The following is a 114,146-nucleotide window of genomic DNA, read 5'->3' as shown; positions in this document are numbered from 1 at the left end:
TGACCCGGATCTGAATATTCTGATCGGGGGAAATGAAGCAGGGAAAAGTTCAATTCTGCAGGCACTGGATCTGGTAATGAGTGCGAGTCGCAGTAAGGTCGAAGGAATTGGCTTGGAGTCTCTGTTTAATGCAGCATGCATCGAAGAATTCATGGGTGGTGCTCGCAAGATTTTTGATTTGCCGACGATGACCGTAGAGGTTCATCTCGACGGGTTTGCCGATCCTGAGTTGAACGGCAAGAACCACAGCAAACGAGATGTTGCGTTGGACGGAATCCAACTCATCTGCGAACCTGTAGATGAGTACACCAAGCATATCGAAGAAGTCCTGAAGGATCGAAATTCGAGCTTCCCGTTCGAGTACTACGCAATCCGATTTTTGACATTCGGTGGAAATTCGGTTCATCCTTATAAGAAACCACTTAAGCATCTGCTAATCGACAGTTCGCAGATCAACAATGAGTATGCGACGCGTGAATACACGCGATCAATGTACCAAGCTAACGCCTCCGTACTGGAGCGAAACCGTCACGGGCTGGAGTACCGGAACGCCAAGACCAGGTTCCGCGACGCCGTGTTGTCCGACATCAACGACAAGTTGCCTGACTACAAGTTCGGTGTCAGGAGCAGCCCCAGGGCCAGCATTGAAACGGACATCATGATTACCGAAAGCGACATTCCCATCGACAGCAAGGGGAAGGGGCGCCAGTGCTTCATCAAGATCGAGTTCGCGCTACGGGACCGCGAACACACGTTAGACGTTGTCCTATTGGAAGAGCCCGAGAATCATCTCAGTCACGTTCACACGCGAAAACTTGTCGACCGGATCAGTAGTGCGACAAAGAAGCAAATTTTCGTCGCTACGCATAGCAGCATGATCTGCACTCGCTTGAATCTACGGAAGGCAGTCATTCTCAGCGAGACTGATCCTTCATGCCCGATGCCGTTGAAGGAACTTCCGCCCGATACCGCAACTTTCTTCATGAAAGCTCCGGATAACAACGTACTCGAGCTAGCCCTGTGTAAGCGAGCTATTCTCGTCGAAGGAGACGCAGAATTTATTCTGATGGAGGCGCTCTACAAGAAGCACGGGGACGGCGGTTCCTTGGACAAGGATGGGGTACATGTCATCTCTGTTGACGGTACCAGCTTCAAGCGCTATTTCGATCTCGCCAAGGTGCTTCAGATCAAGGTGGCAGCAATTCGTGACAACGACGGGGAGTATCGAAAGACGTGCGTGGACAACTACGTTGACTATCAGGAGCCCACGATCAAAATATTCGCCGATCCGGACAACAAGCGCTCAACCTTCGAGATCTGCATGTACGAAGACAACAAAGACGTGTGCGAGGATCAATTCGCGGCGGGAAGAAAGAAACTTACCGTCCAGGAATACATGCTGAACAACAAGGCGGAGGCAGCGTTCGAGCTTTTGGATAAGAAATCAGATCTCCTTGTGGCACCGGCCTACATTCAGGAGGCGGTTGCATGGATAAGACAGTAATCTTCGCCGTCGCCGGTTCGGGAAAAACATATAAGATTGTTGAGAAATTGGACGAAGTGCGACGCGTCTTGCTTGTCACATACACAGAGGCAAACAGGGAAAATCTGAGAATCCGAATCATCCAGAAATTTGGATATTTTCCGGAGAATATAGTCCTCTATACCTACTTCACATTTTTACACTCGTTCTGCTATCGGCCGTTCCTGCTGGCGGAGAAGCGCACAAAGGGTGTGACATTCCAGCGGCCGCCAGAAAAGGGGCCAATGTTTGGTGTCGCGGATGATCGGCGCTATATGACTTCGGGGCGCCGGCTATATCACCACCGACTTGCAAAGTACGTGGAGCAAACGGGTACGGTCAAGGATGTGATCGCTCGAATCGAGAAGTACTTCGATGCCTTCTTCGTTGATGAGGTACAAGACTTTGCTGGACATGATTTCAATCTGCTGATGCTGCTGTGCCACAGCGACGTCGAGTGTATGTTTGTGGGTGACTTTTATCAGCATACGTACGATACGAGCAGAGACGGCAATGTGAACGCCAATCTCCACGTCGACTACGAAGCGTACAAGGCGCGCTTCAAAGCGGCAAAAATGGAGGTAGATCTCACGTCACTGATGAAAAGCCGGAGATGCAGCAAGTCGGTATGCGATTTCATCTCCGCGCAGATCGGGATACAGATCGAGTCGCACTCGGACACGATCACTGACGTTCGATTGGTAGAGGATCGTGCGGTCGCGCAAGAACTTTACGAAGCGCCTAATATCGTGAAGCTCTTTCTGCAAGAGCATTACAAATATGATTGCTACTCGCAGAACTGGGGGGCATCGAAGGGTCTCGACCACTACGGGGATGTATGTGTGGTGCTGCATCCTGCTGCACTAGCTGCTTGGAGGGCTGGAACGTTGGCCGCCCTCAATCCGGAGACTCGAAACAAGCTCTATGTCGCATGTTCACGAGCACGTGGTAATTTGACTTTCGTTCCAGATGCCCTTTTTAAGAAACACAAACGTACGCGAGTTGGGTAGTGTTCATCGCGATGTGGGGCTAGCGTTTAGAGTTTCCGCGATAGATCGCCGGCGATCCAGGAGGATCGGCTTCTATCGTACTGAGGTATACGTTGCCATTTCTTTCTCCTTTGATGGTGTCGACGATATGATAGTGTTTCCGATTGGGCCGGTGGCAAAATTTGGTCACCAATTTCATGGCGAAGTTCTTCCCGGTTGAGTGCGACACAGCGCGATGCGGCGACTGTATGCACCCGAACTTCAGTAACTTGTCTATGGCAACCAACAAAAATCAACATTTTGTTCCTCGCTGTTATTTGCGATCGTTCACGAAGAACGAGGAAAATGTCACCATCAATTTATTCAATATCGACAGGGCAAAATTGATTGAAAATGCTGCCGTTAAGCATCAATGTTCGGGATCGTATTTCTATGGACAAGATGACAAGCTAGAGGCCGCAATACAGGGTAGTGAAACGGCGTACGCGAGCCTGCTGCGCAGGATCCGTCAACCCGGCTATGAACTCGACGATGCCGACCGGCACTCGCTCAGATTTTCTTGGGCTCTCTAGCATCTGAGAACTGAAGCCGCATCGCAGCGTGCAGTAAAAATGGCCGCATCCACTGATGCGGTGCTGGGTGAGGAGCTGCTTTCATTTCGATTTGGTATCCGAGAGGCTGTACAAATTGCGATGCAGACGGTGGTCGACGTAAGCGACTGTGTAGATGATCTGAAAGTTTGTCTCGTAAAGAACAGAACGGACGTACCGTTCTTCACTTCTGATGATCCTGCTGTTGCAACAAATCGTTGGTATCTTGAGGACCGTCGAGCTTTGGGATGTTCGTTTGGATCGTCATCCTCGGGTTTTCTGGCATTTATGCCACTGACTCCAGATATTCTCTTTGTTGCCTACGACGGCGATGTGTATAGTGTTCAGCACAATAATGGTTGGGTCGAAACTAGGAGTCCCGGAGATGTGAAAGCGCTGAATCAGCATCAGATAATGAATTGCTTTGCTAATCTGTATGTACACGACGCAAAATTTGAAGGTGAAGTGCGGCGACAAATTGCAGACTGTGCTGACCGACGACTAGAGGCTAAGCATAGAGTCAACTACGCCATTTTGGATGAGGAGGGATCGAGTCACACTCACTCTAGATATCGTGTTGTTGAGCCGACAGACGAAACACGACAGGGCAAGGCAATTCTCCACATGCAGACACTCCACCCGCACCCGACACGATGGCCAGCGTTCCTTCGGTCGAGGGCCCCAGGTGTTGTCTACACGAACGGGACTGGATTGAATTACATCCGATACAGCCACGTCGTTACCACGCACAGCGCTAATCCCTTTTGGAAGGAGCGTGCGCGCTGATTATGTGTTGGCGGTGGTCGTGAGATTCGTTTGCGATGGAAGTGGCAATTTTTGCATTAACTGACGCACGAAGAGCATAAAATCGCTCAGGTCTGGTAAATGACAGAAGAAATTACATTCTGGGATCCGTGGGTTTACATGCGTACCCACCGTTTCGGTCGCCGGCCACTCATTATTGGAGAGGCACCGTCGCCGCAGGCACCGACGCTATCCTGGTTCGCTGATGCCAAGAGTACCAAAAACTTGGCGGCTGTTATCTTTGGGGCTGCTGCAGAGGCGGACATGCTGACAAGTTGCTTCGAGATGCGCAACGTTTTCGATGTCCATCCAGGGAGGAGCAAGGATGGATTCTCCGAGTTTGATTCAGATCGTGCGGCGATTACTCTTCAGAGAAACTCGGATTCTGGTCTCTTCGACGATCGAGTGACGTTCTTCTTGGGCTTGCGCGTTGCCGCTGGACTTTGCAGGACTGAATCATACGAGCCGGCATTGTCTGAGGACAGTCGGTTTGTTGCTAAGCACGGGTGGATTGATTGGCTGCCCGTCGAGGGGAGCACGAACCTCTTCGGGCTGTATCTCTTCGTGCCGCACCCACAGTCATACGACTTGCGCTACAAGCCGAAGGATCTTGTGAAACTGTCCGCACTATTTCGTGCCGCACTACTATTGCCGCCGCTCAACTTTCAGTTCAGGTTCTGAACATGCTTGGGCGAGATCACCCAACCAAGCTCTGCATATCGAATCGACAAAGCGCGAACACTCGTCGTGGCCTTCGTATCGAAGTGTTCATCTGATCACGGAAGTGGTCGTTAGCTGTTAGCTGTTAGCTATTTGCAGACTCTGCACACATTTATAGCAGACGCGAGCCAGCCATCGGGCCGTCAACCTCAAGCAACCAGGGCTTCGGCAACTCGTATGCGGCGTAGGTCGGACCGTCTCGATCCATGAGCACCACCTTTTTTGGGGGGCCAACCGTGCGCGCAAGTCTTTGATTTTAAGAACTTCTAGGCTGGGGTTCGATCGGAGGTCAACTTTTCTGCGAATTTTGTAGGGAGAGGCCATCTTTTCTGCCACATCGTTGCGGGAAAATTCGCAGAAAAGACGGCCAAATCATTGATTTGTATGGACCGCGGAGGCCACCTTTTCTGCGAACCTACAACCCGCGGCGCGGATTCCTGTCGGCGCGTTCCGTCGATGTCGTCGTCGGCCCGCTCCCGGCGACCGGACGGCCGATGCCGGATCCGGTGTTGCGGTCATTCAATTAATTTATCGTAACGCCCGCGCTTGCCGATGAGATCTCCCGAAACATTCCCGGTGGCGCAGCAGGATTTATGAATAAATTAATCAATGTCGATTATAAAAACATCGACGACCATTGTTTAAATTCGGGAAATTATTGAATTTAATTATCGCCCGATCAAACAAATTGTCCGCGACAGCAAAGGTCGCCAAATCCATCTCGTCATTCAATGACGTCGTACCGTTGTAGCGCTTGTCCGGCGGTCATTTGCGCGGTGATGAAGAATGCGACCCTTCATTTACGATCCCAAAAATTGGTCGAAATGTGAAGGATTGCAATATAAAACCGCCACGCCGGGTATTCCGGTTGCAGTGCATGATTTTATTTGGCAGGATTTTCATCAGGTTGTCCGGTTTTAAAACAACAAAGCGATCGACAATTCAATTTAACGAAATAACGCGCGGCGCGCCGGGCGACGATTGGAAAGGAAGCTGACCAGGAAAATCAGGTAACGAGGCGGCGAACGGTCGGCAGCGTTCGCGATCATTGAATCAATCGCTTGTCCGGTGGCGTCGATGCGTCACGCGAGCGATCCGGGCGAATCCGACACGGGGCGGCCATGGCGATACTCAAGAACGATTCTTCGGGAGAAGCATGCCTGCTCCGCGCGTATCACGTGTTCGGCCGCGACGACACGCGCTGCGACACGGTCATCCGGGATGGGTCGGTGTCGCGTGTCCATGCCCATATCCGCTGGGTCGGCGGGCTTTGGGAACTCCACGATCACAGCAGCAACGGCACGTCGGTATCGGGCGTGGCGTTGCGCGACGGCGAGCACGCGGTGCTGCAGCGAGGCGACGTGATCCGCTTCGGCAGGGCCGGCATTGCACCGTGGCGTATCGATACGCTCGACGATCCGGCCGATACGCTATGGCCGATACGAGGCGCCGCGGCCCCGATCGTGCTCGCACCGCGCCAGATCCTGCCTGCCCCGGCCGCGCAGCCGGTCACGATCGTCCGTTCGCCGGCCGGCGAATGGCTATGCGACGACACGTTGCCGCCACGCGCGCTCCACGACGGCGATGAAGTGTCGACCGGCGACTTCGCGTGGCGCCTCACACTCGTGCGCCACGGCTCGACGGTGATGCTCGCCGCACCCGCCGATCCGGCCGCGCCGGCGCAATTGCTCGAATTCTTCGTCAGCCGGAACGAGGAGCACGTGCGCATGCTGCTGCATGTCCGCGGCGGCGTGGTCGACCTCGGCGAGCGCGCCCATCACTACAGCCTCGTCACGCTCGCCCGCGCACGCGCGGCCGACATGCAGGCCGGCTACGACGCCGCCACGCAAGGATGGATCGAACTCGACCGGCTGGCACGCATGCTCGGCATCGATACGTCCCATGTCAACGTGCAGATTCACCGCGCCCGGAGCCAGTTCGCGGCGTTGCCGGGGCTGGGCGCGCGCCAGCTCGTCGAGCGCCGGCGCGGCAGCGTCCGTTTCGGCGATTTTTCGTTCCGCGTCATGCGCGGCGAGCACCTCGAATGCCAGTCGGTGCCGGCCGCCGGGCCGCGTATCGGCGTGCAGCGTGCGGCGCCGGCCCCGATTGTCCATTGCCCGTGAACGCGCGCGAACCGGCCGTGTTGCCGACCGCATTTCGCCCGCCAGCCGGGCCGGACGCCGTTGCGCCGCACCAGCATGCCGCGCCTTTCGCGGCGCTTGCCGGCAAATGGCATTACCGGCTCGGCGCGCTGCTCGGCGAAGGCGGCAACGGCGTGGTGTTTCGCGCGACCTGCGGCGAGACGGGGCAAGATGTCGCGATCAAGCTGATGCGGGACGATGCCGCGCTGAGCGCGGCGGAGCGCGCGCGCCGGCGTGCGCGCTTTCGGCGCGAGACGAGCCTGTGCGAGGCGCTGCGGCATCCGAACATCGTGGCCCTGCTGGATCAGGGGGAAGCGCCCGACGGGCGGCTGTTCGCCGTATTCGAACTGGTGCAGGGCAGCACCGTGCGCGACCGGCTCGCGGCGCAAGGGCCGCTGTCGGCCGTCGACACGGGGCGGCTGATGACGGAGGTGCTCGACGCGCTCGCGGCCGCCCATCGGCGCGGCATCGTGCACCGGGATCTGAAGCCGCAGAACATCGTGATCACGATGGCCGATGACGGGCCGCACGCGAAGCTCCTCGATTTCGGCATCGGTGCGTTGCTGCCCGGCGCCGAAGACGTCGAGCGCGACACCGCGACGCTGGCGACCGAGGTGCTCGGCTCGCCGCCCTATTGCGCGCCGGAGCAATTGCGCAACGAGCCGCCGACACCCGCAAGCGATCTTTATGCGTGGGGCCTGATCGTGATCGAATGCCTGACGGGCGATGTCGTCATGCAAGGCGCGAGCGTGGCCGACATCCTCTATCAGCAGTTGAGCCCCGTGGATGTCGCGCTTCCGCCATCGATCGCGTCGCATCCGCTCGGCGCGGTACTGCGGCACGCACTGAACAAGAATCCGCAGCAGCGCGCCGCGTCGGCCGACGCGCTCGCGGCGCAGTTTCGCGCGCTCAACTTCGCGGCGCTCGTCGGCCAGTTCGATGCCGGTCGCGCGGGCCGGCGGATGCATCCGCGCCCGCTTGCACCGCACGGCGAGACGACCGCCGCGCTCGGCGAGTTCCGACAGATCACCACGCTGTGCTGTTGCGTGACGATCGCCGGAGAGGGCCGGCAACGCCATGCCGGAACCGAGCACGGCAATGCGCTCGACGGCTACGAGGAACAGTGGCTGACGAAGTGCGCCGATATCGCCGTCGGTTACGGCGCGCACGCAGGCGGACGGCTCGGCGACACGCTGCTGTTCCATTTCGGCCTGCAAGGCGATATCGACCGGCCCGAGCGCCGCGCGGTGCGTGCGGCGCTCGACATCGTGCGGGTAGCCGGGCGTGCGCGACTGCCGGTGCCGGCGGCGGCCGGCGGCCGCGTTGCCGGGGCAGGAGACAGCTGGCGGGTCGAAGTGGCGGCCGCGATTCACGTCGGGCAGGCGCTCGCGTATGCGTCGCACATGTCGGGCGGCTCGACGCCCGCCGCGGCGTCGCGGCTGCTGCGGTTGGCCGGGCCCGGACAGATTCTGATCAGCGACGATGCGCGGCTCGCGCTCGAACGGCATGCCGATTTCCGGCCGACCGCGTTGCGGCTGGCGCGGGCGGGCCTCGTGCCGCAGCCGGTTCACGAGTTGCTCGGCGAGCGGCACGCCGATACGCCGTTCGATTCGCTCGACGCCGGCATGCGTGCGCCCATGGTCGGCCGCGCGCGCGAGCTCGACGCGCTGCTGCATGCGTGGCGGGAAACGCAAGGGCGCCTTCGTCGCGCGATGCGCGGCGAGCCGGCGCCGCACGGTGTGCCGCGGCTCGTCGTCGGCGACGCGGGGCTCGGCAAGTCGCGGCTCGTGCACGCGCTGTGCGAGGCCGTCCGCGCCCGGGGCCACGCCTTCGCGCATTGCGGGTGCCTGCCCGAGCGGGAGAACCACGCGCTGTTTCCGGTCCTGCGGTTCATCGGCGCGCATTGGCATATCGATGCCGATAGCCCGCCCGGCATCGCGCTCGCGGCGATCGACGCGATGATCGCGCCGCTCGATTGCGATCATGCGGCCGCCCGTGTCGCGCTCGCGACCTGGCTGGGGCTGCCCTGCGACGCGAAGGGGCTCCTGTGGTCGAGCGTGCGCGAGCAGCACGCGTTGTTCGATGTCCTCGAGCAACTGATCGTGTCGCTGGGCAATGGCGCGCCGGTCTTGCTCGTGATCGAGGACGTTCAATGGATCGATCGCTCGACCGAGGACTTTCTCGCGTATCTGCAGCGCTCGCCGCGCGCGGCGGCCCTGTGCATCGTGCTCACGTCGCGTCCCGACAAGCTCGCTCGCTGGCGCGGCGCGACCGACCGCGTGGTGCTGCGCCGCCTGCCGCGCGACGACGCGCAGCGCCTGCTGTCGGCGCATCTGGGCGAGGGCGCGTTCGATCCGGCGTGGCTCGACCAGCTTGCCGATCGCACGGCGGGCATCCCGCTGTTTATCGAGGCCGTCGCGCGCGAGTTGACGATGAGCGGCGCGGACGGCTCGCCCGCGGGGCCGGGGGCAACGGACCCTTATCCGCTTCCGCTCAGTCTCGGCGGCATGCTCGGTCTTGCATTCGACCGGATCGACGGCGCGCGCGACACCGCGCAGCTCGCCGCGACCATCGGGCTCGAGGTGGATGCGCAACTGCTCGCCGACGCATCGCCGCACGATCGGGGCACGCTCGACGCGCATCTGCGGCTGCTGCTCGAAGAGCGGATCGTGTATGCGCAGCATCGGCGCGATCGCGTGTTCTATTCGTTCCGCCATGCGCTGATTCGCGATGCCGCGTATGAATCGATGCCGCCGGCCGTGCGGCGCGGCAATCACGCGCGCGTCGGCCGTGCGCTGGTCGCGCAAGCCGATCGCGGCGCCGGTGCGCATGCGTTCGGCGTCGCCGGGCACTTCGCGCGCGCGGGCGCTTGCGCGGACGCGATCGCCCACGGCATCGACGCGGCGCGCCGCGCACTCGAACGTTCCCGGTACGACGACGCGATCCGCTACGGGCAGACCGTGTTCGAGTGGCTCGGCACGGCCGACCACGCGCAGCGCGAGCACGACAGTGCGCGTATTCGCGCCACGTTGACGCACGCGACGATGGCGCGATTCGGCTGGGCGGATCCGCAGGTGCGCGAGCATGCGGAGCAGTTGCTGCGGCAAATGCAGACGCTCGACGATCCGGAACTCGAGATCAGTGCGTTATGGACGCTGTCGACCTACTACCACGTCGCAGGCGATCGTCCCACCGTGCGCGGGATCGGCCTGCGGCTCGACGCGCTCGCGACCGAGCGCGGCGATGCCGGCGTTCAGGTCGCGGCGGACGCGATGCGCGGCATGAGCCTGTGGGTCGACGGCCACTATGCACGCGCCCGCGTTGCGTTCGACGCGGTGCTGGCCGGCTACGACGTGCGGCGCGACGCGGGCCACCGGCGCATCCTGGGGCTCGATACGCGCGCATGGACGATGGCATCGCTGGCGAGCGTGCGCTGGTGCATGGACGACGACCCGCAGGCCTCGCTCGCGATGGCGCGCGAAGCCGTGTATTGCGCGACCTGCCTCGACCATCTGCCGACGCTCGGCGTCACGATGCTGTATCTCGCACGCACGTACCAGCTCGCGGGCGATCGCGACGCGGCGCGCTCATTGTCGGCAGCGCTGCTTCGCCTGTCGGAGGCACACCGGCTGCGCGCGGTCGGGCACTACGCCGCGATCATCCATGCGTGGGCGCAAGAGGATCGCGCGGGCGTCGTCGCGCATCTCGATGCGCAGCGCCAGTCGGGCGGCCTGCTGGGGCTGACCTACTACGCGTCGCTACTTGCCGAGCTGGATGCCGGGCGCGGCGACTACGACGCCGCGCTCGCGCAGATCCGGCAATGTCTCGCATGGTGCGAGTCGACCGGCGAACGGTATTACGAAGCCCAGCTGTTGCTGAAGCAGTGCGAGTACCTGCGCCGGGCCGATCCGCGCTTCGGCGGCGTGGCCGCGCTGGACGCGTGCCGGCGCGCAGTCGAAATTGCAACGATGGCGGGCATGAGCCGCATCGCCAGGCTCGCCGAAGCGACGTTGCAGTCGTTGCCGTAAGCAGTTCCAATCGTCATTCAGGAGAACAGACCGATGAGCAAGGATCTTCGATTACCGACGTACGATCAGTTTCTCGAATACCGCGCGACCGTCATCCGGGCGATCGCGCTCGCATGGCATTCGCCGGCATTTCTCGCCGAACTCGAGAACGATCCGGTCAACGCATTGCGCGAGCATTTCGACTATCACTTTCCGTTCAAGCTCGACCTGAAGGTGCAGATCAAATCGTCGGCGTGGACGCCGACCGTCAACGGCGACTGGACGGCCGGCCACAAAAACAAGCTCACGCTGTATTTGCCGCCCGCACCGGCGGACGAGGCGCAATTCGCGCAGGCACTGGCCGCTTACAACGCGAACCACATCACCATCATGGAATGACTCCGGGGAAACCGACATGGCAAAGGACAACGCTAATCCGACGCTCGAATCGATGCTGGAGTTTCAGAAGGTCTATCTGCGTGCGATCGCGCTTTCGTGGCGGGACCCGGCATTCAAGCGCGAACTGCTGGATAAGCCGCTGGATACGCTCGCGAAATACTTCGGCTATCAGTGCCCGTGGATCCTCGACATCGAGATCGAGAAGACGCACGGCGATCATGGCTGGACGAGCGACGGGAAGGGCGGCGGAAGCTGGAACCTGCCGCGCAACGTGATGACGGTCGGCATACCGGAGCAGCCGACGAACCTGGACGAGGAGGCCGTTGCGCTCGCGGCGTACTGCGACGCGGGGCCGTGTTACCTGTTCACCTGCTGTTGACCCGGCGCGGCCAAGCCGCGCACCGACGCGCGGCCCGGGGCGGTTGCCCAGGGCCGCGCGACGTTTTTCCGACCCGCCGCACGGAACCAGACGATGCTCGATGATCTTTCGCGCGTGTTGCGCTTCAAGCCGCATTTGCTCGTGCTCGATGCGGGGCCCGAGACCCTGTTCGTCGTCGACGAGTTCAAGCGCACGATGCTGTCCGGTGCGATCTTCGTGCGGATCGCCGCGTGCCTGCGGGCGCGCATGACGATCGCCGCGATCGTGACGACGCTTGCCGGCACGTTCGGCGAATGGGACGTGCTCGCGCGGCTCGACCACCTGGTGCGCCGCGGGTACGTGCGCGGCGATCCGCCTCACGACGACGACGCGGCGCGCGGCTTCTTCGAGCGCGCTGGGCTCGACGGCGACGCGGCTTGCGCGCGCGTCGCCCAACTACGCGTCGCGGTGGAGACGTTCGGTTCAGATGGCGCGGCGCTCGAGCGTGCGCTCGGTACGGCGGGCATCGAGGTCGTCAAGGAGGCCGAACTGACCGTTGCGATCGCCGATACGCACGACCGCGACGATCTCGCCGCGTGCGCCGCGCGCGTGACGGCGCGCGGCGGCGCATTGCTCGTCGTGGCGGCCGGCGGCGTGCAGACGCTGATCGGGCCGTTGCTGGCCGGCGGCGCGCATGCCGATGCGCCATGCATCGAATGCGTGCGCTACTGGATTCGCATCAACCGGCCGGTCGAGGCGCTGCTTGCGCGCCATCACGGCAGCGCGGCAACGCGTCTGCCGCCGGCCGCATCGCGTGCCGGCGCCGCCGCCGCCGCGGCGCTCATTGCGGCGACGGTCGAGCAGATCGCGGTCAACCGCACGATAGCGGAGCGTTCGCAAACGCATATCGTGGCGCAGCGCATCGATACGTTGGCCGTCGAACGGCACCGCGTGATCAGGCGTCCGCAATGCCCGTGCTGCGGCAATCCCGCACGGATGCGCGAGCAGGCGGCGCGTGCGCCGCGCCTCGCCGGGCAGGTGCCGTTGACTCACGTCGACGGCGGCTACCGGAGCGCCGATCCGCAACAGGTGTTCGAGCGTCACGCGCATCTGATATCGCCGGTTAGCGGCGCGATCGCTTATCTGCATCCGATGCCGAAGCGGCACGCGGGCCTGCGCAAGGTCTATGCGTCGGGCTTTCTGGTGTGCCCGGCCGCCGTACCGGGCAGCAACCGGTTCGACAGGATCTGCTCCGGCAAGGGCCGTACCGACGAGCAAGCCCGCGTGAGCGCGCTATGCGAAGCGCTCGAACGATACAGCAGCGTGTATCAGGGCGACGAGGCGAGGTTGACCGGCAGCATGGAAAGCCTGGTCGCCGATCCGGCTTGCGACGCCGAGCCCATCCACGTGAACGATCTTCAGCAGTTCAGCGAACGGCAATTCGATGCGCGCGACGCGATCAATGCATTGACCCGCGATGTCCGCAAGCAGGTGCCGCCGCGCTTCACGTCGCGCGACGTGATCGACTGGACGCCTGCATGGTCGCTCGTGAGCGGCAGGCGCCGCCTCGTGCCGCTGAGCTACTGCTATGCGGAAACGCCGGACAGTGCGCAGGCGCCGGCCGCGTGCGTGCACAACCCCAACGGCTGCGCGGCCGGTTCGAGCATCGACGAGGCGATTCTGCAAGGCATGCTCGAATTGATCGAGCGCGATGCGGTCGCGATCTGGTGGTACAACCGGCTCGTACGCCCCGGCATCGATCTCGCGAGTTTCGACGACCCGTATTTCGACGCGCTCGTGCGTGAATACGCGACGCTCGGGTGGCGTTTGTGGGCATTGGACATCACGACTGATCTCGCGGTGCCGACCGTGGCCGCGCTGGCGGAAAATCCGCAGGACGGGCGCTTCTCGATCGGCTTCGGCTGTCATCCGGACGGCCGGATCGCGGTGCAGCGGGCGCTGACCGAAGTCAACCAGTTGCTCGATGTCGCCGCGGATGCGCCGCATCCGTGGGATCGCGACAAGCTCCCGGCAACCGGATTCCTGTATCCGGCGGCGCGCGCGCGCGCGACGACGCGTTCGACGTGGCAGCCGGTCGATGCCGCGTCGTTACCGGCAGCGCTCGTGCATTGCACCGGGCGCATTGCGGCGGCAGGCTTGGACGTGCTCGTCGTCGACAAGACGCGGCCCGACATCGGCTTGTCCGTGGTGCAGGTCATCGCGCCGGGGCTGTGCCATTTCTGGCCGCGGTTCGGCGCGCGACGGTTGTATTCGGTTCCGGTCGAGCGGGGTTGGCGTGCGCAGCCGTGCGATGAAACGGAGTTGAATCCCGCGCTGCTGTTTCTGTGACATGGCCGCGGGCGCGTCAGCGGCGGCGGAACGCACCGGGCGGACCGATTCGGCCCGCCAGGTGCCGCCGGGCACCGCGTGCGGATCATGCCCCGGCCATGTCGAGGTGCCCGTTCGGCATCACTGATTGCTGATGGTGAGGTACGCATCCCACGTGATGTAGCCCTTCAGTTGCGCGTGCCGGTCGTAAATGGCGGCGACGAACGAATACGTTTCGTTGTTGCCGGGGCAGAGCACGGTCGCTTGCGCGTAGTAGTCCGCGCGTGCTTCCTCGTTCACGCTGTTGTTCTCGGGCCAGCCCCGCGCCGGATAGGGCTCCGTGCTGTTGTCGGTGAGGTACGAAACGTAGCCCAGCAGATTGGCGGTCTTCGGAACGAAGTTATACAAGAAGCACTTGTAGTTGGCCGTGCCGGTCAGCGACACGGTACGCCAGCGGATCACGTCGCCGACCTCGGCCTTGATCCGCAAATTGCTGCCTCCTTCGCCCTCGTTCGATCCCTGCGTCGTGCCCTGGCCGTAGCCGTACGCCGCATTCGCCAGCGTCGTGATCATGTAGACGGTATCGGGATTGTTGCCGAGCGACGTCGGCTGGCCCGGATGCTGGCTGAGCGAGTTGTCGTTGCTCTTCAGGATTTCGTCGACATCGAACGCGATCAGCACATCGATGTATTTGAAGGTATCCAGAATCTTGGACATGGCTATTCCTTTCGCGCTTTCTCGTTGAAAAACACTCTGCTGAGTGACGACGCTCGTGGCATCCGCATCTCTTCCATCCTGCGAAGCGGCGCTTGCGGAGAAGGCGGCGCGCGGAAGAGTATCGACAGCGTACGAAGGATCGATCGGCGAATCGATTACACACGCTTACAGCACGCGTGCAGGTGAATCCTGCATCCGGTGCGCGCATGTCAGAGCGTCGCCGGAACCCGCGTCCTGCAGTGGGCCGGCTATGTCGATGCTTCGTACCCGGGATCTGCCGATGTCGATCGACACGCCGAGCGATTTCGGCGGCTGGGCGGACAAGCTCGAAGGCTGGACGTGAGGGGAGCAGAGGTGCGGTAGTCGTCGTCGAGCGGGATGAAAGCGGCGACCCGCCCCGGCGCCGCGCCTTCATCGTCGGGCAATCCGGATTCGCGAAATATTGGGCTCGTGGGGGCTGCGAAAAAGCCTTGCAGCAGGACGCTGCGATCCGCCTGGCACGTCAGCGGATTCGCACCACGCCGATCACGTCACGCGTTCGAAGCACGCCGATACGCATCCCGATACACCCCCGGACTACACCCGAACCGCGCCTTGAACGCCCGCCCGAAATGCGTGATGTCCGAAAACCCGCACGCGATCGCGAGTTCCAGCAGCGTGCGATTGGTATCGGCCGGATCTTCCAGCGCGCGGCGGCTCGCCTGCAGCCGATACTCTTGAATCAGGCTCTGCGGTGTGCGCTCGGATGCGGCCAGCGCGCTATATAACGTGCGCCGCGACACGTTCAGTGCGCTCGCCAGCTTGTCCGGCGACAAGTCCGCATCACTGTAGTGATGCGACAGGTAGATTTCCGCGTTCATGCGCAGGGCCGCGCTGCGCGCATCCGCACCGGTCAGCGAATCGCTCGCCTCGCGTCGAATCACCGAATCGAGCAGCATCAGCGTCGACTGCTCGAAGCCGAACAGGCTTTCCGGATCGTTCGGCACCTGCCCGTCCATCAGGTAATGGATCGATTGAAGGGCCAGTTGCGCATTGCCGACGGTCCGGCACACCTGCACGCCCGCACGCTCCACGAACCAGCGCCACATCGTGCCGCTTCGCGGCGGCGTCAGCGCGGCGACGAAGCGCGATGCGTTCGCCGACTCGATCATGTATGGCTGCGTCGCATCGTAGATCACCCACTCGCCGGGATTGACGGTCGACGTCGCGTTGCGCTGCGTGACGCGGCTTTGTCCGGCGATCTGGAACAGGATCTTGTAGCAATCGGTGTCGGCGCGCGACGCAAGCGAGCGATCGCGATCGACGCGGATCGCGGTGGTGTCGACCTCCGCCATCCGCAGGCCGCCCACCATCGCAACCCGCACCGACATCCGGAACTGCGAGCCGGTGTCGTGAAAGACCAGCGGCAGGAAGCTGTCCGCGATCAGGTCACGCAAGTTCGCGCTGCTGTTGCTCGCGTCGACGACGAGTTCGTGTGCCATTGCCGGAAGAGGGAGAGGGCCGGGGAACGCGTCAAGGTTAATGCAAACGGCCGGGACGCGCGTTCAAACGCCGCCATTGTCGGGAGCGCTGCCCCGCGGCGTCAATCGTGGTTTCTCCACGTTCTCCCGGGCCGCCGCCGCGCGACGGCATCGATCTGCACGCTGAAGCCAAAAGTGTGCACGCAACGCCGAACGGCGCCGGCGGCGCATCCCTAGAATCGGAAAGCGGTCGGCAAGCTGTCCTGTCGAATCGGGCGTGTGCTCGCACGCAGCCCGTCGGCGCGTCGAACCGCACGGGCTGGCTCGCGCCATGAAAAACAACCACCGATTTTCAAGGAGACGCCGCCGAAGGCCGGGCGACGGACGCATGCGGCGCCAGCGCGCGCCGACGAACGTCGCGCGCACGACAGCGGGCGCATACCAGGATGTCCGATAACACTTTCGATTACATCGTCATTGGCGCCGGCTCGGCGGGCTGCACGATCGCGACCCATCTCGTCGAGCGCGGCCTGGGCACCGTGTTGCTGCTGGAAGCGGGTGGCCACGACAAGGATCTGTTCATCCACATGCCGGGCGGGCTGGCGAAGGCCATTCCGCGCTACACGTGGCCCTATGCGGCCGAGCCGTCGGACGACGTGAAGGGCCGCTCGATCGCGGTGCCCCAGGGGCGCGTGCTCGGCGGCTCCAGCTCCGTCAACGGAATGCTGTACGTGCGCGGGCACCGCAACGACTACGACCGCTGGGAGACCGAATTCGGCTGCAAGGGCTGGGGCGCGGACGACATGCTGCGCTACTTCGCGAAGGCCGAGAACAACGAGTCGCTGACGGCACCCTATCACGGCAACAACGGGCATCTGCAGGTCACGGAGATCCGCTATCGCCATCCGCTGTCGCAGGCGTTCGTGCGGGCGGGCCAGCAGATGGGGCTCGACTACCTGGTCGACTACAACGGCGAGCGGCAGCAGGGCGTCGGGTTTTATCAGGCGACGATCTTCAACGGCGAGCGCGGCTCCACGGCGGCGACCTACCTGAGCGCGATCCGCAACCGTGCGGAATTCAGCCTCGAAGTCGATGCGCTGGTCGAGCGCGTGGAAATCGAAGGCGGCCGTGCGACCGGCGTCACGTATCGGCGGGGCAACCATCGCGTGACGGCGCGCGCCCGGGCCGAAATCATCGTGTCGGCCGGCGCGATCGGCTCGCCGAAGATCCTGCAGTTGTCCGGCATCGGGCCGCAAAAGGCGCTCGAGGATGCCGGCGTGCAGGTCAGGCACGTACTGCCGGTGGGCGAGAACTTCCACGATCACATGCACATGTCGGTCAATGCGACGATCCGCACGCCGGTGTCGCTCTACGGCCAGGACAAGGGCTGGCGCGCGCTGAAGCACGGCATCCAGTGGAAGTGGTTCCGCTCGGGCATCCTGACGTCGCCGGTGCTCGAAGGATTCGCGTTCGTCGATACCTGCGGGCAGGGGCAGCCGGACGTGCAGTTCCACTTCCTGCCGACGATCGACTCGTTCGACGATCCGATCGGCGTGACGGCGGGGCGCACGCACGGCATCACGATCAAGACCGGCCATCTGCAACCGTATTCGCGCGGCCGCGTGACGATCCGCTCGTCGAACCCGCAGGAGCTGCCGCGCATCGACGGCCGCTATCTGGCCGACCGCCGCGACGTCGACGGCCAGATCCGGGCGGCGAAGCTCGCGCTGAAGATCCTGCGCCAGCCGGCGCTCGCGGAGCACGTCGACGAGATCTTCTCGCCGGACTGCCCGCCCGACGACGACGCGGGGATCGAGGACTGGGTGCGCGGCGCGGCGAAGACGGTCTATCACCCGGTCGGCACCTGTCGGATGGGCACGGACGCGGCGTCGTCCGTCGTCGATCCGCAACTGCGCGTGCACGGTATCGCGGGGCTGCGCGTGGCCGACAGCTCGACGATGCCGAGCATCCCGAGCGGCAACACGAACGCGCCGACCATCGCACTCGCCGAAAAGGCGTCGGACCTGATCGCCCACGCGGCCTGATCGGGCCTTTCACACTCAATGGGATTTCCGGAGGAATACAGATGGCACTGGTTCGGATGCTGGACGAAGTCAGCGCGTTTCTCGCGCGCGAACACGGTCATTACATCGACGGCCGCGCGGTGGCGGGCCACGGCGAACGGATCGACGTGCGCGATCCGGCGACGCGCGCGGTGATCGGCTCGGTCGCGCAGGCGACCGACGACGACGTCGAAGCCGCGATCGCGTCGTCGCATCGCGCGTTCCGCGGCGAGTGGGCAAGCCTGACGCCGGCCGATCGCGAGCGCATCCTGCTGCGCTTCGCGGACCTGATCGAAGCACATGGCGAAGAGATCGCGCAGATCGAAACCGCGCAGTCGGGCAAGCTGATCGGGCTATCACGCGTGATCGAGGTCGGCTGGTCTGCCCGCTGGCTGCGCTATTACGCGGGCTGGGCGACGAAGATCGCGGGCGAAACGCTCGCCCCGTCGTTTCCCAGCATAAACGGCGAGCGCTACACGTCGTTTACGCTGCGCGAACCGCTGGGCGTCGTGTTCGGGATCATTCCGTGGAATTTCCCGGTGATGATCCCGGTGTGGAAATTCGGTGCGGCGCTCGCGACGGGCAACACGGTGCTCATCAAGTCGTCGGAGTTCACGCCGCTCACGATGCTGCGCATCGCCGAGCTGGCGACCGAAGCCGGCTTGCCCCCGGGCACGCTCAACGTGATCAACGGCACCGGTCAGGTCGGCGCGAAGGTGATCCGCGATCCGCGCGTGGCGAAGGTGTCGTTCACGGGTTCGGTGCCGACCGGCCGCCTCATCGGCGAGCAAGCCGTCAACGCGAACTTCACGCGCTTCACGCTCGAGCTGGGCGGCAAGAACGCGGCGGCGTTCCTGGCCGATACGCCGGTCGACAGGATTCTCGACGGCATCGTCGAGGCCGGGTTCCTGCATAGCGGGCAAGTGTGCGCGTCGGCCGAACGCTTCTTCGTGCATCGTTCGAAGTTCGACGAAGTGGTCGAGAAGATGATGGCGCGCCTGGACGGCTTCCAGCCGGCCGATCCGATGGACGACGCCGGAATGATCGGCCCCGTCTGCAACGAACCGCAGTTCCGCAAGTGCGTCGATGCGTTCGAGCTTGCGCGCGCGGAAGGCGACACGATCGTCACCGGCGGCGGCGCATACGCGCGCGACGGCTTCTACGTGAAGCCGACGATCGTGCTGCCGCGTTCGCTGGAATCGGCTTCGTACCGCAAGGAGATCTTCGGGCCGGTCGGCGCGTTCGTGCCGTTCGACGACGAGGAAGAGCTGATCGCGATGATGAACGACACGCCGTTCGGGCTGACCGCGAGCCTGTGGACGAACGATCTGTCGAAGGCGCTGCGCTACGTGCCGCGCATCGAAGCCGGCACCGTGTGGGTGAACATGCATACGCTGGTCGACCCGGCCGTTCCGTTCGGCGGCGCGAAGGGGTCCGGCATCGGCCGCGAGTATGGTTCGTCGTTCATCGACGCCTACACCGAGCCGAAGGCGGTGACCATTCGCTTCTGACGAAGCCGCATTTCGCGCAACCCGCCCGGCTGGAACCGGGCGCGCGTTTCAGGCACAAGCGAGCTGCCTCTCGGAACCGCGTACTGAGTCCGATCCGCGACGATCGACGCGCCAGCTTCCGCGAAACGCCACGCGGTGCGCGCGCCAATGCCCGACGTGCCGTCCGTCACGATGACGGTCTCGCCGTCAAGCGACCAGGGGCCGCTCATGCTCGATGTTCCTGACGGTGTGAAGGCGGCGCGCATGCCGGCGCGGCAGCGATGGCATCGTCGAGCGCGACAGTGCGCGTGACGATCGGCGTGAGATCGAGCGCGCCCGATCCGATCAACCGCAGCAGGTCTGCGTACACGTCCGAGCGGCTGTCGCACGCGCATCACGAATGGGTCGATGCGCGCCTGCGCAAGACGAGCGTCGGCGAGATCGCGTTTCGCTGGGGGTTCCCGAGCCGTGCGCACTTCGGCCGCGCGGTTCGCGAACGCTGCGGTGCATCGCCGATGGCGCTGCGCAGCGCCGGTTGAAACGGCGGAACCGGTGTTGAAGCGGCGCATGGCTCACGCGCCGTTTTCGTTTTCACTGCGCTTTCGTCGCGGCGGGGGCTCGCCGCGTCAACCCGCGGTCCAAGCCGCCACCCCGCCGCAAGCGCCCTCACACCGCGCTGGCCTCGTCGATCTTGCGGATATCTTCGTCATCGAGCTTCACGCGGATCGCTTCGCCGAGCAGCGCGAACTGCGACAGCGACGTCGCGCTCGCAATCGGCGCGGTGATCGTCGGCCGCGCGATCTGCCACGCGAGCGCGATCGCGGCCGGTTGCGTGCCGTGCTTCGCCGACACGTCGTCGAGCGCCGCGAGAATGCGCAGGCCGCGCGCATCGAGATAGCCGGCGACGCGATCGCCGCGCACGCTCTTCTTCAGGTCGGCCTCGCTGCGGTACTTGCCCGACAGGAAGCCGCTCGCGAGTGCGTAGTAGTTGACGACGCCGAGCTTCAGGTCGCGCACGACCGGTTCGAGATCGCGCTCGTATTCGGCGCGGTCGATCAGGTTGTATTCCGGCTGGATCACCTGGTAAGCCGGCAGGCCGTCGCGCTTGCTGATGTCGGCGGCTTCGCGCAGGCGCGCGCCGCTGTAGTTCGACGCGCCGATGATGCGCACCTTGCCCGCGTCGATCAGCGTCTGGTAGGCGGCGAGGGTTTCCTCGAGCGGGGCCGTGTCGGCGAGATCGCGGTGCGAGAAATACAGGTCGATGTAGTCGGTCTGCAGGCGGCGCAGCGAATCGTCGGCGGCCTTCAGGATGTTGTCCTTCTTCAGGCCCGCGCGCGCCTCGAGCAGGCCGACCTTGGTCGCGATCACGAGCTGGTCGCGCTTGCCGGAACGCTTGAGCCACTTGCCGATGATCGTTTCCGATTCGCCGCCGCTGTTGCCGGGCACCCAGGCCGAATAGACGTCGGCCGTGTCGATGAAGTTGATGCCGGTATCGGCGAGGGCGTCGAGCAGCGCAAACGATGCGTTCTCGTCGACGGTCCAGCCGAAGACGTTGCCGCCGAACGCGAGCGGGGAAACCTGGATGTCCGACGTGCCGAGGGTGCGTAGTGCCATGTTGCTCTCCTGATCGTGCGGGTGAACGGGATTGAACGGCGGGACCGGCCGAGTTGAATGCGACGGGATGGCGGAGGAGCGACGCGCTTTCGCCGTTGTCGCGGGATGCTCGAACATTCTCGCCCATCGACCGGAATCGTGCAGCGATCACATGGCCGCGGTGACGGCGGACTTGCGGCGGATGAGGGACGAATCGTCCGCTATGTCGACGATCTGTCGGCTGCGTTCGATCGGGAACCGAATTTTGCCGTGGCGGGGCGCGGCAGGGACGGTCGAGAGGCGGGTGGAAACCGGCGTAACGTGATGCAGCATCGGAGCGGAACGAAACACGGGCGGCTAGTGGCCGCCCGCGATCGGTCGATCATCAAGCGTTACCGCAACTGCACGGCCGCGAGAAACAGCACCATGCTGCCGATCGCGCCATCCAGCACGCGCCACGCAACGGCCTTGCGGAACCACGGCGCGAGCAATCGCGCACCGTATCCGAGCCCGAGGAACCACACGACGCTGACCGCCATCGCGCCGATCGCGAACGCGAGGCGCGCACTTTCCGGCTCGCGCGCACCGGCCGTGCCGATCAGCAGGAACGTATCGAGATACACGTGCGGGTTGAGCCACGTGAAGGCGAGCGTCATCAGCACGATCGCGACCGTGCTCTGCGGCGGCGGCGCGACGGCGTCGCCGCGGACGTCGAGCGTTTCGTGTCCCGGCTTGAACGCCCGGCGCAGCGCGTTGAAGCCGAACCATGCGAGATATGCGAGGCCGACGTACAGCACCACGTGGACGAAGGTCGGATAGCGTTTGACGAGCACCGACGCGCCGCCGACGCCCGCGCCGATCAGGATCATGTCGGACAGCGCGCACAGCAGCACGATCTTGCCGACATGCGAGCGCATGATGCCTTGCCGGAGCACGAATGCGTTCTGCGCGCCGATGGTGACGATGAGCGACCCGCACAGGGCGGCGCCGTGGGAAAAAGCGATCCAGTTCATGATGGGGAAAGGTGAAGCGGTGGACGGGGGCATCAGTTGGCGCTAGTCTGCGGTTGGCAGGAACATAAGAGAAGCTAATTCACCTAATGCCGATTAAGGAAATTTAATGCTCGACTATGCGTTGCTCGACGCCCTTGCGGCGGTGATCCGGCACGGTTCGTTCGAACGGGCGGCCAAGGAGCTGAACGTCACGCCGTCGGCGGTATCGCAGCGCGTGAAGCTGCTGGAGGAGCGCGTCGGCAGCGTGCTGGTCAAGCGCGGGCAGCCGTGTGTCGCGACGACGTCGGGCGCGCTGCTGTGCCGGCATACGGAGCGTGTGCAGTTGCTCGAGGCCGAACTGGGCGGCCGGATGCCCGCATTGCCGGGCCAGATCGCGAGCGCGTGGCCGACGTTGCGTGTGGCCGTCAACGACGACAGCGTCGCGACCTGGTTCATCGACGCGGTCGGGCCGTTCTGTACCGAGCGCGAGACCTTGCTCGACCTCGTGATCGACGACCAGGACTACACGGCCGCGCGCATTCGCGACGGCAGCGTGCAGGGCGCGGTGACCGCGCAGGCCGAGCCGATCCAGGGATGCCGGTCGACGCGGCTCGGGCGCATCCGCTATCGCGCGGTGTGTTCGCCGGCGTTTTACGACCGCTATTTCGGCGCGGGCATCACGCGCGATGCGCTGCGTCGCGCGCCGTGCGTGATGTTCAATCCGAAGGATGGCCTGCAGGCACGCTTCATCCGGCGCGTGACGCGTGCGGATCTCGATCCGCCGCAACACTGGATCCCGCACGTCGCGGGCTACCTGCGCGCATGCGAAACGGGGCTGGGATGGGGAATGTGCCCGGACCGAATGGTCGATCGCCAACTGGCGGCGGGCGAACTGGTCGACATGTCGCGCGGGCGGACCGTCGATATCGAGCTGTACTGGCAGAGCTGGCGCCTGTCGATCGGCTGGCTCGACGACTTCAGCGCGGCGCTCAAGGCACGTGCCGCGCTGTTTCTCGACTGATCGAAGCGGGAGAGGTGGGAAAGGCGGGAAAGGCCGGAAAAGCGGGCGGCGGCGCGCAGGTTGCGCGCCGCGCCGGGTCAGACGTGATGGAGGCCGTCGAAATCGACGATCTGCACGAGGCGGCCCTGCATTTCGATCAGGCCGCGCTTCTGGAACTTCGACAGCGTGCGGCTGACCGTTTCGAGGGTCATGCCGAGATAGCTGCCGATGTCTTCGCGCGTCATCCGCAGGTTGAATTCCGACGGCGAATAGCCGCGCTTCAGGTAGCGTGACGACACGTCGAGCAGGAACGCGGCGACGCGCTCTTCCGCGTTCAGCGAACCGAGCAGCATGGTTTGCGACGTTTCGCGCACGATCTGCTCGCTCATCAGCTTGTGCATGCGCAGCTGCATCGTGCCGGCCTCCGAGCAGAGCGCCTTGAGCGCGCTGTACGGAATTACACAGACGGAGCTGTCTTCCAGCGCGACCGCGGTGCGCGGGTGGGTATCGTCGCAGATGCCGTCGAGGCCGAGCGCTTCGCCCGCGAGGTGCAGGCCGGTGACCTGTTCGCGGCCGTCGTGGCGCGTGGCGACGGTTTTCAGCGAACCCGAGCGCACGGCGTACAGGTTGTCGAACGTGTCGCCTTCGCGGAACAGCGCTTCGCCGCGCTTGACCGGGCGCGACGCGCAGATGACCGACTCGAGGCGGCTGAGCGCTTCGGGTGCGAGGCCTTGCGGCATGCACAGGTGCCGCATGGCGCACGACGAGCAGTGCGGGGCTGGGCGGGGAGCCGCCCGGCTGCCTGCATGGAACGGGGCCGCGGGGCGTGTGGCGACGGGCGTCAGCATGATCGTTTACTCCGGCGTTGAATCGACGAAATCATTGTCCCACCGCAACTTGCCGCTGGCGGGTGACAAAACGTCGCGACCGCGCGCGCATGCCGCAGGCATCGCAGCGGCATGCAGGCACGCACACCGTTGCACGTGCGCGCTGTGCCGCGCACGCCGCCGACGCTCAGCGTTGCTGATCGTCGGTACGCGCGGCGGCCGGGATCAGCAGCACGGGCAGCGTCGCATGCCGCACGCACTGTTCGGCGATGCTGCCGAGCACGAGGCGACGGAACCCGCGGCGGCCGTGCGTGCCGAGCACCAGGAGATCGGCGCCGAACGCTTTCGCCCCATCGAGGATCAGCGTGGACACGTCGTTGATCGACGACGCTTCGCTCATCACCGTCGCGCCCTTCACGCCTGCCGCCTGCATCAGCTTCGTGAAATCCGCCGCGAGCGCATTGCCTTGCGCGACGAGCTGGTCGCGCAGCACGGACGGGTCGTAGCCCGGCACGTTGTAGTAGATCGCGGCGTTCTCGACGACGTAGAACGGTTGCAGTTCGGCGCCGTGCTCCTTCGCGAGCGCGAGCGCGGCATCGAACGCGTGGCGGGACGTGTCGCTGCCGTCGATGGCAACCAGAATGCGCTTGTACATAGTGTCTCCGAGTGGCGGGTTGGACGAAAGTCGGCCGAACGGCCGAGCGGGTCGCGCGTTGCTGCGAGGCAGAGTAAACCAACGGCAGGGACTCTGCAGCGACGTGCCGGCCGTCGCGATCGCGGCGCTTCGGCCGTCGCGGCGGCACGCATCGCGGGCCATGCGCGCGCCGCATGCTGCATTGCGCGATGCGTGATGGGCGCGACGGATCGCGACGGTTGGTCGCCCGCAATGACAGCCGCGCGCGCGAGTGGTGCGAATACCGGCTCGCCGTACCGGTCGCGCCAGCACGACATCGTGCGGCGGCGCGGCGCGGCGTGCGAGCGCCTTCGGCCCGCACCGGCTTCGTCGACGCATGCCGATAACCACCCCGACAAACCGCTAACCGCGCCCTCCATTGGACCGCATCCGCGTCGCGACGGCGTGACTTCGATCAACGCCCGTGCATCGGCGTCGCTCGCGATTCGACGCCCGACATGCGACACCGGGAGTGCCGAATCCGGCGTCGATATCGATACTCGCGCCGATTCGAAAGATCGCGTGCTCGCCACATCGACCAGACAACCGGCACGCATCGACCGCCTGCCCCGCTTCGACCGCGCACTCGAACGACCGATTCAAACGCCGCGCGCGTTACTCCGGCACCGTCGTGATTTCGATCACCCGTTCCGGCCGGCGTCCGTGGCCGGGCCGGTACGCGCCGCCGTACATCCGATGAATCGGGCCGAACGGCTCGTCGGCTGTGTGCGACGGCGCGTCGAACCCCTTCTCGATCACCATGTAGCCGGCACGCAGCGCGAACGCCGGATGATTGCCGCCGGGCCGGCTGTCGAAGCCGGCGAACCCGTCGGCGCCCTCGGGCACCGCGTTGACGAGCGATGCGTTGCTGCCCGCGATCTGGTCGGGCGAGAACGCGCCGCCGCTCGCGAGACGGGCGGCCTCGCGATTCTTGCCGTCGGTGTCGACGGTGCTGTCGTGCGCGTCGTCGTTATCGAGTTCGATGCTGCGCGGGTGGACGGCGTGCCCTTGAGCTGACGTTTCCATCGCGGCTCTCCTGGCGGCGAAGCGCTCCGGATCGAAGCAAGTCCCGTTCCGGGCGAGACGGGAAAACGGCGCGCGGACGATCGCCGCGATCGCGCGGCGCGCGCTGATTTGTCATGATTTATTTCAGCTAGAACAGCCGTTTTCTACAGAGTATGATTCTTTTCCTGCGAAGCGGCGACAGGGGATGCGGTCTCGCCGCCTCTGCCCGCACGGGGACGTCGCAGCACCCTTAAAGACGGGTAGTGAACAACAAACAAGGGACTAGAGGTGGCGGATTCATGCAAGCGACTACTGCTTTTACGCACCGCGGTTATCTGTTGAATTGCGCGCCCGCGCGCGCCAGTGACGGGTCGTTCAAGCCCTACGTCGTGATCTCCCGATCGAGCGACGGGGAACTCGTCGCGAACCGTTTTTTCCCGACCGAGCTCCAGTTCAACGACGAAGGCGCCGCGATCGCGCACGCGCGCGACTGGGCCGTGCGCTGGATCGACGCGAGCAGCATCACGATCTGACGCCGTCGCGCGGCATCGACGTTGGCCGTCCGGCCGATCCCCCGGCGTGTCGCCGCCGGACGAAAACGCGGTAATCTTGCGGAACCCGTCACTTTATTAGCGGCCGTGCGATCGAGCGCGGCTGCCTGCATTGGCATATGTCGACATCACCCGTCCGTCAGTGGGGCCTCGAGGAAATCGTCGCCGGTTTGCGCGAGTCGCGCGAGGAACTCCATCGCACACGTCATCCGCGCGGCATCCGTGAGCTGCCGTCGCGCGACGCGATCTGCAAGATTGTCGCCGGCCTGCGCGCGTCGATGTTTCCGACGCACTACGGCGCGCCGGATCTGACCGACGAAAGCGTCGACTACTACGTCGGCCACACGCTCGAAAGCACGCTGCGGATCCTGTCCGAGCAGGTTCGCCGCGCGCTGCCGTTCCTGCCCGAGCATGCGGACACGCCGTTCGCCGAACTCGACGAATGCGCGTTCGAGATCGCGCGCGAGTTCGGCCGGCAGTTGCCGTCGATTCGTGCGCTGCTGGTCAGCGACATCCAGGCCGCGTATGCGGGCGATCCGGCCGCGCAGCACATCACCGAGATCCTGCTGTGCTATCCCGGCGTGCTCGCGATGATGCACCATCGGCTCGCGCATGCCTTGCACCAGCTCGGCGTGCCGCTGCTCGCGCGATTCATCAATGAAATCGCGCACTCGGCCACCGGCATCGACATTCACCCGGGCGCGCAGATCGGCCCGAGCTTCTTCATCGACCACGGTACCGGTGTCGTGATCGGCGAAACCGCGATCATCGGCGAGCGCGTGCGCGTGTATCAGGCCGTCACGCTCGGCGCGAAGAGCTTCCCGGCCGATGGCGAAGGCGCGCTGGTCAAGGGTAATGCGCGGCATCCGATCGTCGAGGACGACGTGGTGATCTACGCGGGCGCGACGATTCTCGGCCGCGTGACGATCGGGCGCGGCTCGGTGATCGGCGGAAATGTGTGGCTCACGCACAGCGTGCCGCCCGGCACGAGCGTCGCACAGGGCAAGGTTCGCGAAGGCGGCAGCGCCGAGAAGCCGTAACGCGGCGCGCGAACGGCGCCGCTCATCGGAGGTCAGTGCTTGCCGGCCGGAGAGCGATGCTTGTACAGCACGTCCTGGTCGACGCGAATCAGGTTCTGCCCCGCGTCGACGACGAAATCCACGCCGTTGTATGCGCTGCCCGTCAGCAGCAGGATCGCGCTCGCGACATCGTCGGGGCCGGCGATGCGCGCGAGCGGCGTCGACGCGCGGCTCGCGTGTTCGAAGTCGGCTTGCGTCTGGTCGTCGCTCGGCAGCATCAGCCCGGGGAACACCGCATTCACGCGCAGCACCGGCGACGACGACAGCGCCAGCATCTGCGTGAGGTTGCCGAGCGCGGCCTTCGCGACCGTGTAGCTGAAATGGTCGCGGTGGAAGTTTTCCTTGATCTTCTGATCGACCACGTTCACGACGACGCCCTGCGTGCCGGCCGCGCGGGCCCGCTCGTAGAACGCGCGCGTCAGCAGGATCGGCGCGCGACAGTTGACGGCCCACGCCTGGTCGAACGCCGCGAGATCGAAGCTCGGGAAATGATCCTGCCAGAACACCGACGCGTTGTTGACCAGCACGTCGAGGCGGCCGAAGCGCGCATACACCTGGTCGATCAGCGCGGTGATCTGCGCGGCATCCGACAGATCGGCCTGCAGCGCGACGGAGTCGTGCCCGCGTTCGGCGATCGTGCGCGCCGCCGCATGCGCGGCATCGGCTGAGCGGTCGTAGTGAACCGCGGTGCGATAGCCGTGTGCGGCGAAATACTCGGCGAACGCGCGCCCGGCCCGGCGCGCGGCGCCGGTCACGAGTACGACCGGCGCGTTCGCCGCTTGCTTCGTGCGCTGCATTACGTATTCGTCAGGTTGACTGAAGAAGGATTCGCGACGATCGACAGGAATTCGCGCCGCGTCGACGGGTCGGTGCGGAACGTGCCGAGCATGCGCGACGTGACCATCTCGACACCCGGCTTGTGTATGCCGCGCGTCGAGATGCACTGGTGCGCGGCTTCGAGGATCACGCCGACACCTTTCGGCTGCAGCACGTCGAACAGCGTGTCGGCGATCTGCACCGTCATTTTTTCCTGGATCTGCAGGCGCTTCGCGAATGCATCGACCAGACGCGCGAGCTTCGAGATGCCGACGACGCGATGGTTCGGCAGATACGCGACGTGCGCGCGGCCGATGATCGGCACCATGTGGTGTTCGCAGTAGCTCTCGAAGCGGATGTCCTTCAGCACGATCATCTCGTCGTAGCCGTCGACTTCGCTGAACGTGCGCGCGAGGATCTCGCGGGGCTCCAGCGCATAGCCGGCGAAGAACTCCTCGTACGCGCGCACGACGCGTGCGGGCGTGTCGAGCAGTCCTTCGCGGGCGGGATCGTCGCCGGCCCAGCGCAGCAGCACGCGAACGGCTTCCTCGGCTTCTTTCCGGCTCGGGCGGGATGTGGTCGGCTCGGGCCGCGCGGTTTTTTTACCCATCTGGTCGCTCCATCGAATGCGGCCGCCTGCGGCGGCGCGAATATCCGGCCATTGTTTCATGCTTTCGCGGCTCGTGTGTGCGGGCCGCTGCTCACCCGGCTTCACTTCGGCCACTCGTCCTGCTCGTCGTTGAAGAGCGACGCGACCACGCCGCGCAGCCACGCGGTACGCGGATCGTTGTGGAACTTGCGATGCCAGTGCTGCTTCAGGTCGAAGCGCGGCAGCGGCAGCGGCGGCTCGACCGGCACGATGAACGCGTGCTCGGCCGCGTACGCATAGCCGATCGCGTGCGGCACCGTCGCGATCAGGTCGGTGCGGCTCAGGATGAACGGCAGGCTCATGAAGTGCGGCGTCTCGAGCACCGCGCGCCGGTGCATGCGCTGCTTCGCGAGGTATTTCTCGAGCACCTCCTGGCTGCGTCCTTCGGCGCGCACGACCGCGTGCCCGCAACCGAGAAACTGCTCGACCGTGAACGGCGGCGCCTGTTCGAACGGATGGCCGCGTCGCATCAGGCAGACGAACCGGTGCGTGAACAGCCGCTGCTGGAAGAAGTTGTTGCCGTCGAGATCGGGGAAGTAGCCGACTGCCAGATCGATCGAGCCGGCTTCGAGGCCGCGGCCCACTTCGTCGTGCGCGGGCGAGACCGAGCGCAGGTTCGCATGCGGCGCGCGCGTCGCGAACGCCTGCAGCAGCTTCGGCAGGAACACGATCTCGCCGACGTCCGACAGCGCGATCGAGAACGTATGCGTGCTCGCTGCCGGATCGAAGTCGTGCGGCGCGACGAGGCCGCGCTCGATCTGCGCGAGCGCATCGCGTGCGGCCGGCAGCAGCGCGAGTGCGCGCGGCGTCGGCTCCATCCCGCGCGACGTGCGCACGAACAGCGGATCGCCGAAATACTCGCGCAGGCGGCCGAGCGCCGTGCTCACGCGCGGCTGGCTCACGCCGAGCAGGTCGCCGGCGCGGCTCACGTTGCGCGTGTCGTCGAGCGCGACGAGGTAGGGAATGAGGTTCAGATCGAGCGTGTCCATCGCCGGGCCAGTATCTTCAAAACGTATACAACATATCTCCTGAATCGCGTTGCTGCATAGTCGGGAAAGCGCTCAAATGTGTTCCATTACTCGAACCAAAGTTCTGGAGACGAACAATGCGCACCCAGGTCGCCATCATCGGCGCCGGTCCGTCCGGCCTTTTGCTTTCCCATCTGCTGCGCCTGCAAGGCGTGGATTCCATTCTCGTCGAAGCGCGTTCGCGCGAATACTGCGAGAACCGCATTCGTGCGGGCGTGCTGGAACAGGGCACCGTCGACACGCTGAACGAAGCCGGCCTCGGGGAGCGGATGCGCCGCGAAGGGCTCGAACATCACGGCATCGAGCTGCTGTTCTCCGGCCAGCGCCATCGCATCGACCTGAGCGCGCTCACCGGCGGGCGCGCGATCACCGTCTACAGCCAGCATGAAGTTGTGCGCGACCTGATCGCGGCCGGCGATGCGCATGGCCACGCGATGCACTTCGAAGTCACCGACGTCGCGCTGCACGATGTCGACAGCGAGCACCCGTTCGTCACGTTCAAGCACGCGGACGGCCGCGCGGACCGCATCGACTGCGACTACATCGCCGGCTGCGACGGCTTCCACGGCATCGCGCGCCAGACGATTCCCGCCGAGCGGCTGAACACGTTCGAGCGCGTGTATCCGTTCGCATGGCTCGGCATCCTCGCCGACGCGGCGCCGTCGCTCGACGAACTCGTCTACGCGCATCACGAGAACGGCTTCGCGCTGTTCTCGATGCGCTCGCCGACGGTCACGCGCCTCTACCTGCAGTGCAAGCCCGACGAAAACCTCGCCGAATGGTCCGATGCGCGGATCTGGGACGAACTGCACACGCGCTTCTCGAACGATACCGGCTGGACGCCCACCGAGGGCCCGATCACGCAGAAGAGCGTGACGCCGATGCGCAGCTTCGTCTCCGAGACGATGCAGCACGGCCGCCTGTTCCTCGCCGGCGACGCCGCGCACATCGTGCCGCCGACCGGCGCGAAGGGGATGAACCTCGCGGTGGCCGACGTCCGCGCGTTGTCCCGTGCGCTCGGCGCCCGCTACCGCGACGGCGACGCGACGCCGCTCGAGCGCTATTCGGCGACCTGTCTCGAACGCGTATGGCGCGCCGAGCACTTCTCGTACTTCATGACGAACATGCTGCATGCGTCGCCGGACGACTCGCCGTTCGTCAATCGCCTGAAGTTTGCCGAACTGAAATACGTGACGCGCTCGCGGGCCGCCGCGCAGTCGCTGGCCGAAAACTACGTCGGCCTGCCGTTCGACGACCAGCCGACCCCCGAGGGATCCCGCCTTGACAACGCGCTGTGCGCGACTCTATGATCGGCCATCGTTCGCTAATCGAATCTAGGTTCGAATAGCGAACAATACCGAAGGTCGACAACGGCCTCCGGCGCGGCACGCGACACGCGCGTGTCCCCTCGACAGGCCGCGCATCGTGCCGCGGGTTCGTATCAGGAAGAGACATGGTCAACAAGATTTTCGAATCGCTTCAGTCGGCGGTCGCGGACGTCCACGACGGCGCGACCATCATGATCGGCGGCTTCGGCACGGCAGGCATGCCGTCCGAGCTGATCGACGCGCTGATCGAGCAGGGCGCGCGCGGCCTGACGATCGTCAACAACAACGCGGGCAACGGCGAGACGGGCCTCGCGGCGCTGCTCAAGGCGAAGCGGGTGCGCAAGATCATCTGCTCGTTCCCGCGCCAGAGCGACTCGCAGGTGTTCGACGCGCTGTACCGCGCGGGCGAGATCGAACTCGAGCTCGTGCCGCAGGGCAACCTCGCTGAGCGGATCCGCGCGGCGGGTGCCGGCATCGGCGGCTTCTTCACGCCGACGGGCTTCGGCACGAAGCTCGCGGAAGGCAAGGAAACACGCGTGATCGACGGCAAGTCGTATGTGTTCGAGACGCCGATCCACGCCGATTTCGCGCTGGTGAAGGCGTACAAGGGCGACCGCTGGGGCAACCTCGTGTATCGCAAGACCGCGCGCAACTTCGGGCCGATCATGGCGAGCGCCGCGAAGGTCGCGATCGTGCAGGTATCGGAAGTCGTGCCGCTCGGCGGGCTGAACCCGGAACACATCGTGACGCCGGGCATTTTCGTGCAGCGTGTCGTCGAAGTGCCGCAGGCCGCGCATGCGGCCGAGCTGGCCGCCGAACGTGCCGCATCCCAAGCCGCCTGACCGCCCCGAGGAACTCGAAATGAAACGACTGACCCGCGATGAAATGGCCAAGCGCGTCGCCCAGGACATCCCCGAAGGCGCTTACGTGAACCTCGGCATCGGCGTGCCGACGCTGGTGGCGAACCACCTCGATCCGAGCAAGGAGATCTTCCTGCACAGCGAGAACGGCCTGCTCGGCATGGGCCCGGCGCCCGCGCCCGGCGAGGAAGACGACGAGCTGATCAACGCCGGCAAGCAGCACGTGACGCTGCTCACCGGCGGCGCCTATTTCCACCACTCGGATTCGTTCGCGATGATGCGCGGCGGTCATCTCGACTACTGCGTGCTCGGCGCGTTCCAGGTATCGGCGAACGGCGATCTCGCGAACTGGCATACCGGCGCGCCCGATGCGATTCCGGCCGTCGGCGGCGCGATGGACCTCGCGATCGGCGCGAAGCAGGTGTTCGTGATGATGGAACACCTGACGAAGCAGGGCGAGAGCAAGATCGTCGCGCAATGCTCGTATCCGGTCACCGGCGTGCAGTGCGTGAGCCGCATCTATACCGATCTCGCCGTGCTCGACGTGACGGCCGACGGCCTCGCGGTGAGCGAGATCTTCACCGACCTGTCGTTCGACGAACTGCAGAAGCTGACCGGCGTGCCGCTGATCGACGCGACGCGCAAGGCCGCGGCCTGAACGGCAAGCGTGCCGGCCCGCGCGATCCCGCGCACGCCGGCACGCTTGGGTAGACAATAGGCGCACGCCGTTTCCCCAATCTGATGCCATGCTCGAAGACAGCGCCCGCCTGACCTCCCTCATCTGCGGCACCGAGCCGCTCAACCGGATCTGGTCGCCCCGCGCGACGATCCAGCGGATGCTCGACGTCGAAGCCGCGCTCGCGCGCGCGCTCGCCGCGCAGCAGGTGATTCCCGCCACCGCGGTCGCGCCCATCGAACGCGCGTGCGACGCCGATCGGCTCGATGCCGATGCGCTCGCGCACGGCGCGGCGCTCGGCGGCAATCTTGCGATTCCGCTCGTCAAGCAGCTCACCGCGCAAGTGAAGGCCGACGACCCCGAGGCCGCGAAGTTCGTGCACTGGGGCGCGACGAGCCAGGACATCATCGATACCGCGACCGTGCTGCAGCTGCGCGACACGCTCGACGTGCTCGAGCCGTTGCTCGACGAAGCGTGCGCGTCGCTCGCGACGCTCGCGCGCACGCATCGCGCGACACCGATGATCGGCCGCACGTGGCTGCAGCAGGCGCTGCCGATCACGCTCGGCCTGAAATTCGCGCAATGGCTCGATGCGCTGCTGCGCCATCGCGCGCGCTTTGCCGAATTGCGCGCGCGCGCGCTCGTGCTGCAGTTCGGCGGCGCGGCCGGCACGCTGGCGAGCCTGCGCGAGCATGCGGCCGGCGTGCGCGCCGCGCTCGCGGCCGACCTGAAGCTCGCGGTGCCGGCCGTGCCGTGGCATACGCAGCGCGACCGCATCGCGGAAGCCGCGTCGTGCTTCGGGATGCTGACCGGCACGCTCGGCAAGATTGCGCGTGACGTGTCGCTGCAGATGCAGACCGAAGTCGGCGAGCTCGGCGAACCGGCGGCCGCCGGCAAGGGCGGCTCGTCGACGATGCCGCACAAGCGCAACCCGGTCGGTTGCGCGGCCGTGCTGACGGCCGCGGTGCGCGCGCCGAACCTCGTCGCGACCGTGTTCGCGGGGATGGTCCAGGAGCACGAGCGCGCGCTCGGCGGCTGGCAGGCCGAATGGGACGCGCTGCCCGACCTCGCGCGCCTGACCGGCGGCGCGCTCGCGCAGATCGCGCAGATCGTCGCGGGCCTCGACGTGAACACCGAACGCCTCGCCGCGAACCTCGACCTGACGCACGGGCTGATCCTCGGCGAAGCCGTGATGCTCGCGCTCGGCGACCGGATCGGCCGGCTCGATGCGCACCATGTCGTCGAGCATGCGTCGAAGGAAGCCGTGCGCACCGGCGCGACGCTGTTCGACGTGCTCGCCGCCGATGCGACCGTATCGGCCCACTTGTCGCGCGACGCGCTCGCGCGGCTGCTCGATCCCGCACATTACGTCGGCGAGGCGCAGGCCTACGTCGACGCCGTGCTCGCGCTGCACGCGCTGCACGCGGGCGCGAAACAACCAGGAGAACATTGATGCCCTTCGCCACTGTCAACGGCGTGAAACTGCATTACCGGATCGACCGTGCCGCGCGCGACGACGCGCCGTGGCTCGTTTTCTCGAACTCGCTCGGCGCCGACCTGCAGATGTGGGCGCCGCAGATTCGCCCGCTCACGCAGCACTTCAACATCCTGCGCTACGACACGCGCGGCCACGGCCATTCCGATGCACCGGCCGGCTCGTACGCGGTCGACCAACTCGCGGGCGACGTGATCGGCCTGCTCGACCACGTCGGCATCGATCGCGCGCACTTCTGCGGGATCTCGATGGGTGGCCTGACCGGCGCCGCGCTCGCCGCGCGTTTCCCGTCGCGCATCGTGCGCGCGGTGCTGGCGAACACAGCCGCGAAGATCGGTTCGCCGGAAGTGTGGGCGCCGCGTGCACAGAAGGCGCGTGCCGAAGGGATGGCCGCGCTCGCCGACGCCGTGCTGCCGCGCTGGTTCACCGACGCGTTCGTCGATCGCGAGCCGCGCCTGTTCGATGCGATTCGCGACACCTTCGTGCATACCGACAAGGACGGTTACGCGGCGAACTGCGATGCGCTGAACGCGGCCGACCTGCGTGAGGAAGTGAAGGGCATCGCGCTGCCGGTGCTCGTCGTGACCGGTGCGAAGGACATGTCGACGCCGCCCGACCAGGGCCGTGCGCTGGCTGCCGCGATTCCCGGCGCGCGCCACGTCGAATTCGACGCCGCGCACATTTCGAACATCGAGTGCACCGACGGTTTCAACCGCGCGCTGCTCGACTTCCTGACCGCGTGAGGCACCGACGATGGACGACCAGCAACGTTATGAAGCAGGGATGAAAGTGCGCCGCGCGGTGCTTGGCGACGCGCACGTCGACCGTTCGATCGAGAACCGCACCGAGGTGACCGACGAATTCCAGAATCTGATCACGCGCTATGCGTGGGGCGAGATCTGGACGCGCGACGGGCTGCCGCGCCATACGCGCAGCCTGCTGACCATCGCGATGATGGTCGCGCTGAACCGCGGCGAGGAACTCGCGCTGCACCTGCGTGCCGCGCGCAACAACGGCGTGACGCGCGACGAGATCAAGGAAGTGCTGCTGCAGACCGCGATCTACTGCGGCGTGCCGGCCGCGAACTCCGCGTTCCATCTCGCGGACAAGATCTTCAAGGAACAGGATGAGGCCGGCTGAGCGCCGGCAGTGATCCGATCGCACGGCCAGCCGATGCTGGCGAGCCGTGACGATCAACGAACGCGCCGGCGGCGAATCGGTGCGTGAACGAAGGCAACGCGCGGCCACGAGGCCGCGCTTGTTACATATATCAATGTTGGAAGGGACCGAAGCAAGCGCTGACGCGCCGGTTTCGGCCGACAAGGAGACTAGCGATGAATCGCACACCCGTGGTCGATGTTCAGACCTTCATCAACGAGCAGCCGTTCGGCGGCTTTCAGTGGCTCGTATTCCTGATGTGTTTCGTGATCGTGCTGCTCGACGGCTTCGATACGGCCGCGATCGGCTTCATCGCGCCGTCGCTGCTCGGCGAATGGAACCTCACCAAACCCGATCTCGCGCCCGTGCTCAGCGCCGCGCTGTTCGGCCTCGCCTGCGGCGCGCTCGTGTCGGGCCCGTTGTCCGATCGCCTCGGGCGGCGCTCGCTGCTGCTCGGCTCGGTATTCCTGTTCGGCGTCGCATGCCTCGTGTCCGCGTTCTCCACGACCATCGGACACCTGACGATCCTGCGTTTCATCACCGGCCTCGGGCTCGGCGCCGCGATGCCGAACGCGGTCACGATGATGGGCGAGTTCTGCCCGGACAAGCGCCGCGCGACCGTGATCAACCTGATGTTCTGCGGCTTCCCGCTCGGCGCGGCGTTCGGCGGCTTTCTCGCCGCGTGGATGATTCCGCATTTCGGCTGGCGCAGCGTGCTGGTGCTCGGCGGCGTGACGCCGCTGCTGCTCGGCGTGCTGTTGCTGCTGAAGATGCCCGAATCGGTGCGCTTCATGGTCGCGCACGGCCAGAGCGTCGACCGGATCCGCACGACGCTCGCACGGATTTCGCGCGATGCGCTCGATGCAGGCTCGTTCGTGATGACCGAAACCGCGCCGCAGACGGGCAGCAAGGGGCTCGGCGTCGTGCTGTCGCGCTCGTACATCGTCGGTTCGGTGATGCTGTGGCTCGCGTACTTCATGGGCCTTGTGATCTTCTATGCATCGATCAACTGGATGCCGATCCTGCTGAAGGACGCCGGCCTCACGCCGAAGAGCGCGACCCTGATCTCCGCGCTGTTCCCGCTCGGCGGCGTCGGCGCGGTGCTGTGCGGCGTGCTGATGGACCGCTTCAACGCGAACCGTGTGATCGCCGTGTGCTACGCGCTGACCGCGATCAGCGTGTATGCGATCGGACAGGCGGCGGGGAATGTGGGGCTGCTCGTGCTGGTCGTGTTCATCGCGGGCGTGCTGATGAACACCGCGCAATCGTCGATGCCGGCGCTCGCCGCCGCGTTCTACCCGACCGAAGGGCGCGGCACGGGCGTGGCATGGATGCTCGGTGTCGGCCGCTTCGGCGGGATCGCCGGATCGTTCCTCGTTGCGGAGCTCACGCGCCGGCACTTTTCGTTCGCGGGCGTGTTCGCGACGATCGCGGTCGCGGGCCTGCTCGCGTGCCTCGCGTTGCTGATCAAGCAGAGGGCGCGGCCGCATGGCGTCGCGCAGCCGGGCGGCAAGATCGAGTCGCTCGGGCATTGAGCGCAATCGGGGCCGGGGCGATGCGCCGGCTCCGCGTGTGTTGCGGTGGGTCGGAAGACGGCCGACGCGTAACAGCAGACCGGGCCGCGTCAGCGGCCCGTTGATTTCACGGCCGCGCGGCCGCGGCGTCGTTACTCCTCCGCGTCGTGTTCCTTGACGAAGTTGCGCAGATACGCGCGCAACGCGGCCTCCCGGCTGCGATGATCGGCGAGGTTCGCGGCGCCCATGTCTTCCTCTTCGCCGAACATCGTCGGCGGCGCGCAGTAGATGCCGATCTCGATGTCTTCGCGCAGCACGCGGATCTCGTGCGTCAGCGGATGGTACTCGGCAATCCAGTGCATGCCCTCGATGTGTTCGCCGGCTTTCAGCATTGGCTTCACGGCAATCTCCATGCAGTGGCGGCGCAACCGCTGAAGCGGTTGCACGTGCCCGTACCAAAAGGGTACGCCTGCATGACGTGAAGCTCAACGGGGTGCGCTGGTGCGCGTTTACTGCGGCAGCAGATGCGCGATGAGCGGATACAGCGACAGGATCAGCAGCACGGCCATCGTCACGTTGAAGATGCGCAGCGCGCGGCGGTTCGACAGGAAGCGGCGCAGGCCGAGGCCGAACGCGGCCCACAGGCTGATGCACGGAAAGCCGATCAGGATGAATACCACGGCCATCCACGCGGCGTTCATCCCGTAGTCGGCGGACAGGCGGATCGTCGTCGCGGCGGTCAGCACCATCATCCACGCCTTCGGATTGACCCACTGGAACGCGGCGGCTTCCAGGAACGTCATCGGGCGCGGCTTCGCACCTTGTGCCTTCACTTCGCCCGACGTGCCGATCCGCCATGCGAGATACAGCAGGTAGGCGACGCTCGCGATTTCGAGGATCGTGTACAGGAGCGGCATGCGGCGGAACGCTTCGCCGAGACCGAAGCCGACGCACAACATCAGGATCGCGACGCCGATGCTGATGCCGAACATGTGCGGCATCGTGCGGCGGAAACCGAAGTTGACGCCGGAGGCGAGCAGCATCGTGTTGTTCGGGCCGGGTGTGATCGACGTGACGAGCGCGAACAGCATGCCGGCGGGCAACGCGCTCAGGGTGAGGAATTCCATCGCGGATTCTCCATTGGGGTTCGAGGCTGGGATGGAGTCAGTGTAGCGACGGTTTTCTGTACAGTACCGGTACAGTTTTGCTGACGGGTGCCGGTACGGGGGAGAGGCGGGCTCGACGGGGGAGGCTCCGCCGCTCCGAATCGCACGTTGCCGGGAACCGCCGCGCCCTGCTAGTGCGCGAACCCCGACGCCGTTTCGCTGAGACTCTTGCCTTTGGTTTCAGGGGCAAGCCACTGCGATACGCCGGCTCCGATCGCCGCGATACCGGCCGCGATCAGGATGGTCACCGAGGGCCCGAGATTGGCCATCGACCACGGCATCAGGAATGTGCCGAGACCGGCCCCGATTCTGCTGAAGGCGGCGGCAAAACCCGTCCCGATCCCGCGGATTTCGGTCGGGAACACCTCGCCGGGATAGATGCAGGTCAACGTGCCACACCCGGCGTTGAAGAACGAAAACGCGAGGAACAGGCCTAGCACGACCACCCCCGGCGCATTGGTCCATATGCCGAGAATCGCGAGGATGACGGTGATGATCCACTGGGGCGGTACCGTCAGCACGCGGCGCCCGGCCTTGTCGATCAACAGAACGGTGACCACACTGCCGGCCAATGCAACCGCGGACAGCCCGACCCCTCCGGCGAGCCCCCCGCCGAGGCCGAATTTCTGCAGCACGGTGTCGGCGAACGTGGCGATCGCGAAGTACGGCGTCACGACGCAAAAGAAGAACAACGACACGAACAGCGTGACTCGCCAGTACTGGCGGGAGAACAGCATCCCGAACCCGCCGCCGGAGTGAGCAACTTCGTGCTCAACGTCGGCCATGTCGGAGGCGCTTTCCATATATCGACGCGCGACGGAACGGGCCTGCTCGGTGCGGCGCTTGCTCCACAGCCAGCGCGGCGATTCAGGCATGCCGATCCGGCCGAGGAACAAGGCGACCGCGATAAAGGTACTGGTGCCGAGGATGTTCCGCCACCCGAGGTGCGTATACCGGTCCAGCAAATAACCGACGACGAAGGCGAACATGAATCCGGCGTACCAGGCGATGAGGGTCAAGCCCATCAGCCGTCCTCGGATGCGGGATGGCGAGAATTCCGACAGCAGCGGCCAACCGACGGAGTATTCCGCACCGATCGCGATACCCATCAGCAGCCGAACCACGAACAGTTGCTGCGGTGACGTGATGAAGAACTGAATGGAGCCGACGAAGAACTGCATGAACGACGCGATCACGAACAAGCCCATGTCGAGCAGGAACAAGGGCTTTCGGCCGAACTTGTCGCCGGCCCATCCACCCAACGGCGAGCCGATGAGGATCCCGAACAATGCGCCCGCCGCGATCAGTCCCTCCCAGACCGGCGATATGGCCAGTTCGGCGGTCATCTTCCCGGAGACTGGGCCGACGATCCCGAGGATATAGCCGTCCAGAAACGTACCGCCGGTAAGCACCATGATCATCCTGATCATGAAGCGTCGTTTGAACGCTGAGGACGTCTCATCGCCAAGCGCCACGGCGGAAACAGCAACTTCCTTCTCTAACGAAGTCATATGTATCTCCTTCTACGACATGCATAAGCACGCTTGCGTGCGTGACGGTGATAGCGCGCCGACACGGCGTGTGAGCGCCGCTCGTTTGGGGTGCGCAGTCGCACCGCGTTTTGCGATCGACGGTACATATCGACCGCGCGGCGCTGCGTCGAGTCTATGGACGAGATGAGAGTCGAGCTGTCACGCTTACGCCTGGAAAACGACCGTAAACGACACTTGGCGCGCATGCTCCATTTCCTGTCGGGCGGAGACAAGTGAGCGCCCCACGCCCAGGACGCCGCCCTTGGTTCGCGGTCTTTCTGACTTGCTGGAACCAGTTCGAACCGTTCTTCGAATGGTTTCGGGACGGCTTTTCAATGAGTGTCATCGCAGGAAACCGTGGAGGGTTTGATGGCGAATTGCTTCATCTGACGCCCGACTTTGGTGCAGTCAGGTCCGGCGCGGTGACGGTGCCGCCGTGCCGCGTGCCATTGTCGGTCGCATGATCTGACAATTGCCCGAACCGGGGAGCGTCGAGGAGTCGCTTGCGGGCAAGCGTCTGTCGGAAAACGACGATACCCTTGGTTTTGTGGCTGACGAACCTAGTAAGGGATGGCGCACATCAAGGAGATCGTCATGAAACTATTCGGAAAACTGTTGTGGATCGGCGCATTGTCGGCAATGGTGGCACTGAGCGCATCCGCGCGCGCCGATACGAAGCCGACGTTGAAGATCGGCTACGTCGAAGGCTGGGATGACAGCGTCGCGACGTCGAACGTCGCGGCCCGCGTGATCGAGAAGAAGCTCGGTTACCCGGTCCAGCTCGTGCCGGTGGCTGCCGGGATCATGTGGCAGGGCGTGGCACGCGGCGACCTCGACGCGACGTTGTCCGCGTGGCTGCCCGTCACGCACGGCTCCTACTGGAGCGAATACAAGACGAAGGTTGTCGATCTCGGCGCGAACTTTCCCGACGCGAAGATCGGCCTGATTGTTCCCGACTATGTGAAGGCGAAGAGCATCGAGGATCTGAACGCCGAGAAAAGCAGCTTCGGCGGCCGGATCGTCGGCATCGACGCGGGCGCGGGCGTGATGCGCAAGACCGACGAAGCGATCAAGAGCTATGGCCTCAGCTACACGCTGATGCCGAGTTCGGGCAGCGCGATGACGGCCGAGCTGTCGCGCTCCGTCGGTGCGAACAAGCCGGTGATCGTGACCGGCTGGGCGCCGCACTGGATGTTCGCGAAGTGGAAGCTACGCTTCCTCGAGGATCCGAAGAAGGTGTTCGGCGGCGCGGAGCACGTCGACAGCGTCGTGAACCCGAAGCTTGAAACGAAGGCCAAGCCGGTCGTCGCGTTCCTGAAGAAATTCCAGTGGAAGCCGGGCGAGATCGACAGCGTGATGCTCGCCATCCAGAACGGCTCGAAGCCGGAAGCGGCCGCCGATGCATGGATCGCCGCGCATGCCGATCGCGTGAATGCATGGACGGAAAATGTGAAGCAGTAATGCCTGGGCAGTTGGACGGAAACCGATCGGCAATCGGGGTAGACTTGATTGCCGATCTTGTCCGGCTCCGGCAAATCCACGCTGATCCGCCTCGTGAACCGGCTGGTCGATCCGGGCCGCCGGCAAGGTGCTGATCGACGGGCTCGATGTCGCGTCGGTACGCCGGAATTCCCGTTGGTAGAGTCATTGGGCCGACACGCTCACGCCGATCTCCACGGTTTGCATTGATGGCTGACTGCTTGAGCTTCGCTCCCCTCGTCGAGTAGATACCCGGAGGTGAAGCGCGCGGGAATGCCGAGCAGTCTCGATGGTGCTTCGGCACGATGCCCGCGCGCACGATTTCCTGGCGGTGGTAGATGTCGTCGAGGAACGCCCCCCGCCTGCATTTCGTCAAATGGTGCCATGGAATACTTCTCTTTGTTTTCGCGTGGCGGCGGTAACCTTCATTGGTCCGGATACCGTTGCGTGTCGTATTAGTTGTCACCCTTTTCGAGCACGTTCTGTGTGAGCGTGACCGACGGAATCGTCGGTTTTAGCAGTACGCGACGTGCCCGGCCGCTCACCCAGCGCCAGCCGATGACAAGCAGCAGTGCGACTATCGGAATCGATGCCACGGTGTAGGTTCCATTCGGATAGTCGAACGCCATCAGCACCAGCACGCCGAGCAGGAACAGTAGCGTGAGCCAAGACGTGACCGGTGCGCCGGGCATTTTGAATGGCACGTCGTCCACGTCACCGCATTTGACGGCCGCGCGGAACTTCATCTGGCAGACGATGATGAAACCCCACGTGCTGATGATGCCGAGCGACGCGATGTTCAACACGATCTCGAACACGCTCGACGGCACGAGATAATTGAGCAGCACGCCAACCACGTAGATCGCGACCGTCACGAGAATGCCGACATAGGGCACCGACTGCGCGCTCATCCGCGACAGCGCCGCAGGCGCGGAGCCGCCCATTGCGAGAGAGCGCAGCACGCGCCCGGTCGAATACAGCCCTGAGTTGAGGCTGGACAGCGCCGCCGTCAACACCACCAGGTTCATCACCGAGCCGATACCCGGCACGCCGAGCGCACCGAAGAACGTGACGAACGGGCTCTGCCCCGCTTTATACGCACTCCATGGCAACAGGCAGACGAGCAACACCACTGATGCAACATAGAACAGCGCGATCCGCCAGATCACGCTGTTAATCGCCCGCGGCAGCACCTTGCGCGCATCCTTGCACTCGCCGGCCGCCGTGCCGACCAGCTCGACACCCGCGAACGCGAATACGACGCCCTGTACCAGCACCAAAGCCGGCATCATGCCGTGCGGGAAGAACCCACCGTTATCGGTAATCAGGTGCATACCGGTGTCATGACCCGCGACGTGGCCACTGGTGCCGAGAATCGCGGTGCCCACCACCAGAAACAGCACGATCGCGGCGACCTTGATCAGCGCGAACCAGAACTCCATCTCCGCGAACCACTTCACGCCTATCAGGTTCATCGCCGTGACGATACACAGTGCGACCAGCGCGAAGATCCATTGCGGAACGCCGGCGAATGGCGCCCAGTAATGCATGTAGACAGCAACGGCCGTGATGTCGACAATGCCCGTCATCGCCCAGTTTAGGAAATACATCCAGCCGGCGACGAAAGACGCCTTTTCGCCGAGGAATTCGCGTGCATATGACACGAAGCTGCCGCTGCTGGGGCGATGCATCACGAGTTCGCCGAGTGCGCGCAGGATTAGAAATGAGAACGCGCCGCACACCAGATAGACGATCGCGAGCGACGGTCCGGCGGCTTGCAGCCGGCCGCCGGCGCCGAGAAACAGCCCCGTGCCGATCGCTCCGCCGATCGCAATCATCTGAACCTGTCGATTGCCGAGGGTTTTGTGATAGCCCGCTTCATGCGAATCGAGCACACTGCGTTTATTGGTTTCGACGATTGTCGACGGTTCAGGAATCGATGCCATGGCTGCGTCCTCGCGCATGAGCGTGATTGGATTGATTCCGATCGCGAGACGATCTGGAATCGCCGGTACTGGCGGCCGGGCGCGGAATCAAGCATGTCCGTCCCGGTCGCACGTGGCCATCTTGGGAAAGGCACGGTACGCCGCGAACGTAGTCAGCCGTAATTGCGATCACAAGCAGCATGCAAATTTCGACTGCGCCTGTTCGAATCCGCGCATATGAAACGAGGCCGCGGCGTCGAACAGCAACGGGTTGTACGGAATCAGGTGTTCGACTGCTGTCCGTAATGACGCCATCCGCGAAAACCTTCTTCGACAGCCGCCGATTGCTTTGCCGGACCGTGAACTCGCGCTGGTTGCGCCCGGGGACGGTGATCTCGTATCCCGACGTAGACGGGCAACCTTCTCAAGGACGACTTTCCTGAGAATTCCCGTGCCCAAAGACACTTTTTCTGAGACGAGTGCCATGCAGTCGTTTCAAAAAAGGCATCCAAGTCCTTGATTTCTCCGGAGGGACAAAGACACCTTTTCTGCGAGCCCACGAGTCTATCCGTCACCCTTCTCTTTTCCCTTCAATGATCGGAGGTAGACGCAACAATCAAGTCGATCAAAGCCCGTGACGCCGCAGACAACCGACGATGCGGCGCATAGATCACCGAAAACGGCCGTGTGCGCCCACGAAGATGAGGCAGCACTTCGACGAGACTCCCGGCCCGCAAGCGATCCTGAACAATGAAGTCATAGGTCTGGCAGATGCCGGCGCCGCTCTGCGCCATCGAAACAACCCCAAGCACGTCGTCGGAGACCGCGACGTTCGACGGCGGGAGCCAATCGATGTCCTGCCCGTCATCCCGGAACACCCAAGGCGCGATACGACCGCTGCTGGGCAGCATGAAAGGCAAACAGAGATGGTGCGCCAGATCCACCACGTTTTCCGGCATGCCTGCGCGCGCCACGTACTCCGGCGACGCGACAAGGCACAGCGCCGCGTCCTCGAGCTTGCGTGCGACCAGGCCGCTGTCCGGCAATTCACCTAGCCGGATCGCCAGATCGAACCCTTCGGCCACCAGATCCACGTTCCGGTTCGCGATGTTCAGCTCCACGCGAACCTCCGGGTGTTGCTGCGTGAACTGCCGCAGCAGCGGCGGCAGACGATAGTGTCCGTACGTCGTCGGTACGCTGAGGCGGACATGGCCTGTCAACGTGCCGCCGTGCCCCTGAATCGCACGCTCGGCATCGTCGATCAGCAAGAACGCGGCGCGCGATTGCTCCAGATAGAGCCTGCCTTGCTCCGTCAGGCTCAGCCGTCGAGTCGAACGGCGCAGCAATTGCACGCCCAGCCGTGTCTCCAGACGTGTAATGGCACGGCTTAGAACGGACGGTGTGCTGCCCAGCGCCACCGCGCCCGCCGTCATCGAGCCTTTTTCGATCACCGTGACGAATGCTTCCACGTCACCGAGATGGTCGAATCTTCGCGCCATCTTGTCCTCCAAAGAACAGAAGATTTACTTTTAAGCCAGTTTATCTCCTTGAGCGGGCCAAATAAAGTGGGCGCATCGTGACTGCGTTGTCCGGTCACCCACTGAAATCAAGGAGCAAACCATGAATCGTGACCCTCGCGACCGGCAGGGCCTCACCGTGCTGTTCGTACTCACGAGCCACGCGACGAAAGGCGCGACCGGCGAGCCGACCGGTTTTTATCTCGGCGAAGTGACGCATCCGCTTGCGGAACTCGACGCGGCGGGCATCCCGGTCGAATTCGCGTCGATCCAGGGCGGCGAGCCGCCCGTCGATGGTGTCGACCTGACGGATGAAGTCAACGCGCGCTACTGGAACGACAGTGCATTCCGCGACGCGCTGCGCCACACGCAGCGACTGGGCGATGTCGACGCGTCGAAATACGCCGCCGTCTTCTTTGCGGGCGGCCACGGTGCGATGTGGGATTTTCCGGGCAATGCAGACGTGCAAAAGGTAGCGCGCGCGGTCTACGAGGCTGGCGGGCTGGTCGGAGCGGTATGTCACGGCCCCGCGGCGCTGGTCGATGTGACGCTCGGCGACGGTACTTACCTGGTCGCCGGCAAGAACCTCAGCGCATTCACGGATGAAGAGGAACGCGCGGTCCAGCTCGACCACGTCGTGCCTTTCCTGCTTGCGAGCACGTTGACGCAGCGAGGTGCGCATCACCATTCCGCAGCGAACTGGACGGCGAAGGTCGTCGTCGACGGGCGTCTCGTGACCGGCCAGAACCCGCAGTCGGCTGCCGGCGTGGGCGCGGCGATTCGCCACCTGTTGCTGAACCCATCCGAACAGGCCTGACATTCCCCGATGGAGAAAACCATGCATTCGATGCGCAAGCTCGCCGTAGCCGCGATGCTCGGCATTGCCGCGTACAGCGCTCAGGCCGCCAACGTGCTCGTGGTGTTGTCGGATTCCGATCACCTCGATCTGAAGGACGGCAAAGTGTTCGCGACGGGCTTCTACCTGAACGAACTGATGCAACCCGTGAAGGCCCTGCTCGATGCAGGCCATCAGGTGACCTTCGCCACGCCCGAGGGGAAGGCGCCGACGATGGATGCCACGTCTGCCGACAAGATGTACTTCAACGGCGACGAAAAGGCGATGCGCGACTACCGGGCTTTGCTCGACAAGCTGCAGATCACGTCGCGTGCCCACTCTCCCGTGATCAGTCTGTCGCGGGTCGAGCAGATCGGTTACGGCCACTTCGATGCCGTCTATGTTCCCGGCGGTCATGCGCCGATGCAGGATCTTCTGACCAGTCCCGCAGTGGGCAGGCTGCTGGCCGATTTCCATGCGCGCGGCAAGACCACGGCGCTCGTTTGTCATGGTCCGATTGCGCTGCTGTCGACGCTGCCTGATGCACAGGGCTTTACACGGCAACTCGCCGCCGGGAAGGCCGGCGATGGCGCGCCGAAATGGATCTATGCCGGCTACCGAATGACGGTGATCAGCAACGCGGAAGAAGAGCAGGCGAAAGCACTGCTCGGCGGCGGCGCGATGAAGTTCTATCCGCAGACTGCGTTGCAACAGGCCGGCGGAATTTACAGCAGCAACGACGTGCCGTTCACCGCTCACATGGTGACCGACCGCGAATTGATCACCGGTCAGAACCCGGCGTCTGCACTCGACGTCGCCGGCGAAATGCTCAAGCGGCTGAAGTAACGCCACGCAACGGACCGGCATCGCCGGTTCTTCGATGATGCAAAGGAGAAACAACAGATGGATCTGCAACTTCAAGGCAAAACGGCCATCGTCACGGGTGCTACCGCCGGCATCGGCATGGCTATCGCGCGAACGTTGGTCGGCGAGGGCGTGTCGGTCACGATCACGGGGCGTCACCGCGACAAACTCGACGAAGCCGTCGCTCAGATCACCGCGGCCGTCCCGGAGGGCAGCGTACGCGGAATCGTTGCCGACGTGAGCGGCACGCGAGGCGTTGCCGAACTGATCGACGCACAGCCGGATACGGATATTCTCGTGAACAATCTGGGCTATTACGAAGCCAAGCCGTTCGCGGAAATCACCGATGACGACTGGCTGCGGATGATCGACGTCAACGTGATGTCGGGGGTGCGACTGTCGCGCCATTACTTTCCTCGCATGCTTGCGAAGAACTGGGGGCGTGTGATTTTCATGTCCAGCGAGGTCGGTGCGTTCACGCCGCCGGACATGGTGCACTACGGCGTCAGCAAATCGGCACAGCTCGCGGTCTCGCGCGGCATGGCCGAACTGACGAAGGGCACGGGCGTGACCGTCAACAGCGTGCTGCCGTCCGCCACGCGTTCCGAGGGCATCGTCGCGTATTTGCGGCAGACTGCGCCGCGACCCGGCATGAGCGATGCGGAAATCGAATCGCACTTCTTCGAGACCTATCGCCCGAGCTCCCTGATCGCCCGCATGATCGAAGCCGACGAGATCGCCGCCATGGTGGCGTTGCTGGCCAGTCCGTTGGGCGCGGCGTCCAACGGCGCGGCGGTGCGCGTCGAAGGCGGCACCTTCCGGTCGATCCTCTGAACGGGGGCCTCGATATGTCCGCCCACGTCATCGTCGCGCTTGTCGAAGCGAAGCAAGGTTGTGAGGCGGCGCTGGTGCAAGCGCAGCGGGAGCTTGTCGAAATGGCGCGCAACCAGCCCGGCTGTCTCAGCTACGAACTGCATGAATCGCTGGAGCAGCCCGGGACGGTGGTCTTCTTCGAGCAATGGGTGGACCGTGCGTCCTGGGAGCATCACATGCGTAGCCCGCTGATGGACGCATTCCGCGCAAGCGCCGGTCGATGGATCGAAAACTTCCAGTTGCTGCATCTGCGCCAAGTCGCATAACCCCATCTGACTCACAGACCGATCCTCATCATGTTCAAGCGCTCGAATCGAGTTACGGCAATTGCTTTTGCCTTTGCCTTCATCAGTTGCGCGACTGCAGCGACTGCGGCGGCCGATACCCGGCTCGAGCGCTGGCGAAGCTATGCCGGAGTAAGTTGGGAGACTCCGACAGGCAGTGGGGATCCCGCGCCGTTCGCAGGCTCGGTCAATGCACCAATTGCCGGGCTTCATTTCGATGCACGCGGCGCCGCATACGTGAGTACGCCGCGCTTCGTCGCGGCATCGACGCCGGCGACGCTCAGCAGGCTGGATACGCGATCGACGACCGGCCCGGCGCGGCTGACGCCATTTCCGTCGATGGAAGGCAATGCGATATCGACCGCACCTGCCGAGCATTTGCGCAACGTGCTGGGCTTTTACGTCGACCGCACAAACGATTGGTTATGGGCGCTCGACATGGGGTTCGTTGCCGGCGAATCCGAAGCACCCCCGGGCGCTCAGAAGATCGTCGTGTTCGATCTGAAGTCGGGGCGAATCGTGAAGCGCATCGGCCTCGACGGCGTGGCCGATCGTGCCGGCAGTTTCCTCAACGACATCGTGGTCGACGAACGCAGGCGCGTGGCCTATGTTTCCGACAGTGGCTCGCGCAGTGCGCCCAATAACAAGGTGGGCCTGATTGTTGCCGACTTCGCGTCGGGTACCGCACGGCGTGTGCTGGACAGGCATCCGGATTTGCAGGTCGAAGCGGGGGTGAAGGTCGTTGCCCATGGCGCTGAAGTATGGCCGGGAAAGCCGCTGCTGATCGGTATCAACGGTATCGCGCTGTCGCCGGACGGCGCAACGCTGTACTGGACGGTGACGACGGGGACACGCGCACGTTCGGTTCCGACCGCCGTTCTGAGACGGCACGGTTCGACAGATGCGCAGATTGCCGCGGAGATTGGTGATCTTGGTGCCGTTGGCGGCAATACGGACGGAATGGTGACGGATTCGCGGGGCGCGCTCTACATTACCGACGTCACGCATAACGGCATTGTGAAGTACGAACCGCGCACGAAGTCGATGTCGTTGATCGCATCCGACGATGGCGTGCATTGGCCGGATACGCCGGCGTTGCTGCCGAATGGCGATCTGGTCTTTACGTCCAGCGCGCTGAGTGATCATGTTGCGGGGCGGGTCGCCAGCGGTCACGAGCGCTACGAGTTGTGGCGGATGTCGATTGGGGGCAAGTGATTGAAAATCCGGGGTGCGTCCGGATCGGACGACTGACGGTTTATAGCCGCGTACGGGCTTGTGGCGCTGGCTCTTGGGATGAGCAACCTGGAATCGGGTTGCTCATGCCGGCGGTCTGATTCGAGCCGTTCATCCTTCATATCGAATCTGCGGCCGCTCATATCATTCGCTGCTCGAATGGACTGGGGCCTCCCAGCACAGCGACATGGGGAAATCTCCAAGTGCGCACTCACGCGAGCATGCTCCGTCCCTCTCCGGACATATCGATCACAGCTCGCCTCATCTAGAGCGCCGACTTCCGCAGCTCCCGTAGCCCCCCGGAACGCAACGCAACCTCACGACGTCTATCACCACAGAGCCATCCATCGTCGAGCGACATGGATGAGCGTCCCGTTTCCATTCGACTGGAGAAATCGACATGGCACGCATACACAAGCTATCCGTCTTGGCGGCCCTCCTTTCCGCGCTGCCGCTCGCCGCCTCCGCGCAAGCAATCAAACTGACGGATCCTCAGATCGCGGCGATCGTCGTGACGGCCAACCAGGTCGACATCGACGCCGGCAAGCTCGCGGAAAACACGACGCATATGAAACCGATCAAGAACTTTGCCGCGTTGATGGTCACAGATCACACCAATGTGAACAAATCGGCGGCCGCGCTCGCGACCAAGCTGAACCTGAAACCGGAAACCAACCCGACGAGCGACGCGTTGAAGAAGCAGGGCGATGACAACGTCGCCGCGCTCAAGGCGCTCAAGGGACACGCATTCGACAAGGCCTATGTCGATCACGAGGTGACCTATCATCAACAGGTGATCGATGCGATGGACAAGACGCTCATTCCGTCGGCGAAGAACGACGAACTGAAGGCGCTCCTCGTGAAGGTGCGGCCGGCATTCGTCGCCCACCTCGAGCATGCTCGCGCGTTGCAATCGACGCTCGGCGGCGGCAATGAGAAGAGGGCCTACTGAGGGCGCACGCTCGACCGCGCGGCGGCGCGATCGAGGCGTGTGGCGGATCGTTGTGGCTGCGGCGCTGGCGTTCGTGATCGCGGACGTCGCCGCCACCACAACGCACCGGATCACCATCGAAGGCATGCGTTTCAACCCGCCCCGCGCGACGGTCGAGCGCGGCGACACGATCGTCTGGGTCAACCGGGATCTCGTCGCGCACACGGCCACGGCCGCGGGCCTGTTCGATTCGCATGAAATCCCGCCCGATGCTTCGTGGACGTATGTCGCGAATACACCGGGCCGACACGCATATATCTGCACGTTCCATCCTACGATGAAAGCGACACTGACCGTGAAGCGCAAACCATGACGCACCAGGCGAGCCATCCCGAACCCAAGCCGTCGCCGCTTGCGGAAGAGGACGACCGTACGCTCGCCGCGCGCGTCGCGAGCGGCGAGCGCGCTGCGTTCGAACAGCTGATGCGTCGCTACAACCGGCGGCTCTACCGGCTCGCACGGGCGACGTTGCGCGACGATGCCGAAGCCGAGGACGCATTGCAGGAGGCATACCTCGCGGCATTCCGCGCAATCGCGCGTTTTCGCGGTGACGCGTCGCTATCGACCTGGCTGTCGCGGCTCGTGCTCAACGAGTGCTTGACGCGTCAGCGCCGCGGCGCGCGGCGCGACACGATCGCGCCAATGGTCGGGCTGTCGGCCATCGCCGACTTCGAGCGGGAAACCATGGATGCAGACCAGAACGAATCGCCGGACCAGGCGCTGATGCGCACCGAATTGCGCGCCTTGCTGGAGCGCAAGCTCGATGCGTTGCCCGAAGCATTTCGCATCGTGTTCGTGATGCGCTGCGTCGAGGAATTCAGCGTCGAGGAAACCGCCGAGTGCCTCGGCATACCCGAGGCGACGGTGCGCTCGCGGCATTTCCGGGCAAGGAGCCTGCTGCGCGAGTCGCTCGCTCGGGACATCGATCTGGCCGAGCGCGACGTGTTTTCGTTCGACGGGGAACGGTGCGATCGGATCGTGCTCGGCGTGATGGCGAAAAGCGCTTCGCGTTGATCTCGACGGGCCGACAGGCGCGCTACGCGTCCGTCGGGCCCGGTGCGGCGGCTCCGCGCACACCCGCGCGCTGACCCGTGATCATCTCGACCAGCCACTTCTCGACGAGGGCGGTGTACGCGCGCTGGCTGGCAGCGTCGGAGAGCCCGTGATCGGCCCCTTCGAGAATCCGGTACGTCAGCGAATGCGCCGACAGGCATGCCTGCAGATAGCTGGCGATCGCCGTGTGCGGCACGATCTGATCGTGCTCCGATTCGACGAGCAACACGTCGCCGCGAAAGCGGGACGCCGCGCGCAGTGCGCGATTGTCGGACGCCGGCACGATGCGTTTGCGATACGCGACGAGGTCGTGTTGAACGTGCAGCGCCCGCTTCGGCGTATTCCAGCCGTCGTCGAGATAAAGCGCCGGTACGCGCAGGCCCAGCCAGCGCACGGGGCGCAACTCCGTCAGGATGGTCGCGAGATAGCCGCCATAGCTGCTGCCGACCACGGCGACGGCATCGCGATCGATCAACGGGTGGTCAACGAGCGTGTCGTAAGCGGCGAGCAAATCGCGAAGATGGGTTTCGCGCGTCACGTTCTGCTGCTCCTCCAGCGTACGGCCATGCCCGGTCAGATCGAACGTCAGACAGACGCAACCGAGCGCCGCCGCCTGCCGCGCCCGCTCGAGATACTGCTCCTGGCTGCCGCCCCAGCCGTGCACGAACAGGACGCCCGCCACGGTGGTCTTCGGCGCGAGCACGGTACCGTCGAGGTAGCCGTTTTCGACCTTGATGCGCACGCGATAATGCTCCGCTGTCATGTCTCGCTGCTCCTTCGGAAGGGATGGCGATCGACCATGTAGTACTTGGTAAGTGCGCCGGCCGTGGCATCGACTCCGCGATAGACGATCTGCGCGCCGGCCGGTATCGCCGGATCGTCGCCGTAAATCTCGCGCGTCGCGGCGGCCACGGCGTCCACCTCGAGGTCCGTCCTGAACATGCGCAACGCGCCGATTTCCGCGCCCGATGCGCCGCCGATCCGCCACGACTGCTCCAGTACGCCGCAGTGGCGCACGCCTTGTGCATCGGTGCCGAACGCGACATCGTAGTTGCGGCGCGACGCGAAAAAGCCCGCGTAATCGCGTTGCACGGCGGCGTCGAATGCGCATGCCTTCGCGATCGCCTCACTGACCTCGGCCGTGACGTCGAGCCGCGCCAGCACGTCGAAGCCGCCGCGGACGACGACGAGATCGCTGCCGCCATACACTTCATGGCCGTGGTTGTTGACGGTCAGATGCTGAATGCCCCAGTAGCTCGCCACCAGATCGTCGAGCGTGACCTGCCCGACGCTCAACGTCTCGATCGAATCGAGATGGCGCTCGACGACGATGCCGCCGGTGCGCAACGCCGCGTCGCCGAACTCGTCAAGCTCCGCTTCCAGTTCGGCCATGTCGGCCACCAGTGTCTGCCCCGTTCCGCCGATTCCGCAGGGCCGCTTGAGCCGCACGCGGCCGTCCTGCCACAGGCGCTGCGCGGCATCGCACGCATCCTCGCGCGAGAACGCGGAGTAACCCGGCAGCGTCAGCGCCGCGGCGTGTTCGGCGAATGCGGCGGACCAGCCGGGCGGCTTGGCGCGGGCGCCGTCGACCAGCCGATGGGCAATCACCTTGGTCGCGACGAACGGAAACGGCACGACGCCACCGAACAGATCCCGTACCGATCGGACCCCCAGTTCATGTGCCTGCGACAGGGTGAGCGTATCGTTCGGGATCACGTAACGGTTTGCCGGGTATCTTTCCGTCCGACGGAACTCGCCTGCAAGCCGTGTTCCCTTCAGTTCGGCGATCTGCGCGCCGAGCTGGCGCAGCGTCTCGGCTACATGACCGACGTGCGCCGGCCCATCCTCCCGGAAATGAATGAGGACGACCGGCAGTGCCGGCGTTGCGCGCGCCAGGTTGACCCGTGGTTTCAAATCGCCCCCTTCGCGCCAGCGGCGCGATTGTCATGAATGCATCGTGGCGGGCGGTTTCGCCTGTCGAATCCGCCCGTCGCGGTGGTGTAGCAAGATTCATTCGCCTACGCTCGCGGGCTGGCATGAGGCATGCCGGAGCGCGCACGGGAGCTTACGGGCGGGTCAGCGCGGCGCCATGACACGCAGCACGGGCCGTCCGTCCAGATTCTTCAGCGGAAAATACGAACGGTGGGTATCGTGGTCGACCCGCGACGACGTGCGCGTCGGGACCTACGTGCCCCTCCCCAATGAGGCTGACCGTCGGGCGGTTGATCCCGAAGACCGACACCACGCCTGATTCGGCGGCCACATAGAGCGTGTTCAGCGCCGGATCGAATGCGAGTACGTCCGGGTCCTTGCCGATACCGAATGCCTGGACGACCTGCCGTGCGGCCATATCGAACACGAGCAGCTTGTCGTTGCCCTGACACGCGATGAACGCGAGCCGGTCTGTGGAATCGATCAGCAGTCCGTGGTTGCGGTCGGCGCCCGGCAACGCAAACCGCCGAACGATCCGGTCGACGGTCGGATCGATCTCGACGAGTTCGTTGTGCGTCTGAACGTTGACGAAAATGTGCCGCGATACCGGATCGTATTGCGTGTTGCCGACCTCGCCGCCAAGCGGAATCGTCGCAATACGCCGATTGCTTCGAACGTCGATGACGGTCTCGGTGTTGCCGGTCTCGTCCGATACATAAATCTTGTGCATGTCGGGCGCATAGGCGATGCCGTCCGGATATCGGCCACCCGGCATCCGTGCGACGACCTTCAGCGATGCTTCGTCGATGGCGACGATCTCGTTCGTTCCCGTCGCCGACGCATAGACGCGCGACAGCTCCGGAATGGCGAGCACGCCATGAACCGACGAGATGCCGGGAACGCGGGCGACCGCGCGCGACGCATTCACGTCGACGACGATCACCTCGCCGTCGCCGAGATGCGCAATGAACAGCAAGTGGCGGGTGGGATCGTAGCTTTCGTAGTCGAGCCGGGTCGGCCGCCCCGGCAACGGGATATCGACGACGTGGATCAGCGGCAAACGATGCTTGCCTTCTTGCGCGGCAACCTGCGGAATGACGGGTACGAACGCCCCCGCAATGGCGGACACAACAAGCATGACGAAGCAATGTCCGAGCGCGCGGTTCACGCGTCGGGAGCGCCGAGTTTTCGTGACACATCTCCTGCGACACGATTGCCGCCGCGGCACGTATGCCCGTCGGCGGCATGGCCGTCAAACAGGCCGAGTTATCGCCCGACTGCGCTTTGCCATCCGGAGCGGTTTTGACCGCTTTCGCCAGATCGACGGCTTTGCCCCTGCCCTGGTCATGCAGGAACGGGATGCGCGGCGTCAGGTGCCGATGGAGGGCATGGCCGCATTTACCGGGCCCGCTCGTCGTTTGGTTCAACGTGTCGAAAAGCCGCCAGCAGCGAAAGGTCATACGCGATCTTCAGCGCGCCGCATGCGATCAGTGGCGCGCCAAGCCAACCGAGGCTGAACAAGCCCGCCGCCAACGTCGGCGCGACAGCCGCCGCGAGGCTGCGCGGCACAGTTGTAAAGCTGGCAGCCGCCGATCTCTCGGCTGGCGTGACGACCGCCATCACGTAGGCGGTCCGCGTGGGCACATCCATTTGCGAAAGTGCACTGCGCATCAGTAGCAGCGCTAACGTGAGCGGCAGCGACGGCGCGAACGCCGCGCCGATCAGGCATACGCTCGAAGGGATGTGCGTGAACACCATCGTGTTCAGCAGGCCGATCTTGCGCGATAGCGGAGCGGCAGCGAGCTGCGAGCCGGCCGAAAGCAGGCCGGCCCAGAAGAAGAATTCGCCAGCGGCGGCGATCGAGAGCCCGAAGCGCTGCATCAGCCACAGCGACAACAGCGAGTTGACGACGAGACCGCCCGCGAACGCGTCGACGCTGAACAGCATCGCAAGCCGCATGACGATGGGGCGCGACGGGCCGAGCGGGGGAGCCGCCTTCGCGTGGATATCGGGGCGCGGCAATCGCCGATACAGCAGGAAGACGGCAACGCCCGTCGCCGCATAGACGAGAAACATGCCGCGCATCGCGCCGAGCGCCGGGATTGCGGTATGCGACGCGATCCAGATCGGCAGTCCCGCCGCCAGGGAGCCGACCGCCGCCGATACGGCCCCGACGAGGCTGTATCGTGCGAACAGCGCAGTGCGAGCGTCGCCGCTGGCGGCTTCCGCCAGACGCGACTGTTCGAGCGGCAGAAACATGCTGACATCACCCGAGCTGGGATTGAGCGTGCCGACGAAGGCGACGACGAGCAGCGGCCACAACGTGGCGAAACTCACGAAGCCGATACCCGTTGCCGCCATCAGCGTCCCGGCGAGCATCAACATCCGCCGCTGCGTGAAGCGGCTCGCCAGCATGCCGACCATGATCGTCGAAATCGCGGAGCCCAGCAGCGTCGTCGTACTGATCAACCCGACGTCCAGTTGCGATAACCCGAGCGGCAGCAAATACGCGGGCAGCAGCACGGCAATGAATCCATCGCAGAAACCGCGCATGCCGCGGCTTGCGAAGATGAGCCATGCAGCCCGGCCGGCACCGGCCGGCAGCATTCGGCCGGCGAGCCACGACACGGTCCGGTTGCCAGGCACGTGCGTCACGCAGGCACCACGCGTTGTGCGCGTCGGACATCACGCTCGACACCCGGCACGTCGTATGGAACCGCCCCCGTTTCACCCGCCAATCGCAGGACGCGCGAAGCCAGGACATGGAGAAATTCCGGAGCGTCGTCGATAAACCGGGTGATCAGCCGCGGACATGCGCTGCGAGCGATTTTCGGCCGTTCACGCGTCATCCGCTTCATCGTGTGTCTCCTGTTCAGCGGGCGAGGTTATGCGGCAACGCCGCCGCACGAACATCGCCCGATGCGCGTTGGTCGCTGCCCCGCAACGCGAATCAATGGTGGAGCAACGGATAGGCCACGAGCCCGAAGAGCGCAGCCGCGGTGACGATGGCCGGCTCCTGCAGCTTCCTGAAGCGCCACAGCAGCAGCACGGTAGCGATGGCGACCAATGCGGTCGGTATGTCGACGATCGAGCGTTTCGCGATCACGAGGACGGAGCCCGTGATGGCACCGACGGCTGCGGCGGTGATCCCGTCCACGAACGCCTTGACGTCCGGACGGTGCCCGTACTTCTTCATGTACGGCGCGGGAATGACGGTAAACAGATAGCAAGGCAGGAACGTGCCGAGTGCTGCGACGCACGCGCCGGGCAAGCCGGCCACGAGATATCCGATGAAGCCGACGGTGATCACGACCGGGCCGGGCGTGATCATCGCGACCGCGACGGCATCCACGAACTGCCTGTCGTTCAGCCAGTGATGTTCGGTGACGACGCCGCCGTAGAGGAACGGCACGATCGCGAGCCCGGAGCCGAACACGAACGCGCCCGCCTTCGTGAAGAACGCGCCGATCTGCACGAGCTGCGGCAGGTCGATGCCGCTCAGTATTCCGCTGGCGGCCGGCACGTTGGCAGCGGCCAGCGCATTCAGGCCGCCCCGATGCAGCCACTTCGGCGGCGCGCGCCACAGCCAGCCGATCAACCCGGCAGCGATGAAGAGCCACGCGATTTCCGATTCGGTGACGAACGTGACGATGGTGAGCGTCAGGAAGATCGCCCAAAGCAACTTGTCGTTGCCGACGGTTTTGGTGGTCAGCTTGTACGCGCTCATCGCGATGATGCCGACCACCGCGGCTCCGACACCATAGAAAACCGCCTGCATCCACGACAGCCCGCCGAAGTGCGCGTAGGCGAATCCGAGCGCGAGCACCATCATGAACGACGGCAGCACGAACGCGAATCCGACGAGCGTCGCGCCAAGGAGACGATAGTGGACGAACCCGAGATAGATCGCGAGCTGCGCCGCCATCGGCCCGGGCGCGAGCTGGGCCAGCGTGAGTCCTTCCTTGTAGTCGGCTTCGGTGATCCAGCCGCGACGCTCGACCAGGTCGCGACGCATGTAGCCGGCGAGCGCAACCGGCCCGCCGAAGCCGAACGTCCCGAGACGCAGCATGTAGGCGACCAGCTCGCCGAGCGAGTAGGTCGGTTCGGTCGCGGCGATGGCGGTGGTCATGACCTGGCTCCGTTCCCGTTCTTTCCGGTCGATGAAAAATGCGCGTACAGCGCGTCGAGCACGGCGCCCATTTGCTCGAGCAACTGGTCGTCGTTCTCCGCGCGCTGGCGCGTGCCGGCCATCACGGCCTCGAAGCCGATCGCTTCAGGCGCCGCGGGGCCGCCCACGTCGAGCGCGTGCACGATCTCGCCGAGCCGCACGAGCGCGGTGTCCGTGTCGAGCCCGAAACTCGCGAGCAGAACCTCGAACGTGACGCGCTCGCCCACATGGGTGAATGCAGCGCCGTCGAAATCGAAGCCCAGCGCGTCGGCGGGGCAATCGGCCGGCGACGCGAGCCAGATGAAACGGGCGCGGGTGTCGATGAAGCGGCGGATCAGCCACGCGCTGGCGACACGATCGACCCACATGCGCTGGCGCGTCGCCCAGGTTCGTCCCTGGTACTCGTCGATTGCGAGCGGGCGGACGGGGCGCTCGGCGGCGTGCGGCTCGCCCGGCGACAGCACGGTATCGACCAGCGCGACGAAATCCTGCAGCGCGACTTCGGCGCGGGTCGCCGCTTCGCTCGGGAAGTAATCGATTGCCCGGATCGCGTCGAAGTCCTTGCGGACGCGCCGCAGCAGGCGCGTGAGCTCCGTGGCGGACTGTCCGGCGAAGGTCTTGCGGGCTTGCGCGAGGGTCTGAATGAAGGCGGTGTAGTCGTCGCCTCGATCGAAGAGCGTGCGGAACTCCAGGTCCTGCGCCCCGTCGAGACTCGGCGCGCGCAACAGGTGGGCGGTGCCGCCGGTCTCGGCAATCGCATCCGCGAGTTCCCGCAGTGCCCCTTCGTGCTCTTCCGAGTACGGGAGCAGATAGATGCCGTCGCGCAACACCGCGCAGCCCTTCGCCTTGAGGGAACGCCAGTACCGCATGCGCGCCGTCGCGTTCTGCGTGGGAAGCGTCAGTACGAGCAGGGACCATGTCGTGAGCGTATTCATGTAGCAGATGCTACTAAAGCGTTATCAGCTCTACAAGAAACTTTTGGCGAGGGCCGCCATTGCGTGGCGGCTGGTTGAACCGGGAGGCGGCGGCTCTTTCGTCCTGACGGGGGCGGAATATACCCCTCCCCCCTATATGGAAAATCGATTTGAGATATAGTCCCCCCCGGTATATGAAGGGAACACAATGAGCCACACCATCAAGGACAAGCAGAAGCTGCTGAACCGTGTCCGCCGCATCAAGGGACAGGTCGAAGCGCTCGAACGCGCGCTGGAGGACGAGCGCGGTTGCAACGAGATCCTGCGCCTGATCACGAGCGGCCGCGGCGCGATGAACGGCCTGCTCGCGGTCGTGCTGGAGGATCACATCCGCAGCCATCTGGTCGACGCCGAACATCACGCCGATGAAGGCAGCGCGACCGAACAGCTGATCGAAGTCGTTCACAGCTACTTCAAGTAATCGAGGGCGAAATGAACGACTTCAGGAACGACGCCTTTGGTGCAGGGCACGACCACATCTTTCTCGGCGCGGCGCACGAGCAGAACGAACGCAGGACCTGGATGGTCATCGCGCTGTGCACGGCGATGATGGTGGCCGAGATCGTCGGCGGGTCGCTGTTCGGCTCGCTGGCGCTCATCGCGGACGGCCTGCACATGTCGACGCATGCGGGTGCGATGCTGATCGCCGCGCTCGCCTACACCTACGCCCGCAAGCATGCGAGCGACCCGCGCTTCGTGTTCGGCACGGGCAAGCTCGGCGATCTGGCGGGCTTCACGAGCGCGATCGTGCTCGCGATGATCGCGCTGCTGATCGGGTACGAGGCGGTTGCGCGCCTGCTCGCCCCGGTGCCGATTCATTTCGGCGAGGCCATTCCGATCGCGGTTGCCGGCCTGCTCGTCAACGTCGCGAGCGTCTGGCTGCTGAGCGGTGATCATCATGGCCATGGTCATCACCATCACCACGGGCACGCTCACGAACACGACGAGGCCGCGCACCGGATCTTCGATCAGCAAGGCGTGTTTCTCGTATCGGTGTTCGAGGATGGCGTCCCGCCGGTTTTCCGTGTGGCTCCCGCGACGAAGGATACGAAGCTCGTCGACGCGAGCGCCGTTTCTGTGACGACGATCCGTCCCGACGGCACGCGGCAGACGTTCGCGATGGAAAGTCGCGGCGCTTATCTGGAGTCGACCGACGACATTCCCGAGCCGCATGAATTCAAGGCGATTGTCCGGTTGAACGGCCGCGAGCACGCAGTGGCGTTCGAGGAGCACGACCATGGCGCATCCGCGGCGGCGGCGCGCGACCACAACATCCGCTCCGCGTATATCCACGTGATCGCCGATGCGGCCGTCTCCGTGCTGACGATCGTCGGGCTGCTGCTCGCGCGCGCGTTCGGCTGGATCTGGATGGATCCGCTGGCCGGCATCATCGGCGCGCTGGTGATCGCAAACTGGTCGTACGGCCTGATGCGCGACACCGGTGGCATCCTGCTCGACATGAATTCGGACCGTCGTCTGACGGACAATGTGCGCGATGCAATCGAGGGCGTGGGCGACCGCGTCGGCGACCTGCATGTCTGGCGGCTCGGGCCGGGGCACATGAGCGCGGTCGTGTCGGTGGCGACGGCGGACCCGAAGCGGGACGCGCGCTTCTATCACGGCGTGCTCCAGCGCTTCGGAAACCTGTCGCATGTCACCGTCGAAGTGGTGCCTGCGACGCGAGGGCAGTAGACATGGCGGTCAAATCCCCTTGCGTCGACGTGTGTTCGTTCGACGGCCGGACCGGCTACTGCGTGGCATGCCTGCGCACGCGCGAAGAAGCGCGCGGCTGGAAGAAGATGACGGATCACCGGCGTCACCAGATCGTGAACGACCGCGCGCGGCGGCACGCGAAGCTCACGCGGGAGACGACCGACTGATTGCAGGCTTGCGCGGCCGGACAGCGACACGCCGCCGTGTATGCGTTCATCTATCGCCGACGACGCACGCCGCGTGTGGCCGCCAGCCGGCCCGGCCCGCGTCGTCGGCAACGTTCCGCTTCTACATCTCGTATCGCAACGTCGCCATGACGCTGCGCGGCGCCCCCGGCAGGTTGAGGTTCGCGTTCGAGCCGTGTGCCGAGACGATATAGCCCTTGTTGAACAGGTTGTAGAGGTTCAACTGGAGAGACATCGGGCCGCGCGCGTACCAGGCCATCATGTCGGCCGTCACGTAACCCGGCAAGGTCACGGTGTTCTGCGGATCGGCCATCCGCGCGCCGACGAAGTTCAGGCCGCCGCCGACGCCGAAGCCGCTGCCGAGATTCTTGGTCAGCCACAGATTGCCGGAGTGACGCGGCGTGAGCGTTGCCCGCTTGCCCTGCAATGCAGCGGTCGAGTTCGTGACGGTGGCATCCAGGTACGCATAGCCTGCCAGCACGCGCCAGCCGTGGCTGAGCTCGGCCGCGCCGCTGAGTTCCGCGCCGTCGGTCCGCTGCTCGCCGATCGGAATCAGCGCCGTGCCGGCCCCGTTGGTGATCTTGATGTTGCTGCGATCCAGCCGGAACACCGAGATCGTCGTGGTGGCCTTGCCCCCGAGCCAGTCGTACTTTGCACCGATCTCGGTATTGGTCGTGATTTCCGGCGCGAGTTCCGCATTGTTGGCCGCGAGCGAGAACGCCTCGCCCGACGGCTGGAACGAGCGGCTCCACGACACGTAGTACGACTGCGTGCGGGTCGGCTGCCATACCAGGCCCAGGCGCGGGCTCCACGCGGTGTCGGTACGCGACAGGCCCGGTTGTTGGGGGCGGCGATCGAGCGTCTCCTGCTCGAAGCGATCGTAGCGGATGCCCACCAGCGCCTTCCACTGATCGTTGAAGCTGATCAGGTCTTGCGTGTAGAACCCGAGCGTCTTGAAGATGCCGAGGTTGTTGGCGGCCGGCGTGGTCGACGTGTGCAGCGGCAGCGTCGGCAGCGCCGGCGCGAACAGGTCGAAATTCATCGGCTTGCCGTTCGCGCCGGCGACGGGAGTCGAATAATTGACGAGATCCTTGTTCTGCTGGCCGAATTCCATCCCGTACAGCAACTCGTGCTTCATGCCGAACAGCGTGGCCTTTTGCGTGAGATCGGTCTGGTTGAACCAGCCGTGTTCCTCGCGATAGACGTTCCCGTGATTCAGCGTGAACGTCCGGTTCGCTTCGTTGACGCTGCCGACGAGCGTGTTGTTCCGGTCGAGCGAATAGTGATAGTAGCGAGTGGCATTGCGGATCGACCACTGTTCGTTGAACGCGTGCTTGATCGTCGCGGTGCTCGAATAGACCCGCGATCGCGAGTAGTCGACCTCGCCGGCGTTCGCCGCGCCGTAATAGGCGGATGCCGGCACGTCGACCGGCCGTCCCTTGTACGCCGGGATGCCGAAGTCCGTCACGCGGCGATCTTCGAGGTAGTCGGCCTGCAGCAACACCGTCGTCTTCGGCGCGATGCGGAATTCGAACGACGGCGCGACCGCCGTGCGATTCAGAAACTGCTGCGACCGATAGCTCTTGGCTTCCTCGTGCGCGCCGGTTATCCGGAACGCGGCCGCGCCGTTCGCGAGCACGCGACCGACGTCGGCTTCGACCCGACGATCGGCCCACGAGCCGTAGCTGACACCCAGGTTGGTGACGTCGATTCCGGGTTTTTTCGTCACACGATTGATCAGTCCACCTGAAGAACCTCGGCCATAAAGAACGGCGGCAGGGCCCTTGACGACTTCCACCCGATCGACGTTCGACAGATCCCGGAAATAGAGCGCATCGTCGCGAATGCCGTCGACGAACTGGTCGGCAATCGCGGAGAAGCCGCGAATGGTGACCTGGTCGCGCTGACCGTCGCCGGTGGAAAACCCGACGCCCGCGACGTTCTTCAACACGTCTTGCAGGGAATTTGCATGCTGATCACGCATCACTTCGGCCGTGACCACGTTTACCGTCTGCGGGATATCGCGCAGCGGCGCGTCGATCCGGGTGGCGCTGACCGCGTTGGCCGGGTTGTAGCCTTCTCCCGGATCGCGAACGGCGCTCGCGCTCACCGATACGGCCGGCAACATGTCGGCCGCCGCGCTCGTTGGCATCGCGGTGTTTTCCTGCGCGAAGGCCGCGCCAACCATGATCGGCTGGCACGCAACGGCGGCCAGGACGGCTCGTCGTGCCGGGTGCAATACTCGTCTCATCTCCCAACCTGTTGTGCGTAATGATTCGTAATTTCGTAACGCGACGCATTATCATTTGAAAGGAATTGAAGGTCAACAAGTGTTGCGTTGCACTGGATTGTCGATTCGTCTGATGTTTGTGCGGCGCGATGGGCCTGCTTTTCGCGCATGGCGTGTCGATCCAGAGTCGATATGTGCGTCCGTCTCGTCCAGAATGTGGTCGAGGATTTCCGCAGGACGCGTGGTCCTGTACGGATTCGCAGTAAGTCAGTACCCGCTGCGACAGGCAACCCCGGCGTACGCCGCCCCAAACCTTGATGTCGCCCCGTCATGAGCGTTCCATCACCGATTGCCGGCAAGCCCGCGATTCCACGAACCGTGTGGGCGCTGGGCCTCGTCAGCCTGTTCATGGACCTCTCGTCCGAACTGATCCATGCGCTGTTGCCGATCTATCTGGTGTCGACGATGGGGATGAGCGTCGTCGCGCTCGGCATCCTCGAAGGGGCGGCCGAGGCGACCGCGATGATCGTGAAGGTGTTCTCCGGCGCGATCAGCGACTGGCTCGGGCGCCGCAAGGGATTGCTGCTGCTCGGCTACGGCCTGGCGGCGTTCACCAAGCCGTTGTTTCCGCTCGCGTCCACCCCGGCCGTGGTCGTGACGGCACGGCTGCTCGATCGCGTCGGCAAGGGGATTCGCGGCGCGCCGCGGGACGCGCTGGTGGCCGACGTCGCACCACCCGAAATCCGCGGCGCGTGCTTCGGCCTGCGTCAGTCGATGGATACCGTCGGCGCGTTTCTCGGCCCGATGCTCGCCATCGCGCTGATGCTGTGGTTCGGGGACCGCATCCGGACCGTGCTCTGGTTCGCCGTCGTGCCGGCTTTCATCGCGATCGCGCTGATCGTCTTCGGCGTGCGGGAGCCCGATCGCGCGGAATCGCAACGGCGCTTCCGCTCGCCGCTGCGCTGGAGCGCGCTGCGCGAGTTTCCGCGCAGCTACTGGTTCGTCGTCGCGGCCGGCGCGACCTTTACGCTCGCGCGTTTCAGCGAGGCGTTCCTGGTGTTGCGCGCGCAGCAGACCGGGCTCGACGCCGCATGGATCCCGGCGGTGATGGTCGCGATGAGCGTCACCTATTCGGTGTCGGCCTGGCCGGTCGGCATCCTGTCGGACCGGCTGGATCGGCGCGTCCTGCTCGCGGCCGGCATGGTGCTGCTGATCGCGGCCGACCTGCTGCTGGGCATCGGCACGTCGACGATCTCGATGTTCGTCGGCGTGGCCGTGTGGGGGCTGCACATGGGCTTTACGCAGGGCATCCTCGCCGCGATGGTGTCGGAAACCTCCCCGGCCACGCTGCGCGGCACCGCGTTCGGCGTATTCAACCTCGTGAGCGGCATCTGCATGCTGCTCGCGAGCAGCATCGCCGGCGCGCTGTGGACGCATTTCGGCGCGTCGACCACGTTTCTCGCGGGCGCCGCGCTGGTCGTGGTGCCGCTGTGCCTGTGCCGGTTCATGCCGCGACCGGGCACGTCGGCGGCGTGATGCGTCGCATGGCGATTTCGCGGATGCCGCGCGTCCGGCCGAGCTGAGCGCCGGCGCAACGGTGCGCCTATCCCGAACCGGCGGCGTGGCCCAGTCCCGCTGCGGCGGAACGCCCATTCCGGCACCTTCGCCCGCCATGCTCCCACCTTTCCTTTCAGAATTGAAAGATCGTCCGGCGTTTGCGATAGAATGCCCCCCGTTCGCCGTGGCCATGCCCACGGACGGGCTCCGATACTCGAAACGGCGCGCGCCGCGCTCGCGGAACTCTGTTCCCGTTTCGATGCCGTCGATCGACCTGCCGTTGGAAACACATGTTCCGTAATTTGGATTGCTAATGAAGAAGAAGCACAACATCACCCGGTACATCGTCATCGCGATGGCGCTGGGCATCGCCGTGGGCTACGCCTGTCATAGCGCGTTTCCCGACCCGAAAATGGCCAGGGAAGTCGCCGGCTACGTGGCGTTGCTGTCCGACGTGTTCCTGCGGCTGATCAAGATGATCATCGCGCCGCTGGTGTTCGCGACGCTGACGGTCGGCATCGCGCAGATGGGCGACAGCGGGTCGGTCGGCCGCGTGGGCGTGAAGGCGTTCGGCTGGTTCTTCATCGCGTCGTTCACGTCGCTGGTGCTCGGTCTCGTGACCGCGACGATCCTGAAGCCGGGAAGCCACCTGAGCCTGCCGCTGCCGGCCGCCGATGCGACGCTGAACCTGAAGACGGCCGCATTCACGCTGAAGGACTTCGTCGTCCATCTGGTGCCGAAGTCGATCGCCGAGGCGATGGCGAACAACGAGATCCTGCAGATCGTCGTGTTCTCGATCTTCTTCGGCACCGCGCTGTCCGCGCTCGGCGACGCCGGCAAGCGCCTGACCGGCGTGATCGACGATCTCGCGCAGGTCATGCTGAAGGTCACGGGCGCGGTGATGTGGTTCGCGCCGGTCGCCGTGTTTGCCGCGCTGGCATCGACGATCACGACGGAAGGGCTCGGCATCCTGCTCACGTTCGCGAAGTTCATGGCGAGCTTCTATCTGGCGCTGGCGCTGCTGTGGGGCGTGCTGACGCTCGCCGGCGTGACGTTCCTCGGCAAGCGCGCGTTCACGCTGATCCGCCTGATTCGCGAGCCGTTCCTGCTGTCGTTCGCGACGGCGAGCTCCGAAGCCGCGTATCCGAAGCTGCTCGACGCGCTCGACCGGTTCGGCGTGAATCGCAAGATCTCGAGCTTCGTGCTGCCGATCGGGTATTCGTTCAACCTCGACGGCTCGATGATGTACTGCACGTTCGCGGTGCTGTTCATCTCGCAGGTGTACGGGATCGACCTGCCGCTCGGCACGCAGATCACGATGCTGCTGATGCTGATGGTGACGTCGAAGGGGATGGCGGGCGTGCCGCGCGCATCGCTCGTCGTGATCGCGGCGACGCTCAGCCAGTTCCACCTGCCGGAAGCCGGGCTGCTGCTGATCATGGGTGTCGACATGTTCCTCGACATGGGGCGCTCGGCGACCAACGCCGTCGGCAACTCGATCGCGGCGGCCGTGGTCGCGAAGTGGGAGGGCCAGCTCGGCGATCCGCGCGACGACGCGGATTCGGGCGACGGTGGCGAGATCAAGCAGGTGGAGGTGCGGGAGACGGCGACGTCTGCGTGATTTCCCTGTTGTCGTAATGTGCGCCGGCCTGGATTCGACCTGAATTCAGGCTGGCGCGATACTTGCCGTCGGTCATTTCGTTACCCGCATCCGGCAATTTTCCCGAATTGCCGAAACACCCTCCATTATTTCAATACGTCGCATTCGAACCGGCGGCGATATTCCCGAAGGCGCAAGCCTGACTCCCCGATATCGAGCATGCACGCGTGAGTGATCATTCACTCTCGCTCAGTCGCGCGTGCCGTGTACACGAGCGGGTCGCAATTTTTTTCCATTTATATAACGCTATTCTCGACGCTGCCGATTATCGAATGCACACCCGATGTAATACCGACTGCACCGGATGATTTAGCGGAAGTATTTACGCATTGTCGATTTCAAACCATCCGGCTGCCCTTCGTACGAATGATTCCAACATTCAGGAGAACCTAAGCCATGGTCGCCAGAAAATCGATTCGGGCCGTGCTGCTCGCCGCCGCGATCGCCGCGATCGCGCCTTACGGATACGCGGGTAATACCACCGACTGGCTGGCGAATACATATGGCACGCTCGCGGCGCACGTCGGCAACGTCGCGCGTTCGATGTGGGTCGCGCCCGAAGGCGTGATCTACACCGCGTCGATGTGGGACGAGGATGAGGGCGGCGTCGCGATCTACCAGGACGGCAAGAGCGTCGGCTCGATGGGCGCGCATTCCGAATTCCAGGGCAGCGCGATCACGGGCAACGCGACGTCGCTGTTCGTCGCGCTGCAGCCCGGCAGCACCTACGGCAGCGGCGCAGTCGGGCGCTACAACCGCGCGACGCACTTTCGCGACAAGCTCATTCAGGTCACCGCCGCGACGAACCAGCCGCGCATCGACGTCGTCACCGGGCTCGCGACGGCCGGCTCGCTGCTCTACGCGAGCGATTTCTACGGCAACCGTGTGCGGGTGTTCACGACCGACGGCGTCTGGCACCGGGACATCGGCGTGTCTGCGCCGGGCGCGCTCGCGGTCGACGCGGCGGGCAACATCTGGGTCGCGCAGAAAAGCGCCGGCACGGTCGTCGCATTCAGCCCGACCGGTGCGCTGCTGAACACGATCCGGCTGGCTGCCGGGTCGCAGCCGTCGGCGCTCTATGTCGATGCGGCGGCAGGGGAGCTGCTGGTCGGCGACGAAGGCCCCGACATGAACATCAAGCGCTACACCGTATCGGGCCGGCCCGCCCTGGCCGGCACGTTCGGCGTGCGCGGCGGCTATCTCGACACGACGGCGGGCATCAAGGGGCAGGTCGGTGCGAAGCGCTTCACCCGGATTGTCGGGATCGGCAAGGACACGGGCGGCAACCTGTACGTGCTCAACAACCCGTGGGGCGGCAGCTGGGATCTCGGCCGCAACGGCGCGACCGACATTCACGCGTACAGCAGCACCGGCAGCCTGCGGTGGACGCTGCAGTCGCTCAACTTCGAAGGGATCGCGTCACCCGATCCGGTCACGGACGGCGCGCTGTTCTACAGCGGCACGCACATCTACGGCGGCACCGCGGGCGGCACGTTCGTCGCGAATACCGTCGATCCGTTTACGTATCCGTCGGATCCGCGCATCAACATGAACGACACGCAGCGCGACGAGCACTTCGGGCTGCTGACGTCGGTCGGTGCGAACCGGATCCTCGTGGCAGCGGGACAGAATCCGCCGGTTTATTACTTCTTTCACTTCAATGCGGCCAACGGCTACGTCGCGATTCCCGACGGATCGATCCCGGGGCCCGCGTTCAACACGACCCTGCGCGTGTCGGCCGGCTTCAGCCTCGACAGCAAGGGCGGCGTATGGGCCGGCCTCGACAAGACCGGCGCCATTTATCACTATCCGCTGACCGGCTTCGATGCGAGCGGCAAGCCTTCGTGGGGGCCGGGCGTGCCGACGCCGGTGCCGGCCAGCATCCAGCCGCTGACGCGCGTCGTCTATCTCGCCGACAGCGACACGATGGTGCTTGCGCAGGGCGTGGTCGGGAGTACGGACTGGACGTCGATCGGCACGCGCATCGAGGTGTATCACGGCTGGAGCGCGGGCAACACGACGAAGCCGAACCCGGTGATCACGCTGCCGCACAGCGGCGCGAAGTCGATCGACGCGGCCGGCAATCACTTGTTCGTCGGCTACTGGTTCAGCAGCAGCGGGCCGCTGTGGCCGAACATCGACGCATTCAACCTCGACACCGGCAGCCTCGACACGACGCTCGTCAATGCCAGCCCGGCGACCGTGGATACCAGCAGCGCGATCGATGCGATGTACAGCGTGCGCGCGTATCGCCGCTCGAACGGCGAGTACGTGGTGACGAAGAACAACGTGAAAGGGAACAGCATCACCGTTTATCGGTGGACGCCTTGAGGCCGGCGCGTCGAGTGCGGCGATGACACCACGATGGCTTTGATCGAGGCCGGCGGATCGGTTCAGCTTCGCAATCAAAGCCCCGGCAACGGAATCTGCCGCCCGGCCGGACGATGCTCGAGGACATCCGTGACCTCGTATTCGGCTTTTGCTCCGTCCGAGGTTTGCCACTGCTGCATACGGACATTGCAGACCAGCACGTCGCCCTTGCTGAAACTGATCTGGCTGTTGTTCACGCGCGACAGGAAGCCGGCATCCGTGATCGCCGCGTGAATCGTCGACGCGCCGTCGTACAGCCGCCACTTGTTGTCGTCCTTGAACGCGAGCGACACGATCGAGAACGCCATCTTTCGATGTTCGTCGAGAAGCAGCGCGTCGGTTTGTCCGGGCGCGTGAAACCATGCGATCTCATCGCGGGTGATCGTCTCGACTACCTCCGTGTCGGTGCCGGTCGCGAAAATCGCGATGCCGTCGCGCGCAAGCGGCGCAAGCACGTGCTCGGTTGCCTGTCGGACGCCGACGTCGCGCAGCAGCGTGAGGACCGACAGGTCGATCTCGAGTTGCTCGCCGTCCACGTGCAGCATCGCGGTGTGGTCCTGCATCTGCACCCGCTGGATCTCGCGCCCGCGCAACCACTTGAGGACGGCCAAGAGCCCCTTGCTCGCCTTCGGCGCGGCGATGCCGAGCGCGGTCAGGATCGTGACCGCGTTGGCCAGCGCCGTGCTTTCGTTGCCGCTCAGGAGGTCGCGCATGCGGCCGAGCAGCGAGGTCGCGAGCGTGAAGTCGATTCCGAAGCTGCCGGTCTTGAAGCTGCCGCGCACGTTCACGCGCGGCCGAACCTGATCGCCGCACAGCGCCCGTGTCGATGCATCGAGCAAATCTCCGATCGCAAGCAGTGCGGGCGCGAGTTCGCGCACGTCCATTTCGGAAGACTCGAGTGCGGGGCCGTCGTAAGTGACGCGAAATCGGCTCATGGTGTCGAGGCGGCCGAAATCGGCCGGGCCGGTGCGGTTTTCATGGCGTGCGGTCATGCGAAATGTCGGCTGGAGACGTGGACGATACAGGAATCGAATTCGTTCGGATGCCTTGCATCTTAAGCGCGATCAATTGGCTGCGCGCGACGTTGGCCATCGGGCCAGGGCGATCATCCGACGTGTCCCGACAGTGCCCGCCAAGCATCGAACTTTTCCACTACTTTCCCGGTTACGACCGCCGGCTCACGCATGCAGCGGGTTACGCCGCTTCCGGCCGGCGGGCGATCCGCTCGCGGATTTCGGGCGACGCCAGGCACATCGCCACGGCTTCGTAGCCGGGCGCACCACGGTAAGGCGCGACGCGGGAAGGCGGGTTGTGATTCGCCGGACACAGGATGATCGCTTCATCGGGCCCGACCGCCGACAGATCGAGGATGGCCGACGAACGCGTCATCAGGAACAGCGGACGCGCGTCGGTCGCGGCGCGTGCCCGCAGCCACGCGCTCAACGCCTGTTGCGTGGGCCGGTCGAGATCCTGTTCGATCAAATCGACGACCAGTGCGCTCGGGCCCGCCGCTTCGAGGCAGGCAAGCAGCGCGGTCAGGGCCGGCGATTGCGTTGCGCCGCCGTCGGCGAGCGACGCCAAAGCGCGCGCCACACGCGCCCGCAACGCCGGGTCGGCCTGCAGCGCCGCAGATGTCGCGGCAGCGCCGTTTTTCAGCCGATCGAGTCCCACGAACACCGCGCCGGGCAGCGCCTCGGCCAGCCGCATCGCCAGTCGCGTCTTGCCGCTTCCCAGCGAGCCGATGATGTAGTTCAACGGGCGAATGTCGTGAAACTCGAACCACTCGCCACCCCACGGCCACGGCAGATTGAACGCGACACCGGCGCCGCGATCGTCGAGTAGCCGCGTCAGCTCCCCGTCGGACGGCATCCGGCCGCGCGCAAGGCCGGTGCGCATCGCACGCACGCGATCGAGCTTGTGGACGAGATCCTGAATGCCGAGGTCGAGCGCCGCTTCGTGAGTGGCCAACGCGTCATCGAGACTGCGCGCGTCGCCACCGAGCACGCTCGAAACTTGCGCCAGGCTCAGGCCAAGCGCGCGCAGCGCGACGATGTCGGCCGCGCGTGCGAGGTCCTCGGGGCCGTAGACGCGATAGCCCGCCGGCGTTCGCTCCGGCGCGACGAGACCGTGCCGCTCATAGAGCCGCAGCGCCTTCACCGATACACCGAGCCGCGCGGCTGCCGCCGAGGCGCTCAAGCGAAGCGTGGACGTGCTCATTCGTCACCCCTGTCTGCCGTCGATTCGTCACCCGCAGCATAAAGGCGACCCCAAGGGCCGGGTCAAGCCAATTCACGCGATCCGGTACACGCGCATCGCATTGTCATGCCAGATCGCTTGACGCGCCGCATCGTCGAGGTCCGCCATCGCGCGGGCAAACGTACGCAGCAACGCCGGATACGACACGCGCAACCCCGCCACCGGAAAATTGCTCGCGAACATGCAGCGCTGCCAGCCGAATATCGCGATCGTGTCGCGGATGATCCGCGCGTTGTCCGCCTCGTTCCACACCGCATCGCGCAAGCCGAGTTCGGAGATCTTCACGGTCACGCGCGGCGATGCGGCCAATGCTTCCATGCCGCTGCGCCAGCGCGCGAGCCCCGCTTCCGAGCGATCCCACGGCAGCCCCGCGTGTTCGAGCACGACGTCCACACCGGGCGCCTCGGCCAGCAGCGCGGCCGCGTCGCCGAGATGCCAGAACGGTACGCGCAGATCCCAGCCGAGACCATGCGCGGCGAGCGGCTCCAGCGCGGCCGGCCAGCGCGGATCGCGCAGCGTGCCCGGCCCGTCGACGGACGCATCCGGCGTCGCAGCGGTGCGCGGCTTGAACCGCACGCCGCGCACGCGCGGCCACGCGGCCTGTTCGGCGAGCCGCTCATGCGCATCGTCGGCCAGCAGGTCGACCCACGCGACGACCGCCGACGGCAGCCCGTGCGCGGCCGCGACCGCGTGCAGCCAGCGCGTTTCCGCGAGCGCCTCGTCGCGGGCCCGTTCGGCCTCGACGTGCACGCTCGCGACGATCGGCGCGCGTTGTGCGGCATGCCGATAGTCGTCCACGCCGAAGTCGCGGCACAGCGCCGCATAGTCGCCGAACATGAAGCGCGCCGGATCGTAGCGTTCCTGCAGCCACGGGTAGTGCGCCCCCGCGCCGAGCTGCCACAGGTGATGATGCGCGTCGACGAGCGCCACCGGCAGCGCGTCCGGCGGCGGCGCGTCGCCGTGCCGCTCAGCGCGCGCCTGCGAGCACATACGATGCATCGGGTTCGCGCAGCGTCGGCCATGCGCCGACGAACCGCCACGCATCGAGATCGAGCTCGCGCACGTAGTCGTCCTGGAACGACACGTACGCGACGCGCCGCGACGGATGGAACGACAGCGCGGTCGGGTTCGCGGGCAGCGCGACGCGCTCGATCTCCTCCAGCTGCCGCGCGTCGAACACCGAGATCGACCGCTCGCCGGAATTCGTCAGCAGCAGCAGGTCGCGGCCGTCCGGCGCGCTGGTGCGGTAGATGCGGTTCGGATCGCTGCGCGTCTTCACGCGGTGGCCGCAGGTCATCGTGTCGGTGTCGATCTCGACGAGCGTGTCGTCACCGCGATTCGCGACGAACAGCGTGCGCTCGTCGCCCGACAGCGCATTGCCTTCGGGACGCGGGCCGGGCATCACCGCGCGCGGCGCGACGGTCGCGTCGCGCGGATGGAACTGCGTGACCGTGTTCGACAGCAGGTGCACGCCGTATGCGCGGCTCGCGTCGCGCGTGAGCGTCACGAGGTGGGTCTTCACGCCGCCCGACGGCACGGCCATGTTCGGCACGCCCTGGCGCGTCGGTTCGTCGAACACGAGCAGCATGTCGTGCGCTTCGCTCATCGCGTACAGCCGGCCGTCGCGATCGGTCGCCATCCCGTGCGGCCGGTAATACGGCCACAGGTCGAGCATCCGCGTGTGCGTGCGCTCGACGAGATCGATCTCGGCGATCCGGTGATCGCCTTCATGGCCGCGCGACCACGCGGTCTCGATCCCGAAGATGCCGACGTACGCGAATCGTTCGTTCACGTCGACGGTGAACTCGTGCGGGAAGTTCGGCAGCACGAGATGCTTGAGCGCGGCTTTCGTTTCGAGGTCGTAGAAGCTGAAGGTATGGGCGCATTTCTGCACCAGCAACAGGATGTCGTTCATGGTGTGTCTCCGTTGTTTCGTTCGCGTATTCGCGTGTCGGCGCGCGTCAGCCTTCGCAGCGCTTGGGCAGCGTCAGCGCGAGCAGGCCGGCCACCGCGAGCGTGACGGCGAGGCTGTACACACCGGCCGCCGCGCTCACGTGCTGGGTCAGCACGCCGACCGCATACGGGCCGCAGAAGCCGCCGAGGTTGCCGAGCGCGTTGATCAGGCCGCGCGCGCTGCCGGCCGTCTCGACGCTGCACAGCTTCGGCGGAATCGCCCAGAACACGCCGGCGGCCGCCTGCAGGAAGAAGCCGCAACCGATCAGGAACGCGAACGACACGATCATCGATGCATGCGTGAGCACCGACAGCGCGAGGCACGCGGCGAAGCCGACGAGCGGCAGCAGCACGAACAGGCGGCGCTTGCCGGTTCGGTCTGACAAATACGACGTGGCGAACATCCCGATCACCATCGCGACATACGGCAGCATCGCGAGCAGGCCGACCTTGCCCATCCCGCCGTGCGTGAGGTTCTTCAACAGGGTCGGCAGCCACATCGTATAGCCGTAGATGCCGACCTGATAGCAGAAGTTGATCGCGATCAGCAGCCAGATCGTCGGGTTGCGCAGTATCGCGCCGAACGACGCGGCGGCCGGCGCGCCGGCGGCCTGCTTGCGCGCCTGTTCGTCGCGCAGCGCGTCGAGGATGTACGCCTTCTCGCGCGGCGACACCCAGCGCGCGGTTTGCGGGCTGTCGTCGGCGAACATCATCCACGCGAACAGGCACAGCAGCGACAGCGCGCCGGCGCTGAAGAACAGGTGACGCCAATCGTACGCGGCGAGGATGAAGCCGGACAGCGGCGCGGTGATCATGCCGGCGAGCGGCACGAACATGATGACCATCGCGTTCGCGCGGCCACGTTCGCGGTCGGGAAACCAGTGGCTGACCATCGTCAGCACGACGGGCAGCATCCCGCCCTCGGCCACGCCGAGCAGGAAGCGCAGCGTCAGCAACTGCCACGTGTGGGTGACGAGCCCGGTCAGTACCGACAGCACGGCCCAGCTCACGAGCGACCACGCGATGAAGGTCTTGCCGCTGCCGAGCGCCGCGCGCCGGCCGCCAGGGATCTGCAGGAACAGGTAGCCGAAGAAGAAGATGCCGCCGGCGAGGCCGGCCATCGTCGCGTCCATGCCGAGATCGGCGTTCATCCCGCCCGGCATCGCGAACGCGATGTTCACGCGATCCATGTACGAAACGATGCACGCGAGCAGCAGCGGCGGAATCACGCGCAGCCAGCGGCGGCGCGGAATGGCTTCGCCGGCTTCATAGGCCGGGGTGGCGGGGTTCAACAGGTTCATGGTGTCTCCGATCCATGTGACGAGCGGCGGCGGCCATCTGTCGGACCGCCGTCACGCCGATGCGCAACGTTGTTGCAGGGGCAACCGGTGTGTGGCTAGCGTCCCCAGCGCAGCACGAGCGGATCGAGCCGCCGCGCCGCGTCGAGCAGGCCTGCGCGTACCTCGGGGTGCATCTCGGGCCACGGCGCGCGCGGCTGGTCGCACGCGATCACGCCGCCTTCCTTCATCAGCGCCTTCGCGGTCAGGAAACCCGACTGGCGGTTCTCGTAGTTGATCAGCGGCAGCCAGCGCGCGTACTGCTCGCAGGCTTCGTCGCGGCGTCCGGCGAAATACGCGTCGGTGATCCGGCGGATACCGTCCGGATAGCCGCCGCCCGTCATCGCGCCGGTCGCGCCGGCATCGAGGTCGGCGAGCAGCGTGATGCCTTCCTCGCCGTCCCACGGCCCTTCGATCGCGTCGCCGCCGAGCGCGATCAGTTCGCGCAGCTTCGATGCGGCGCCGGCCGTCTCGATCTTGAAGTACGACACCGCGTCGATCTCGCGCGCGAGCGTCGCGAGCAACGACGCAGGCAGCGCGACGCCGCTAGCCGGCGCGTCCTGAATCATCAGCGGAATGTCGAGGCCGTCGGCGACTTCGTGGAAGAACGCGCGCACCTGTGCTTCGGGCACGCGGAACGTTGCGCCGTGGTAGGGCGGCATCACCATCACCATCGCGGCGCCGCACGCCTGTGCGTGGCGGTTGCGCTCCGCGCAGAGGCGCGCGCTGAAATGCGACGTCGTGACGATCACCGGCACGCGGCCGGCGACGTGTTCGAGCGTCGTGCGCGTGATGAGCTCGCGTTCGTCGTCGCCGAGCGCGAACTGCTCCGAGTAGTTCGCGTGGATGCAGATGCCGTGCGAGCCGGCATCGATCATGAAGTCGAGGCAGCGTCGCTGGCCGTCGAGATCGAGCGCGCCGTGCGCGTCGAAGATGGTCGGCGCAACCGGAAAGACGCCCTGGTAACGTGCGTTCATGGCCGTGCTCACTCGACGATGTCGAACTGGTCGAGGAACTCGGTCTTCAGCGTGAGACCGAGGCCCGGCACGTCGTCGCGCAGTTGCAGGAAGCCGTTCTCGGCCACCGGCTCGCCGTCGAAGATGTAATAGAACAGCTCGTTTCCGACTTCCACGTCGAACATCGGGAAGTACTCGCTCATCGGCGACGCGAGCGTGCTCATCGTCAGGTGATAGTTGTGCATCTGGCCTGCATGCGGAATCACCGGCACGCTGTACGCCTCGCACAGTGCATTGATCTTGTGCGCCATCGTGATCCCGCCGACGCGGTTCGTGTCGTACTGCACGACCGACACGGCCTTGCGGTCCAGCAGTTGCTTGAAGCCGTACAGCGAGAACTCGTGCTCGCCGCCGGAGATCGGAATGCGCGTGAGCTGGTTCAGTTCCGCGTAGCCGTCGATGTCGTCGGCGATCACCGGCTCCTCGAGCCAGCGCGGCTGGTACTTCTCGAGCTTCGGCAGGATGCGCTTCGCGTACTCGAGATTCCAGCCCATGTAGCACTCGAGCATCAGATCGTTGTCGTAGCCGATTACCTCGCGGATCGCCGCGACCGACTTCAGGTTCTCCGCCACGCCCTGCTGCCCGTGCGCGGGCCCATAGCCAAAGCGCATCTTGAACGCGCGGAAGCCTTCCTTCATATAGCGCTGCGCCTCGTCCTGCATCTCTTTCAGGTCGGTGCGGTAGAGCTTCGAGTAGTAGCAGGGAATCTTTTCCTTCGTGCGGCCGCCGAGCAGCTTGAACACGGGCTTGCCGACGCTCTTGCCGAGGATGTCCCAGATCGCGATGTCGACCGCCGAGATCGCCGCCATGCCGATGCCCTTGCGGCCCCACGCATGGGTCGCGCGGTACATCCGCTGGTTCAGGTACTCATAGTCCCACGGGTCCTGGCCGATCACGAGCGGCGCGAGGTACTGGTCGATGATCGCTTTCGCGATGTGCGGCGCGAGCGCGACGTTGCCGAGGCCGACGATGCCGTCGTCGGTCTCGACTTCGACGACGGTCCACGCATGGAAGCGGAACGTGCTCATGGTTTCCTGCGGCGCGTACAGCAGGTCCATCGCGTTCGAGCAGAAGTTGCCCTGCGGCGGGACGGTCTTGCCTTTCCACTGGAATACGCGGGCGCGCACGGAGCGGATCTTCATGTTGGTGTCTCCTGGAATCGATGTTGTCGTGTGCAAGCGGCGCGCGGGGGTCACGCCGAAACGGCGGGCGTGCGGCGCGCGGCGCCCATCCGGCAGGCGATCTGCAGCGCCTGCCAGGTCGCGCCGACGTCGGCCGTGCCGCGCCCCGCGATGTCGTACGCGGTGCCGTGCGCGGGCGTCGTGATCGGCACGGGCAGCCCGCCCTGCACGGTCACGCCGCGCGAGAAGCCGAGCAGCTTGATCGCGATCTGCCCCTGATCGTGGTACATCGTGACGATCGCCTGGTAGTCGCCGGCCTGCGCCTTCAGGAAGATCGTGTCGGCGGGGAACGGGCCGTGGAACGGCGCGTCGGTCGGCCAGTCGCGCGACTGCAGCTTGCGCACCGCCGGCTCGATGATGTCGACTTCCTCGCGGCCGCAGCTGCCGCCGTCGCCGCCGTGCGGGTTGAACGCGGCGATCGCGACCTTCGGCGTCGCGACGCCGTTCGCGAGCAGCGACCGGTAAATCAGTTCGGACGCCTGTTCGATGCGCTCGACGCTCAGTTGGGCCGCCGCTTCCTTCAGCGGGATATGCGACGAGATGCGCGCGGTCCACAGTTCGCCGAGCGTGTTGAATTCGCAGAAGTAGCCGGTCACGCCGAGCGCGGCCGCGAAGTGGTGCAGCTCGTCGTCGTGCCGGAGCCCGCCGAGCTTCATCGCGTACTTGTTCAGCGGCGCGAAGCAGATCGCGTCGATGTCGCCGGCGAGCGCGGCGTCGAGACACTGGTCGAGCACGGTCAGCGTCGAGCGGCCGCCGGCCGCGCCCGGCTGGCCGATCGTGACCTGAGCGGGATCGATCGTGTCGACCGCGACGAACGCGGCGCGCGCGGTGGATGGCCGGCCGCGCACGGCGGCCAGCGATTCGACGGGCTCGACCTCGACCGTCACGCCGGCGACGCGCTGGCCGGCTTCCCACAGCCAGCGATCGCCGATCAGCACGAGGTTCGCGCGGGACGTCGCGTCGGGCCGCGCGAGCAGTTTCGCGATCAGTTCGGCGCCGATGCCGGCGGGGTCGCCGAGCGTCAGCGCGACGACGGGCAGGGCGGCGGCGGTCGTCATGAGGCGTCTCCGTGACGGGCGGCGGTCGGTTGCGGGTTCATGCGGTGTCTCCGGTGGCGGCGCGAGGCCGTTGGTCTATGGGGTTCATGCTAGGTAGACGGAATGAGTCGGTAAATTGAAAACTCTTGATGAATCGATAACCTGGAGTAATCGAAATGGGCTCGATCGATCGACGAGACTCGACTCCCCAATTGCTGAACCGGCTGCGGATGCGGCAGATCGCGCTGCTGCTCGCGGTGGATGAATGCTCGACGCTGCACGCGGCCGCCGGGCAGCTGGGCCTCACGCAGCCGGCCGCGACGAAGATGCTGGCCGAGCTGGAAAGCGCGCTCGGCCAGCGGCTGTTCGACCGCGTCGGGCGCGGGCTCGTGCTGAACGCGGCCGGCGAGCGCGTGCTCGGCTATTTCCGCGGGATTCGCGGCAGCATGGAGGCGCTCAATCGCGAGCTGGGCGAGCTGCAGCTCGGCAGCGCGGGGCGGCTCGCGATCGGCAGCATCATGGCCGCGTCGCCCGGGCGGCTCACCGAGGCGCTGGTGCAGTTGAAGGCGCGCTATCCGCTGCTCGCGATCGACATCGCGGTCGACACCAGCGACCGGCTGATGCCGCAGTTGCGCGAAGGCGTGCTCGAAGTGGTGATCGGACGCAACGTCGGCACCGATTGCGACTTCCGCGTGGTGGACGACGAGGCGCTCGCGATCATCGCGGGCCGGGACCATCCGCTCGCCGGCGCTGGGCGCATCGAATTCGACGCGCTGCTCGATTACACGTGGATCCTGCAGCCGGCCGGCAGCCCGGCGCGCGAGGTCGTCGAGCGCGAGTTCCGCGCGCGTCACCAGCCGATGCCGCGCGGGCTGGTCGAGACGGGCTCGATCCTGACGACGATGAACCTCGTCGACCGGTCGCACATGCTCGGCGTGATTCCGCTGACGGTCGCGCAGCGCAACGCGGCGCACGGGCTCGTGGCGATCCTCGATTACGAGCTCGACCAGAAGCTGCCGTCGTACGGGAGTCTCGTGCGGCGCGACCGGCCGCTGAGCATTCCCGCGCAGCAGTTTCTCGCGTTGTTCCACCGGGAAGGCGGGCCGGGCGATGACGGCGGCGCGTAACGGCGCGGTTTGCCAGCCGAGGCGGCCGAGCCAGCCGCGCCAGCCGAGGCGACCGAACCAGCCGAATCAGCCGAGCTGGCCGAGCCAGCCAAGTACGCCGAAGCCGAACAAGCCGAACAAGCCACGTCGGCCGAACCAGCCGAACCAGCCGAGGCACCACCATCGCGGAACGCAGTGAAGCGCGACGGCGACGCTGGCGAGACGGGGGAGGCAGGCGAACCCGAAGCGAACGGCTTCAGCGCGCCGACGGTGCAACCGGCGCTTCGGCGAGCGGCGGCGTCGCTTCCGACAACGCGCGGTCCGGCCGGATCCGCAGCGCGGCGACGATGCCGATCAGCAGCATCGCGACCGACCCGACGAACGGCACCGTCCAGCTGCCGGTGTGATCGACGAGATAGCCGAACAGGATTGGCGACAGGATCCCCGCGATCGCCGAACCCGCGTTCATCATCCCGCTCGCGATGCCCGCGTGTTGCGGCGCGATGTCGCTCGGCACGGCCCAGATCGGCCCGATCGTCAGTTCGAGGCACAGGAACGACCCGGACAGGCACAGCGCGATGCCGGCCGTCGAATGCACGAACGCGAGCGGCAGCAGGCAGACGAGCGCGCCGGTGAAGCTCGTGACGATCACGCTCTGGCGCGACAGCGCGAGGTTGCCGGTCTTGCGGTAGATGCGGTCGCACAGCCAGCCGCCGAGCGTGTCGCCGACTACGCCCGCGAAGAACACGCCGGACGCGAACAGCGCGGTCGATTTCAGGTTAAGGCCCTGGCCGTTCAGGAAGAAGGTCGGCAGCCACGTGAAGAACAGCCACGCGGTCCAGCCGTAGCAGAAGTACACGAAGATCGTCGGCGCCATCCTGCGGAGCAGCGGCCCCCACGGCGTCGGGCCGGACGGCGGTGCCGGGCGGGCGGCGGCGGTGCGCGTACGGCCGCTGTCGTCGCCTTCTCCGCGCGGGTACTCGCGAAAGCCGACGACCCACCACACGAGCCACACCAGCGTCACCGCGCCGATCACGAAGAATGCCGCGCGCCACGACAGCCACGTCATCAGCGCGGCGACGATCGGCGGCGTGACCGCGTTGCCGAGCCGCGAGAACGAATGCGTGAAGCCCTGCACGACGCCGCGCCGTTCGCGCGAGAACCAGTGCGTGATCGCGCGGGCCTGGGCGGGCAGCGTCGCGCCTTCGCCGATGCCGAGCAGCAGGCGCGCGGCGAACAGCAGCGCGAGGCTGTGCACGAGGCCGGTCATGAAGGTCGAGGCGACCCAGATCAGCCCGCAGCCGATCAGCGTGATGCGGGCGCCGAAGCGGTCGGCGATCCAGCCGCCGCTGATCTGGCAGATTGCATACGAATACGCGAACGCGGAGAACGCGATACCGAGCTCGGTGTTCGATAGCCCAAGCTCGGCCTTGATCGCGCCGGCCGCGGTCGCGAGGTTCACGCGGTCGACGTACAGGATGAACGAAAGCGCGCATAGCAGCCACAGCGTGTGGCGCCGTTGACGGTGATCGGTAGGCATGTGTCTCACTCCATTTTTTCGTGCGCGGCGTTGCAATGACGCAGCGTTCACGTGCGGGGCCAGCATCGCGCGCAGGAGGATCCACCGTCTAATGAATCTTTTCGATCAATTGATAACCTGAGGCATTCGGATTTGCCGGGCGCGGGGCGCGGCGCGGGGCGCGCGGGAGGACGATCCTCCCTGCTGATGCGCGACGTACGCACGGCGTTGCTTGCTCGCGGGTGGCGGGAAACACGTTCTCCGGGATCGGAGCGGGTCGGTGCGCGAGCAACGGACAGCGATGTCCGGCCCGCGTGGGTCGACGGCATCAAATGCCGTCCGTACGGGCTACGGAAGTACCGATCAGCGCTGGCCTTTGTAAAGAAGTGATGGCGGCGACCGGGGAAGGCGCGCGTGCGCATTCAACCGGCACGCGCGCCTTCCCCCTCAAATCCGCCCCAGCAACACCAGTATCACGACGATGATGACGACCAGCCCGAGACCGCCCGACGGCCAGTAGCCCCAGCTTCGGCTGTGCGGCCACGCCGGAAATGCTCCGATGAGCAGCAGAATCAGAACGATGATAAGGATCGTACCGAGCATCGCACCCTCCTGAACATGGTGATGGGACGGTGCGTGCTGACGCAATTCGCGTGCCGCGACGCAGGGCAAGCAGAAAGCCGCTGCAAGCGCATTGTCTGAATCCGCGGAATTCATTTCATGAATACCGACCGATTCAAAAAATAAATTTCAAAAATGTAAGCTCGATGGCTATGCTGGGCCTTCGGTTCCATCCAGGCGGACATGCAATGGCTGAACTCTTTCTGGTACGGCACGGGCAGGCGTCGTTCGGCACGCACGACTACGACCGGCTGTCCGCTGCCGGCGAGCAGCAGGGCGTGTGGCTCGGCGAGTACTTCGCCCGGCAGGGCCTGACGTTCGACCGCGTGATCTGCGGCACGATGAACCGGCATGCGCAGACGGTCGCCGCGATCCTGCGCGGGATGGGCCGCGAAGGCGCACCGGTCGACCGCCATCCTGGCCTGAACGAATACGACTTCCACGGGCTGTTCGCGGCGGCGGCCAGCGACTATCCGGAGATCGCGCGGCTCGCGGCCGGCTCGATGAAGGAGCATTTTCGCGCGCTGCGACAGGTGCTGCGCCTGTGGGCCGACGACAAGCTCAGCGACACCGCGCCCGAAACCTGGGCGCATTTCCAGCAGCGCGTCGCCGACGCGCGCGCCGCGATCCGCCACGGCGGCACCCAGCGCGTGCTTGCGGTGAGCTCCGGCGGGCCGATCGCGGTGACGGTGCAGCAGGTGCTCGCCGCGCCGCCGTCGAGCGCGATCGCGCTGAACCTGCAGATCCGCAACAGCAGTCTTTCGCAGTTTTTCTTCAACGCCGAAGCGTTCCACCTGGCGTCGTTCAACGGCATCCCGCATCTCGAGGATCCCGAACGACATGCGTGGCGCACCTACGGCTGACCCACGAACGATCGCGACGATGACGAACCCTTCCCAGCCCCTCGACGTAGCCCGCCTCACGCGCTATCTGGAAGCCCACGTGCCGGGTTTCGAAGGCCCGCTCGACATGGAGAAGTTTGCCGGCGGCCAGTCGAACCCGACTTTCCTGCTGCATGCGAAGAGCGGCCGCTACGTGCTGCGCCGCCAGCCGCCCGGCGAACTGCTGAAATCCGCGCACGCGGTCGATCGCGAATTCCGCGTGCTCACCGCGCTGTCGGGCACCGCGGTGCCGGTCGCGCATCCGTATCACCTCTGCGAAGACCGCGACGTGCTCGGCAGCCTGTTCTACGTGATGAGCTTCGAGGACGGCCGGATCTTCTGGGATCCGGCGCTGCCGGAACTGCCGAAGGCCGATCGGGCGATCTGCTACGACGCGCTGCTGCGCACGATGGCCGCGCTGCACGATGTGGACGTCGACGCGGTCGGCCTTGCCGACTACGGCCGCCCCGGCAACTACTTCGAGCGCCAGATCGGCGTGTGGACGAAGCAGTATCGCGCGGCGGAAACGGAGCGCCTCGACGCGATGGAAGCGCTGATCGACTGGCTGCCGAACGCGTGCCCGGAGGACACGGGCCGGCCCGCGCTGGTGCACGGCGATTTCCGGATCGACAACCTGATGTTCGCGTGCGACGACTATCGCGTGCAGGCCGTGCTCGACTGGGAACTGTCGACGCTCGGCAACCCGCTCGCCGATCTCGCGTACTTCTGCATGTGCCTGCGGCTGCCGTCGGGCGGCCAGGTGCGCGGGCTCGCGGGCCAGGATCGTGCCGAGCTCGGCATTCCCGACGAAGCGGCGATCGTCGCGCGCTATTGCGCACTGCGCGGCATCGAGCCGATCCGTGAGTGGCACTTCTATCTGGCCTTCAGTTTCTTCCGGCTCGCGGCGATCGCGCAGGGCGTGAAGGCGCGTGCGCTGCAGGGCAACGCGTCGAGCGAGCAGGCGCTGCGCGTGGGCGCGATGACCGGACGGCTGGCCGAAATGGCCGTCGGCGTGATCGACGCGCATCGATGACATCGCCGGCATTGCCGAGCGACGCACGACAACATATCAATGGAGGAGCACGGCAACATGGCAACGAATCTGTTCGACCTGACGGGCAAGATCGCGCTGGTGACGGGCGCGAGCCGCGGCATCGGCGAGGAAATCGCGAAGCTGCTCGCGGAGCAGGGCGCGCACGTGATCGTGTCGAGCCGCAAGCTCGACGACTGCCAGGCGATCGCGGACGCGATCGTCGCGGCTGGCGGCCGCGCCGAAGCGCTGGCCTGCCACGTCGGGCGGCTGGAGGACATCGCCGCGACGTTCGAGACGATCCGCGGCAAGCACGGCCGACTCGACATCCTCGTGAACAACGCGGCCGCGAACCCGTATTTCGGGCACATCCTCGATACCGATCTCGCCGCGTATGAAAAGACCGTCGACGTGAACATCCGCGGCTACTTCTTCATGTCGGTCGAGGCCGGCAAGCTGATGAAGGCGCAGGGCGGCGGCGCGATCGTCAACACCGCGTCGGTGAACGCGCTGCAGCCGGGCGACCGGCAGGGCATCTACTCGATCACGAAGGCGGCGGTCGTCAACATGACGAAGGCGTTCGCGAAGGAGTGCGGGCCGCTCGGCATCCGCGTGAACGCGCTGCTGCCGGGCCTCACGAAGACGAAGTTCGCGGGCGCGCTGTTCGCCGACAAGGACATCTACGAAACCTGGATGGCGAAGATCCCGCTGCGCCGCCACGCGGAGCCGCGCGAGATGGCCGGCACGGTGCTGTATCTCGTGTCGGATGCGGCGAGCTACACGAACGGCGAATGCATCGTCGTCGACGGCGGCCTGACGGTCTGAGCGCGCGATGAAACTCGACAGCTATGCGGCGCAGGCCGTGATGATCACCGGCGCCGCGAGCGGCTTCGGTGCGCTGCTCGCGAACGAGCTGGCCGCGATGGGCGCGCGGCTCGCGCTCGGCGACCTGAACGACGACGCGCTCGAACGCGTGGCCGCGCCGCTGCGCGCCGCCGGCGCCGACGTGATCGCGCGGCACTGCGACGTGCGCGTCGAAGCTGACGTGGCAGCGCTGGTGCAGGCGGCGGTCGAGCGCTTCGGGCGGCTCGACGTCGGCATCAACAACGCGGGCATCGCGCCGCCGATGAAGGCGCTGATCGACACCGACGAAGCCGATCTCGACCTGAGCTTCGCGGTGAACGCGAAGGGCGTGTTCTTCGGGATGAAGCACCAGATCCGCCAGATGCTCGCGCAGCGCGAAGGCGTGATCCTGAACGTCGCGTCGATGGCCGGGCTCGGCGGCGCGCCGAAGCTGGCCGCCTATGCGGCGTCGAAACACGCGGTGGTCGGGCTCACGAAGACGGCCGCGCTCGAATACGCGCGCCACGGCATTCGCGTGAACGCGGTGTGCCCGTTCTACAGCACGACGCCGATGGTCACCGACAGCGACATCGGCGACCGCCAGGACTTTCTCGCGCAGGGCTCGCCGATGAAGCGGCTCGGCCGGCCCGACGAAATCGTCGCGACGATGCTGATGCTGTGCGCGAAGGAAAACACGTATCTGACCGGGCAGGCCGTCGCCGTCGACGGCGGTGTCTCGGCCTTCTGACCGAACCGAACACGCAATCTCGAGGAGTCGATCATGGACTTTGGCTACACCCCGAAAGTGGAAGCGCTGCGCGAACGCGTGCATGCGTTCATGGACGCGCACATCGTGCCGCGCATCCGCCAGTGGAACGACGAAGTGCACGCGGGCCAGTATCCCGTGTCGTTCATGGAGGGGCTGAAGGAACGCGCGAAGGCCGAAGGGCTGTGGAACCTGTTCCTGCCGCACCTGAAGGACGACGAGCCCGGCACGGGCCTGACCAACCTCGAATACGCGCCGCTCGCCGAGATCATGGGGCGCGTGAGCTGGGCGTCGGAGGTGTTCAACTGCAACGCGCCGGACACCGGCAACATGGAGTTGCTGCACATGTTCGCGACGCCCGAGCAGCGCGAACAGTGGCTGCTGCCGCTGTTGCGCGGCGAGATCCGGTCGGCGTTCGCGATGACGGAGCCCGACGTGGCGTCGTCGGATGCGACCAACATCACGACGCGCATCCGGCGCGACGGCGACGACTACGTGATCGACGGCCGCAAGTGGTTCATCACGAACGCCGCGCATCCGAACTGCACGATCTTCATCGTGATGGGCAAGACCGATCCCGACGCCGAGTCGCACCAGCAGCAGAGCATGATCCTCGTGCCACGCGACACGCCGGGCGTGACGATCGTGCGCAACATCACGGTGGTCAATCACCATGCGCCGGAAGGGCACTGCGAGATCACGTTCGACAACGTGCGCGTGCCGGCGCGCAACCTTCTCGGCGAGGAAGGCAGCGGCTTCGCGCTCGCGCAGGCGCGCCTCGGGCCGGGCCGCATCCATCACTGCATGCGTTCGATCGGCGCGGCCGAGCTGGCGCTGGAGCTGATGGTCGACCGCGCGCAGTCGCGCGAGGCGTTCGGCAAGCCGTTGAACCGGCACGGCACGATCGGCGAATGGATCGCGCGCTCGCGCATCGAGATCGACCAGGCGCGCCTGCTGGTGCTGAAGGCCGCGTGGATGATCGACAAGGTCGGCGCGAAGGCCGCGCGCAAGGAAATCTCGATGATCAAGGCGCTCGTGCCGACCGTCTATACGGACGTATGCGACCGTGCGATGCAGGTGTTCGGCGCGGCGGGGTTGAGCCCCGACACGCCGCTCGCCGACATGTGGACCTGGGGCCGCGCGCTGCGCTTCGCCGACGGTCCGGACGAGGTGCACCTGCAGGCGATCGCACGGATGGAGATCAAGGACGGCGTGCGCGGGTCGACCGAGCCGTACCTGACGCGGCCGCCGCGCGGCTGAGCATCGCGCCGCGCGAGGGAGCGACGTGGGCGAACGCGGCGCGCGCCGTATTAAGATGCCGGCAAGGAGATCCGGCGATGCGCCTTTCGAAGATTGATCTGAACCTGTTCGTCGTATTCGAGGCGATCTACAACAAGCGCAACCTGACGCGCGCGGCCGAGGTGCTGAACCTCACGCAGCCGGCCGTCAGCAACGCGCTCGCGCGGCTGCGCAAGACGCTGAACGATCCGCTGTTCGTCAGCACGCCGGCCGGGATGATGCCGACCCCGATGGCCGAGAACATCGTCGGCCGCGTGCGCGAGGCGCTGCAACTGCTCGATTCGAGCGCGCACGAAGGCGACGTGTTCGATCCGGCCTCGTCCGAGCGGGTGTTCCGGCTCAGCATGAGCGACCTGACCGAAGCGCTGCTGCTGCCCGCGCTCGGCGAGCTGCTGCAGACGCATGCACCGGGCATGCACGTGCGCAGCTACACGATGGACCGCCGCGAAGTCGCGACGGCGCTCGCGAACGGCTCGGTGGACATCGCGATCGACGCGCCGCTGATCGGCGATCCGCATCTGCATCAGGCGCTGCTCGTGCGCGACCGTTACGCGTGCATGATCCGCGACGATCACCCGTTCAAGGGCGACACGCTGACCATGGACGACTACCTGTCGATGGGGCACATCCACGTGTCGAGCCGCCGCAAGGGCAGCGGGCACGTCGATGCGGAACTGACGCGCCTGGGGCTGCGCCGCAACATCCAGATGCGCGTGCAGCATTACATGGTCGCGCCGCTGATCGCGATGCGCGGCGATCTCGCGCTGACGGCGCCGCTGCGGCTGCTGCAGCGCTACCCGGCGCGCATCCTCGAACTGCCGTTCGAGATGCCGGGGCTCGAATACTTCTGCTACTGGCATCGCAGCGCCGATCAGGACCAGGGCAGTCAGTGGCTGCGACAGCAGTTGATGATGCTGATGGGCGGGATGGGCGAGCCGCGGTGATGCAGGCGGGCGGCGCCTGCATCTCGTACTTTTCGATATCGCCATCGCCATCGCCACGCGCGTGCCGTGCCGGACGTTCGTCGCGCTCGATCGTTCGCTGGCGGGCGCGGCGTAGCGGTGGCAGTGGCAGTGGCAGCGGGCTTGCCGCTGCTACGCGAGCAGGCGCGCTTCGAACGGGTAGTCGGACAACAGCTCGACCTGCCCGTCGTCACGCACGTACACCTGCTCTTCGAGCTTCACGCCCTCGCCCCCGGCTTCGTGACCGATGTAGCTCTCGATGCACAGCGTCATGCCGGGTTCGATCACGCCGTCATAACCCTTTGCGTCGCTATCCTCACGATGGACGATATAGGGATACTCGCCGGTCATCCCTACGCCGTGCGCGAGCGCGAAATAGCGGCGCGCGCGATACGGCTGCGGGATTTTCCATGCTTTCGCGATGAATTCCTGAAACGTCGTGCCGGCCTTCACGTTTTCCATGTTGGCATGGATCTGATCGTACGCGAGCCGGTAGAGGTTCTTTTGCGCGTCGGTCGCCGGGCCGTCGCCGCACAGGAACGTGCGGGAAAAGTCCGCGTAGTAGCCGAACCGGCCGACAACGTCGGTATCAAGCCCGACCAGCTCGCCCGCCTGGATCTTGCGCGGGCTGCTCTCCTGGAACCACGGGTTCGTGCGCGGCCCCGAACTGATCAGCCGAGTCTCCACGTAGTCGCCGTCCGTTGCGATCACGTGTTGATGAAGATGCGACCACAGTTCGTTTTCGCTGATGCCCGGCACGAGCGCGGCCTCGAGCTTGCGTACCCCCCCTTCCGCCGCGCGCAGCGACGCGCGGATCATCTTGATTTCGTTCGGCACCTTGATTGCGCGTGCGCGCTCGAGCGGTTCCTGTGCATCGGAAATCTCGTAGCCGCGCGCCTGAAGTGCGAACGCGGCCGCGGATGTCGCGCTTTCGATCGCGATGCGCTTGCCGCCGCCCGATGCACGAACGAGCGAGTCGATTTCGTCCGCCCATCGTTCGGTAACCTGACGAAGCATGTCGTCACAGAAATAGTACGAAATAGCGGTCGCGGGACGAACTTCGTCGACCGTGTCGAGCCCGTCGGCAAGAAACTCGCAGCCGGCGTACTCGAACAGCACGACCTTGCCTTCGGCCGGCACGAACAGGTATCGCGCCGGATTGCGCATCGAGTACACCTGCATGTTGCGCGACCCCGTCGCATAGCGCATGTGGGTCGGGTCGAACAGGACGGCGGCGCTCAGGTCTCGCTTCTTCAGTTCGCGGCGGACCGCGGCGAGCCGGTCTCGCTGGATCTGCGCAATCTCGTCGGCGGTTGGTTCGCAATCTTCCGGACGATGGGTCGGTCTGAGGATGGACATGGTATCGGGTATCGGGAATCGGGTTTCGAATGGAATCGGGCGGAGAATGACGGATCAGTCGACAAGGCCGTCGGCGCGGACGAGCCGTTGTTCGGCCTCGAGATGCATTTCCGAGACACGGCCGTACAACTGGCGTGTGCGCTCGAGGCGGCCGATCACGCCGGGCTTCTTCGAGTACGCGAAGATCGCCGTGTGACGCTCGCGCTCTCCCTCGACCCGCGCGACGCGATGCAGCGAGAAGCGGCCCTTGAACAGTTGCAGATCCCCCGGGCGCAACGTGATCACGCGGACCGGCTCGCGTGTCTCGCCGCGCACGACGCGGCCGACCTCGTTGTAGTTCTCGCCTTCCGGCGAGCGGATACCGGGGCAGTACTCGAAGTCGCCGCCGGCGGCCGGTTGCTGGGTCATCATCGACACGATGAATTCGTTCGTGTCGTAGTGCCACGGCTGCTCCGTGCCGGGCGGCAGCACGTTTTGCACAAGGCCGGCGTACGGATCCGCGTACTCCCATACGCGCGCCTCGCCGAGGCATGCGGCGATGAAGGATTTCATCGACTGGGCGACGTACAGGCGATGAATGATTGCGTCGGCCGGAATGACGTCGCGCGTGACGAAGCCGCTGGTGCGATCCATGAACACGCGGCGAGGATCGTCGGCCGGCAGCGACGGATCGTCGGCCGTGAAATACGCATTGACCTTGCGGTGCGAGTAGAACGTCTTCGCCGCCAGGGCGCGGCCCTCGGCGCGTGCCAGTTCGAGGGCGGCAGGCCGCAGGAAATCGTGCAGCACGGCGCTGCCGTGGCCCGCGAGTTCTTCGCGGCAGGCCGCTATCAACTCGCGCATCCGGGGATGATCCGGGGCGTGCAGCGGATAGCGGTCGGTATCGACGATGTCGCCGAGGTCCATACATTCGGCATCGGCAAGCGGCAGGTTGACGGTCATGTTTTGACTCCAGGAAGGGAAATGCATCGGCACGGTCGCGGCGCGGGATGCTTGCCGCGGATATCGATCATCTTTCGTCAACCAGAATGTTTCAGGAAACGAGTTATTCCGATTGCCCAAGCGGAACCGTCAATGAATACGCCGGCAGGCACGCCGTGCGGCGGCCACGGCAGACCGCGCACGGTTGCCCGGTTCGGCACCTAGCGCAGCCATGCGTCGACGCGCTCGCGGTTGGCCGCGATCCAGCGTGCGACGCCCTTCTGCGGGTCGGCATCGCCCTCCGCGCGAATGTCGTTCATCAGCGAGCCGAGCGTCTGGTCGTCCATCTTCCAGGCACCGAGCCAGTGCGAGATATCCGGATGCGCGCGGCCGAATCCGGCGGTCGCGATCGCATAGATCGCATCCGGCTGCCCGAACACCTGCTTCGGGTCCTTCAGGTAGTGCATCGGATACTTCGCCCAGACCCAGTGCGGATTCCACAGCGTGACCACGATCGGCTCGCGACGCTTTGCTGCACGTTCGAGCGCAAGCAGCATCGCGGCCTCGGATGACGGCAGCACCGTGTAGTCGAGCCCATACGCGGTGCGCGCCTGGGCCGTCAGTTTCATCAGGCCGCTGCCCGGTTCGATGCCGAAGATCATCGGCTTGCCATCGTGCTGGAACTGCGCGGCGCGTGCATTCAACTGGTCGACGCTATCGACGTCGACATAGTCCGGCACGGCGAGGCCGAGCTGAGCGCGCGGAAACCAGGGCCCGATCTTTTCGACCCGCGATTTCACGCTGTCATAGGGGGCGGCATCCGCCGACGGCAGCCAGACTTCGAACGTGAGGTCGAGCTTGCCTTGCGCGACAGCGCTGTAGATGATCGCCTTGTCGCCCGGTCGCAGCGAGACCGTATAGCCTTTTTGCGCGAGCAGTGCCTTCCACAGGTTCGCAACCGCGATATTTTCGGCCCAGTTGTTCACGCCGATCGTGATCGTGCGATCGTCGGCTGCGGTTGCGGGATGGGCGCCGGCGATCAGGCCGGTGAGCAGAAGCAGCCGGGGCAGCAAGCGGTCGGCGCGACGGAGGATCGGGCGGAAAAGCCGATGGAAAAATAGTGAGGGGATCATGTGAGAATCTCGTTTTCGATTGGGTGGACGAGGGCGCGCGATACGGGCTGCATCGCGCCGGGCGAGTCGGGCCATGTCGGATCGGCGAAGGTTGTGAGCGGAATTATTTTGATCAATAATCGGCTCGCTCACCGCCATCTTTCGGACGTCAAATTCTTTTTGAAAACGAGTAATTTCGATGGCTTCTATCAGCGGACCCGATTGGTCGAAACTCAGCTCGCTGGATCCTGAATTGATTCGCGCGTTTGTCGCGGTGGTGGATACGGGCGGCTTCACGTCCGCTGCGAGGCAGTTGCACCGGACGCAATCGACGATCAGTCAGCGGATCCGCACGCTCGAGGAGCGGCTCGGCACGCCCCTCGTCCTGCGCGGCGGCCGCCGGCTCGCGTTGTCGCGCGATGGCGAGAATTTCCTGATTCACGCGCGCCGGATCATTCAGGCCCAAAGCGAGGCGATTGCCGCACTGAATCGAAGCAGTTCGTCGCAGCGCGTCATTCGTTTCGGATTGCCTGAGGATTACGCGGAGCTTTGGCTGCCGGATTTGCTCAAGCGCTTCCATGAATTGCGGCCCGGCGTGCAGCCGCACATTCATTGCCGGATGTCGCTCGAACTGCTCGACCGCCTGAATGCGGGCGAGCTCGACCTCGCGCTCGTCGTCCGGCATGGGCCGCGCCCCGGTGGCCACCCGCTCGGCAGTGAGTCGGTCGTGTGGGCCGCGCATCGGGATTTTCAGCTCGACCGGCAAGCCTCGGTACCGCTCGCGCTGTTTCCCGAAACCTGTTGTTACCGGCAGCGCGGGCTCGCGGCGCTCGCCGATATCGATCGGCCGTGTCATATCGTCTATACGAGCCAGAGCCCCACGGGGATCCGGATTGCGGTCAATCACCGCGCGGCGGTGACCATCATCGACCGTTGCACGTTGCCCGCCAACTGGCGGGTGCTCGACGCGAACGACGGGTTGCCGCCGCTGCCGCCCGCCGAGCTCGAACTGCATCTCTCGTCCGGAATTCACGATCCGTCGACCGACGATCTGGCGGCGCTGATCGCATCGATGGTCGAGGAGCGGCGGCGCTCGCCGGTCGAGGCAGCCTGACGCAGGCTCGGCGGCGCGCGTCGCTGTCGCGTCAGACCGGATACGCGCCCGACGTCCTGCGGGGTGGGCGACTGGACCTAGTACGGATTGTCGTCGAAGCGTGACGATGCCGGCCGGCGCTTCATGTCCTTCAGCCATTCCTTGACCTTGCCCGGATCGTCGAATTCGCGCAGCGCCGCGTTCAGGTCGTGATTGCCGCGCTGCATGCCGGCAATATCACGCGTGAGCATGCGCAGGACGGTATCGGGCGCGACCTTGGTGGACGGCGCGATGCCGTACGTGCGCCGGAAATCGTTCTCGACGTGCTGGATCTCCTGGTCGAGCTCACGGAGTTGTTCCTCCAGAATGCCGTTGTAGCGCGTGAGCCGCGCTTCGCTGAGCCCGTCGATCGCACGCCGGTCGATCTGTTCGATCTCCAGCTGCAGTTCCAGCAACTGCAGCAGATTGCCCTTCGCATAAGCGTGGTTGACCCGCTGCATCAGCACGGTCTTGCGTTCCTGCTCGCGCGGATCGGTTTCGCGATCGGGATGCAGCGCGCTGGCGAGCTTGCGATAGATCTCGCGGATCGACTTGCTCGATTCAGCCTGCTCGGCTTCGATCCTGGCCTGCGCGGCCGATTGCTTCGGCGCTTTCTTGCGCTTCGCACGCTGGGCCTCGCGGGCGGCGTGAGCGGCCATGTCGCGCTCGAACTGTGCGTCGAGTTCGGCTTGCACCCGCTCCGCGAGTTCGTCGGGGGACAGTGAGTCGAGATCCTCGGGCGGTTGCGATTGCGGTTCGGGTTCCCGTTCCCGTTCCGGTTCCGGTTCCGGTTCCGTCGGCTCGGGATCGGGCGCGGCCGTCGCGTTGCCGACGTTCGCGGATCCGACATGCCGGTTGTAAATGACCTTCAGCGTCGCATCGTCGCTGACCTGCATGAGATCGCGCGCCATGTCGGCGATCAGGTCGGACAGCGTGCGTTGCTCGGCCTTGCTCAAGCCCTTCTGCAGGAACGCGTCGTCGAGCAGGTGGAGCAGTTTGATCCGCAGCGCCGTCGATTCCTGTTCGAGCGGCAACAGCGCGTCGACGAACTTCTTCTGGAACGCCGGCATCACGGCCTCCCACGCGCCGAGCCGCTCGCGCCGCCTTTCGATGTGCTTGACGAGCGTATTGAACGTTTTCTGGGCTTTCGACAGGCTGGCTGTCTCGTGACCGGGCGCGATGGCGACCGCGGCACCGCGACGTGCGGTCATGTGAGTATCCTCCGGCCGCGGCGGGACGCGCGGCAGGGCGGTATTTTAGCCGGATGGGCGGGGTGCCGCCGGCGTTCGGTGCTCCGCTTACAGACGGTGCGGAAGGCGGAGGCAGACAGCGGCGCGCATGCGGCGCAAGGACGGCGCGGTATCGCCCCGCCGTCGATCTCAGAACAACTGCCCCTGCCCCGAAATCACGCGTTCGAAATCGTCGCGCAGAAACGGCAGGATTGCATCAGCGACCGGTTGCAACTGCCGGCTCAGATAGAACGCGTAGTCGATCGGCGAGCGCATCGTCTCGAGCGGCTCCGGCCCGGCCGTCGTCATCACGTAGCTGATCCAGCCGCCGCGCTGGTACTGCAGTGGCCGGCCGCGCGCGAGATTGAATTCGTCGGCGATCCGCGCGGCGCGCACATGCGGCGGCACGTTGCGCTGATATTCGCTCAACGGCCGGCGCACGCGCTTGCGATAGATCAGTTGTGCGTCGTATTCGCCGGCGAGCGTGCGGCGTACATAGTCGCGAATGAAGTCCTGGTACGGCTCGCGCTTGAACACGCGCCGGTAAAGCTCGCGCTGGAATACCTGCGCGAGCGGCGTCCAGTCGGTGCGCACCGTTTCGAGCCCCTTGAACACGAGGTCCTCGTCGCCATTCGCCGCGACCGCGAGGCCCGCATAACGCTTCTTGCTGCCTTCCTCCGCGCCGCGCACCGTCGGCATCAGGAAGCGGCGGTAATGCCGCTCGTATTGCAGTTCGAGCGCGCTTTCCAGCCCGAAGCGATCGCGCAGGTGCGCTTGCCACCAGCGGTTCACCTGCTCGACGAGCGCGCGGCCCTTGGCGGCGGCCGCATCGTCGTCGTGCTCGCGCCCGAGCCACACGAAAGTCGAATCGGTGTCGCCGTAGATGACTTCGTAACCCTGGGCCTCGATCAGCTCGCGTGTGCGGTGCATGATCTCGTGGCCGCGCATCGTGATCGACGATGCGAGGCGCGGATCGAAGAACCGGCAGCCCGTCGAGCCGAGCACGCCGTAGAACGAATTCATGATGATCTTCAGCGCCTGCGACAGCGGCGCGTTGCGCTGGCGTTTCGCTTCGTCGCGGCCTTCGGACACGCGCCGCACGATGTCGGGCAGGCAATGCGCGGTACGCGAGAAGCGCGCGCCGAGAAAGCCCGGCACCGACGCGTCGTCGCTCGGGTGCGCGAGCCCTTCGATCAGCCCGGCCGGATCGATCAGGAACGTGCGGATGATCGACGGATAGAGGCTCTTGTAGTCGAACACGAGCACCGAATCGTACAGCCCGGGCCGCGAATCCATCACGAAGCCGCCGGGGCTGTTCTGCCCGGTCACGTCGCCGAGGTTCGGCGCGACGTAGCCGAGCCGGTGCATGCGCGGCAGGTACAGGTTCGTGAACGCGGCGACCGAGCCGCCGGTGCGATCGGCCGCGAGGCCCGTGACGCTCGCGCGTTCGAGCGCGAAGGACAGCAGGTCGGCCTTCTCGAAGATGCGCGTGACGAGTTCGCAGTCCTTCAGGTTGTAGTGCGCGAGCGCGGGCTTGTCGTGATCGAAGCGGCGCTGGATCTCGTCCATCCGCTGATACGGATTGTCGACAGCCTTGCCTTCGCCGAGCAGCGACTGCGACACGTATTCGAGGCTGAACGACGGGAACGACCACGTCGCCGATTTCAGCATGTCGATGCCGTCGAGGATCAGGCGGCCGGCCGCCCCCGCGAAGAAGTGGTCGGGCTGTTGCCCATGCGCGCGCCACTCGAGCACGCTGCCGCCGCGCCCGAGCTTCAGCGGCACGCCGTATTGCTCCGCGTGCGCATGCAGGATGCGCAGGTCGAACTGCACGAGGTTCCAGCCGATCACAGCATCGGGATCGTGCGCGCCGAACCAGTCGTTGAGCCGCGTGAGCATCTCGGCACGGCTGTCGCAGTAATCGAGGCGGAAGTCGACGGCCGGCGCGTCACCGTTGGGCGGGCCGAGCATGTAGACCTGCCGCTGCCCGCAGCCTTCGAGCGCGATCGAATACAGCTCGCCGTGGACGCTCGTCTCGATGTCGAGCGACACGCAGCGCAGCGTCGGGCGATAGCCGGTCGCGGGTTTCAGTTCGCCGTCGGTCAGCGTGCCGTCGCGGCCGGCCGTGCCGCGAAACAGCACGGGCGCCGTGATGAAGCGCTCCATCGTGTAGCGGTCGGGCGGCTGGATGTCGGCTTCGTAGACGTCGACGCCGGCCGCGGCGAGGCGTTTCTGAAGGCCGGACAGATTGCGGTAGCGGCGGCAATAGAGGCCCGCGACGGCGCGCTGGCGGAAGTCGCGCAGCGCGAGCGGGCGCAGTTCGGCATCGCGTTCGCCGGCCAGCGCGCGTTCGGCGAGCGCCTGCTGCTCGGCCGGCACGAACGCGACCGCTTCCTGCGGGCGCAACCGCACGCGGCGCGGGCCGTGTTCGGTTGCCAGCCAGAACTCGATCTCGATGCCGGACGCGATGTCCCGCCAGTGGCGGGTGAGGATGAAACCCTGTTCGAACTCCGTCAAAACACTCGCTCGTGTGAATGCCCAGGCGGCGGATTTTAGCGCCTCTCGCGGCTCCCGCGCGTCGCTCCGCGGCGGCCGCGCCCATCGTCACAGCCTGCCGCGGCGCCGCGCATCGTCCTCCACGCGCACGAGCAGGCTGTCCAGTGCGTCGATCGGAATCGGCTTCGCGAAATGATCGTGGAAGCCTGCGTCCGTGGTGTCCTGGCGGTCCGACGACCGCACATGTCCGGACAGCGCGACATAGTACGAATCGGGTGCGGCGCCGCTCGACCGCAACGCCTGGAGCAGCTCGAACCCGCTGACGTCCGGCATGCTGAGGTCGATCAGCATCAAATGCGGCGCGAATTCGCGCGCGAGCGGCAGCGCGTCGCGCGCGTGGTATGCGACGCGGGACGTGTGGCCCTTGATCTGCATCAGGATGGCGAGCGTGTCGGCCGATTCGCGGTTGTCGTCGACGATCAGGATGCGCAGCGAATGCGTGGGCGATGGCGCCGGCGTTTTATGCACGTGCTCGACCGCACGATTCGATTCCGCCACCGGCAGTCGGACGGTAAACGACGACCCGGCGCCGATCCCGGCGCTGTCGGCCGTGATGCTGCCGCCGTGCAGGTCGACGAATTTCTTGCTGATCGCGAGCCCAAGCCCGAGCCCGCCGGGTGCGTGGCGCTCCGCGGCATTCTCCTGCTCGAACGGGTCGAAGATCGATTCCTGCGCGCCGGGCACAATGCCGATCCCGTAATCGACGACCTCGATCGCAACCACGTGCTGCTCGGTGCGCACGTGGATTTCGATGCGCTCGCCGTCCGGCGAATACTTCGACGCATTGTCGAGCAGGTTGTACAGCACCTGGACGAGCCGGACATCGTCGCCGTGAACGATCACGGGCGCGGGCGGCAGCCGCACGATAATCTGCTGCCCGCGTGCGTCGACCTTCGGCTGAATGCCCTGCACGCTCCGGTACACGATATCGCGCACGTTCAGCGGTGCTTTCTTGAGTTCCACCTTGTCGGACTTGATGCGTCCGATGTCGAGCAGATCGTCGACGAGCCTGACGAGCTGTTCGATCTGGCGATCCGCGATGTCCTTGCATTGCGTGAGCGCCGGGCCCAATTCCGACGACGGCAGGCTTTGCAGGATGCCGATCGTATGCCGCAGCGGCGCGAGCTGGTTGCGCAGCTCGTGCGCGAGCGTCGCGATGAAGACGTCCAGCCGCCGCGTGGCCGCTTCGAGTTCTTCCACGCGCTTGCGTTCGGTCATGTCGCGCGTGATCTTGATGAAGCCGCGCAACTGATGCGACTCGTCGCGTACGGCCGTGATCGTCACGCTGGCCCAGAACCGCGAACCGTCCTTGCGCACGCGCCAGTTTTCGTCCTGGAAGTGACCGTACGCGGCGGCGGCGTCGAGCGCATGCGCCGGGCGGCCGGCCGCGATCGCTTCGGCCGGATAGAAGCGCGAGAAATGGCTGCCGACGATTTCGACCGTCCGGTAACCCTTGATGCGCTCCGCGCCCGCGTTCCACGTCGCGATGTTGCCGTGCGGGTCGAGCATGAATACCGCGTAGTCGGTGATCGACGCGACGACCGTCTGAAAGCGGAACTCCGCATAGCGGTCGAGCAGCGGCTGTTCGTGCTGGGCCGGCGGGTGGTCCGAAGGGATGGGCTGCGGCTGGTCTGGCGTCATGATCGGAAAACTCGTTTAACTGTCGATCTCGCTGCGAATTCCATGACGGCGCCATGAATTCATACCCGGTCGCGCGGCGGTCAGCATCGCAGAGAGCATAGCCGTGAAACGGCCCCGGATCAAAGTGCCCGGACCCGCCCGCGCCGCGCCGGGCGACACCCAAGCCGACACCCAAGCCGACACCCAAGCCGACACCCAAGCCGACACCCAAGCCGACACCCAAGCCGACACCCAAGCCGATACCCAAGCCGACACCTAAGCCGACACCTAAGCCGACACCTAAGCCGACACCTAAGCCGGCATCGGCGCGAAATCCCGCTTCAGGTCTGTCGGCCGCTGCGGCCGCTGATACAGGTAGCCCTGCGCGTACTGAATCCCGACCGCATGCAGCGCGCGATGCTGCTCCTCCGTCTCGACGCCCTCGGCGATGATCTTCAGCTCGTAGTGATGCGCGACGGCCGCGATGCCTTCGATCAGCCTGGCATTGCCGGTCGTCAGCTGCGAGATGAACTGGCGATCGATCTTCACGTAGTCGAACGGAAAGCGCGACAGCATGTCGAGGTTGCTGTGATGCGTGCCGAAGTCGTCGATCGCGAATCTCGCGCCCGTCGCACGCAGCGCGGCAAACATCGCGGTGGTGCGCGCATTCTTTTCGAGCAGGATGCGCTCGGTCACTTCGAGCACCAGCGTGAACCCCGGCGGAAGCCTGCGGATCGCCTCTTCGACGACGGACACGAAGCGCGGACGTTCGAGATCCTTCGGCGCGACGTTGATCGCGATGCGCAGCGGCATCGCCGGCGCGAGCGTGATCAGTTCCGACACGGCCGTGCGCAGCACGAATTCGGTCACCTTCGGCAGGATCGCGGTCGATTCGACCTGCGGGACGAACACGGCCGGGCTGATCAGCCCCCATTTCGGATGGTGCCAGCGCAGCAGCGCCTCGACGCCGACTGTCCTGCGCGTTTCGACGTCGACGATCGGCTGGTACACCACGTGAAACTCGTTGCGCTTCAGCGCATTGCGAACGGCCTTCAGCAAAAGCCGGCGCGGCGCCATCGCGAGCAGGTAAGCGGCCGCGACGAGGCCGTTCACCAGCAACGCGATCGTCACGCAGATCAGCCGATAGTGCCGTTGCACCTGCCGAACGTAGCGTTCCGACGACGTGACGGAAACCGTGAACGGCCACGCGCTCGACGCGATCTTGCTGCCGGCCGACGGGGCCGCGTGGAACGCCGGCACGAACGCGCCATGCTGATCGAGACCGCCCGCGCCGTTGACCGACAGCATCGCGGTTTCCGCGCCGAAGCGGGCGCCGTGCGAGAGCATGTCGGCCACATAGTCGCCTTCGATCAGATAAAGCACGCCCGATTCGGGCGCGGTCGCACGAAACACCGCCAGCACGGGGACGCGATGCTGGAACGGGGTCTGCCGAAGCAGCGTGATGGCCGTCATCCCCGGTGGCGGGGCGTGCACATACGCGTCGAGCGAGACGTCGATCGAGCCCAGCGCCGATGAGCAGGTGACGCGGCCATCGTTGGCCAGCGCGACGGCGCGCAGATAGCGCAGGTGAGTGCCTACTTCGGCGAGGGTCCGGAAGACCGTCACGCATGGCCGCCCGACCAGCGCCGTCAATTCGGCCGGGTGGCGCGAGCGCACGCCGTCGAGGATACGGTCGACCGAGATCACGATGTCGTTCGCGACGACGCGTTCGTGCTCGGCTACCGATTCGCGTGCGAGGCGTTCGGCCACGACGAGCGCCATCGCCAGCACGAGGATGCAGATGATCAACGCAACCGAGAAGACGATATGCGGCCACGCACCGCTGCGCTGGAATGCGGGTTTTGAGCCCGGCGGGGGTGCTTCTCCGATCGCGCTTGTTGTTGTATGCATGGCAATGCAGGTCGAACCGGTCGATGGATTGGCGCGGAGCATTCGCCGTGCCTGGCCGGGCAACGGGGCTCGCGCCGATATCTGGACGCAAATCGATTCTACGCTTGCGGTGCGCAAGCCACGGCATCGCGACGGAGTCACTGAACTCGACGCGCGTCGCTATAACATCCGTACATTATGTATATATGTTGACGTCGCGCACCAAAAAAAACCCGACCGCATCGGTGTGCGGCCGGGACAGAAGAACACCGTCTCTTGGCACGAGGATGGTGCGCGGCAAGTATATGACGCGACGTACGATTGCGAAATATTGTTAGTCAACAAATGGTGCGATTTTGTGATTGACTCTCAACGGGAAATATTCGCGCGCCGCGGCGCCCCGCGATCTCTCGGCAATTCGCTGTCAACATCATTCAACCCGCGTGATGCGGGGCTCTTCTTTCCGGGTCGGGGAATACCCGAGGATGGCGCGCACGCCGTCGGGCGGGCCGCGCCTCAGAAATCGTTGCGCATCTTGTGGAACAGGTCGCGCGGCGATTGGCGCGTGTCCACGGCGGTGAGGATGTCGGTCAGGAACCACGGCAGGTTCAGTTGCGTGTCGGAATCGCTGACGCACACGCGAATCGGCGGGGCCTTCGACGTGGCGCGGGAGCCGGGCGCCGTGCCGGCAGAGGTGGAGTTGGAGTAGGAGGACGGTACGCAGTTGCTCGCTTGCTGCGGAACCGGCGATGCGGTACTGCCGGCGAGGGCCGGCAAGCTGGCGGCGGCAAGCACGATCAGGATGGCGAAAGGGGCGGCGCGTTTCATGTGATTCTCCGGCGATGCACGTTCGACACGGTCGGCGAACCGGAGTTCGAGATCGCCGGCGGCCGGCCAAACGTCAAGAATCGTTTGGATCACCGGTCGGATACTTGCGATGTGGAATGCGCTCATTTATCGTGCCGCCACGACGGCGCCCGCAAGTTCGACACGGCGCGTCAAGCCAGATCGCAAGGAGCATTCGTCATTACCGCATTCAATCGTCGCACGCAACTTCGTGCCTTTCTCGTGGCATCGATCGCCTGTCTCAATCTGTCGCAGCCCGCGGCGGCTGCCTATACGGAATCGTGGATGAACGACCACGACGTCAACGCGTACGCTCAGCAGCGCGTCAAGCATCCGCCCGTCGCGACGAGCAGTGCGACGGCCGTGAAGCCGGCGCAGCAAGCCGTTCGTTCGCCGTCGAAGGCGCCGGCCGCGGCGCATGTCGACGCGAAGCCGGCGTCGAAGACACACGCGGCGCCCGCGAAGTCCCGCAAGGTTCAACATGCGGCCAGCGCCGATCCGAAGGTGCACGCCGCCGCGAAACCGAAGGCCGCACCGGGCGCACACACGAGCGCAATGATCCAGCGTTGACGCGTTACAGATACCCGTAACAGCGCTTCAACCCTGCGTAGTCATAGAAATGACTCGCCGGCGCGATCTTCGCGCCATCGCAAGCAGCCTGGAAATCCGTCTCGCGCTCGTTGTACAGCATCTTCACGATGACCCGCGAGCCGTTGCGATACACGTCCCATTGCATGTTCGCGGCCATCGGCGACACCTGGTCGCCGCGCCACGGATTGTTCGCATACGTGTAGGTCTGCGCCTGCGGCGTCGGCACGAACACGTTCTTCAGGTTCATGATCGACGCGAACGGAATCACGATTTCCGCATGCGTGAAGCGCAGTTTCGCGGCGCGCGTCAGGTCGCCGCGGGCGATCGCGTCGACCTCGTTGAAGAAGTCGTCCTGCAGCACCTTCGCCATCCGGTACGTGACCGGGTTCGCTTCCTGGATGCCGGGCCCCTTCTGGTAATAGTCCTCCGCGTCCTGCAGGTATGCGAGCGTCTGCGCCTGCTCCGCGCCGAGGTATTTCTCCATCGTGACGCCGCCCGTTTCGGCCGTCATCGCGGGTGCGACCTGCAGCATGTTGTACAGCACGTTCACCGCATCGACGGCCGACGCGATCTTCGTCTTGCCGTCGCCCTTCAGCGTGTTGGTGAATTTGCCGTCCGACGACGTGAACGTATAGGTTCCGGTGTTCGCGAACGTGTAGCCGTCGGTGCCGAGCTTCGCGATGAAGGCCTGCGACACCAGCGCGGCCAGCACCGCCTGCGCGACGTCCGCGACCTGCGGCGCCGCCTTGATCGTCTTCAGCTTGTCGGCGACCGTCGCATCGCTCGAATAGGCCTGGTATGCCTGGCTCGCCTGATAGGTCGCGTAATACGGATCGGACGTATCGGTCACGAGATCGGTGGCCGGCTTCAGCGAATGGAAATACAGCAGGAAGCGATTGGTGCCGGCGGGTTGCGCGACCGGCGCGCTCGCGGGATAGCCGGATGGCGCGGCCGGCAGCGTGATCGCGGCGGCGAGTGACGGCTGCGCGGCGACGAGCGCAGCCGAGAAGTACGTCGAACTGTCGACCGCGCGGTCCTGCCCCGAATTGACGACGACGATCTGCCGGCCGCCCGACGCGAACAGCGCCGGCAGCCGCTGCGCGAGCCGCGCGGCGAGTTGCTGGTGTTCGCGGATGCCGGTTTGCGTGAGATTGCCGTAGCCGGGCGTTGAAATTCCCTGCACGCCGTAGCCGAGCAGGGCGTTGGCCTTCATCATCGCGTACGTGTCGGCCTTCAGCTGCGCGCCGAGCGCGGTCAGCGCGCCGTCGGCCTCGGCCTTGATCAACATCGAATAGATCGCGCCGTCGTACTTGAAGCCTGACAGCCCGCGCGAGCCATGCCGTGCGACGAGCTCGGTGTAGACCGGCGCGAAGCCGGCCGGCGGCGCTTCATAGGTCGCCGCGTCCTGCTGCGGACGATACGGCGTCTTCGTCTGGTAGTACGTCGCGGGGGCGGGCGTCGGTTTTGGTTGCGGAGGTTGCGGCGCCGGCTGGGTGCCGCTGTTGTCCGCCGACGTGGCGGGCGTGGTCGACGTCTCTCCGCCGCAAGCGGCGAGCAGCACGCAGAGGAGGGCGATGGCGGAGGCGGTGCGGGTCGGGCGTGTCATCGTGGCTTGAAACGGGCGAGGCGGGAAGCGCGTCGTTCCGTCTCCGGGCGGGATTGGTCGAACCCGGAGTGTTGCAAGCCACTTTGACAGCAGAATGTCAGGGTTTGGTCGGGCACTCGTCGGCATCGCGCCGGATCGCCGCCGGCCGGCGCGAGCCGGCCCGTGTGCAGGTGCTCAGGTCAGTGCACGCCCGCCAATGCGATCGATCGCACCGTGTCGGTGATGCGCACGCAACGCGACAGGCCGAACGTCTCGGCTTCGCGGCGTTCCGGTTCGCTGCTCGCGACCCCCACCGCGCGCTCGGGCGGCACACCCAGCGCCTGCAGCGCGACGTCGAACGGATGCTGATTTGATACGGATTCCTGCTGATTGGCGTCGGTCACGACGACCGAGAAGCGATCGGGGTTCGCACGGCCGAACTGGCCTTCGAACATGTCGCTGAGCCGGGCGGCCGGCAGCGTCGTGACGAGACCGAGCCGGTATCCATGCTCCGATGCGCTGTCGAGCCACTGGATGATCGCATCGCGCTGGTTGCGCGATTCGTGCGAATCCGGTGTCGCTTCGATCTGCGCGAATGCGGCGTCGAGACGGGTGACGATGGCTTCGATGACCACGGTGATTCCTCTCCTGAGACGTGACGATCCGTTCGCGGACGGGAATGCCACACACCATAGCGTCGATCCGGAATAGGCGACCAATCAATATTTATGTCCGACTCATACGATTTGGCTAATGAATCGGGTGGCAAGCCATAGCCCGCGCGGAAGGCGCGCGATGCGATGGGTTCCGCATGATTTGCATCGTATCGATGGTCTTGAACGTGATGCACCAAAGGTGTGCGCGCGATGAATGCACCGGGGTGTGCATGAGAAAAAACGGCGTATCGGGCGAGGTGCGCCCGATACGCCGCCTTGCGATGCCGCGTGCGAACCCGCTGATCAGTGCAGCTTGATCGACGGCTGGTTGCGGCTTTGCAGCCAGTGGCTCAGCGACTGGAACAGCGCGCGCTTCGGTCCGTACACGCTGAACAGGTGCTTGCGGTACAGGAACTTGTACAGCCCGATCGCGGCGAGCCCGTCGACGATCAGCGAGCGCGAACGCACGCCGAGGTCGGCCTGATACGCGGCGCCGGCGCGGCCGAGCGACACGACGGTGCCCGCGTCGCGGAACGTGAAGCGCGCCACCGGCTTGCCGACGAGGCGCCGCGCGAGCGCTTCGCCCAGGTACACGGCCTGCTGGTGCGCGACCTGCGCGCGCGGCGGCAGGAAACCGCTCGCATCGGCCGACGGGCACGCGGCGCAGTCACCGAACGCATACACGTGCGGATCGTCGGGCGTCTGCAGCGTAGCGGTCACGATCACCTGGTTCGACCGGTGGAGCGCGATGTCGCCGAGTTCCCGCAGGATCGCGGGACCCGCGACGCCGGCCGCCCAGATCGTGATGTCGCTCGCGAGCCGCTCGCCGGTCGCGGTGGTGACTGCATCCGCGCCGACTTCCGCGACGCGCGTATCGGTCAGCACATCGACGTTCAGCGTGCGCAATTGCGCGTGCATCCTGGCCGACAGCCGTTCGTCGAGCGCCGGCAGGATGCGCGGGCCGCCTTCGATCAGACGGATGTGCACGTCGCGTGCGGACACCAGCGCCTTGAAGCGATATGTCGTCAGTTGCTGGATCGCGTGGCGCAGCGCCGCGGCCAGTTCGACGCCCGTCGCGCCCGCGCCGATCACGTTGATGCAGATCGGTGCCGCGGGCCGCGCCGGCTGCTGCTCGGCCAGATGGTTCGCCTTCGTGCAGGCGGCGAGGAACTTGCGGCGGAAATCCTCGGCCTGGTCGAGATTTTCGAGTGGCAGCGCGTGGCGCGCGGCGCCCGGCACGTTGAAGAAGTTCGTTACGCTGCCGACGGCCAGCACGAGATCGTCGTAGCCGAGCTCGCGCTGCGGCAGGATCTCCGTGCCGTCAGTGTCCTGCACCGCGGCGATCGTCGCCGTGCGTGCCGCGCGGTCGACCCGGTGCAGCGCGCCCTGCACGAAGCGAAAGCCGTGGCGCTTCGCCTGCGCCGCGTATTCGATCGTGTGCGAGGCCGGATCGCGATGGCCGGAGGCGGCTTCGTGCAGCAGCGGCTTCCAGAAGTGCGTCGGATAGCGGTCGACGAGCACGACGTCGGCTTGCCCGCGGCGGCCCAGCGTGTCGCCGAGGCGCGTGGCGAGCTGCAGACCGCCGGCGCCGCCGCCGACGATCACGATGCGCGGCACGCGCGATGCGCGATCCGTTGCAAGGGTAGGCGTGATGTTGTCCATGTTGTGGCTCCCGCTAATGACGATTCGGATGACATTGCTCAAGAACCGACGATATAGTTTCGAACCTACTAGAACAATTCAATGTTTATAAGCGACTCATATGTATTCACTTATAGGAAAGACCGCGACGTTCCGGCAGCTGAAGGCGCTGGACATGATTGCGCGGCTCGGCAGCGTGTCGCGCGCGGCCGAGGAGCTGAACCTGACGCAGCCGGCCGTGTCGCTGCAGGTTCGCCTGCTCGAGCAGGCGGTGGGCGCCGCGCTGCTGCAGCGGGTGGGGCGTGGCGTGCAGCTCACCGCGGCCGGTGAAATCGTGTCGCGCTACGCGCGCGAGATCCTGCATCTGTGGAGCGAGGCCGGCGACGAAGTGGCCGCGCTGACGGGCGATCTCGGCGGCACGCTGCGGATCGGCGCGATCACGACGGCCGAGTACCTGATCCCGCCGCTGCTGGTGAAGTTCACCGCGACGCGCCCGCACGTGAAGACGTATTTCAAGGTCGGTAATCGCGACGACATCATCCGCATGCTCGCGACGCATGAAATCGATCTCGCGGTGATGGGCAGCGCGCCGAAGGAACTGCGCACGCACGCGGTCGAGTTCGCGAAGCATCCGATGGTGTTCGTCGCGGCGCCCGGCCATCCGCTGATGCAGCGCAAGCGCGTCGCGCTGAAGGATCTCGAATCCGCGCATCTGCTCGTGCGCGAGCGCGGCGCAGGTACGCGCTCGACCGTCGAGAGCCTGTTCAAGACGTCCGGCTACCGCTTTCATGTGGGCTCCGAACTGTCGAGCAACGAGGCGATCAAGCAGATGGCCGAAGCGGGGCTCGGTATCGCGTTCCTGTCGTTGCACGCGTGTGCACTCGAGCTGCGCACCGGGCTGCTCGGGCAACTGCCGTTTCCGGGCAATCCGATCGTGCGCGAGTGGTACGTGATCACGCTCGCCGACCGGCGAATCTCGCAGGTGACGGGGCTGTTTCGCGATTTCCTGATCAAGCAGGGCGCGCCGGTGATAGACGGCGCGACGGTCGCGCCGCACGAGCGGCGGCGCAAGTAGGCGATGAAGTCAGCGCGTGGCGCCGAGCGTGTCGGCCGTCAGACGATCCCGAAGTCGTCGTTGCTGTCGGGAATCGATGCGAGCAGCCGTTCGAACCGGTACCAGCCGATCATGCGCAGGCACCACGACGCGACGGCGATCCGATCGTAACGGCGCGCGGGCCGGGCAGGACGGCAAGCGCCACGGGACGGTGAAGCGGTGGTGAACGCCGCGCGTTGCGGGCAGTAATGGGGCATGACGGTCTCCGGAGGTGTCGGATGAGGCCATCGTAAGCGGTGCCGCGCTCGTCGGCGCGCACGCAAGGATGGACCGGAGCAGGAACGGATGATCATTTTTCCGCGTGGCGCGGGAATGGCCGCGCAAGCCCTGCAAGCGGCCGGAAAAAGCGTCACAATGCGCGTTCGACCCACGATCTGGTGGAGAAGAACCATGAGCGATCCGATTCTCGCCGCGCCGACCGACAACGGCGTGCCGGTCAGCCTGCGCTCGAGCCGCGGGCTGGGCTGGCACGGCTTCGGCGCGTCGCTGCTGGAGATTCGTGCGGGCACGTACCGGATCCCGGCCGCCGAGCATCATCGCATCGGCGTACATATCGGCTCGCCCGTGCGCGCGGATTGCGTGTGCGACGGCGCACGCGTGTCGCGCATCCAGGCGCATGGCGACATCGACGTGATTCCCGCCGGCCTGCCGGGCGAATGGACCGACAGCGCCGACTGCCGGATCCTGCACATCGCGTTCAGCGATACGTTCGTGCGGCGCACGTTCGACCAGCTCGAGCTGAAGCCGTCGCAGGCGCAGATCCGCCGCCGGCTGCAGGTGCGCGATCCGCGGCTGCAGCACATCGCGTGGGCGATGGCCGCCGAACTCGAAGCGGAAGACGCGTCGGACCCGCTCTATGCGGAGAGTTTGTGCACGGCGCTCGTCGCGCGGCTGGCCGATAGCCAGCCGGCGTTCCGCGAGCACCGGCGTACGCTCGCGCCGAAGGCGGCGGCGCGCGTGATCGACTATGTCGAGGCCAACCTCGAGCGCCGTATGACGCTCGCCGAACTCGCGGCGCTCGTGTCGATCAGCGTGCCGCATTTCAAGGTGCTGTTTCGCGAGACGCTCGGGATGCCGGTGCATCAGTACGTGGTGCGACGCCGGGTCGAGCGCGCGAAGGCGTTGTTGCTCGAAGGCCGGCTCGGCATCAGCCAGATCGCGCTCGAAGCCGGCTTCGCGCATCAGAGCCACATGGCGAGCTGGATGAATCGCGTGCTGGGCGCGACGCCGACGGAGATCGCGCGGTCGGGGGCGCGGGGTGGGTTGCGGCTTGCTTACGATGGCGACGGAAGTCAGGCATAACGAAGCCGTTGGGCGTAGACAACGCATTGTTCTGGCTGCTTTAGCTAGACCAGCCACACCAGTTTATGGCCCCCGGGGCAATTGTCCAACAGGCTGTTGGACAATTGCCGCGTCCGGCTAGGCGTCTGCGAAAGAGCGTATGTGCATCGGGTTGGCGCGGGAGAAGCCCTTCATATCGGGAAAGTCCGTCTTGATGTCGTGCGCCCGTCGCGCGATAACTTGCCCCCAACCTTGCTCTGCCTGCCGCTGCAGGATGTGACGGCCGATCTGCCAGTAGAGCAGTACCAGTTCGCGATTGATGGCCTGTGCGGCTCGTTGTCGGGCACTAGCTGAATCACTCATCCTTTCCTGTCCGATTCATCCTTCCCTGCGCGCCGTCCCGATCGCGCGTGCCGACAATCACCACATCTTCATCCCCCAGGAGTGGATCGTGTTCGTGATCTTCGGTGCATCCGGCAACGTCGGCCTGTCGACCGTGACGACCTTGCGCAACGCAGGCCATCCCGTGCGCGCGGTGCTGCGCGACGCACGCCATCGTGAACGTTTCGCGCAGCTCGGCTGCGATATCGCGATCGCGGAACTGACGGACGAGCGCGCGATCGCTGCCGCGATCGACGGCGCGCAGGCCGTGCAGATGCTGTGCCCGGTGCCGGTCGCCGACCCCGATCCGGCCGCGACGATGACGCGGACGATCGACGTCGCGGCCGCCGCACTCACCGCGAATCCGCCGCCGGCGCTGCTCGCGCTGTCGGACTACGGCGCGGAGCGCGACGGCAATACGGGCATCACGCGTCTGTTTCATTATCTGGAGGAGCGGCTGAAAACGGTCCCGACACAGCTCACGCTGCTGCGCTCGGCCGAACACCTGCAGAACTGGACCCGCGTGTTGCCCGTCGCGCTCGCCACCGGCGTGCTGCCGAGCTTTCATCATCCGGTCGACAAGGTGTTCCCGACGGTCTGGGCGCCAGACGTTGGCGTCGTCGCGGCGCGGCTGCTGCTCGATGCGCCCCAGCGCGGCAACGGGCCCCGCATTATCAGCGTCGAAGGGCCGCGGCGCGTGAGTGTGCGGGACATCGCGGACAGGCTCGGCGCGGCGGCCGACCAGGAGATCGTTGCGCGCGAACTGCCGCGCGATGCGTGGACCGCGACGCTGTTGCGCGCGGGGCTCAGCGAACGCCACGCACAACTGATCGTCGATCTGTACGACGTGCACAACGCGGGGCAGATCGATGTCGAGGCCGGCGTGTCGGAGCGGGTGTACGGCACCACGACACCGGCGGACGGCCTGGCCGCGCTGGTGCGCGAACACGCGCGATGAGCGACGCGGCGGCCGAAAGGGCGCGCGATGTGCATTACGCTTGCCGCCGCACCCTGCTCAACACAGCGTACGCCACCGACCCGATCACGATCCCCCAGAACGCGGAACCGAGCCCGAGCCACGTCATCCCCGATGCAGTCGCGAGGAACGTGATCACCGACGCTTCGCGATGATCCTCGTCCTCGAAGATGCCGTGCACGTTCGCGCCGATCGCGCCGATCAGCGCGAGCCCCGCAAGGATCGCGACGAAGGCCTTCGGCAGCGCGAAGAACAGCGTGACGATCGTCCCCGCGAACAGCCCGCCGATCAGGTAGAACACGCCGTTCGCAATGCCCGCGATATAGCGCCGGTCCGGATCCTCGTGCGCGTCCTTGCCGGTGCAGAGCGCCGCGGTGATCGCCGCGACGACGATCGTGATTCCGCCGAAGCATGCGACGACGAGCGACATCACGCCGGTCGCGGTGATGATCGGCCGGGCGCTCGTGTGATAGCCCGACACGCGCAGGATCGTCATGCCCGGCAGGAACTGGCCGGTGAGACTGACGACGACGAGCGGCAGCGCGAGGCTGAGCGTGGTGCCGAGCGTCCATTCGGGCGCGATGAAGATCGGCCGCGCGATGCTCGGCGACACGCTGCCGAGGTGCGTCATGCCGAGCAGCGTCGCGAGCGCGGCGCCCGTCAGCAGCACCAGCACGATGCTGTAGCGCGGCAGCAGGCGCTTGAAGATCACGTACGCCGCGATCATCCCGAACCCGAGCACCGGCTGCGCGGTCGCGGCGGAGAACGCGTGCATGCCGAACGGCAGCAGGATGCCGGCCATCATCCCGCACGCGATGCCGCGCGGAATGTGGCGCACGAGCCGGTCGAAATACCCGGTGATGCCGATCGCGAGGATGATCAGCGCGGCCGTGAGGTACGCGCCGACGGCCTGGTTCAGCGTCAGTTGCGGAAAGAGCCCGACGAGCAGCGCTGTGCCGGGCGCCGACCACGCGGTCACGACCGGCACCTTCAGCTTCCAGCTCGCGAACACCCCCGACACGCCTGCGCCGATCGAGATCGCCCAGACCCACGACGTCACCATCGCATTGGACGCATGCGCGGCCTGCGACGCCTGAAAGAAGATCGCGAGCGGGCCCGCATAGGAAATCAGCACCGCGAGAAAGCCCGCGGTGATCGCGGAGACGGACCAGTCGTTGCCGATCGAGCGGATCGCGCCGGGCGAGGTGTTCGGTTGCATCGTCGTAGGGGAGGGCGGCGCGCGGCCGGAAGGCTGAGCCGGGGCGAATGATTGTTGGAAGCCCCGGACGAGCCGTCATTCTGGGCATTGCCGATGGAATTGGCAATTCGCCGATGAAAGTCGAGATTGTCGGTTGTTCGTAAGGAATGCGAGGTGGTGGGATGGCCTTGCGGATGCGCGGTCGACTCGGGCGGCGTCACGACGCAGCGCGGCCCGCTCGAGCATCACGTGCTGATCTGAAGAAAGCCGTCGACCGAGGCCACCTTCGCGCCGCTGCCGGTCGACAGCGACGCCGTGCCGTGGTCGAACGGATGCACGGGCGTGTCGGTCGGCGTCCATGCATGGCGCGCCAGCAGTTCGCGATACCCGCCGCGAATCACGAAGCCGCCGCATTTTTCCGCATACGCGTCGCGCCGCATCCGGTACGCGCGCGGCAGGTCGTACCACGGCAGCTTCGGCAGGTCGTGATGTACGAGGTGATAGTTGTTGTTCAGGTAAAGCAGCCGCATCGCGAAGCCGGCTTCGTTGATCACGATGCGCGCCTTCGGATGTCGCGCGGCACGGTGCTCGAACAGCGAACGGATCATCGCGATCGACAGCGCGGGCCACGTGACCGCCAGCAGGTAGTACCACCATGGCACGCCGATCTCCCATTGCAACCATGCGAGCAGCGCGGCCACGCAGGCGGCGTGCGTGATCCACATCCGCAGATAGCGGAAGTCGCCGCGCCGGAATGCGCCCAACGTGTCGGCGAACATCGCGACGACGCTCATCGGCGGCCCGAACACGAGACGTCCGACGAAGGTGGTGCGCGCAACCGTCAGTGCGCGACGCCAGCGCGGCTGCCGTGCCCACTGCTCGCGCGACACGTAGTTCGTTTCGGGGTCGACGCCCGGCACGGTCAGGTCCTCGTCGCGGTGATGATCGAGGTGCGTGTCGCGGTACAGCGTGTACGGATACCAGATCGTCAGCGGTGGATAGCCGAGCAGCCGGTTCACGAACGCGGAGCGCGTCGGATGGCCGTGCAGCAACTCGTGCTGCAGCGACATGTGCCACGCGCCGAGCAGGATCAGCGGCGGTGTCGCGGCCGCGAGCGGCAGGCGTTCGGCGCGCACGAGCAGCAGCACGGCGAGCCAGCCGCCGTAGATCGCGACGACCAGCAGCCAGGTCGGCCACTCGGTGCGGGCGGTGAAGCGGGCGTCGAGCGTGGCGATCGCGCGCGCGTGGTCGACGTCGAAGTATTCGGCCATGGTGCTGAGGCGGGATGAAACTGATCGTGCAGGCGATACGGGAAGCGGACGAGCGCGCCGGTGGTGCGGGGCGCGATGCGATTGGCCGACAGGCGTCACGGCGCGCGGTCGACCGCTACAGCGGCATGCGACCGCGTTGCGACAATGGAACGCTAACCGGGCTGCATCGTCAGGCAAACCAAGCAATTCGCATTTGCTTATCGGTGCGCGACCGATAAGCATTGGCAGCCTCCGCCGGCTGCCGAACCTTGCGGAAATGTGGGCAAAACCGGCTTTCTCCCGGGCGCCTTCGATGCGTAGAATGCGCGCATGAGCCAATGGATCGCCGGACTGCCGATGTACAACGTGACGCCGCGTCACGCCGCACTGTGGCGCGCATTGCTGCGTGATGCGCTCGACGCATTCGCGCGCACCGGCGGGCCTGCCGGCGTCGTGCTGCTGGATGAACCGTTCGGCGATCTGCACGCGCTGTGGCGGCGCAACGACCTGCTGTTGTCGCAGACGTGCGGCTATCCGTACCGGATGCTCGGTTTGCGCGATGCCGTGCACCTGATCGCGACACCGGCCTTCGATGCGCCCGGCTGCGACGGCGCGCGCTACGGCAGCGTGCTCGTCGTGTCGGCGCGCGTGCATGCGGGCGGTGCGACGACGCTGGCTGCGTGTCGCGGATTGCGGGCCGCATTCAACGGCGAGGATTCGCACAGCGGGATGAACGCGTTCCGGCATGCGGTCGCCCCGCATGCGCATGACGGACGTTTCTTCGGTTCGGTCGTGTCGTTCGGCTCGCATCTGAACGTGCTGCGCGCATTGGCGGCCGGCGCCGCCGATTGCGCGGCGATCGACTGCGTGACGTTCGCGTACGTGCGCGATGCGCTGCCCGAGCTGTTGAACGAGATCCGGATCATCGGCATGACGGCGTCGGCGCCGGGGTTGCCGTTGATCGCGTCGAAGGCGCTGAAATGGGGGCTGGTGGAGGCGTTGCGGGACGCGCTCGATCACGCGGTCGCGGCGGATCCGGAGCGGGCAAACGTGCTGCGGCTGAAGGGATTCGAGCGCCTGCCGCCGGGCGCGTACGACACGATTGCCCGGTTCGCGCGGGACGCGGCCGCGCACGGGTATCCCGAGCTGGCGTGATGCGGCGGCGCGGCTGCCGTGACAGGCGCGCCGCTCGAGATCACTCCTCGTCCATCAACCGGACCTTGACCCGCTTGCCCTTGATCTTCCCCGCATTGAGCTTGCGCAGCGCGTCGTGCGCGACGCCGCGCTCGATCGCGACATAAGTCGAGAACTCGGTCACGTTGATCTTGCCGATCTGCTTGCCGTCGAACCCGGCATCGCCGGTCAGCGCGCCGAGCACGTCGCCCGGGCGGATCTTGTCCTTGCGCCCGCCGAGGATCTGCAGCGTTTCCATCGGCGGCAGCAGCGTGTCGTTGCCGGCCGGCTTCAGTTCCGCGAGCGGATGCCATTCGACTTCGCGCTTCAGCGCCTGCTCGATCGCGCCCACGCGACCCATCTCGTCCATGCTGGCGAGGCTCAGCGCCCAGCCTTCCTGATCCGCGCGGCCGGTGCGGCCGATGCGGTGCACGTGCACCTCGGGGTCGGGCGTCACGTCGACGTTGATCACCGCCTCGAGCTGCGCGATGTCGAGCCCGCGCGCGGCGACGTCGGTGGCGACCAGCACCGAGCAGCTGCGGTTCGCGAACTGGATCAGCACCTGGTCGCGCTCGCGCTGTTCGAGCTCGCCGTGCAGCGCGAGCGCGTGGAAGCCCTGCGCGTGCAGCACGTCGAGCAGGTCCCGGCATTGCTGCTTGGTATTGCAGAACGCGATCGTGCTCACCGGCCGGTAGTGGTTCAGCAGCTGGCCGACGGCGTGCAGACGTTCGGTTTCCGTCACTTCGTAGAAGCGCTGGCGGATCTTGCTGTTGTCGTGGCGCTCCTCGAGCTTCACTTCCTTCGGGTTGCGCAGGAACTGCTGGCTCAGCTTCGCGATGCCGTCCGGATAGGTCGCCGAGAACAGCAGCGTCTGGCGCGTCGTCGGGCACATCCGCGCGACTTTCGCGATGTCGTCGAAGAAGCCCATATCGAGCATCCGGTCGGCTTCGTCGAGCACGAGCGTGTTCAGTGCGTCGAGCTTCAGGTTGCCGCGCTCGAGGTGATCCATGATGCGGCCGGGCGTGCCGACGACGATGTGCGCGCCGTGTTCGAGGCTCTGCGCCTGCGGGCGCATCGGCGTGCCGCCGCACAGCGTCAGCACTTTCACGTTTTCCTCGGCGCGCGCGAGGCGGCGCACTTCCTGCGCGACCTGGTCGGCGAGCTCGCGCGTCGGGCACAGGACCATCGCCTGCACGTCGAAGCGGCGCGTGTCGAGGCGCGCCAGCAGCGCGAGCGAGAACGCGGCGGTCTTGCCGCTGCCCGTCTTCGCCTGCGCGATCAGGTCATGGCCGGCCAGCGCGATCGGCAGGCTCGCGGCCTGGATCGGGGTCATGTCGACGTAGCCGAGCTGCGTGAGGTTCGCGAGCGCGGCGGGCGTCAGCGGCAACGCGCTGAAGGGCGTGGTCGGCTGGGTCAAGACAGGTCTCCGAGATAGGGACGGCCTTCCATCTGCTCGTAGACGACGTTGCCTTCGTCGTCTTCGAAGCGCTCGAGATAGTTGCGCGCGCCGCACAGCGGGCAGCGGAACAGCAGCCCCTGGCCTTCGTCCTTGATCACGACGTCGGACGTCTCCCACTGCGTGCCGCAGCTCTGGTTTCTGCAGGTAAACACGGTCATTCTCCAGCTGAATTCGGTTGGTGATGCGCCCGGCGGGCGCGGCAACGGGGTGCGGCGCTCGCGCGGCTCGGGCGCGGGCCGCACCGGCGGTCGCGTGGACCGCGTCGATGCGGATGGTGGATCGGGGGCGACAGCGTCGCGCGTGCCCGCAATTCTAGCGGATGCGGAGGGGCGGTAGCGGACGGCCGGTAGCGGAGGGGCGATAGCGGACGACCGGTAGCGGTCTATCGGCAGCGGCCCGGCCGGCCGTGGGCAACCGGCAAGGACGCCGCCGGCCGGTGCGCGCGGCCTCCCCCGCATCGGCCATGTAAAACGGCCGCCCCGAAGGGCGGCCGTGCGATGCGACGAAACGGGGCCGGACGCGTTACAGCGCCATGTCGGCCGATGCCTTCGCGGGGCGCGCCGGGGCCGCGCCCGTCGCCTGCGACGGCGTCGTCAGGTCGATCTTCGGCGGCGGCGACAACTGCAGCACGTCGCTCGTATAGGTCCATTCCTCGACGACCTTCGCCGGGCTGTCGTTCAGCTTCGTGCCGTAGCTCGGCACGATCTGGCGGATCTTCTGCTGCCATTCGGGCGTCGCGACCTTGTCCTTGAACACCTTCTGCATCAGGCTCAGCATGATCGGCGCGGCCGTCGACGCGCCCGGCGATGCGCCGAGCAGGCCCGCGATGCTGCCGTCCTGCGCGCTGACGATCTCGGTGCCGAGCTTCAGCACGCCACCCTTCTTCGGGTCGCGCTTGATGATCTGCACGCGCTGACCGGCCTGCCACAGGCGCCAGTCTTCCTTCTTCGCGTCGGGGAAATATGCCTTCAGCGCGTTGAAACGGTCGTCGTCGGACAGCATCAGCTGGCCGGCCAGGTACTCGACGAGCGGAAATTCGTCGACGCCCACGCGCATCATCGGCGCGACGTTGTGCAGGTTGGTGCTCTTCGCGAGGTCGAAGTACGAGCCGTTCTTCAGGAACTTGGTCGAGAACGTCGCGAACGGCCCGAACAGAATGATCTTCTTGCCGTCGATGATTCGCGTGTCGAGGTGTGGCACCGACATCGGCGGCGAGCCGACCGACGCCTTGCCGTACGCCTTCGCGAGGTGCCGCTTCACGACCTCGGGGTTGTCGGTCACGAGGAACGAGCCGCCAACCGGGAACGCGCCGTAGTCCTTCGCCTCGGGGATGCCCGATGCCTGCAGCAGGTGCAGCGCACCGCCGCCCGCGCCGATGAACACGAACTTCGCGTCGACGGCCTGCGGCGGTTCATCCGAGTGCAGCTTGACCCACGACACGTGCCACGTGCCGTCCGTGTTGCGCGAGATCTCGCGCACTTCGCTTGACAGCGACAGCGTGAAGTTCGGCTGCGTCTTCAGGTAGCCGACGAACTGGCGCGTGATCTCGCCGAAGTTCACGTCGGTGCCGATCGGCGTCCAGGTGGCGGCGACCTTCTGCGAGCGGTCGCGGCCTTCCATCATCAGCGGCACCCACTGCCTGATCTGATCGTAGTCTTCCGAATACTGCATCCCGCGGAACAGCGGGCTCGCCTGCAGCGCGTCGTAGCGCTTTTTCAGAAAGCGGATGTTGTCGTCGCCCCACACGAAGCTCATGTGCGGCGTCGAGTTGATGAACGAATGCGGGTTCTTCAGCACACCCTGGCGCACCTGCCAGGCCCAGAACTGGCGCGAGATCTGGAACGACTCGTTGATCTCGATCGCCTTCGAGATGTCGATCTTGCCGTCGGCCTTCTCCGGCGTGTAGTTCAGCTCGGCGAGCGCCGAGTGGCCGGTGCCCGCGTTGTTCCAGCCGTTCGAGCTTTCCAGCGCGACGCCGTCGAGGCGCTCGACCATCGTCATCGACCAGTCGGGCTGGAGCTCGTGCAGCCAGACCCCGAGCGTCGAGCTCATGATGCCGCCGCCCACCAGCAGGACGTCGACCTTCTTCGTATCGGCGGCGTGCGCAGACGACGCGGCGACGCACAGCGCGAGCGCCGACAGTATTACCCGTAACGTTTTGATCACAACAGATCCCTCTTCAACTTGAATGCATCGGTTTGCCATGCCGCCCGGCCGATGCCGAATCGCAACCGGCTCGCGCATCCGGAGATCCGGACCGCGAATCCGGAATTCCGGATCGACCGTGTTCGCCGTTGCATTTGCGCACGCGCAGCCGTCGCGAAGGACGCCTTCGGACCGGCTTGTCGCAGTCAGGCAAATGCGTGCGTCGCGATGGCGCGCAACGCGCCGGGGCCCTCGCGGCAAGCCTGCGCGGAAGGCGCTTCGGGCTGCGTGGAAAGAGGCCGCGCGCGACGCGTTTTGCGGGGGCGGTATGGCAAGGGGCGCGTAATGTAACCGAACTCGTTTGCTGTGTCACAAACGAAAAATGCCCTTGTTTTTGTGGGGTTTTTTGCGTGTCCGGGATTCCGGAACGACGGTCGCCGGAACCGGAAAAGATGTGGATAACCGAGCGGGAGCGGGATGGAATGCGGGCGCGTCATGTCGCGGCATCGCGCCGTGACATGATCGCTTTACGGCAGGTCAGGTCAGGTCACGTCACGTCACGTCACTTCGCGAAAGTGTTGTGGCAAAACTGCTCGTACGCTTGTGCCGAATTCGCGAAACCCTTCTGCTTCGCGAGTTCCCACGGGCGCTCGCATTGCTGGGTCTGTTCGCACCACGAATAGCCGGCCGAGCCAATGCAGCCGTGCGCGTCGCGATCGCCGCCGACCATCGGCGGGGCGGCCGGCGTGGTGGGTTGCGCGGGCGTCGACGAAGCGGCCGGCGCGGAGGATTGCGCCGCACAGGCGCTCAGGGCGAGTGCGCAGGCGATCGTTGCGGCAAGCGAGGCGGAA

General features: G+C 65.5%; 102 protein-coding genes and 6 pseudogenes (2 of these 108 cut by a window edge). 53 read left to right on the top strand and 55 right to left on the bottom strand.

Annotation, left to right across the window (positions count from 1 at the left end; genetic code table 11):
* The 10 genes from SB786_RS15790 to SB786_RS15745 form a co-directional block, all read left to right on the top strand.
* Nucleotides 1-1,504, top strand: partial view of an ATP-dependent nuclease gene (locus tag SB786_RS15790; protein ID WP_410728247.1) — the 3' portion only. The gene continues 65 nt to the left of window position 1, outside the view; the window shows 1,504 of its 1,569 coding nt (coding positions 66-1,569); its start codon lies beyond the left edge, outside the window; its stop codon occupies nt 1,502-1,504.
* A complete protein-coding gene (locus tag SB786_RS15785) occupies nt 1,489-2,532 on the top strand; it encodes a DNA helicase UvrD (protein ID WP_410728246.1) in 1,044 nt (347 codons plus the stop codon). The genes SB786_RS15790 and SB786_RS15785 overlap by 16 nt, the downstream gene beginning before the upstream one ends.
* Before the next feature lie 176 nt (nt 2,533-2,708).
* The gene (locus tag SB786_RS15780) at nt 2,709-3,083 is read left to right on the top strand and encodes a DUF4238 domain-containing protein (protein WP_410728245.1); all 375 of its coding nucleotides are present in this window, start codon (nt 2,709-2,711) and stop codon (nt 3,081-3,083) included.
* Between the two features lie 39 nt (nt 3,084-3,122).
* Nucleotides 3,123-3,887, top strand: coding sequence for a DUF4238 domain-containing protein (locus tag SB786_RS15775; RefSeq protein WP_410728243.1), 765 nt, complete (start codon nt 3,123-3,125; stop codon nt 3,885-3,887).
* Between the two features lie 99 nt (nt 3,888-3,986).
* Nucleotides 3,987-4,586 (top strand): hypothetical protein, encoded by a 600-nt coding sequence (locus tag SB786_RS15770; RefSeq protein WP_175824219.1) that lies wholly within the window; start codon nt 3,987-3,989, stop codon nt 4,584-4,586.
* A gap of 1,160 nt (nt 4,587-5,746) precedes the next feature.
* The gene (locus SB786_RS15765) at nt 5,747-6,748 is read left to right on the top strand and encodes an FHA domain-containing protein (protein ID WP_410728240.1); all 1,002 of its coding nucleotides are present in this window, start codon (nt 5,747-5,749) and stop codon (nt 6,746-6,748) included.
* A complete protein-coding gene (locus SB786_RS15760) occupies nt 6,745-10,794 on the top strand; it encodes a TOMM system kinase/cyclase fusion protein (protein ID WP_410728238.1) in 4,050 nt (1,349 codons plus the stop codon). The genes SB786_RS15765 and SB786_RS15760 overlap by 4 nt, the downstream gene beginning before the upstream one ends.
* A 33-nt stretch (nt 10,795-10,827) precedes the next feature.
* Complete coding sequence (locus SB786_RS15755; protein ID WP_175656997.1) at nt 10,828-11,172, top strand: BMA_0021/BMA_0022 family TOMM bacteriocin; 345 nt, start codon at nt 10,828-10,830, stop codon at nt 11,170-11,172.
* A 16-nt stretch (nt 11,173-11,188) separates the two neighbouring features.
* Nucleotides 11,189-11,551, top strand: coding sequence for a BMA_0021/BMA_0022 family TOMM bacteriocin (locus SB786_RS15750; protein WP_011659927.1), 363 nt, complete (start codon nt 11,189-11,191; stop codon nt 11,549-11,551).
* A gap of 93 nt (nt 11,552-11,644) precedes the next feature.
* Nucleotides 11,645-13,879, top strand: coding sequence for a TOMM precursor leader peptide-binding protein (locus SB786_RS15745; RefSeq protein WP_410728235.1), 2,235 nt, complete (start codon nt 11,645-11,647; stop codon nt 13,877-13,879).
* A 120-nt stretch (nt 13,880-13,999) separates the two neighbouring features.
* Here SB786_RS15745 and SB786_RS15740 read toward each other — a convergent pair whose 3' ends face one another.
* Both SB786_RS15740 and SB786_RS15735 read right to left on the bottom strand, forming a co-directional pair.
* Nucleotides 14,000-14,575 carry an AidA/PixA family protein gene (locus SB786_RS15740; RefSeq protein ID WP_410728234.1) on the bottom strand — a complete coding sequence of 192 codons (576 nt, stop codon included), beginning with the start codon at nt 14,573-14,575 and terminating at the stop codon, nt 14,000-14,002.
* 530 nt (nt 14,576-15,105) lie between these two features.
* Entirely contained in the window at nt 15,106-16,056 is a 951-nt protein-coding gene (locus tag SB786_RS15735; RefSeq protein ID WP_410728233.1) for a helix-turn-helix domain-containing protein, read from the bottom strand.
* Between the two features lie 425 nt (nt 16,057-16,481).
* Here SB786_RS15735 and SB786_RS15730 point away from each other — a divergent pair, with 425 nt between their 5' ends.
* A complete protein-coding gene (locus tag SB786_RS15730; RefSeq protein WP_410728232.1) occupies nt 16,482-18,080 on the top strand; it encodes a GMC family oxidoreductase in 1,599 nt (532 codons plus the stop codon).
* A gap of 41 nt (nt 18,081-18,121) precedes the next feature.
* Nucleotides 18,122-19,609, top strand: coding sequence for an NAD-dependent phenylacetaldehyde dehydrogenase (locus SB786_RS15725; protein WP_410728231.1), 1,488 nt, complete (start codon nt 18,122-18,124; stop codon nt 19,607-19,609).
* On the opposite strand, the gene SB786_RS15720 is transcribed toward SB786_RS15725, so the two are convergent.
* Complete coding sequence (locus SB786_RS15720; protein WP_410728230.1) at nt 19,573-19,818, bottom strand: hypothetical protein; 246 nt, start codon at nt 19,816-19,818, stop codon at nt 19,573-19,575. The two genes, SB786_RS15725 and SB786_RS15720, sit on opposite strands and share 37 nt — an antisense overlap.
* Nucleotides 19,796-19,955 (bottom strand): annotated as a pseudogene (locus SB786_RS15715) (butanediol dehydrogenase); the annotation flags it as partial. The gene SB786_RS15720 and the pseudogene SB786_RS15715, both read right to left, overlap by 23 nt.
* 4 nt (nt 19,956-19,959) lie before the next feature.
* Between SB786_RS15715 and SB786_RS15710 the strand changes: the two are divergent.
* Nucleotides 19,960-20,127, top strand: a pseudogene (locus SB786_RS15710) (helix-turn-helix domain-containing protein); the annotation flags it as partial.
* A 127-nt stretch (nt 20,128-20,254) separates the two neighbouring features.
* On the opposite strand, the gene SB786_RS15705 reads toward SB786_RS15710, so the two are convergent.
* The 3 genes from SB786_RS15705 to SB786_RS15695 all read right to left on the bottom strand — a co-directional run bounded on the left by SB786_RS15705 (nt 20,255) and on the right by SB786_RS15695 (nt 22,194).
* Nucleotides 20,255-21,202, bottom strand: a complete 948-nt coding sequence (locus SB786_RS15705; RefSeq protein WP_410728229.1) for an aldo/keto reductase — start codon at nt 21,200-21,202, stop codon at nt 20,255-20,257.
* 147 nt (nt 21,203-21,349) lie between these two features.
* On the bottom strand, nt 21,350-21,514 hold the full coding sequence (locus tag SB786_RS15700; RefSeq protein WP_410728227.1) for a hypothetical protein: 165 nt from the start codon (nt 21,512-21,514) through the stop codon (nt 21,350-21,352).
* Nucleotides 21,515-21,573: 59 nt separating this feature from the next.
* Nucleotides 21,574-22,194, bottom strand: a complete 621-nt coding sequence (locus tag SB786_RS15695) for a LysE/ArgO family amino acid transporter (protein WP_410728226.1) — start codon at nt 22,192-22,194, stop codon at nt 21,574-21,576.
* Nucleotides 22,195-22,300: 106 nt separating this feature from the next.
* Between SB786_RS15695 and SB786_RS15690 the strand changes: the two genes are divergently transcribed.
* A complete protein-coding gene (locus SB786_RS15690) occupies nt 22,301-23,194 on the top strand; it encodes a LysR family transcriptional regulator ArgP (RefSeq protein WP_006756656.1) in 894 nt (297 codons plus the stop codon).
* Nucleotides 23,195-23,271: 77 nt separating this feature from the next.
* On the opposite strand, the gene fnr is transcribed toward SB786_RS15690, so the two are convergent.
* The 3 genes from fnr to SB786_RS15675 all read right to left on the bottom strand — a co-directional run bounded on the left by fnr (nt 23,272) and on the right by SB786_RS15675 (nt 25,699).
* Nucleotides 23,272-24,021: a fumarate/nitrate reduction transcriptional regulator Fnr gene (gene fnr, locus SB786_RS15685; RefSeq protein ID WP_410728224.1), complete on the bottom strand. Its 750-nt coding sequence runs from the start codon at nt 24,019-24,021 to the stop codon at nt 23,272-23,274.
* Nucleotides 24,022-24,187: 166 nt separating this feature from the next.
* The gene (locus tag SB786_RS15680; protein WP_410728223.1) at nt 24,188-24,655 is read right to left on the bottom strand and encodes a universal stress protein; all 468 of its coding nucleotides are present in this window, start codon (nt 24,653-24,655) and stop codon (nt 24,188-24,190) included.
* Nucleotides 24,656-25,288: 633 nt separating this feature from the next.
* Nucleotides 25,289-25,699 carry a DUF3005 domain-containing protein gene (locus tag SB786_RS15675; protein WP_410728222.1) on the bottom strand — a complete coding sequence of 137 codons (411 nt, stop codon included), beginning with the start codon at nt 25,697-25,699 and terminating at the stop codon, nt 25,289-25,291.
* A gap of 278 nt (nt 25,700-25,977) precedes the next feature.
* Here SB786_RS15675 and SB786_RS15670 point away from each other — a divergent pair, with 278 nt between their 5' ends.
* Together SB786_RS15670 and epsC are read left to right on the top strand one after the other, a co-directional pair.
* Nucleotides 25,978-26,211, top strand: coding sequence for a hypothetical protein (locus tag SB786_RS15670; RefSeq protein ID WP_006756652.1), 234 nt, complete (start codon nt 25,978-25,980; stop codon nt 26,209-26,211).
* Between the two features lie 137 nt (nt 26,212-26,348).
* The gene (gene epsC, locus SB786_RS15665) at nt 26,349-27,269 is read left to right on the top strand and encodes a serine O-acetyltransferase EpsC (RefSeq protein ID WP_410728221.1); all 921 of its coding nucleotides are present in this window, start codon (nt 26,349-26,351) and stop codon (nt 27,267-27,269) included.
* Between the two features lie 32 nt (nt 27,270-27,301).
* Here epsC and SB786_RS15660 read toward each other — a convergent pair whose 3' ends face one another.
* From SB786_RS15660 to SB786_RS15650, 3 genes are all read right to left on the bottom strand, one after another.
* A complete protein-coding gene (locus SB786_RS15660; RefSeq protein WP_006756650.1) occupies nt 27,302-28,105 on the bottom strand; it encodes an SDR family oxidoreductase in 804 nt (267 codons plus the stop codon).
* Nucleotides 28,105-28,734 (bottom strand): GTP cyclohydrolase I FolE, encoded by a 630-nt coding sequence (folE, locus tag SB786_RS15655; RefSeq protein ID WP_410728220.1) that lies wholly within the window; start codon nt 28,732-28,734, stop codon nt 28,105-28,107. Before folE ends, SB786_RS15660 begins: the two co-directional genes overlap by 1 nt.
* A 101-nt stretch (nt 28,735-28,835) precedes the next feature.
* Nucleotides 28,836-29,762 carry a LysR family transcriptional regulator gene (locus SB786_RS15650; protein ID WP_126226838.1) on the bottom strand — a complete coding sequence of 309 codons (927 nt, stop codon included), beginning with the start codon at nt 29,760-29,762 and terminating at the stop codon, nt 28,836-28,838.
* Nucleotides 29,763-29,878: 116 nt separating this feature from the next.
* Between SB786_RS15650 and pobA the strand changes: the two genes are divergently transcribed.
* The 7 genes from pobA (at nt 29,879) to SB786_RS15615 (ending at nt 36,853) form a co-directional block, all read left to right on the top strand.
* Entirely contained in the window at nt 29,879-31,111 is a 1,233-nt protein-coding gene (gene pobA / locus SB786_RS15645) for a 4-hydroxybenzoate 3-monooxygenase (protein WP_410728219.1), read from the top strand.
* Nucleotides 31,112-31,254: 143 nt separating this feature from the next.
* Nucleotides 31,255-31,971, top strand: coding sequence for a 3-oxoacid CoA-transferase subunit A (locus SB786_RS15640; protein WP_006756646.1), 717 nt, complete (start codon nt 31,255-31,257; stop codon nt 31,969-31,971).
* 19 nt (nt 31,972-31,990) lie between these two features.
* Nucleotides 31,991-32,647, top strand: coding sequence for a CoA transferase subunit B (locus tag SB786_RS15635; protein WP_012365076.1), 657 nt, complete (start codon nt 31,991-31,993; stop codon nt 32,645-32,647).
* Nucleotides 32,648-32,735: 88 nt separating this feature from the next.
* Nucleotides 32,736-34,118 carry a 3-carboxy-cis,cis-muconate cycloisomerase gene (locus SB786_RS15630; RefSeq protein WP_410728218.1) on the top strand — a complete coding sequence of 461 codons (1,383 nt, stop codon included), beginning with the start codon at nt 32,736-32,738 and terminating at the stop codon, nt 34,116-34,118.
* Entirely contained in the window at nt 34,118-34,903 is a 786-nt protein-coding gene (gene pcaD, locus SB786_RS15625; RefSeq protein WP_410728217.1) for a 3-oxoadipate enol-lactonase, read from the top strand. The genes SB786_RS15630 and pcaD overlap by 1 nt, the downstream gene beginning before the upstream one ends.
* A 10-nt stretch (nt 34,904-34,913) precedes the next feature.
* Entirely contained in the window at nt 34,914-35,300 is a 387-nt protein-coding gene (gene pcaC / locus SB786_RS15620) for a 4-carboxymuconolactone decarboxylase (protein WP_410728216.1), read from the top strand.
* Between the two features lie 194 nt (nt 35,301-35,494).
* Nucleotides 35,495-36,853, top strand: a complete 1,359-nt coding sequence (locus SB786_RS15615) for an MFS transporter (protein WP_410728215.1) — start codon at nt 35,495-35,497, stop codon at nt 36,851-36,853.
* Nucleotides 36,854-36,984: 131 nt separating this feature from the next.
* Here SB786_RS15615 and SB786_RS15610 read toward each other — a convergent pair whose 3' ends face one another.
* The 3 genes from SB786_RS15610 to SB786_RS15600 all read right to left on the bottom strand — a co-directional run bounded on the left by SB786_RS15610 (nt 36,985) and on the right by SB786_RS15600 (nt 39,509).
* Nucleotides 36,985-37,233: a hypothetical protein gene (locus tag SB786_RS15610; RefSeq protein WP_006749284.1), complete on the bottom strand. Its 249-nt coding sequence runs from the start codon at nt 37,231-37,233 to the stop codon at nt 36,985-36,987.
* A gap of 108 nt (nt 37,234-37,341) precedes the next feature.
* On the bottom strand, nt 37,342-37,959 hold the full coding sequence (locus SB786_RS15605; RefSeq protein WP_410728214.1) for a LysE family translocator: 618 nt from the start codon (nt 37,957-37,959) through the stop codon (nt 37,342-37,344).
* Between the two features lie 170 nt (nt 37,960-38,129).
* On the bottom strand, nt 38,130-39,509 hold the full coding sequence (locus tag SB786_RS15600; RefSeq protein WP_410728213.1) for an MFS transporter: 1,380 nt from the start codon (nt 39,507-39,509) through the stop codon (nt 38,130-38,132).
* 615 nt (nt 39,510-40,124) lie between these two features.
* Here SB786_RS15600 and SB786_RS15595 point away from each other — a divergent pair.
* A complete protein-coding gene (locus SB786_RS15595; protein ID WP_410728212.1) occupies nt 40,125-40,991 on the top strand; it encodes a glycine betaine ABC transporter substrate-binding protein in 867 nt (288 codons plus the stop codon).
* A gap of 57 nt (nt 40,992-41,048) precedes the next feature.
* Nucleotides 41,049-41,157 (top strand): annotated as a pseudogene (locus tag SB786_RS15590) (ATP-binding cassette domain-containing protein); the annotation flags it as partial.
* Nucleotides 41,158-41,464: 307 nt separating this feature from the next.
* Here SB786_RS15590 and ansP read toward each other — a convergent pair.
* Complete coding sequence (ansP, locus tag SB786_RS15585; protein ID WP_410728211.1) at nt 41,465-42,955, bottom strand: L-asparagine permease; 1,491 nt, start codon at nt 42,953-42,955, stop codon at nt 41,465-41,467.
* 569 nt (nt 42,956-43,524) lie between these two features.
* Nucleotides 43,525-44,433 (bottom strand): LysR family transcriptional regulator, encoded by a 909-nt coding sequence (locus SB786_RS15580; RefSeq protein ID WP_410728210.1) that lies wholly within the window; start codon nt 44,431-44,433, stop codon nt 43,525-43,527.
* Between the two features lie 121 nt (nt 44,434-44,554).
* Here SB786_RS15580 and SB786_RS15575 point away from each other — a divergent pair, with 121 nt between their 5' ends.
* From SB786_RS15575 to SB786_RS15540, 8 genes are all read left to right on the top strand, one after another.
* Complete coding sequence (locus SB786_RS15575; protein ID WP_410728209.1) at nt 44,555-45,268, top strand: type 1 glutamine amidotransferase domain-containing protein; 714 nt, start codon at nt 44,555-44,557, stop codon at nt 45,266-45,268.
* Nucleotides 45,269-45,289: 21 nt separating this feature from the next.
* On the top strand, nt 45,290-46,132 hold the full coding sequence (locus SB786_RS15570; RefSeq protein WP_410728207.1) for a type 1 glutamine amidotransferase domain-containing protein: 843 nt from the start codon (nt 45,290-45,292) through the stop codon (nt 46,130-46,132).
* Nucleotides 46,133-46,189: 57 nt separating this feature from the next.
* Nucleotides 46,190-46,984, top strand: a complete 795-nt coding sequence (locus SB786_RS15565) for an SDR family NAD(P)-dependent oxidoreductase (protein WP_011659967.1) — start codon at nt 46,190-46,192, stop codon at nt 46,982-46,984.
* Nucleotides 46,985-46,998: 14 nt separating this feature from the next.
* The gene (locus SB786_RS15560; protein ID WP_410728206.1) at nt 46,999-47,289 is read left to right on the top strand and encodes a putative quinol monooxygenase; all 291 of its coding nucleotides are present in this window, start codon (nt 46,999-47,001) and stop codon (nt 47,287-47,289) included.
* A gap of 30 nt (nt 47,290-47,319) precedes the next feature.
* Nucleotides 47,320-48,522 (top strand): L-dopachrome tautomerase-related protein, encoded by a 1,203-nt coding sequence (locus SB786_RS15555; protein ID WP_410728205.1) that lies wholly within the window; start codon nt 47,320-47,322, stop codon nt 48,520-48,522.
* A 418-nt stretch (nt 48,523-48,940) separates the two neighbouring features.
* Nucleotides 48,941-49,492, top strand: a complete 552-nt coding sequence (locus SB786_RS15550; RefSeq protein WP_410728204.1) for a DUF4142 domain-containing protein — start codon at nt 48,941-48,943, stop codon at nt 49,490-49,492.
* Nucleotides 49,473-49,844: a cupredoxin family copper-binding protein gene (locus tag SB786_RS15545; protein WP_410728203.1), complete on the top strand. Its 372-nt coding sequence runs from the start codon at nt 49,473-49,475 to the stop codon at nt 49,842-49,844. Before SB786_RS15550 ends, SB786_RS15545 begins: the two co-directional genes overlap by 20 nt.
* A complete protein-coding gene (locus tag SB786_RS15540; protein WP_410728202.1) occupies nt 49,841-50,545 on the top strand; it encodes an RNA polymerase sigma factor in 705 nt (234 codons plus the stop codon). The genes SB786_RS15545 and SB786_RS15540 overlap by 4 nt, the downstream gene beginning before the upstream one ends.
* Before the next feature lie 22 nt (nt 50,546-50,567).
* Here the strand turns inward: SB786_RS15540 and SB786_RS15535 are convergent, their stop codons facing one another.
* The 7 genes and pseudogenes from SB786_RS15535 to SB786_RS15505 all read right to left on the bottom strand — a co-directional run bounded on the left by SB786_RS15535 (nt 50,568) and on the right by SB786_RS15505 (nt 57,619).
* Entirely contained in the window at nt 50,568-51,347 is a 780-nt protein-coding gene (locus SB786_RS15535; RefSeq protein WP_410728201.1) for an alpha/beta hydrolase family protein, read from the bottom strand.
* Nucleotides 51,344-52,498 carry a DUF3182 family protein gene (locus tag SB786_RS15530; RefSeq protein WP_410728200.1) on the bottom strand — a complete coding sequence of 385 codons (1,155 nt, stop codon included), beginning with the start codon at nt 52,496-52,498 and terminating at the stop codon, nt 51,344-51,346. Before SB786_RS15530 ends, SB786_RS15535 begins: the two co-directional genes overlap by 4 nt.
* A 162-nt stretch (nt 52,499-52,660) precedes the next feature.
* Nucleotides 52,661-53,654 (bottom strand): annotated as a pseudogene (locus tag SB786_RS15525) (hypothetical protein).
* A 260-nt stretch (nt 53,655-53,914) separates the two neighbouring features.
* Complete coding sequence (locus tag SB786_RS15520; protein WP_410728292.1) at nt 53,915-55,069, bottom strand: MFS transporter; 1,155 nt, start codon at nt 55,067-55,069, stop codon at nt 53,915-53,917.
* 137 nt (nt 55,070-55,206) lie between these two features.
* A pseudogene (locus tag SB786_RS15515) lies at nt 55,207-55,374 on the bottom strand (chromate resistance protein ChrB domain-containing protein); the annotation flags it as partial.
* A 92-nt stretch (nt 55,375-55,466) separates the two neighbouring features.
* Nucleotides 55,467-56,645: a chromate transporter gene (locus tag SB786_RS15510; protein WP_410728199.1), complete on the bottom strand. Its 1,179-nt coding sequence runs from the start codon at nt 56,643-56,645 to the stop codon at nt 55,467-55,469.
* Nucleotides 56,642-57,619 carry a chromate resistance protein ChrB domain-containing protein gene (locus tag SB786_RS15505; protein ID WP_410728198.1) on the bottom strand — a complete coding sequence of 326 codons (978 nt, stop codon included), beginning with the start codon at nt 57,617-57,619 and terminating at the stop codon, nt 56,642-56,644. Before SB786_RS15505 ends, SB786_RS15510 begins: the two co-directional genes overlap by 4 nt.
* A 187-nt stretch (nt 57,620-57,806) precedes the next feature.
* Here SB786_RS15505 and SB786_RS15500 point away from each other — a divergent pair, with 187 nt between their 5' ends.
* From SB786_RS15500 to SB786_RS15490, 3 genes are read left to right on the top strand one after another with little or no spacing between them, the layout of a single operon-like run.
* Entirely contained in the window at nt 57,807-58,079 is a 273-nt protein-coding gene (locus SB786_RS15500; protein WP_410728197.1) for a metal/formaldehyde-sensitive transcriptional repressor, read from the top strand.
* A gap of 11 nt (nt 58,080-58,090) precedes the next feature.
* Nucleotides 58,091-59,350, top strand: a complete 1,260-nt coding sequence (dmeF, locus tag SB786_RS15495) for a CDF family Co(II)/Ni(II) efflux transporter DmeF (protein WP_410728196.1) — start codon at nt 58,091-58,093, stop codon at nt 59,348-59,350.
* Nucleotides 59,351-59,352: 2 nt separating this feature from the next.
* Nucleotides 59,353-59,538 carry a DUF1289 domain-containing protein gene (locus tag SB786_RS15490; protein WP_059685038.1) on the top strand — a complete coding sequence of 62 codons (186 nt, stop codon included), beginning with the start codon at nt 59,353-59,355 and terminating at the stop codon, nt 59,536-59,538.
* A gap of 121 nt (nt 59,539-59,659) precedes the next feature.
* Here SB786_RS15490 and SB786_RS15485 read toward each other — a convergent pair whose 3' ends face one another.
* Nucleotides 59,660-61,807 (bottom strand): TonB-dependent receptor, encoded by a 2,148-nt coding sequence (locus SB786_RS15485; protein WP_410728194.1) that lies wholly within the window; start codon nt 61,805-61,807, stop codon nt 59,660-59,662.
* A 309-nt stretch (nt 61,808-62,116) separates the two neighbouring features.
* Between SB786_RS15485 and SB786_RS15480 the strand changes: the two genes are divergently transcribed.
* From SB786_RS15480 to SB786_RS15470, 3 genes are all read left to right on the top strand, one after another.
* Nucleotides 62,117-63,322, top strand: coding sequence for an MFS transporter (locus SB786_RS15480; protein WP_410728193.1), 1,206 nt, complete (start codon nt 62,117-62,119; stop codon nt 63,320-63,322).
* Nucleotides 63,323-63,656: 334 nt separating this feature from the next.
* Nucleotides 63,657-64,964 carry a dicarboxylate/amino acid:cation symporter gene (locus SB786_RS15475; RefSeq protein ID WP_410728192.1) on the top strand — a complete coding sequence of 436 codons (1,308 nt, stop codon included), beginning with the start codon at nt 63,657-63,659 and terminating at the stop codon, nt 64,962-64,964.
* Nucleotides 64,965-65,399: 435 nt separating this feature from the next.
* Entirely contained in the window at nt 65,400-67,334 is a 1,935-nt protein-coding gene (locus SB786_RS15470; protein WP_410728191.1) for an SMP-30/gluconolactonase/LRE family protein, read from the top strand.
* 74 nt (nt 67,335-67,408) lie between these two features.
* Here SB786_RS15470 and SB786_RS15465 read toward each other — a convergent pair whose 3' ends face one another.
* The 8 genes from SB786_RS15465 to SB786_RS15430 all read right to left on the bottom strand — a co-directional run bounded on the left by SB786_RS15465 (nt 67,409) and on the right by SB786_RS15430 (nt 76,174).
* The gene (locus SB786_RS15465; RefSeq protein ID WP_410728190.1) at nt 67,409-68,365 is read right to left on the bottom strand and encodes a hypothetical protein; all 957 of its coding nucleotides are present in this window, start codon (nt 68,363-68,365) and stop codon (nt 67,409-67,411) included.
* A 202-nt stretch (nt 68,366-68,567) separates the two neighbouring features.
* Nucleotides 68,568-69,590 carry a MerR family transcriptional regulator gene (locus tag SB786_RS15460; RefSeq protein ID WP_410728189.1) on the bottom strand — a complete coding sequence of 341 codons (1,023 nt, stop codon included), beginning with the start codon at nt 69,588-69,590 and terminating at the stop codon, nt 68,568-68,570.
* A 72-nt stretch (nt 69,591-69,662) separates the two neighbouring features.
* The gene (locus SB786_RS15455) at nt 69,663-70,619 is read right to left on the bottom strand and encodes an amidohydrolase family protein (protein ID WP_410728291.1); all 957 of its coding nucleotides are present in this window, start codon (nt 70,617-70,619) and stop codon (nt 69,663-69,665) included.
* Nucleotides 70,597-71,544 carry a YncE family protein gene (locus SB786_RS15450; RefSeq protein ID WP_410728188.1) on the bottom strand — a complete coding sequence of 316 codons (948 nt, stop codon included), beginning with the start codon at nt 71,542-71,544 and terminating at the stop codon, nt 70,597-70,599. Before SB786_RS15450 ends, SB786_RS15455 begins: the two co-directional genes overlap by 23 nt.
* 46 nt (nt 71,545-71,590) lie before the next feature.
* Complete coding sequence (locus SB786_RS15445) at nt 71,591-72,883, bottom strand: MFS transporter (RefSeq protein WP_410728187.1); 1,293 nt, start codon at nt 72,881-72,883, stop codon at nt 71,591-71,593.
* Between the two features lie 95 nt (nt 72,884-72,978).
* Nucleotides 72,979-73,896, bottom strand: a complete 918-nt coding sequence (locus SB786_RS15440; protein ID WP_410728186.1) for a dihydrodipicolinate synthase family protein — start codon at nt 73,894-73,896, stop codon at nt 72,979-72,981.
* Nucleotides 73,897-73,904: 8 nt separating this feature from the next.
* Nucleotides 73,905-75,077 carry an L-rhamnonate dehydratase gene (locus tag SB786_RS15435; RefSeq protein ID WP_410728185.1) on the bottom strand — a complete coding sequence of 391 codons (1,173 nt, stop codon included), beginning with the start codon at nt 75,075-75,077 and terminating at the stop codon, nt 73,905-73,907.
* A gap of 50 nt (nt 75,078-75,127) precedes the next feature.
* Nucleotides 75,128-76,174 carry a 4-hydroxythreonine-4-phosphate dehydrogenase PdxA gene (locus SB786_RS15430; protein ID WP_410728184.1) on the bottom strand — a complete coding sequence of 349 codons (1,047 nt, stop codon included), beginning with the start codon at nt 76,172-76,174 and terminating at the stop codon, nt 75,128-75,130.
* A 155-nt stretch (nt 76,175-76,329) separates the two neighbouring features.
* On the opposite strand from SB786_RS15430, the gene SB786_RS15425 reads away from it, so the two are divergent.
* Entirely contained in the window at nt 76,330-77,280 is a 951-nt protein-coding gene (locus SB786_RS15425; RefSeq protein ID WP_410728183.1) for a LysR family transcriptional regulator, read from the top strand.
* Between the two features lie 235 nt (nt 77,281-77,515).
* Here SB786_RS15425 and SB786_RS15420 read toward each other — a convergent pair whose 3' ends face one another.
* Both SB786_RS15420 and SB786_RS15415 read right to left on the bottom strand, forming a co-directional pair.
* Entirely contained in the window at nt 77,516-78,799 is a 1,284-nt protein-coding gene (locus tag SB786_RS15420; RefSeq protein ID WP_410728182.1) for an MFS transporter, read from the bottom strand.
* Nucleotides 78,800-79,225: 426 nt separating this feature from the next.
* The gene (locus SB786_RS15415; protein WP_006756266.1) at nt 79,226-79,381 is read right to left on the bottom strand and encodes a DUF3309 family protein; all 156 of its coding nucleotides are present in this window, start codon (nt 79,379-79,381) and stop codon (nt 79,226-79,228) included.
* A 206-nt stretch (nt 79,382-79,587) separates the two neighbouring features.
* On the opposite strand from SB786_RS15415, the gene SB786_RS15410 reads away from it, so the two are divergent.
* The 6 genes from SB786_RS15410 to SB786_RS15385 all read left to right on the top strand — a co-directional run bounded on the left by SB786_RS15410 (nt 79,588) and on the right by SB786_RS15385 (nt 85,162).
* Complete coding sequence (locus SB786_RS15410; RefSeq protein WP_410728181.1) at nt 79,588-80,262, top strand: histidine phosphatase family protein; 675 nt, start codon at nt 79,588-79,590, stop codon at nt 80,260-80,262.
* A gap of 19 nt (nt 80,263-80,281) precedes the next feature.
* Nucleotides 80,282-81,313 (top strand): phosphotransferase, encoded by a 1,032-nt coding sequence (locus tag SB786_RS15405; protein WP_410728179.1) that lies wholly within the window; start codon nt 80,282-80,284, stop codon nt 81,311-81,313.
* A 57-nt stretch (nt 81,314-81,370) separates the two neighbouring features.
* Nucleotides 81,371-82,135, top strand: a complete 765-nt coding sequence (locus tag SB786_RS15400; RefSeq protein ID WP_410728178.1) for an SDR family oxidoreductase — start codon at nt 81,371-81,373, stop codon at nt 82,133-82,135.
* A gap of 7 nt (nt 82,136-82,142) precedes the next feature.
* Nucleotides 82,143-82,901, top strand: coding sequence for an SDR family NAD(P)-dependent oxidoreductase (locus tag SB786_RS15395; protein ID WP_410728177.1), 759 nt, complete (start codon nt 82,143-82,145; stop codon nt 82,899-82,901).
* 33 nt (nt 82,902-82,934) lie between these two features.
* Nucleotides 82,935-84,179 carry an acyl-CoA dehydrogenase family protein gene (locus SB786_RS15390; protein WP_410728176.1) on the top strand — a complete coding sequence of 415 codons (1,245 nt, stop codon included), beginning with the start codon at nt 82,935-82,937 and terminating at the stop codon, nt 84,177-84,179.
* A 77-nt stretch (nt 84,180-84,256) separates the two neighbouring features.
* The gene (locus SB786_RS15385) at nt 84,257-85,162 is read left to right on the top strand and encodes a LysR family transcriptional regulator (protein ID WP_410728174.1); all 906 of its coding nucleotides are present in this window, start codon (nt 84,257-84,259) and stop codon (nt 85,160-85,162) included.
* A 150-nt stretch (nt 85,163-85,312) separates the two neighbouring features.
* Here SB786_RS15385 and SB786_RS15380 read toward each other — a convergent pair whose 3' ends face one another.
* The 3 genes from SB786_RS15380 to SB786_RS15370 form a co-directional block, all read right to left on the bottom strand.
* A complete protein-coding gene (locus SB786_RS15380; RefSeq protein ID WP_410728173.1) occupies nt 85,313-86,539 on the bottom strand; it encodes a M24 family metallopeptidase in 1,227 nt (408 codons plus the stop codon).
* Nucleotides 86,540-86,593: 54 nt separating this feature from the next.
* A complete protein-coding gene (locus SB786_RS15375; RefSeq protein WP_410728172.1) occupies nt 86,594-87,481 on the bottom strand; it encodes a hypothetical protein in 888 nt (295 codons plus the stop codon).
* A gap of 200 nt (nt 87,482-87,681) precedes the next feature.
* Nucleotides 87,682-88,869 carry a glycine betaine ABC transporter substrate-binding protein gene (locus tag SB786_RS15370; protein ID WP_410728171.1) on the bottom strand — a complete coding sequence of 396 codons (1,188 nt, stop codon included), beginning with the start codon at nt 88,867-88,869 and terminating at the stop codon, nt 87,682-87,684.
* Here SB786_RS15370 and SB786_RS15365 point away from each other — a divergent pair.
* Nucleotides 88,826-89,686 (top strand): LysR family transcriptional regulator, encoded by an 861-nt coding sequence (locus tag SB786_RS15365; RefSeq protein WP_410728170.1) that lies wholly within the window; start codon nt 88,826-88,828, stop codon nt 89,684-89,686. The genes SB786_RS15370 and SB786_RS15365 overlap by 44 nt on opposite strands.
* Nucleotides 89,687-89,763: 77 nt before the next feature.
* On the opposite strand, the gene SB786_RS15360 is transcribed toward SB786_RS15365, so the two are convergent.
* The 5 genes from SB786_RS15360 to SB786_RS15340 all read right to left on the bottom strand — a co-directional run bounded on the left by SB786_RS15360 (nt 89,764) and on the right by SB786_RS15340 (nt 97,827).
* Nucleotides 89,764-90,915, bottom strand: a complete 1,152-nt coding sequence (locus SB786_RS15360; RefSeq protein ID WP_410728169.1) for a J domain-containing protein — start codon at nt 90,913-90,915, stop codon at nt 89,764-89,766.
* Nucleotides 90,916-91,083: 168 nt separating this feature from the next.
* The gene (locus SB786_RS15355) at nt 91,084-93,450 is read right to left on the bottom strand and encodes a DNA polymerase II (protein ID WP_410728168.1); all 2,367 of its coding nucleotides are present in this window, start codon (nt 93,448-93,450) and stop codon (nt 91,084-91,086) included.
* 87 nt (nt 93,451-93,537) lie between these two features.
* Complete coding sequence (locus SB786_RS15350; RefSeq protein ID WP_410728167.1) at nt 93,538-95,130, bottom strand: ATP-binding protein; 1,593 nt, start codon at nt 95,128-95,130, stop codon at nt 93,538-93,540.
* A gap of 291 nt (nt 95,131-95,421) precedes the next feature.
* Nucleotides 95,422-97,062: an EAL domain-containing protein gene (locus SB786_RS15345; RefSeq protein ID WP_410728166.1), complete on the bottom strand. Its 1,641-nt coding sequence runs from the start codon at nt 97,060-97,062 to the stop codon at nt 95,422-95,424.
* 453 nt (nt 97,063-97,515) lie between these two features.
* A complete protein-coding gene (locus tag SB786_RS15340) occupies nt 97,516-97,827 on the bottom strand; it encodes a hypothetical protein (RefSeq protein ID WP_410728165.1) in 312 nt (103 codons plus the stop codon).
* Here SB786_RS15340 and SB786_RS15335 point away from each other — a divergent pair, their 5' ends adjacent.
* Nucleotides 97,828-98,415 (top strand): hypothetical protein, encoded by a 588-nt coding sequence (locus SB786_RS15335; RefSeq protein WP_410728164.1) that lies wholly within the window; start codon nt 97,828-97,830, stop codon nt 98,413-98,415. It abuts the gene before it with no gap.
* A 4-nt stretch (nt 98,416-98,419) separates the two neighbouring features.
* Here SB786_RS15335 and SB786_RS15330 read toward each other — a convergent pair whose 3' ends face one another.
* From SB786_RS15330 to SB786_RS15320, 3 genes are all read right to left on the bottom strand, one after another.
* Nucleotides 98,420-100,042, bottom strand: a complete 1,623-nt coding sequence (locus SB786_RS15330; protein WP_410728163.1) for a histidine-type phosphatase — start codon at nt 100,040-100,042, stop codon at nt 98,420-98,422.
* A gap of 179 nt (nt 100,043-100,221) precedes the next feature.
* Nucleotides 100,222-100,656 carry a phosphatase gene (locus tag SB786_RS15325; RefSeq protein ID WP_410728162.1) on the bottom strand — a complete coding sequence of 145 codons (435 nt, stop codon included), beginning with the start codon at nt 100,654-100,656 and terminating at the stop codon, nt 100,222-100,224.
* 324 nt (nt 100,657-100,980) lie between these two features.
* A complete protein-coding gene (locus SB786_RS15320; protein WP_410728161.1) occupies nt 100,981-102,339 on the bottom strand; it encodes an NAD(P)/FAD-dependent oxidoreductase in 1,359 nt (452 codons plus the stop codon).
* 100 nt (nt 102,340-102,439) lie between these two features.
* Here SB786_RS15320 and SB786_RS15315 point away from each other — a divergent pair, with 100 nt between their 5' ends.
* Nucleotides 102,440-103,393 carry a LysR family transcriptional regulator gene (locus SB786_RS15315; protein ID WP_410728160.1) on the top strand — a complete coding sequence of 318 codons (954 nt, stop codon included), beginning with the start codon at nt 102,440-102,442 and terminating at the stop codon, nt 103,391-103,393.
* 38 nt (nt 103,394-103,431) lie between these two features.
* On the opposite strand, the gene SB786_RS15310 is transcribed toward SB786_RS15315, so the two are convergent.
* Entirely contained in the window at nt 103,432-103,629 is a 198-nt protein-coding gene (locus tag SB786_RS15310; RefSeq protein ID WP_410728159.1) for a hypothetical protein, read from the bottom strand.
* Nucleotides 103,630-103,822: 193 nt separating this feature from the next.
* Between SB786_RS15310 and SB786_RS15305 the strand changes: the two genes are divergently transcribed.
* Entirely contained in the window at nt 103,823-104,734 is a 912-nt protein-coding gene (locus tag SB786_RS15305; protein ID WP_410728158.1) for a helix-turn-helix domain-containing protein, read from the top strand.
* 47 nt (nt 104,735-104,781) lie between these two features.
* On the opposite strand, the pseudogene SB786_RS15300 reads toward SB786_RS15305, so the two are convergent.
* Nucleotides 104,782-105,061, bottom strand: a pseudogene (locus SB786_RS15300) (DUF1016 N-terminal domain-containing protein); the annotation flags it as partial.
* Between the two features lie 103 nt (nt 105,062-105,164).
* Between SB786_RS15300 and SB786_RS15295 the strand changes: the two are divergent.
* A complete protein-coding gene (locus SB786_RS15295) occupies nt 105,165-106,052 on the top strand; it encodes an NAD(P)H-binding protein (protein ID WP_410728157.1) in 888 nt (295 codons plus the stop codon).
* 34 nt (nt 106,053-106,086) lie between these two features.
* On the opposite strand, the gene SB786_RS15290 is transcribed toward SB786_RS15295, so the two are convergent.
* Nucleotides 106,087-107,289 carry a benzoate/H(+) symporter BenE family transporter gene (locus SB786_RS15290; RefSeq protein ID WP_410728156.1) on the bottom strand — a complete coding sequence of 401 codons (1,203 nt, stop codon included), beginning with the start codon at nt 107,287-107,289 and terminating at the stop codon, nt 106,087-106,089.
* Between the two features lie 224 nt (nt 107,290-107,513).
* Entirely contained in the window at nt 107,514-108,539 is a 1,026-nt protein-coding gene (locus SB786_RS15285; RefSeq protein WP_410728155.1) for a fatty acid desaturase, read from the bottom strand.
* Nucleotides 108,540-108,553: 14 nt separating this feature from the next.
* Between SB786_RS15285 and SB786_RS15280 the strand changes: the two genes are divergently transcribed.
* Nucleotides 108,554-108,757 (top strand): hypothetical protein, encoded by a 204-nt coding sequence (locus tag SB786_RS15280; protein ID WP_410728154.1) that lies wholly within the window; start codon nt 108,554-108,556, stop codon nt 108,755-108,757.
* A 91-nt stretch (nt 108,758-108,848) separates the two neighbouring features.
* Nucleotides 108,849-109,673: a phosphate/phosphite/phosphonate ABC transporter substrate-binding protein gene (locus SB786_RS15275; protein WP_410728153.1), complete on the top strand. Its 825-nt coding sequence runs from the start codon at nt 108,849-108,851 to the stop codon at nt 109,671-109,673.
* 40 nt (nt 109,674-109,713) lie between these two features.
* Here the strand turns inward: SB786_RS15275 and dbpA are convergent, their stop codons facing one another.
* The 4 genes from dbpA to SB786_RS15255 all read right to left on the bottom strand — a co-directional run.
* Complete coding sequence (gene dbpA, locus SB786_RS15270) at nt 109,714-111,108, bottom strand: ATP-dependent RNA helicase DbpA (protein ID WP_410728152.1); 1,395 nt, start codon at nt 111,106-111,108, stop codon at nt 109,714-109,716.
* Nucleotides 111,105-111,302: a hypothetical protein gene (locus SB786_RS15265; protein WP_040140903.1), complete on the bottom strand. Its 198-nt coding sequence runs from the start codon at nt 111,300-111,302 to the stop codon at nt 111,105-111,107. Before SB786_RS15265 ends, dbpA begins: the two co-directional genes overlap by 4 nt.
* 370 nt (nt 111,303-111,672) lie before the next feature.
* Nucleotides 111,673-113,355 carry a malate dehydrogenase (quinone) gene (gene mqo, locus SB786_RS15260; RefSeq protein WP_410728151.1) on the bottom strand — a complete coding sequence of 561 codons (1,683 nt, stop codon included), beginning with the start codon at nt 113,353-113,355 and terminating at the stop codon, nt 111,673-111,675.
* A 502-nt stretch (nt 113,356-113,857) separates the two neighbouring features.
* Nucleotides 113,858-114,146 carry the 3' portion of a hypothetical protein gene (locus SB786_RS15255; protein WP_410728150.1) on the bottom strand. 17 nt of this gene lie beyond the right edge of the window, so the window shows 289 of its 306 coding nt (coding positions 18-306); its start codon lies beyond the right edge, outside the window — the gene reads right to left on this strand; the stop codon is at nt 113,858-113,860.

It is taken from the genome of Burkholderia sp. SIMBA_062, from assembly GCF_046534765.1.
GTDB classification, from domain to species: domain Bacteria; phylum Pseudomonadota; class Gammaproteobacteria; order Burkholderiales; family Burkholderiaceae; genus Burkholderia; species Burkholderia ambifaria.
This window is presented reverse-complemented; position numbering and strand designations above follow the sequence as displayed.

Excerpts from the sequence above, each read along its gene's own strand:
- SB786_RS15425 (WP_410728183.1), top strand. The coding sequence starts at position 76,330 with ATGGGCTCGATCGATCGACGAGACTCGACTCCCCAATTGCTGAACCGG.
- SB786_RS15500 (WP_410728197.1), top strand. The coding sequence starts at position 57,807 with ATGAGCCACACCATCAAGGACAAGCAGAAGCTGCTGAACCGTGTCCGC.
- SB786_RS15630 (WP_410728218.1), top strand. The coding sequence starts at position 32,736 with ATGCTCGAAGACAGCGCCCGCCTGACCTCCCTCATCTGCGGCACCGAG.
- SB786_RS15275 (WP_410728153.1), top strand. The coding sequence starts at position 108,849 with ATGAGCCAATGGATCGCCGGACTGCCGATGTACAACGTGACGCCGCGT.
- SB786_RS15475 (WP_410728192.1), top strand. The coding sequence starts at position 63,657 with ATGAAGAAGAAGCACAACATCACCCGGTACATCGTCATCGCGATGGCG.
- SB786_RS15505 (WP_410728198.1), bottom strand. The coding sequence starts at position 57,619 with ATGAATACGCTCACGACATGGTCCCTGCTCGTACTGACGCTTCCCACG.
- SB786_RS15510 (WP_410728199.1), bottom strand. The coding sequence starts at position 56,645 with ATGACCACCGCCATCGCCGCGACCGAACCGACCTACTCGCTCGGCGAG.
- folE (WP_410728220.1), bottom strand. The coding sequence starts at position 28,734 with ATGGGTAAAAAAACCGCGCGGCCCGAGCCGACCACATCCCGCCCGAGC.
- dmeF (WP_410728196.1), top strand. The coding sequence starts at position 58,091 with ATGAACGACTTCAGGAACGACGCCTTTGGTGCAGGGCACGACCACATC.
- SB786_RS15285 (WP_410728155.1), bottom strand. The coding sequence starts at position 108,539 with ATGGCCGAATACTTCGACGTCGACCACGCGCGCGCGATCGCCACGCTC.
- epsC (WP_410728221.1), top strand. The coding sequence starts at position 26,349 with ATGTCGACATCACCCGTCCGTCAGTGGGGCCTCGAGGAAATCGTCGCC.
- SB786_RS15415 (WP_006756266.1), bottom strand. The coding sequence starts at position 79,381 with ATGCTCGGTACGATCCTTATCATCGTTCTGATTCTGCTGCTCATCGGA.
- SB786_RS15780 (WP_410728245.1), top strand. The coding sequence starts at position 2,709 with ATGGCGAAGTTCTTCCCGGTTGAGTGCGACACAGCGCGATGCGGCGAC.
- SB786_RS15390 (WP_410728176.1), top strand. The coding sequence starts at position 82,935 with ATGGACTTTGGCTACACCCCGAAAGTGGAAGCGCTGCGCGAACGCGTG.
- SB786_RS15580 (WP_410728210.1), bottom strand. The coding sequence starts at position 44,433 with ATGGCGCGAAGATTCGACCATCTCGGTGACGTGGAAGCATTCGTCACG.
- pobA (WP_410728219.1), top strand. The coding sequence starts at position 29,879 with ATGCGCACCCAGGTCGCCATCATCGGCGCCGGTCCGTCCGGCCTTTTG.
- SB786_RS15740 (WP_410728234.1), bottom strand. The coding sequence starts at position 14,575 with ATGTCCAAGATTCTGGATACCTTCAAATACATCGATGTGCTGATCGCG.
- ansP (WP_410728211.1), bottom strand. The coding sequence starts at position 42,955 with ATGGCATCGATTCCTGAACCGTCGACAATCGTCGAAACCAATAAACGC.
- SB786_RS15540 (WP_410728202.1), top strand. The coding sequence starts at position 49,841 with ATGACGCACCAGGCGAGCCATCCCGAACCCAAGCCGTCGCCGCTTGCG.
- SB786_RS15445 (WP_410728187.1), bottom strand. The coding sequence starts at position 72,883 with ATGAACCTGTTGAACCCCGCCACCCCGGCCTATGAAGCCGGCGAAGCC.
- SB786_RS15545 (WP_410728203.1), top strand. The coding sequence starts at position 49,473 with ATGAGAAGAGGGCCTACTGAGGGCGCACGCTCGACCGCGCGGCGGCGC.
- SB786_RS15330 (WP_410728163.1), bottom strand. The coding sequence starts at position 100,042 with ATGACACGCCCGACCCGCACCGCCTCCGCCATCGCCCTCCTCTGCGTG.
- SB786_RS15400 (WP_410728178.1), top strand. The coding sequence starts at position 81,371 with ATGGCAACGAATCTGTTCGACCTGACGGGCAAGATCGCGCTGGTGACG.
- SB786_RS15350 (WP_410728167.1), bottom strand. The coding sequence starts at position 95,130 with ATGACGCCAGACCAGCCGCAGCCCATCCCTTCGGACCACCCGCCGGCC.
- SB786_RS15755 (WP_175656997.1), top strand. The coding sequence starts at position 10,828 with ATGAGCAAGGATCTTCGATTACCGACGTACGATCAGTTTCTCGAATAC.
- SB786_RS15340 (WP_410728165.1), bottom strand. The coding sequence starts at position 97,827 with ATGAAACGCGCCGCCCCTTTCGCCATCCTGATCGTGCTTGCCGCCGCC.
- SB786_RS15420 (WP_410728182.1), bottom strand. The coding sequence starts at position 78,799 with ATGCCTACCGATCACCGTCAACGGCGCCACACGCTGTGGCTGCTATGC.
- SB786_RS15435 (WP_410728185.1), bottom strand. The coding sequence starts at position 75,077 with ATGAAGATCCGCTCCGTGCGCGCCCGCGTATTCCAGTGGAAAGGCAAG.
- SB786_RS15720 (WP_410728230.1), bottom strand. The coding sequence starts at position 19,818 with ATGAGCGGCCCCTGGTCGCTTGACGGCGAGACCGTCATCGTGACGGAC.
- SB786_RS15430 (WP_410728184.1), bottom strand. The coding sequence starts at position 76,174 with ATGACGACCGCCGCCGCCCTGCCCGTCGTCGCGCTGACGCTCGGCGAC.
- SB786_RS15535 (WP_410728201.1), bottom strand. The coding sequence starts at position 51,347 with ATGACAGCGGAGCATTATCGCGTGCGCATCAAGGTCGAAAACGGCTAC.
- SB786_RS15555 (WP_410728205.1), top strand. The coding sequence starts at position 47,320 with ATGTTCAAGCGCTCGAATCGAGTTACGGCAATTGCTTTTGCCTTTGCC.
- SB786_RS15405 (WP_410728179.1), top strand. The coding sequence starts at position 80,282 with ATGACGAACCCTTCCCAGCCCCTCGACGTAGCCCGCCTCACGCGCTAT.
- SB786_RS15565 (WP_011659967.1), top strand. The coding sequence starts at position 46,190 with ATGGATCTGCAACTTCAAGGCAAAACGGCCATCGTCACGGGTGCTACC.
- SB786_RS15725 (WP_410728231.1), top strand. The coding sequence starts at position 18,122 with ATGGCACTGGTTCGGATGCTGGACGAAGTCAGCGCGTTTCTCGCGCGC.
- SB786_RS15705 (WP_410728229.1), bottom strand. The coding sequence starts at position 21,202 with ATGGCACTACGCACCCTCGGCACGTCGGACATCCAGGTTTCCCCGCTC.
- SB786_RS15595 (WP_410728212.1), top strand. The coding sequence starts at position 40,125 with ATGAAACTATTCGGAAAACTGTTGTGGATCGGCGCATTGTCGGCAATG.
- SB786_RS15775 (WP_410728243.1), top strand. The coding sequence starts at position 3,123 with ATGGCCGCATCCACTGATGCGGTGCTGGGTGAGGAGCTGCTTTCATTT.
- SB786_RS15450 (WP_410728188.1), bottom strand. The coding sequence starts at position 71,544 with ATGAACGACATCCTGTTGCTGGTGCAGAAATGCGCCCATACCTTCAGC.
- SB786_RS15320 (WP_410728161.1), bottom strand. The coding sequence starts at position 102,339 with ATGGACAACATCACGCCTACCCTTGCAACGGATCGCGCATCGCGCGTG.
- SB786_RS15650 (WP_126226838.1), bottom strand. The coding sequence starts at position 29,762 with ATGGACACGCTCGATCTGAACCTCATTCCCTACCTCGTCGCGCTCGAC.
- SB786_RS15660 (WP_006756650.1), bottom strand. The coding sequence starts at position 28,105 with ATGCAGCGCACGAAGCAAGCGGCGAACGCGCCGGTCGTACTCGTGACC.
- pcaC (WP_410728216.1), top strand. The coding sequence starts at position 34,914 with ATGGACGACCAGCAACGTTATGAAGCAGGGATGAAAGTGCGCCGCGCG.
- SB786_RS15745 (WP_410728235.1), top strand. The coding sequence starts at position 11,645 with ATGCTCGATGATCTTTCGCGCGTGTTGCGCTTCAAGCCGCATTTGCTC.
- SB786_RS15305 (WP_410728158.1), top strand. The coding sequence starts at position 103,823 with ATGAGCGATCCGATTCTCGCCGCGCCGACCGACAACGGCGTGCCGGTC.
- SB786_RS15700 (WP_410728227.1), bottom strand. The coding sequence starts at position 21,514 with ATGCTGCATCACGTTACGCCGGTTTCCACCCGCCTCTCGACCGTCCCT.
- SB786_RS15670 (WP_006756652.1), top strand. The coding sequence starts at position 25,978 with ATGCAAGCGACTACTGCTTTTACGCACCGCGGTTATCTGTTGAATTGC.
- mqo (WP_410728151.1), bottom strand. The coding sequence starts at position 113,355 with ATGGCAAACCGATGCATTCAAGTTGAAGAGGGATCTGTTGTGATCAAA.
- SB786_RS15600 (WP_410728213.1), bottom strand. The coding sequence starts at position 39,509 with ATGACTTCGTTAGAGAAGGAAGTTGCTGTTTCCGCCGTGGCGCTTGGC.
- SB786_RS15460 (WP_410728189.1), bottom strand. The coding sequence starts at position 69,590 with ATGAGCACGTCCACGCTTCGCTTGAGCGCCTCGGCGGCAGCCGCGCGG.
- SB786_RS15765 (WP_410728240.1), top strand. The coding sequence starts at position 5,747 with ATGGCGATACTCAAGAACGATTCTTCGGGAGAAGCATGCCTGCTCCGC.
- SB786_RS15605 (WP_410728214.1), bottom strand. The coding sequence starts at position 37,959 with ATGGAATTCCTCACCCTGAGCGCGTTGCCCGCCGGCATGCTGTTCGCG.
- SB786_RS15675 (WP_410728222.1), bottom strand. The coding sequence starts at position 25,699 with ATGGAAACGTCAGCTCAAGGGCACGCCGTCCACCCGCGCAGCATCGAA.
- SB786_RS15570 (WP_410728207.1), top strand. The coding sequence starts at position 45,290 with ATGCATTCGATGCGCAAGCTCGCCGTAGCCGCGATGCTCGGCATTGCC.
- SB786_RS15315 (WP_410728160.1), top strand. The coding sequence starts at position 102,440 with ATGTATTCACTTATAGGAAAGACCGCGACGTTCCGGCAGCTGAAGGCG.
- SB786_RS15375 (WP_410728172.1), bottom strand. The coding sequence starts at position 87,481 with ATGACCGTCAACCTGCCGCTTGCCGATGCCGAATGTATGGACCTCGGC.
- SB786_RS15360 (WP_410728169.1), bottom strand. The coding sequence starts at position 90,915 with ATGACCGCACGTCGCGGTGCCGCGGTCGCCATCGCGCCCGGTCACGAG.
- SB786_RS15520 (WP_410728292.1), bottom strand. The coding sequence starts at position 55,069 with ATGCGCGGTTTCTGCGATGGATTCATTGCCGTGCTGCTGCCCGCGTAT.
- SB786_RS15280 (WP_410728154.1), top strand. The coding sequence starts at position 108,554 with ATGAAACTGATCGTGCAGGCGATACGGGAAGCGGACGAGCGCGCCGGT.
- SB786_RS15635 (WP_012365076.1), top strand. The coding sequence starts at position 31,991 with ATGAAACGACTGACCCGCGATGAAATGGCCAAGCGCGTCGCCCAGGAC.
- SB786_RS15410 (WP_410728181.1), top strand. The coding sequence starts at position 79,588 with ATGGCTGAACTCTTTCTGGTACGGCACGGGCAGGCGTCGTTCGGCACG.
- SB786_RS15550 (WP_410728204.1), top strand. The coding sequence starts at position 48,941 with ATGGCACGCATACACAAGCTATCCGTCTTGGCGGCCCTCCTTTCCGCG.
- SB786_RS15380 (WP_410728173.1), bottom strand. The coding sequence starts at position 86,539 with ATGTCCATCCTCAGACCGACCCATCGTCCGGAAGATTGCGAACCAACC.
- SB786_RS15345 (WP_410728166.1), bottom strand. The coding sequence starts at position 97,062 with ATGCTCCGCGCCAATCCATCGACCGGTTCGACCTGCATTGCCATGCAT.
- SB786_RS15310 (WP_410728159.1), bottom strand. The coding sequence starts at position 103,629 with ATGCCCCATTACTGCCCGCAACGCGCGGCGTTCACCACCGCTTCACCG.
- SB786_RS15480 (WP_410728193.1), top strand. The coding sequence starts at position 62,117 with ATGAGCGTTCCATCACCGATTGCCGGCAAGCCCGCGATTCCACGAACC.
- SB786_RS15485 (WP_410728194.1), bottom strand. The coding sequence starts at position 61,807 with ATGAGACGAGTATTGCACCCGGCACGACGAGCCGTCCTGGCCGCCGTT.
- SB786_RS15455 (WP_410728291.1), bottom strand. The coding sequence starts at position 70,619 with ATGTGCTCGCAGGCGCGCGCTGAGCGGCACGGCGACGCGCCGCCGCCG.
- SB786_RS15750 (WP_011659927.1), top strand. The coding sequence starts at position 11,189 with ATGGCAAAGGACAACGCTAATCCGACGCTCGAATCGATGCTGGAGTTT.
- SB786_RS15465 (WP_410728190.1), bottom strand. The coding sequence starts at position 68,365 with ATGACCGCACGCCATGAAAACCGCACCGGCCCGGCCGATTTCGGCCGC.
- SB786_RS15575 (WP_410728209.1), top strand. The coding sequence starts at position 44,555 with ATGAATCGTGACCCTCGCGACCGGCAGGGCCTCACCGTGCTGTTCGTA.
- SB786_RS15640 (WP_006756646.1), top strand. The coding sequence starts at position 31,255 with ATGGTCAACAAGATTTTCGAATCGCTTCAGTCGGCGGTCGCGGACGTC.
- SB786_RS15690 (WP_006756656.1), top strand. The coding sequence starts at position 22,301 with ATGCTCGACTATGCGTTGCTCGACGCCCTTGCGGCGGTGATCCGGCAC.
- SB786_RS15385 (WP_410728174.1), top strand. The coding sequence starts at position 84,257 with ATGCGCCTTTCGAAGATTGATCTGAACCTGTTCGTCGTATTCGAGGCG.
- SB786_RS15290 (WP_410728156.1), bottom strand. The coding sequence starts at position 107,289 with ATGCAACCGAACACCTCGCCCGGCGCGATCCGCTCGATCGGCAACGAC.
- SB786_RS15730 (WP_410728232.1), top strand. The coding sequence starts at position 16,482 with ATGTCCGATAACACTTTCGATTACATCGTCATTGGCGCCGGCTCGGCG.
- SB786_RS15695 (WP_410728226.1), bottom strand. The coding sequence starts at position 22,194 with ATGAACTGGATCGCTTTTTCCCACGGCGCCGCCCTGTGCGGGTCGCTC.
- SB786_RS15395 (WP_410728177.1), top strand. The coding sequence starts at position 82,143 with ATGAAACTCGACAGCTATGCGGCGCAGGCCGTGATGATCACCGGCGCC.
- SB786_RS15490 (WP_059685038.1), top strand. The coding sequence starts at position 59,353 with ATGGCGGTCAAATCCCCTTGCGTCGACGTGTGTTCGTTCGACGGCCGG.
- SB786_RS15470 (WP_410728191.1), top strand. The coding sequence starts at position 65,400 with ATGGTCGCCAGAAAATCGATTCGGGCCGTGCTGCTCGCCGCCGCGATC.
- SB786_RS15560 (WP_410728206.1), top strand. The coding sequence starts at position 46,999 with ATGTCCGCCCACGTCATCGTCGCGCTTGTCGAAGCGAAGCAAGGTTGT.
- SB786_RS15785 (WP_410728246.1), top strand. The coding sequence starts at position 1,489 with ATGGATAAGACAGTAATCTTCGCCGTCGCCGGTTCGGGAAAAACATAT.
- fnr (WP_410728224.1), bottom strand. The coding sequence starts at position 24,021 with ATGCTGACGCCCGTCGCCACACGCCCCGCGGCCCCGTTCCATGCAGGC.
- SB786_RS15680 (WP_410728223.1), bottom strand. The coding sequence starts at position 24,655 with ATGTACAAGCGCATTCTGGTTGCCATCGACGGCAGCGACACGTCCCGC.
- SB786_RS15440 (WP_410728186.1), bottom strand. The coding sequence starts at position 73,896 with ATGAACGCACGTTACCAGGGCGTCTTTCCGGTTGCGCCGACCATCTTC.
- SB786_RS15615 (WP_410728215.1), top strand. The coding sequence starts at position 35,495 with ATGAATCGCACACCCGTGGTCGATGTTCAGACCTTCATCAACGAGCAG.
- pcaD (WP_410728217.1), top strand. The coding sequence starts at position 34,118 with ATGCCCTTCGCCACTGTCAACGGCGTGAAACTGCATTACCGGATCGAC.
- SB786_RS15735 (WP_410728233.1), bottom strand. The coding sequence starts at position 16,056 with ATGGCACACGAACTCGTCGTCGACGCGAGCAACAGCAGCGCGAACTTG.
- SB786_RS15770 (WP_175824219.1), top strand. The coding sequence starts at position 3,987 with ATGACAGAAGAAATTACATTCTGGGATCCGTGGGTTTACATGCGTACC.